General features: G+C 48.5%; 104 protein-coding genes and 1 pseudogene (1 of these 105 running past the window's edge). 51 read left to right on the top strand and 54 right to left on the bottom strand.

Annotated elements, in window-relative coordinates; genetic code table 11:
• A protein-coding gene (locus tag ACYQ2L_RS11180) for an ion transporter (protein WP_460055492.1) crosses the window boundary here: on the bottom strand, positions 1–569 show its 5' portion. The gene continues 250 nt to the left of window position 1, outside the view; the window shows 569 of its 819 coding nt (coding positions 1–569); the start codon lies at positions 567–569; its stop codon lies beyond the left edge, outside the window.
• Between the two features lie 65 nt (positions 570–634).
• On the opposite strand from ACYQ2L_RS11180, the gene ACYQ2L_RS11175 reads away from it, so the two are divergent.
• The 3 genes from ACYQ2L_RS11175 (at position 635) to ACYQ2L_RS11165 (ending at position 4,508) form a co-directional block, all read left to right on the top strand.
• Positions 635–1,360 carry a class I SAM-dependent methyltransferase gene (locus ACYQ2L_RS11175; protein ID WP_460055489.1) on the top strand — a complete coding sequence of 242 codons (726 nt, stop codon included), beginning with the start codon at positions 635–637 and terminating at the stop codon, positions 1,358–1,360.
• 334 nt (positions 1,361–1,694) lie between these two features.
• On the top strand, positions 1,695–3,302 hold the full coding sequence (locus ACYQ2L_RS11170; RefSeq protein WP_460055486.1) for an Lcl C-terminal domain-containing protein: 1,608 nt from the start codon (positions 1,695–1,697) through the stop codon (positions 3,300–3,302).
• A gap of 42 nt (positions 3,303–3,344) precedes the next feature.
• Positions 3,345–4,508, top strand: coding sequence for an HD domain-containing protein (locus ACYQ2L_RS11165; protein WP_460055483.1), 1,164 nt, complete (start codon positions 3,345–3,347; stop codon positions 4,506–4,508).
• Here ACYQ2L_RS11165 and ACYQ2L_RS11160 read toward each other — a convergent pair.
• Entirely contained in the window at positions 4,487–4,918 is a 432-nt protein-coding gene (locus ACYQ2L_RS11160) for a TA system VapC family ribonuclease toxin (RefSeq protein ID WP_460055480.1), read from the bottom strand. The two genes, ACYQ2L_RS11165 and ACYQ2L_RS11160, sit on opposite strands and share 22 nt — an antisense overlap.
• Positions 4,915–5,145 carry a hypothetical protein gene (locus ACYQ2L_RS11155; protein WP_460055478.1) on the bottom strand — a complete coding sequence of 77 codons (231 nt, stop codon included), beginning with the start codon at positions 5,143–5,145 and terminating at the stop codon, positions 4,915–4,917. The genes ACYQ2L_RS11160 and ACYQ2L_RS11155 overlap by 4 nt, the downstream gene beginning before the upstream one ends.
• A 94-nt stretch (positions 5,146–5,239) precedes the next feature.
• Here ACYQ2L_RS11155 and ACYQ2L_RS11150 point away from each other — a divergent pair, with 94 nt between their 5' ends.
• From ACYQ2L_RS11150 to ACYQ2L_RS11140, 3 genes are read left to right on the top strand one after another with little or no spacing between them, the layout of a single operon-like run.
• Entirely contained in the window at positions 5,240–6,277 is a 1,038-nt protein-coding gene (locus ACYQ2L_RS11150) for an ROK family transcriptional regulator (protein ID WP_460055474.1), read from the top strand.
• On the top strand, positions 6,259–7,413 hold the full coding sequence (locus ACYQ2L_RS11145; protein WP_460055470.1) for an MFS transporter: 1,155 nt from the start codon (positions 6,259–6,261) through the stop codon (positions 7,411–7,413). The genes ACYQ2L_RS11150 and ACYQ2L_RS11145 overlap by 19 nt, the downstream gene beginning before the upstream one ends.
• A gap of 57 nt (positions 7,414–7,470) precedes the next feature.
• Positions 7,471–8,700: a hypothetical protein gene (locus ACYQ2L_RS11140; protein WP_460055467.1), complete on the top strand. Its 1,230-nt coding sequence runs from the start codon at positions 7,471–7,473 to the stop codon at positions 8,698–8,700.
• 110 nt (positions 8,701–8,810) lie between these two features.
• Here the strand turns inward: ACYQ2L_RS11140 and ACYQ2L_RS11135 are convergent, their stop codons facing one another.
• Positions 8,811–9,275: an aminoacyl-tRNA deacylase gene (locus ACYQ2L_RS11135; protein WP_460055464.1), complete on the bottom strand. Its 465-nt coding sequence runs from the start codon at positions 9,273–9,275 to the stop codon at positions 8,811–8,813.
• A gap of 262 nt (positions 9,276–9,537) precedes the next feature.
• Here ACYQ2L_RS11135 and ACYQ2L_RS11130 point away from each other — a divergent pair, with 262 nt between their 5' ends.
• The 4 genes from ACYQ2L_RS11130 to ACYQ2L_RS11115 all read left to right on the top strand — a co-directional run bounded on the left by ACYQ2L_RS11130 (position 9,538) and on the right by ACYQ2L_RS11115 (position 14,263).
• Positions 9,538–10,941 (top strand): ABC transporter substrate-binding protein, encoded by a 1,404-nt coding sequence (locus tag ACYQ2L_RS11130; protein ID WP_460055461.1) that lies wholly within the window; start codon positions 9,538–9,540, stop codon positions 10,939–10,941.
• Between the two features lie 69 nt (positions 10,942–11,010).
• On the top strand, positions 11,011–11,901 hold the full coding sequence (locus tag ACYQ2L_RS11125; RefSeq protein ID WP_460055458.1) for a carbohydrate ABC transporter permease: 891 nt from the start codon (positions 11,011–11,013) through the stop codon (positions 11,899–11,901).
• A gap of 27 nt (positions 11,902–11,928) precedes the next feature.
• On the top strand, positions 11,929–12,771 hold the full coding sequence (locus ACYQ2L_RS11120; RefSeq protein ID WP_460055454.1) for a carbohydrate ABC transporter permease: 843 nt from the start codon (positions 11,929–11,931) through the stop codon (positions 12,769–12,771).
• Between the two features lie 10 nt (positions 12,772–12,781).
• The gene (locus tag ACYQ2L_RS11115) at positions 12,782–14,263 is read left to right on the top strand and encodes a xylulokinase (protein WP_460055451.1); all 1,482 of its coding nucleotides are present in this window, start codon (positions 12,782–12,784) and stop codon (positions 14,261–14,263) included.
• On the opposite strand, the gene ACYQ2L_RS11110 is transcribed toward ACYQ2L_RS11115, so the two are convergent.
• Complete coding sequence (locus ACYQ2L_RS11110) at positions 14,253–15,380, bottom strand: LacI family DNA-binding transcriptional regulator (RefSeq protein WP_460055448.1); 1,128 nt, start codon at positions 15,378–15,380, stop codon at positions 14,253–14,255. The two genes, ACYQ2L_RS11115 and ACYQ2L_RS11110, sit on opposite strands and share 11 nt — an antisense overlap.
• A gap of 190 nt (positions 15,381–15,570) precedes the next feature.
• On the opposite strand from ACYQ2L_RS11110, the gene ACYQ2L_RS11105 reads away from it, so the two are divergent.
• Positions 15,571–16,692: a hypothetical protein gene (locus ACYQ2L_RS11105; RefSeq protein ID WP_460055445.1), complete on the top strand. Its 1,122-nt coding sequence runs from the start codon at positions 15,571–15,573 to the stop codon at positions 16,690–16,692.
• 9 nt (positions 16,693–16,701) lie between these two features.
• Here the strand turns inward: ACYQ2L_RS11105 and ACYQ2L_RS11100 are convergent, their stop codons facing one another.
• Positions 16,702–17,694 carry a 1-phosphofructokinase family hexose kinase gene (locus tag ACYQ2L_RS11100; protein ID WP_460055442.1) on the bottom strand — a complete coding sequence of 331 codons (993 nt, stop codon included), beginning with the start codon at positions 17,692–17,694 and terminating at the stop codon, positions 16,702–16,704.
• 35 nt (positions 17,695–17,729) lie between these two features.
• On the opposite strand from ACYQ2L_RS11100, the gene ACYQ2L_RS11095 reads away from it, so the two are divergent.
• From ACYQ2L_RS11095 to ACYQ2L_RS11055, 9 genes are all read left to right on the top strand, one after another.
• Positions 17,730–18,536: a helix-turn-helix domain-containing protein gene (locus ACYQ2L_RS11095; protein ID WP_460055439.1), complete on the top strand. Its 807-nt coding sequence runs from the start codon at positions 17,730–17,732 to the stop codon at positions 18,534–18,536.
• Entirely contained in the window at positions 18,490–19,335 is an 846-nt protein-coding gene (locus ACYQ2L_RS11090) for an alpha/beta fold hydrolase (protein WP_460055436.1), read from the top strand. Before ACYQ2L_RS11095 ends, ACYQ2L_RS11090 begins: the two co-directional genes overlap by 47 nt.
• 72 nt (positions 19,336–19,407) lie before the next feature.
• A complete protein-coding gene (locus ACYQ2L_RS11085) occupies positions 19,408–20,223 on the top strand; it encodes an alpha/beta fold hydrolase (RefSeq protein WP_460055433.1) in 816 nt (271 codons plus the stop codon).
• A complete protein-coding gene (locus ACYQ2L_RS11080; RefSeq protein ID WP_460055431.1) occupies positions 20,220–20,861 on the top strand; it encodes a TetR/AcrR family transcriptional regulator in 642 nt (213 codons plus the stop codon). Before ACYQ2L_RS11085 ends, ACYQ2L_RS11080 begins: the two co-directional genes overlap by 4 nt.
• A gap of 117 nt (positions 20,862–20,978) precedes the next feature.
• Entirely contained in the window at positions 20,979–21,242 is a 264-nt protein-coding gene (locus ACYQ2L_RS11075; protein ID WP_460055428.1) for a type II toxin-antitoxin system prevent-host-death family antitoxin, read from the top strand.
• The gene (locus ACYQ2L_RS11070; protein WP_460055424.1) at positions 21,242–21,565 is read left to right on the top strand and encodes a type II toxin-antitoxin system RelE/ParE family toxin; all 324 of its coding nucleotides are present in this window, start codon (positions 21,242–21,244) and stop codon (positions 21,563–21,565) included. The genes ACYQ2L_RS11075 and ACYQ2L_RS11070 overlap by 1 nt, the downstream gene beginning before the upstream one ends.
• 80 nt (positions 21,566–21,645) lie before the next feature.
• A complete protein-coding gene (locus tag ACYQ2L_RS11065; protein ID WP_460055421.1) occupies positions 21,646–22,773 on the top strand; it encodes an ATP-binding protein in 1,128 nt (375 codons plus the stop codon).
• On the top strand, positions 22,774–23,817 hold the full coding sequence (locus ACYQ2L_RS11060) for a site-2 protease family protein (RefSeq protein WP_460055418.1): 1,044 nt from the start codon (positions 22,774–22,776) through the stop codon (positions 23,815–23,817). It begins immediately after the preceding gene.
• Positions 23,818–23,839: 22 nt separating this feature from the next.
• Positions 23,840–24,349 carry a GNAT family acetyltransferase gene (locus ACYQ2L_RS11055; protein ID WP_460055416.1) on the top strand — a complete coding sequence of 170 codons (510 nt, stop codon included), beginning with the start codon at positions 23,840–23,842 and terminating at the stop codon, positions 24,347–24,349.
• Between the two features lie 43 nt (positions 24,350–24,392).
• Here ACYQ2L_RS11055 and arfA read toward each other — a convergent pair whose 3' ends face one another.
• A complete protein-coding gene (gene arfA, locus ACYQ2L_RS11050) occupies positions 24,393–25,904 on the bottom strand; it encodes an arabinosylfuranosidase ArfA (protein WP_460055414.1) in 1,512 nt (503 codons plus the stop codon).
• A gap of 217 nt (positions 25,905–26,121) precedes the next feature.
• Here arfA and ACYQ2L_RS11045 point away from each other — a divergent pair, with 217 nt between their 5' ends.
• Positions 26,122–27,039, top strand: a complete 918-nt coding sequence (locus ACYQ2L_RS11045) for an ArsR/SmtB family transcription factor (RefSeq protein WP_460055411.1) — start codon at positions 26,122–26,124, stop codon at positions 27,037–27,039.
• Positions 27,040–27,143: 104 nt separating this feature from the next.
• On the opposite strand, the gene ACYQ2L_RS11040 is transcribed toward ACYQ2L_RS11045, so the two are convergent.
• The 4 genes from ACYQ2L_RS11040 to ACYQ2L_RS11025 all read right to left on the bottom strand — a co-directional run bounded on the left by ACYQ2L_RS11040 (position 27,144) and on the right by ACYQ2L_RS11025 (position 32,461).
• A complete protein-coding gene (locus ACYQ2L_RS11040) occupies positions 27,144–28,064 on the bottom strand; it encodes a carbohydrate ABC transporter permease (protein ID WP_460055408.1) in 921 nt (306 codons plus the stop codon).
• 12 nt (positions 28,065–28,076) lie between these two features.
• Entirely contained in the window at positions 28,077–29,036 is a 960-nt protein-coding gene (locus tag ACYQ2L_RS11035) for an ABC transporter permease (protein WP_460055406.1), read from the bottom strand.
• A gap of 115 nt (positions 29,037–29,151) precedes the next feature.
• Positions 29,152–30,843 carry a type 2 periplasmic-binding domain-containing protein gene (locus tag ACYQ2L_RS11030; protein ID WP_460055404.1) on the bottom strand — a complete coding sequence of 564 codons (1,692 nt, stop codon included), beginning with the start codon at positions 30,841–30,843 and terminating at the stop codon, positions 29,152–29,154.
• A gap of 184 nt (positions 30,844–31,027) precedes the next feature.
• Positions 31,028–32,461: a family 43 glycosylhydrolase gene (locus tag ACYQ2L_RS11025; RefSeq protein WP_460055401.1), complete on the bottom strand. Its 1,434-nt coding sequence runs from the start codon at positions 32,459–32,461 to the stop codon at positions 31,028–31,030.
• Positions 32,462–32,681: 220 nt separating this feature from the next.
• Between ACYQ2L_RS11025 and ACYQ2L_RS11020 the strand changes: the two genes are divergently transcribed.
• The 3 genes from ACYQ2L_RS11020 to ACYQ2L_RS11010 are packed head-to-tail and all read left to right on the top strand — an operon-like array spanning position 32,682 to position 38,157.
• The gene (locus tag ACYQ2L_RS11020; RefSeq protein WP_460055399.1) at positions 32,682–35,081 is read left to right on the top strand and encodes a glycoside hydrolase family 3 N-terminal domain-containing protein; all 2,400 of its coding nucleotides are present in this window, start codon (positions 32,682–32,684) and stop codon (positions 35,079–35,081) included.
• Positions 35,062–37,488, top strand: a complete 2,427-nt coding sequence (locus tag ACYQ2L_RS11015; protein ID WP_460055397.1) for a substrate-binding domain-containing protein — start codon at positions 35,062–35,064, stop codon at positions 37,486–37,488. Before ACYQ2L_RS11020 ends, ACYQ2L_RS11015 begins: the two co-directional genes overlap by 20 nt.
• Before the next feature lie 12 nt (positions 37,489–37,500).
• On the top strand, positions 37,501–38,157 hold the full coding sequence (locus tag ACYQ2L_RS11010) for a response regulator transcription factor (protein ID WP_460055394.1): 657 nt from the start codon (positions 37,501–37,503) through the stop codon (positions 38,155–38,157).
• Between the two features lie 36 nt (positions 38,158–38,193).
• Here ACYQ2L_RS11010 and ACYQ2L_RS11005 read toward each other — a convergent pair whose 3' ends face one another.
• From ACYQ2L_RS11005 to vapB, 3 genes are read right to left on the bottom strand one after another with little or no spacing between them, the layout of a single operon-like run.
• Entirely contained in the window at positions 38,194–39,411 is a 1,218-nt protein-coding gene (locus tag ACYQ2L_RS11005) for an MFS transporter (RefSeq protein WP_460055392.1), read from the bottom strand.
• Positions 39,412–39,459: 48 nt separating this feature from the next.
• Entirely contained in the window at positions 39,460–39,867 is a 408-nt protein-coding gene (gene vapC / locus ACYQ2L_RS11000) for a type II toxin-antitoxin system tRNA(fMet)-specific endonuclease VapC (protein WP_460055390.1), read from the bottom strand.
• Positions 39,867–40,103, bottom strand: coding sequence for a type II toxin-antitoxin system VapB family antitoxin (gene vapB / locus ACYQ2L_RS10995; protein ID WP_460055387.1), 237 nt, complete (start codon positions 40,101–40,103; stop codon positions 39,867–39,869). Before vapB ends, vapC begins: the two co-directional genes overlap by 1 nt.
• Before the next feature lie 317 nt (positions 40,104–40,420).
• On the opposite strand from vapB, the gene ACYQ2L_RS10990 reads away from it, so the two are divergent.
• The 3 genes from ACYQ2L_RS10990 (at position 40,421) to arsA (ending at position 43,180) form a co-directional block, all read left to right on the top strand.
• Entirely contained in the window at positions 40,421–40,822 is a 402-nt protein-coding gene (locus ACYQ2L_RS10990; protein ID WP_460055383.1) for an ArsR/SmtB family transcription factor, read from the top strand.
• Positions 40,823–40,928: 106 nt separating this feature from the next.
• Positions 40,929–41,348: an arsenite efflux transporter metallochaperone ArsD gene (gene arsD, locus ACYQ2L_RS10985; RefSeq protein ID WP_460055380.1), complete on the top strand. Its 420-nt coding sequence runs from the start codon at positions 40,929–40,931 to the stop codon at positions 41,346–41,348.
• On the top strand, positions 41,348–43,180 hold the full coding sequence (gene arsA, locus ACYQ2L_RS10980) for an arsenical pump-driving ATPase (RefSeq protein WP_460055378.1): 1,833 nt from the start codon (positions 41,348–41,350) through the stop codon (positions 43,178–43,180). The genes arsD and arsA overlap by 1 nt, the downstream gene beginning before the upstream one ends.
• 22 nt (positions 43,181–43,202) lie before the next feature.
• On the opposite strand, the gene ACYQ2L_RS10975 is transcribed toward arsA, so the two are convergent.
• The 14 genes from ACYQ2L_RS10975 to ACYQ2L_RS10910 form a co-directional block, all read right to left on the bottom strand.
• Positions 43,203–46,148 carry a GH36-type glycosyl hydrolase domain-containing protein gene (locus tag ACYQ2L_RS10975; protein WP_460055375.1) on the bottom strand — a complete coding sequence of 982 codons (2,946 nt, stop codon included), beginning with the start codon at positions 46,146–46,148 and terminating at the stop codon, positions 43,203–43,205.
• On the bottom strand, positions 46,141–46,965 hold the full coding sequence (gene bglS / locus ACYQ2L_RS10970; RefSeq protein WP_460055373.1) for a beta-glucanase: 825 nt from the start codon (positions 46,963–46,965) through the stop codon (positions 46,141–46,143). Before bglS (ACYQ2L_RS10970) ends, ACYQ2L_RS10975 begins: the two co-directional genes overlap by 8 nt.
• A 21-nt stretch (positions 46,966–46,986) precedes the next feature.
• Positions 46,987–48,366 (bottom strand): hypothetical protein, encoded by a 1,380-nt coding sequence (locus ACYQ2L_RS10965; RefSeq protein ID WP_460055370.1) that lies wholly within the window; start codon positions 48,364–48,366, stop codon positions 46,987–46,989.
• A gap of 10 nt (positions 48,367–48,376) precedes the next feature.
• Positions 48,377–49,057: a carbohydrate binding domain-containing protein gene (locus ACYQ2L_RS10960; protein WP_460055367.1), complete on the bottom strand. Its 681-nt coding sequence runs from the start codon at positions 49,055–49,057 to the stop codon at positions 48,377–48,379.
• Positions 49,058–49,150: 93 nt separating this feature from the next.
• A complete protein-coding gene (locus ACYQ2L_RS10955; RefSeq protein ID WP_460055365.1) occupies positions 49,151–51,574 on the bottom strand; it encodes a substrate-binding domain-containing protein in 2,424 nt (807 codons plus the stop codon).
• Positions 51,575–51,695: 121 nt separating this feature from the next.
• On the bottom strand, positions 51,696–52,976 hold the full coding sequence (bglS, locus tag ACYQ2L_RS10950) for a beta-glucanase (protein WP_460055363.1): 1,281 nt from the start codon (positions 52,974–52,976) through the stop codon (positions 51,696–51,698).
• 100 nt (positions 52,977–53,076) lie between these two features.
• Positions 53,077–55,095, bottom strand: coding sequence for a family 16 glycosylhydrolase (locus ACYQ2L_RS10945; RefSeq protein WP_460055361.1), 2,019 nt, complete (start codon positions 55,093–55,095; stop codon positions 53,077–53,079).
• 122 nt (positions 55,096–55,217) lie between these two features.
• Entirely contained in the window at positions 55,218–56,726 is a 1,509-nt protein-coding gene (locus ACYQ2L_RS10940; protein WP_460055358.1) for a hypothetical protein, read from the bottom strand.
• A gap of 1 nt (position 56,727) precedes the next feature.
• Positions 56,728–57,378, bottom strand: a complete 651-nt coding sequence (locus ACYQ2L_RS10935; protein WP_460055356.1) for a CBS and ACT domain-containing protein — start codon at positions 57,376–57,378, stop codon at positions 56,728–56,730.
• 10 nt (positions 57,379–57,388) lie between these two features.
• Positions 57,389–58,102, bottom strand: coding sequence for an ABC transporter ATP-binding protein (locus tag ACYQ2L_RS10930; RefSeq protein WP_460055354.1), 714 nt, complete (start codon positions 58,100–58,102; stop codon positions 57,389–57,391).
• On the bottom strand, positions 58,089–58,883 hold the full coding sequence (locus ACYQ2L_RS10925; protein WP_460055351.1) for an ABC transporter ATP-binding protein: 795 nt from the start codon (positions 58,881–58,883) through the stop codon (positions 58,089–58,091). The genes ACYQ2L_RS10930 and ACYQ2L_RS10925 overlap by 14 nt, the downstream gene beginning before the upstream one ends.
• Positions 58,880–60,145 carry an ABC transporter permease subunit gene (locus tag ACYQ2L_RS10920; RefSeq protein ID WP_460055348.1) on the bottom strand — a complete coding sequence of 422 codons (1,266 nt, stop codon included), beginning with the start codon at positions 60,143–60,145 and terminating at the stop codon, positions 58,880–58,882. The genes ACYQ2L_RS10925 and ACYQ2L_RS10920 overlap by 4 nt, the downstream gene beginning before the upstream one ends.
• A 2-nt stretch (positions 60,146–60,147) precedes the next feature.
• Positions 60,148–61,056, bottom strand: a complete 909-nt coding sequence (locus ACYQ2L_RS10915; RefSeq protein ID WP_460055346.1) for a branched-chain amino acid ABC transporter permease — start codon at positions 61,054–61,056, stop codon at positions 60,148–60,150.
• Positions 61,057–61,136: 80 nt separating this feature from the next.
• A complete protein-coding gene (locus ACYQ2L_RS10910) occupies positions 61,137–62,261 on the bottom strand; it encodes a branched-chain amino acid ABC transporter substrate-binding protein (protein WP_460055344.1) in 1,125 nt (374 codons plus the stop codon).
• Positions 62,262–62,440: 179 nt separating this feature from the next.
• Between ACYQ2L_RS10910 and ACYQ2L_RS10905 the strand changes: the two genes are divergently transcribed.
• The gene (locus tag ACYQ2L_RS10905) at positions 62,441–63,856 is read left to right on the top strand and encodes an aspartate kinase (RefSeq protein WP_460055341.1); all 1,416 of its coding nucleotides are present in this window, start codon (positions 62,441–62,443) and stop codon (positions 63,854–63,856) included.
• Here ACYQ2L_RS10905 and ACYQ2L_RS10900 read toward each other — a convergent pair.
• Genes ACYQ2L_RS10900 through ACYQ2L_RS10890 form a run of 3 tightly spaced genes read right to left on the bottom strand, consistent with a single transcriptional unit; the run spans position 63,838 to position 67,724 of the window.
• Positions 63,838–65,577 carry an alpha-glucosidase gene (locus tag ACYQ2L_RS10900; RefSeq protein WP_460055339.1) on the bottom strand — a complete coding sequence of 580 codons (1,740 nt, stop codon included), beginning with the start codon at positions 65,575–65,577 and terminating at the stop codon, positions 63,838–63,840. The two genes, ACYQ2L_RS10905 and ACYQ2L_RS10900, sit on opposite strands and share 19 nt — an antisense overlap.
• A gap of 23 nt (positions 65,578–65,600) precedes the next feature.
• Positions 65,601–66,863 (bottom strand): hypothetical protein, encoded by a 1,263-nt coding sequence (locus ACYQ2L_RS10895; protein ID WP_460055337.1) that lies wholly within the window; start codon positions 66,861–66,863, stop codon positions 65,601–65,603.
• 60 nt (positions 66,864–66,923) lie between these two features.
• Entirely contained in the window at positions 66,924–67,724 is an 801-nt protein-coding gene (locus ACYQ2L_RS10890; protein WP_460055334.1) for a class I SAM-dependent DNA methyltransferase, read from the bottom strand.
• Between the two features lie 63 nt (positions 67,725–67,787).
• On the opposite strand from ACYQ2L_RS10890, the gene ACYQ2L_RS10885 reads away from it, so the two are divergent.
• Positions 67,788–68,330: a sterol desaturase family protein gene (locus ACYQ2L_RS10885; protein ID WP_460055331.1), complete on the top strand. Its 543-nt coding sequence runs from the start codon at positions 67,788–67,790 to the stop codon at positions 68,328–68,330.
• A gap of 177 nt (positions 68,331–68,507) precedes the next feature.
• Here ACYQ2L_RS10885 and ACYQ2L_RS10880 read toward each other — a convergent pair whose 3' ends face one another.
• Both ACYQ2L_RS10880 and ACYQ2L_RS10875 read right to left on the bottom strand, forming a co-directional pair.
• On the bottom strand, positions 68,508–69,488 hold the full coding sequence (locus ACYQ2L_RS10880; protein WP_460055328.1) for an aldo/keto reductase: 981 nt from the start codon (positions 69,486–69,488) through the stop codon (positions 68,508–68,510).
• A gap of 71 nt (positions 69,489–69,559) precedes the next feature.
• Positions 69,560–70,735 carry a hypothetical protein gene (locus ACYQ2L_RS10875; RefSeq protein ID WP_460055325.1) on the bottom strand — a complete coding sequence of 392 codons (1,176 nt, stop codon included), beginning with the start codon at positions 70,733–70,735 and terminating at the stop codon, positions 69,560–69,562.
• 157 nt (positions 70,736–70,892) lie between these two features.
• Between ACYQ2L_RS10875 and ACYQ2L_RS10870 the strand changes: the two genes are divergently transcribed.
• The 4 genes from ACYQ2L_RS10870 (at position 70,893) to aroA (ending at position 76,399) form a co-directional block, all read left to right on the top strand.
• Positions 70,893–71,753: a hypothetical protein gene (locus ACYQ2L_RS10870; protein ID WP_460055323.1), complete on the top strand. Its 861-nt coding sequence runs from the start codon at positions 70,893–70,895 to the stop codon at positions 71,751–71,753.
• A complete protein-coding gene (locus tag ACYQ2L_RS10865) occupies positions 71,750–73,870 on the top strand; it encodes a CotH kinase family protein (protein WP_460055321.1) in 2,121 nt (706 codons plus the stop codon). Before ACYQ2L_RS10870 ends, ACYQ2L_RS10865 begins: the two co-directional genes overlap by 4 nt.
• 40 nt (positions 73,871–73,910) lie before the next feature.
• Positions 73,911–75,023, top strand: coding sequence for a glycoside hydrolase family 18 protein (locus ACYQ2L_RS10860; RefSeq protein ID WP_460055318.1), 1,113 nt, complete (start codon positions 73,911–73,913; stop codon positions 75,021–75,023).
• A 62-nt stretch (positions 75,024–75,085) separates the two neighbouring features.
• Positions 75,086–76,399 (top strand): 3-phosphoshikimate 1-carboxyvinyltransferase, encoded by a 1,314-nt coding sequence (gene aroA, locus ACYQ2L_RS10855; protein ID WP_460055316.1) that lies wholly within the window; start codon positions 75,086–75,088, stop codon positions 76,397–76,399.
• A gap of 354 nt (positions 76,400–76,753) precedes the next feature.
• Here the strand turns inward: aroA and ACYQ2L_RS10850 are convergent, their stop codons facing one another.
• On the bottom strand, positions 76,754–76,894 hold the full coding sequence (locus ACYQ2L_RS10850; RefSeq protein WP_460055314.1) for a hypothetical protein: 141 nt from the start codon (positions 76,892–76,894) through the stop codon (positions 76,754–76,756).
• Positions 76,895–76,930: 36 nt separating this feature from the next.
• Here ACYQ2L_RS10850 and ACYQ2L_RS10845 point away from each other — a divergent pair, with 36 nt between their 5' ends.
• A complete protein-coding gene (locus ACYQ2L_RS10845) occupies positions 76,931–77,674 on the top strand; it encodes a hypothetical protein (RefSeq protein WP_460055312.1) in 744 nt (247 codons plus the stop codon).
• A complete protein-coding gene (locus tag ACYQ2L_RS10840; RefSeq protein ID WP_460055310.1) occupies positions 77,671–78,345 on the top strand; it encodes a YARHG domain-containing protein in 675 nt (224 codons plus the stop codon). The genes ACYQ2L_RS10845 and ACYQ2L_RS10840 overlap by 4 nt, the downstream gene beginning before the upstream one ends.
• 21 nt (positions 78,346–78,366) lie before the next feature.
• On the opposite strand, the gene ACYQ2L_RS10835 is transcribed toward ACYQ2L_RS10840, so the two are convergent.
• Genes ACYQ2L_RS10835 through ACYQ2L_RS10825 form a run of 3 tightly spaced genes read right to left on the bottom strand, consistent with a single transcriptional unit; the run spans position 78,367 to position 83,084 of the window.
• The gene (locus ACYQ2L_RS10835; RefSeq protein ID WP_460055306.1) at positions 78,367–80,319 is read right to left on the bottom strand and encodes an adenylate/guanylate cyclase domain-containing protein; all 1,953 of its coding nucleotides are present in this window, start codon (positions 80,317–80,319) and stop codon (positions 78,367–78,369) included.
• Complete coding sequence (locus ACYQ2L_RS10830) at positions 80,316–82,253, bottom strand: adenylate/guanylate cyclase domain-containing protein (RefSeq protein WP_460055303.1); 1,938 nt, start codon at positions 82,251–82,253, stop codon at positions 80,316–80,318. Before ACYQ2L_RS10830 ends, ACYQ2L_RS10835 begins: the two co-directional genes overlap by 4 nt.
• A 15-nt stretch (positions 82,254–82,268) precedes the next feature.
• Positions 82,269–83,084: a hypothetical protein gene (locus ACYQ2L_RS10825; protein WP_460055301.1), complete on the bottom strand. Its 816-nt coding sequence runs from the start codon at positions 83,082–83,084 to the stop codon at positions 82,269–82,271.
• A gap of 274 nt (positions 83,085–83,358) precedes the next feature.
• Here ACYQ2L_RS10825 and ACYQ2L_RS10820 point away from each other — a divergent pair, with 274 nt between their 5' ends.
• Positions 83,359–83,997, top strand: coding sequence for a GNAT family N-acetyltransferase (locus ACYQ2L_RS10820; RefSeq protein ID WP_460055298.1), 639 nt, complete (start codon positions 83,359–83,361; stop codon positions 83,995–83,997).
• A gap of 33 nt (positions 83,998–84,030) precedes the next feature.
• Here the strand turns inward: ACYQ2L_RS10820 and ACYQ2L_RS10815 are convergent, their stop codons facing one another.
• The 5 genes from ACYQ2L_RS10815 to ACYQ2L_RS10795 form a co-directional block, all read right to left on the bottom strand.
• Positions 84,031–84,993 (bottom strand): hypothetical protein, encoded by a 963-nt coding sequence (locus ACYQ2L_RS10815; protein WP_460055296.1) that lies wholly within the window; start codon positions 84,991–84,993, stop codon positions 84,031–84,033.
• 12 nt (positions 84,994–85,005) lie between these two features.
• Positions 85,006–85,647, bottom strand: coding sequence for a hypothetical protein (locus ACYQ2L_RS10810; RefSeq protein WP_460055293.1), 642 nt, complete (start codon positions 85,645–85,647; stop codon positions 85,006–85,008).
• Positions 85,648–85,715: 68 nt separating this feature from the next.
• A complete protein-coding gene (locus tag ACYQ2L_RS10805) occupies positions 85,716–86,303 on the bottom strand; it encodes a hypothetical protein (protein ID WP_460055291.1) in 588 nt (195 codons plus the stop codon).
• 9 nt (positions 86,304–86,312) lie between these two features.
• Complete coding sequence (locus ACYQ2L_RS10800) at positions 86,313–86,945, bottom strand: hypothetical protein (protein ID WP_460055287.1); 633 nt, start codon at positions 86,943–86,945, stop codon at positions 86,313–86,315.
• Between the two features lie 46 nt (positions 86,946–86,991).
• On the bottom strand, positions 86,992–87,585 hold the full coding sequence (locus ACYQ2L_RS10795) for an RNA polymerase sigma factor (RefSeq protein WP_460055285.1): 594 nt from the start codon (positions 87,583–87,585) through the stop codon (positions 86,992–86,994).
• A gap of 125 nt (positions 87,586–87,710) precedes the next feature.
• On the opposite strand from ACYQ2L_RS10795, the gene ACYQ2L_RS10790 reads away from it, so the two are divergent.
• Together ACYQ2L_RS10790 and ACYQ2L_RS10785 are read left to right on the top strand one after the other, a co-directional pair.
• The gene (locus ACYQ2L_RS10790) at positions 87,711–87,881 is read left to right on the top strand and encodes a hypothetical protein (RefSeq protein ID WP_460055283.1); all 171 of its coding nucleotides are present in this window, start codon (positions 87,711–87,713) and stop codon (positions 87,879–87,881) included.
• A gap of 93 nt (positions 87,882–87,974) precedes the next feature.
• Positions 87,975–88,814, top strand: a complete 840-nt coding sequence (locus ACYQ2L_RS10785; RefSeq protein WP_460055280.1) for a hypothetical protein — start codon at positions 87,975–87,977, stop codon at positions 88,812–88,814.
• Between the two features lie 79 nt (positions 88,815–88,893).
• Here ACYQ2L_RS10785 and ACYQ2L_RS10780 read toward each other — a convergent pair whose 3' ends face one another.
• Positions 88,894–90,093 carry an ADP-ribosylglycohydrolase family protein gene (locus ACYQ2L_RS10780; RefSeq protein WP_460055277.1) on the bottom strand — a complete coding sequence of 400 codons (1,200 nt, stop codon included), beginning with the start codon at positions 90,091–90,093 and terminating at the stop codon, positions 88,894–88,896.
• Positions 90,094–90,553: 460 nt separating this feature from the next.
• On the opposite strand from ACYQ2L_RS10780, the gene ACYQ2L_RS10775 reads away from it, so the two are divergent.
• From ACYQ2L_RS10775 to ACYQ2L_RS10765, 3 genes are all read left to right on the top strand, one after another.
• Positions 90,554–92,476, top strand: coding sequence for a methyl-accepting chemotaxis protein (locus tag ACYQ2L_RS10775; RefSeq protein WP_460055275.1), 1,923 nt, complete (start codon positions 90,554–90,556; stop codon positions 92,474–92,476).
• Positions 92,477–92,493: 17 nt separating this feature from the next.
• Positions 92,494–93,429, top strand: a complete 936-nt coding sequence (locus tag ACYQ2L_RS10770; RefSeq protein WP_460055273.1) for an aldo/keto reductase — start codon at positions 92,494–92,496, stop codon at positions 93,427–93,429.
• Positions 93,430–93,716: 287 nt separating this feature from the next.
• Complete coding sequence (locus tag ACYQ2L_RS10765) at positions 93,717–94,937, top strand: MFS transporter (protein WP_460055270.1); 1,221 nt, start codon at positions 93,717–93,719, stop codon at positions 94,935–94,937.
• Between the two features lie 110 nt (positions 94,938–95,047).
• On the opposite strand, the gene ACYQ2L_RS10760 is transcribed toward ACYQ2L_RS10765, so the two are convergent.
• A complete protein-coding gene (locus ACYQ2L_RS10760) occupies positions 95,048–95,464 on the bottom strand; it encodes a hypothetical protein (RefSeq protein WP_460055268.1) in 417 nt (138 codons plus the stop codon).
• 316 nt (positions 95,465–95,780) lie between these two features.
• Here ACYQ2L_RS10760 and ACYQ2L_RS10755 point away from each other — a divergent pair, with 316 nt between their 5' ends.
• The 5 genes from ACYQ2L_RS10755 (at position 95,781) to ACYQ2L_RS10735 (ending at position 101,755) form a co-directional block, all read left to right on the top strand.
• Positions 95,781–96,623, top strand: a complete 843-nt coding sequence (locus ACYQ2L_RS10755; RefSeq protein ID WP_460055266.1) for a class I SAM-dependent methyltransferase — start codon at positions 95,781–95,783, stop codon at positions 96,621–96,623.
• Positions 96,624–97,070: 447 nt separating this feature from the next.
• Entirely contained in the window at positions 97,071–97,562 is a 492-nt protein-coding gene (locus ACYQ2L_RS10750) for a hypothetical protein (RefSeq protein WP_460055263.1), read from the top strand.
• A gap of 105 nt (positions 97,563–97,667) precedes the next feature.
• Complete coding sequence (locus tag ACYQ2L_RS10745) at positions 97,668–98,330, top strand: fimbria/pilus periplasmic chaperone (RefSeq protein WP_460055260.1); 663 nt, start codon at positions 97,668–97,670, stop codon at positions 98,328–98,330.
• Positions 98,305–100,830 (top strand): fimbria/pilus outer membrane usher protein, encoded by a 2,526-nt coding sequence (locus ACYQ2L_RS10740; RefSeq protein WP_460055258.1) that lies wholly within the window; start codon positions 98,305–98,307, stop codon positions 100,828–100,830. Before ACYQ2L_RS10745 ends, ACYQ2L_RS10740 begins: the two co-directional genes overlap by 26 nt.
• A gap of 4 nt (positions 100,831–100,834) precedes the next feature.
• Positions 100,835–101,755, top strand: coding sequence for a hypothetical protein (locus tag ACYQ2L_RS10735; protein ID WP_460055256.1), 921 nt, complete (start codon positions 100,835–100,837; stop codon positions 101,753–101,755).
• A gap of 321 nt (positions 101,756–102,076) precedes the next feature.
• Here ACYQ2L_RS10735 and ACYQ2L_RS10730 read toward each other — a convergent pair whose 3' ends face one another.
• The 3 genes from ACYQ2L_RS10730 to ACYQ2L_RS10720 are packed head-to-tail and all read right to left on the bottom strand — an operon-like array spanning position 102,077 to position 103,639.
• Positions 102,077–103,048 carry a HipA domain-containing protein gene (locus tag ACYQ2L_RS10730; RefSeq protein WP_460055254.1) on the bottom strand — a complete coding sequence of 324 codons (972 nt, stop codon included), beginning with the start codon at positions 103,046–103,048 and terminating at the stop codon, positions 102,077–102,079.
• On the bottom strand, positions 103,045–103,380 hold the full coding sequence (locus ACYQ2L_RS10725; RefSeq protein ID WP_460055250.1) for a HipA N-terminal domain-containing protein: 336 nt from the start codon (positions 103,378–103,380) through the stop codon (positions 103,045–103,047). Before ACYQ2L_RS10725 ends, ACYQ2L_RS10730 begins: the two co-directional genes overlap by 4 nt.
• Positions 103,373–103,639: a helix-turn-helix transcriptional regulator gene (locus tag ACYQ2L_RS10720; RefSeq protein ID WP_460055248.1), complete on the bottom strand. Its 267-nt coding sequence runs from the start codon at positions 103,637–103,639 to the stop codon at positions 103,373–103,375. Before ACYQ2L_RS10720 ends, ACYQ2L_RS10725 begins: the two co-directional genes overlap by 8 nt.
• A 153-nt stretch (positions 103,640–103,792) precedes the next feature.
• On the opposite strand from ACYQ2L_RS10720, the gene ACYQ2L_RS10715 reads away from it, so the two are divergent.
• Positions 103,793–105,298: a cryptochrome/photolyase family protein gene (locus tag ACYQ2L_RS10715; RefSeq protein WP_460055246.1), complete on the top strand. Its 1,506-nt coding sequence runs from the start codon at positions 103,793–103,795 to the stop codon at positions 105,296–105,298.
• A gap of 101 nt (positions 105,299–105,399) precedes the next feature.
• Here the strand turns inward: ACYQ2L_RS10715 and ACYQ2L_RS10710 are convergent, their stop codons facing one another.
• From ACYQ2L_RS10710 to ACYQ2L_RS10700, 3 genes are all read right to left on the bottom strand, one after another.
• Positions 105,400–106,245: an ice-binding family protein gene (locus tag ACYQ2L_RS10710; RefSeq protein WP_460055243.1), complete on the bottom strand. Its 846-nt coding sequence runs from the start codon at positions 106,243–106,245 to the stop codon at positions 105,400–105,402.
• A gap of 129 nt (positions 106,246–106,374) precedes the next feature.
• A complete protein-coding gene (locus ACYQ2L_RS10705) occupies positions 106,375–108,522 on the bottom strand; it encodes a penicillin acylase family protein (protein WP_460055240.1) in 2,148 nt (715 codons plus the stop codon).
• A 2-nt stretch (positions 108,523–108,524) separates the two neighbouring features.
• Positions 108,525–109,166: a DUF975 family protein gene (locus tag ACYQ2L_RS10700; protein ID WP_460055237.1), complete on the bottom strand. Its 642-nt coding sequence runs from the start codon at positions 109,164–109,166 to the stop codon at positions 108,525–108,527.
• Between the two features lie 223 nt (positions 109,167–109,389).
• On the opposite strand from ACYQ2L_RS10700, the gene ACYQ2L_RS10695 reads away from it, so the two are divergent.
• Positions 109,390–110,148 (top strand): SGNH/GDSL hydrolase family protein, encoded by a 759-nt coding sequence (locus tag ACYQ2L_RS10695; RefSeq protein ID WP_460055234.1) that lies wholly within the window; start codon positions 109,390–109,392, stop codon positions 110,146–110,148.
• A gap of 93 nt (positions 110,149–110,241) precedes the next feature.
• Entirely contained in the window at positions 110,242–110,796 is a 555-nt protein-coding gene (locus ACYQ2L_RS10690; RefSeq protein WP_460055232.1) for a hypothetical protein, read from the top strand.
• 98 nt (positions 110,797–110,894) lie between these two features.
• On the opposite strand, the gene ACYQ2L_RS10685 is transcribed toward ACYQ2L_RS10690, so the two are convergent.
• The 4 genes and pseudogenes from ACYQ2L_RS10685 to ACYQ2L_RS10670 all read right to left on the bottom strand — a co-directional run bounded on the left by ACYQ2L_RS10685 (position 110,895) and on the right by ACYQ2L_RS10670 (position 114,105).
• Positions 110,895–111,029: a hypothetical protein gene (locus tag ACYQ2L_RS10685; protein ID WP_460055230.1), complete on the bottom strand. Its 135-nt coding sequence runs from the start codon at positions 111,027–111,029 to the stop codon at positions 110,895–110,897.
• 240 nt (positions 111,030–111,269) lie between these two features.
• Positions 111,270–111,767, bottom strand: coding sequence for a helicase-related protein (locus ACYQ2L_RS10680; protein WP_460055668.1), 498 nt, complete (start codon positions 111,765–111,767; stop codon positions 111,270–111,272).
• 198 nt (positions 111,768–111,965) lie between these two features.
• Positions 111,966–113,693 (bottom strand): annotated as a pseudogene (locus ACYQ2L_RS10675) (TOTE conflict system archaeo-eukaryotic primase domain-containing protein); the annotation flags it as partial.
• A gap of 142 nt (positions 113,694–113,835) precedes the next feature.
• Positions 113,836–114,105 carry a hypothetical protein gene (locus ACYQ2L_RS10670; RefSeq protein WP_460055228.1) on the bottom strand — a complete coding sequence of 90 codons (270 nt, stop codon included), beginning with the start codon at positions 114,103–114,105 and terminating at the stop codon, positions 113,836–113,838.
• A gap of 201 nt (positions 114,106–114,306) precedes the next feature.
• Between ACYQ2L_RS10670 and ACYQ2L_RS10665 the strand changes: the two genes are divergently transcribed.
• Together ACYQ2L_RS10665 and ACYQ2L_RS10660 are read left to right on the top strand one after the other, a co-directional pair.
• Positions 114,307–114,567 carry a type II toxin-antitoxin system RelE family toxin gene (locus ACYQ2L_RS10665; RefSeq protein ID WP_460055226.1) on the top strand — a complete coding sequence of 87 codons (261 nt, stop codon included), beginning with the start codon at positions 114,307–114,309 and terminating at the stop codon, positions 114,565–114,567.
• Positions 114,564–114,782, top strand: coding sequence for a DUF6290 family protein (locus ACYQ2L_RS10660; RefSeq protein WP_460055224.1), 219 nt, complete (start codon positions 114,564–114,566; stop codon positions 114,780–114,782). The genes ACYQ2L_RS10665 and ACYQ2L_RS10660 overlap by 4 nt, the downstream gene beginning before the upstream one ends.
• Positions 114,783–115,343 lie beyond the last annotated feature (561 nt).

Below are 115,343 nucleotides of genomic sequence, written 5' to 3'. Positions count from 1 at the left end.
CCTTCGACCAGGTACATTATCGAGCCGAGAATTACAATGAGAGTTCCGACACCGAACAGAAATACGCTGATTTTCGGTAAGGATGCCCTGAGGGCAGCCATGAGATTCTGAGCCTCCCGGGAATACTTCCAGAGCTTGAACATACGGAAGATTCTCAACACACGCAGGCTGCGGAAAAAAAGCAGACTGGGCACTCCGGGAATCAGCAAGGAAAAATATGTCGGAACCACTGCAACAAAATCCATCACTCCAAAAAAACTTAGGGCAAAGCGAAGCGGTTTGTCAGTACAGGCAAGCCGCAGCAGGTACTCCAGGCTGAACAACAGGGTGAATATCCATTCGAGCACAACAAATATGTTACCCCACTGAGACCGGAATTCAGCCACACTCTCGAGCATATTGGAGAACAAGCTGATGCAGATGCAGACGATCAGACCTATGTCGAAAACAATGCCTGCCCGTGAATCGGTCCTGAAAAGAATATCGTAGAGTACACGCCTCCATCCCGCCGGAGGACGGCCCACTGAATACTGTTCAACGAATGATTTTACTTCCGGTCTTCTGCTCATAGGCCAACTATAGCGGCAAAAACCCGTCTTGTCAGGCATGAATACCGGGGCATATACTGACTGGCATGTACGACTTGATTGCACAGGAATACAGTTCGATTTTCCCGCTTGATCCGGACAGGCTGCGGATGGTAGAAGCCCTTGTACCCGAAAGGTCCCCAGTGCTGGATATAGGCTGCGCCAGCGGTGATTTTCCGGCAGCCCTGGCTGCAGCCGGATATAATGCCGAGGGCTGGGAACCTGACCCCTCCCTGTTTCAAACAGCCGTCTCCAGGCATGGAGCAGATCATCTGCCGAAGTCAGCACTTCAGTTCTTCCGCAAAGGCATGCTCGACCTGTCAGCAAGGCAGAAGTACAGCCTCATTACCTGCCTCGGAAACACCCTGCCTCATTTGAGAGATACTGGAGAAATCAGTGGCTTTCTGGAACGAGCAGAGCGCGCCCTCATCCCCGGAGGCTGGCTTGCTCTCCAGCTTCTAAACTATCGGATTATTCTCGATCAAGGCGAAAAAACGTTTCCTGATATTGGAACTGATTCCATCGTATTCCGGCGACGCTACCAAAATATTTCGGAAGAAGGTATCGACTTTGAAATCGAGATAGAAGACAAAGCACGCGGAACGGTACATTCAGACTCATCCAGGCTGTTTCCATTAAGCGACAGACAGCTGTTCACACTACTTGAATCAAGCGGATTCAGAAATCTGCAGTCAAGCAGAAACTACCAGCTTGAAGCAGCCCTCGGAAATGAAGCCTTCTTTATTGTTACAGCGCGATCAAAATTTTGCTGAGATAACAGGATACTATATGTCTAAAATCTCAAACCCGCTTGGGGACTACTATACCAACATGGCAGATCTGCCATGTTGGTATAGTTTCACCCACAAGACATGGAGGTTTTCGACTCTTTTTTAAATTATTGTTTATAGAGCTTTTTGCAAAATTACATTTTGCATGAGCATTCGCAAGATTAAATATTCTCAAGTTGTTTACATAAAACAACTTGAGAATTCGCTACTAATGCGAGGAGGAAATTGCACGTAAGTTTGCAATTTCCTCTATAAAAATTGTAATTCCGCGTACCTCCCGTTATATTCTGAATATCCCATCTGGAAGGAAGTGAAAATGAAAGCATCACAGGAAAGTTCAGGCAGAAAGACCACAATATCAACTGCCATAATGCTGCTTGTCGTTGGCCTCGTGTTAATCGGATGTCCGTCTCCGACCGATCCCGGCTCTGAAGACAGCACCGTGCAAGCCGGAGGTAATGGCGGAAACGGTACGGAAGATAACGTTTCAGTAGACAGCGGCTCAGGGAATGGCGGCACGGCAGACGACGGTATAGTTCCCGAGCCGACTGGAACCTTTGATCTTACACCCCGGCTGGAAATGAGGATAAATAATGATTGGGAACAATTTGAACCGAATGGTCAGGATCCTGCAGAGCCTATTGATTTTCTGGCAGATGTAGATCTCGGCATCACCTTACTGGGACTTACCACGCCGCAGAACCTGAACACCGCCGCCGGAGTGGAATGGCAGGTAATTGAGGGAGAAGACTACATCAGCCTCAGGCTCCTGGAGCCTAAATCCGGTATTCCCGGCTTCGAATTCATTGCAACACCGATTCCGGACACCCGGGCAGCAGGCACTGCAGAGGACCGTACTGTTGTGCTCCTGGCACGGGTTGTAGACCCCCTCTCCCCTGAAACTGAAGCGATAAGCAACTACTTCACTATCCGCATCCCGGCTGACCCAAGCCCCGCTGGTCTTCCGGATTCTGGCTCAATTCGTTATCGCTTTGTTGTCCCTCCCGGCTTGAGCCCCTCCGGTTATTCAATTACCCTGGCACCCGTCGGAGGAGGAACTACCGAGACGGTCAGCGGAAGCTTCAGTTTTCCTGATGAAGATAATGACTTCTACCGCGATTATGTGCCGGAGTTTGATCCTGAAGGAGATATGGATCTCCCATTCGGACGGTACCTAGTCCAGGCAGAAATTGATTTTACCGATGGAACCGAATCAATCAGCATAGGCTCCCTGAATGCAGAAGATGCGGATGCTATTCGTATCTGGGCATTTCCGAATTTTATGTGGTACGATGTGAACGGAGACGATTCCTGGGCTGTTTTCGAAATTCCCGAACCTGAACCCGAAGAACCGGGAGCAGTTGCATATGCCATAGGTGATACAGGCCCTGCCGGTGGAATTATTTTCTTCATGAGGAATCCGCCGGAGCCAGACAGTGAGGACCCCGACCGGTCATGGCGCTACATGGAGGCAGCTCCCCGGAACTGGCATGCCTCGGGCAACAGCGATCCGCGCTTTGTATTCAACGTTTCGAACGGTCCGAATGTATATACTGCCTTCGCCAGCATTGGCGGTGGGAAAATCAATACTGCAACTATCCGAGATCAACTTGAGGCGGTAGGTTCTTCAGCCAGAACAGTCATGCATGCTGCACGTGCCGCTGATCAAGCCCGCGTAACACATGGCGGAACCAGCTTTGAAGACTGGTTCCTTCCCACCCGTGACGAACTGAGCCGCCTGTGGGAAGCATCAGTTGATTTCCCGGATAAAGCAGATCTTCTAGGAGGCTGGTACTGGACATCTTCTGCCAGCAACAACGGAGAACGTGCTGTTGCTGTAAGTATGACCGACGGCAGGCGCTATGTTATATACCAGGACACAGATAACTTCGTACCGCGTGTCAGGCCAGTACGCAGATTTTAGAATATTGAGGAACAGATATCGAGTAACAGATAGAGAGACTTTATGATAATCATTCTCAACGGATCCGTAGGAACTGGAAAGTCATCCACCATGGAGGCTCTGACGGCTGGCTTCGAGCAGGCCGTCGCTCTGGATGGCGATGCTATCGGCGATGTGCAGCCATTCGAAATTTACGATGAGGAGCGTATCAGCTATCTCTACAAGACCATTGAGCATCTGGTTCGTTTTCATATGAACCACGGGTACCGGAATTTCGTAATCAATTATGTTTTTGAAACCCCGGATCAGCTGGCTCGCCTCAGCAGCAGCCTGCAAGCCCTGGGCCAGGAGGTACATGCCTTCTGGCTGTACTGCCGCGATGAATGCCAGACTGCCCGCATCCGGAAACGCGGCACGAATCAGATTGACTGGGAACTCGAACGCTTTCCCGTACTGAACCGTATTCTCGAGCAGGCCCATGAAAGCGGCTTCATTGGAACTCCACTGGACAACAGCAATCTTACTGCTAAGGAAACAGCAGGGGAGATTCGAGCCCGGATCGACAAGCAAAAAATCAGTCCTGAGAAAAACAGTTCTGAGACTGCTCTGATCCCGGAGCTGGCTGAAGTTCCCGGGATCAGTACACGACTTCAGCAGCAGCTTGGCTTTATATATGAGATCGACCGTATTAAACAGATCTTTCGTAAAACCAGGCTGTTTGATGACAGCCGCTTCGAGAATGATGCTGAGCACTCCTGGACTATCTGCTGCATGGCTGTGCTGCTCAAAGAATACTCCAATGAAGACATCGATCTGGGGACGGTACTGAAGATGCTGCTTGTACACGATATTGTGGAAATCGATGCCGGAGACACCTTTCTCTATGACGTTAACCGGGAGCAAGCACATATAAAGGAGCAGGCAGCTGCCGAGCGGATATTCGGCCTGCTCGAAGCTGACCAGCGCGATGAACTGCTCGCACTATGGGAAGAGTTCGAGAACCGCAGCAGTCCGGAAGCCAGGTTTGCAGCGGTACTCGACCGCCTGGAGCCTCTGCTTCAGAATTTCCACACCCACGGTGAAAGCTGGCAGAAATACGGTATACGTCCGGACATGGTCCTGGCCAGGAATGCACATATACAGGAAGGCTCGGAAGAACTCTGGCAGCTGGCGCATGCGCTGATCGAAGAGAGCCAGCGCAGAGGTTATTTTTCCTGCATGAAGTGAACCTTCAATCCCTGGTAGCGCTTAAAACCATAATCAGTGGTCACAAACAAGGCTTCATGTCTGATTGCCAAAGCGGCTAACAGGGCGTCTGGAATACAGTTGCCCGTTTCCTGGCCTATCAGACTGATATGCTTGAAAATTCCAAAGGTCATAGCGTCAATTTCGGTGTACACTGCAGCAGGATGATCCTGTAATGTCTCAATGAACAACCATGCCTCATTCGTTGTAGATGGATTAATAAAAATCCTTGAGTTAGTAACAATGCGCAGGAATGAAGCCGCAATAACCGGACAGAACAAAAACTGCTCACCCCCGGATATGGAATGTTCAATTTCAGTTCGAGCAAGAAGATGCTGCGGACTATCCGAGCGAAAGGCATATACCCAAACATTGACATCATGCAATATCATCGATACCAGTCCTTCTCAGAATCGGCAGAAGAGAGATCATCCCAGCTAATCCCGGAACACAGGCCGCCACCCGAGGAGGATACTGGCAATCGGAACGTGCCCTCTGACTGCGCTACCCGTTGAGACAGACCGCTCACCAGCATATCAGTCAGTGTAACTCCATCCCGAAGGGCAAGGCGTTTGGCCTTTTGAACCAGTTCATCCGGTATATTCAGGGTAGTTCTCATACAGACAAGCATATCTTTCATGCAGATGTATGTCAATCGAAGAATCAAAAGATCAGCCTTGACACTTTTTAAATATCTTTTTATAAGTACATGCATGAAGAAGCAGCATAACAGTGGGGCCAGCACGCTGTTGATCAAGGACATGAATACGATCTCGGTACTGAATGCCCTGTACGATGCACAGGAAGCGAACATCAAGGAGTTGGCGGAAATCTGTTCACTGAGCGTGGTGACTGTCAGCACGATCATTAAACAACTATTGAAAGACGGACGCGTTACAAAAGGCAACCTTGCTCCATCAGAAGGCGGCAGGCCTTCGCAACGCTATGTGTTTAACCGCAGTCATAAACTTGGCCTGGTGCTGTTCACCCGGGAACTCAAGGGGATAGATTCAGTCTGCCTGCGCCTGTTTGATCTGTATGGGACAAGCCTGAAGAGCGAGGATTACACCATGCCGGACATCGATCCTGACAAGATCGAAGCATTGCTCGCTGAATGGATTTCTGGCTTTCCCTCAGTTGGTGCGATCGGCCTTGGCTTGCCCGGTATCGAACACAAGGGGAGCATGATCATTCTCGATTACAAAGCCCTTGTCGGCACCCCGATTATTGAGCGTTTCACCAGTCGTTTCGGGATTCCGGTCATGGTAGAAAACGATGTGAATGCAGCCGTGATCGGGCGAGCTCATGCGACAGGCGAAGGTACTGACTGCGAGATTTATGTCTACTTCCCGCGAAAATATCCGCCCGGCGCAGGTATACATCTGAATGGAAGACTGGTAAAGGGAAAAAGGAATTTTGCTGGTGAAATCGGCTGGCTGCCGCTGGGTATAGAATGGGGACCTGAGACTGCAGATTCTTTCCAGGCCAGTACCGAGGCCGCGGCCAGAGTGCTCTCCAGCCTGAGTGCGGTTCTGGATCCAGAATCAATCACCATTTACGGCGAGCATCTTTCGATTGAACATATAGAAAGAATCCGACAGCTGTGCAGAAAACAGCTGACTGGCTGGGAGCTGCCGGAGATCAATCTTTCAGATGACTTCAGCATGGATTATGAACAGGGCATGAAACATCTCACCCTGAATCTTCTTGAACAGAACAGAAAGGAACAACAATGGCCACACTACTGTTAATTCTGATTTATATTGCATTTATAAGCCTGGGTCTTCCGGATGCCCTGCTGGGTGCGGGATGGCCGGTCATGCAGCCGGAACTGAATGTCCCCTACGGATTTGCCGGAATTGCCCAGATGCTTATAGCCGGCGGAACCATAGTTTCCAGCCTGCTCTCGGGCTCGGTTATAAAGCGCTTCGGCACCGGAAAAGTCACTGCGGTCAGTGTTGGATTAACAGCCGTCGCCTTGCTTGGCTATGCAGCTGCCCCATCGTTTATATGGATGCTTGTTTTTGCTATTCCGCTCGGCCTGGGAGCCGGAGCAGTGGATGCCGGCCTGAACGGCTATGTAGCCAACCACTACGAGAGCCGGCACATGAGCTGGCTGCACAGTTTCTGGGGAGTCGGCGCTATGAGCGGGCCGCTCGTGTTATCTGTCTTCCTGCGTAGCGGGAATTCCTGGCGCAGCGGATATCTGGCAGTCGGTAGTTTCCAGGTTGTTCTGGTACTGATTCTCATCGCTGCAGTTCCCCTCTGGGACAAGGTAAAGGCCCTCAAGACAGATGACACCGAGCACCACAGCATGTCCATGCTGGCTGCCATGAAAATCCGCGGAGTCCCCTCTGCACTACTGGTGTTTATGTTTTACTGCGGAATTGAAGCCAGTATGGGCCTCTGGGGAGGATCGTTTCTGTATCTTGTCAAAGGCCTTGATCCGGCAAGAGCCGCTGTCTGGGTGTCGTTCTTTTACGGCAGCATAACGGCTGGCCGCTTCCTGACTGGCTTTCTTACCTATCGATTCTCTAACAATACCATGATTGGCGGTGGAACACTGATTATTATCGCCGGTGTTATTCTCATGCTCCTGCCGCTCCCGCTGCATCTCAGCCTGGCAGGATTTCTCCTGACCGGATTCGGCTGTGCCCCGATATTCCCCTGCATGATTCATGAGACCCCTGTTCGTTTCGGAAGCAGCAATTCCCAGGCAGTCATCGGATTCCAGATGGCCTCTGCCTACATCGGCACCACCCTGCTGCCGCCTCTGTTCGGATTCGTATCAAGCTTCACCGGCATGGTGCTGCTGCCGGTGTTCATTCTGACCTACGCAGTTTTTATGCTGGCGAACTTCCTGCGTGTGCGTGCAGTTAAAGCATGAGGAAATAAAATTACTGCGCTATAGTGTTGTTGGTTACAGGAATAAGGAACGAAAAAAATGAAAGAATCAATTACAGCCAATCTCGACAAACCAGCACAGCTTGAGATGCTGTATCGAAACAACAAATCTGCCTTCAGAAAATCTTTCAATGAAATGTATGCCGAAATCCAGGGGCACCCCACAGCAGCAATATGGCATGAGCGCCTCAACTATCAGAATGACGAAGTATCATTTGGTGGTGTGAGAGAATTATTTCTTGTAGCTGCACTTGCACTTATCACTGGCTTGCTCGTTCGACTGCCTGAATTCAGCAGGATCAGTGAAGATTTCTATTATCCCCGAAATATTTCGTTTATCGTGTTTCCTGTTCTGTGTTTTTATTTTGCCTGGAAAGGCAGGAATAGTCTTCGAATGAATATAATCACCGGCGTAGTAATCCTGGCCTCTGTGCTCTTTATGAATGTTCTTCCAGACATGGACTACAGCGACACTTTCGTTCTTGCCTGCATACATGTTCCCCTTGTTATGTGGGCCCTGACAGGCATGAACTACACTGGCAGCCGGTTCAGGGATTTCGAACCCCGTCTGCAGTACCTACGCTATAATGGTGATTTACTGGTCATGACCGCAATAATCCTGATAGCCGGGGCCATCATGACCGGAATTACCATAGGACTCTTTTCGATTATAGATATTCGGATCGAGGACTGGTACTTCCGCAATATTGTCATCTGGGGACTCGCTGCTGCACCTCTTGTAGCAACCCATCTTGTACAGACAAATCCGAGCCTCGTACACAAGGTTTCTCCTGCCATTGCGAAAATCTTCACACCGCTTGTGCTGATTACTCTCGTTGCATATTTTATTGCCGTTACAAGCAGCGGGAAGGATCCCTACAACGATCGTGAATTTCTGCTGCTGTTCAATATAGTACTGATCGCCGTCATGAGTATTCTGTTCTTTTCGGTAGCCGAAAATTCAAACAGCAGCACTTTCGGTAAGATACTCCTGCTCTCACTCTCAAGCATTACAGTCCTTCTGACATCAGTTGCTCTTTCTGCCATTATATTCAGAATCATCAGCTATGGTATCAGCCCGAACAGACTTGCAGTTGCAGGCGCCAACACCCTGTTTCTGGCAAATCTTGTTCTGATCTCGATTCGCCTGTCAGCCGCGATTCGCGGTAAAACGACAACTGAGAACGTCGGTAAGTCAATCGCCCTGTTTCTTCCGATCTACAGCGGCTGGGCTATGGCGGTAACCTTCATTTTTCCGCTTGTGTTTTAGAGGACAGTGATTCAAAGTCACGTAAATAATTAATCAGGCCGAATACATCCGCATACCTTGCTTGGCTTGGTCTGGTCCTGTTTATGTGTGTCTTTGTCCCACATACTCTCCTACCGTCTCACTCTGACTATTTCTCCCTGACAGGCCTTCTGCAATTCCTGGGTGGATATTTCTACCAGCGAATTTGCGGAACCACCTCCGGTAAAAACAGTGTCGTTCTCCATAACCCGCGGATCAATCAGGAATCGAGCCTGAAATCCAAAGGACGGGGTTCCCCCGCATGGATACCCGGTCTTTTCCAGAATCTCATCTGGATCGGCTACCCGGGGTCTGCCGATTTGCAATGCCTTCTCCACCCGCGAGGTACTTGCCCTGTCCTCACCTTTCACAATAGCGAGAATCACATTCCCCTCTGAATCAATCATACAGATATTTTTGACAAATGAATCGATCTCAGCCTGGGCGGCTGCTGCGGCATCCTCAACACTGTGACAGGATTGTTCGAAAGAAAGATGTCTGCAATCAATGGCATGATCCTCAATGTAACGTCGTAGTTTTTCTTCATACTGCTTCATGATTTCTACTGTATAACACGATTTTCTTTCTGAGTCCCTGGAAAACACCATAACTTGATTACTCACCTGTATTTGCTGTCATAAGTTACAGCAGCACAAGGTCTTTACCTCAAGGTATTGTGAAATATGCCAGCAACTCATGATATATCCCGACTCTTAAATGTAAATACATATTATGGATATTGGCCAAAGATTTATCAATAAAAATTGACTAATTGTGTTTACATGATATGATTAATAATAAGAACAAAGGAGGTTGTATATGACAACTAATTCTTCGGACAAGCGTCGTTTCCAGGTCTCATTGCTCGTGCCTGGATTAATCTTTCTGGCAATGTTTATGGTTACCGGCTGTAATGGAGAAAAGGCTGAGACAGAACAGCAGATAACCTTAAGGATTGCAGAACACCCCGGACCACATGTCGAACCCCTACAAAACTATTTTATACCCAAGTACATGGAAGAAACTGGCATAAACATCGTCATGGAAGTACTCCCACCGGATCAACTCTGGCAGAAAATGGCTCTTGAAGCACAAGCCGGGACCAACTACTATGACATTGGCTACCATAGCCCTGGATGGCTTGGCTACTACCACGAAAGCGTTGCTGATCTTACCCCGTTCATAGAAAAACACAACTTTAACCTCGACGCCTACTCGGAAGCAGTACAAAACTCACACATGAGAAATGAGGCCCTAAAACCCGGCCAGATAATCGCAATTGCACGGAATCCTCAAACACCCATATATGCATACCGAAAAGACTGGTTTACACATCCGGAAGAGCAATCTGCATTCCAGCAGAAATACGGTCGTCCCCTTGCAGCTCCGCAGACATGGGATGAACTATACGACATAGCAGAGTTTTTCACCCGCCCTGCAGGTGCAACAGTCGCAGGAACAACACTCAACCAACCACTCTTTGGATACTCCGCCTCGATCAGCTCTCCCGGCGGAATGGCTCGGGCCTTCCTTGCAATAATCTATTCAATGGGACTGGACGGTTTTGATGCTGATTACCAGACCGATCTGGATAACCCGATTCTTCTTCGAGGAGTCGAATACTGGAAAAACCTGGTGGAAAACACCTTCCCACCCCAATCAGCTACCTGGAATTTTCTGGAACACCTTGAGTTTTTCAGCCAGGGCCGCCTTGCTTCCGCTGAACTATGGCCGGAAGGAGTATTGACTGCCGAGAATCCAGCTGGCCAGGCTGCGGGTAATGTCGGGTATGCAGTACTGCCTCAATGGCCAGGAAATCTGGCGAATCTACCAATTGGGCGCTCATTTATTGGGGGCGGCGGAATACTCGTGTTTGACACACCCAGAAAAGAAGAGGCCTTCAAATTCCTGCAGTGGGTATATGAAACAAATGAAGTTGAATTCAATCTGCGAACAGCCATGTTTGCTCGTGACACACAGTTCAGCAATCAGGAAATACTTGAATCCTATAGTTTCTACGATACATTCCTGCCCGTTTTCTCTGAACAGATGACCTACGGATTTCCAAGACAGCCAATTGCTGAATGGGGAGCAGTAATGTATGCCCCGGTGGGAGAGTTCGCATCTGACATCATCTACAACGTAATGACACCCCAACAGGCCCAGAACCGCCTGGTTCAAAACATGCAGAATGTATTCAAAGATGCCGGATTCATAGAATAAGATTTCCACAAGGTGGAGGATTTACACCTCCACCTTTTAACTCACTGCCGATCAGTAAAGAGGAAAAGTATGGCAAAAAAAAACAAATTTAAACCAGCATGGTTTATAGCGCCCGGTATTATTTTAGGTATTATTACGCTTGTTCTGCCCATAGTACAAGGCTTCTATTACAGCCTTAACCGCATTCGTTTGTTCAGCCTTGCGAATCAAACATTCGTGGGCTTCCAGAATTACACCAGGATTTTTTCAGATTCAATATTCCTTTTGTCAGTCCGCTCCACAATTGTCTTTACACTTGGAACAACTATAGGAAGTGCTATCATCGGGCTGCTGATAGCCGCATTTCTAAGTGGTAAAAATATTCGAGGCACTATCCGTGCCAGGGTATTTATGGCCTTTTTTCTGATTCCTTTTGTAACAACACCAGTAGTCGTCGGGGTTATCGGGCGATTGTATGTCTGGGAATCTGAATCTGGATTATTCAACTATCTTCTTGGTCTGATTGGTATACAGGGTACGGGCTGGTTAACCAATCCCAGCACAGCCATGGCCACAACAATTGCAACCAACATCTGGAGATTAGCCCCCCTTGCAATACTGATTTTTTACGCAGCATTATCAACGATTCCTGAAGAAATTGTAGAATCAGCAGAAGTAGATGGCGCCGGGACCTTTACCGTCTTTTTCAGAATTACCCTCCCTACAATCCGGTTTCATATAGGATTTGTTTCACTGATTATTCTGACCTCAGCATTCAGGGAATTCGACACCGTGTTCAGCCTCACCGGCGGTGGACCAGGTAGAATTACAAATGTTTTGAGCATGATGGTTTACACCATGGGTGTCTCAACCGGAGATATGGGTCTTGCAAACGCCATTTCCTTTACCATGTTCATTATTATTTCGGTTCTTGCTGTGCTGTACATCAAAGTAGCAAAACTTGACCGTTTAGGTGAGTAAACCCTGTATATTAAAAAGGAGAATTACATGAAGAATGCTCGAAACGTCCGGAATTCATTCATTCAGCACTCAGTGCTTGTTATTTGGCTATTCATATGTATCATGCCAGTTCTGACTCTCGTAATGGCATCGCTGAAGCAAACTGTACTCTTTCAGTCTATCCCTGAAATCTTCTCGCTCCGTGGATTTACTCTGGAAAACTATGCGATTGCTTTCCGTCAGGGAAATTTCCTGTTCTTCCTGAAAAACAGTTTGATCATTTCTTTTTCCAGTCTGCTGGTTGTGCTGGCAGTCTGCACTCCAATGGCATACGGAATATCCCGCATGGCATCCAAAAGGCTCAAGAACACTCTCATCTTCTCGGTTCTCAGCACCCGCTTTGTGCCGTATGTTGTTCTTGCCCTTCCAATGTATTTGTTTTTTCGTACCGTTGGACTTTCCGGCACTTTACCCGGTGTTGTCCTGGCCCATCTAGCCATGCAGCTGCCCTTCATGGTTTGGCTGATGCTGGGATTCTTTGCCGGAATTCCTATCTCCGTTGAAGAAGCTGCCATAATAGATGGCTGTAAACCATTCCAGGTTTTCTGGAAAGTTGTGCTGCCAATGGTATTACCAGGATTAAATGCCGCAGCAATTCTGGCCTTTATTATTTCCTACAATGAGTTTCTGTTTGCATTCTTCCTTGCCGGGTATGATGCTCAACCTTTAACAGTAGGCATTACACGCTTTGTCGGAGGAGGAGAGACAGGGGCGCAGTACGGTGTTGTAGCAGCATTTGGAAGCTTGATAATCATTCCGATTGTTATTTTTGCTTTGGTCGTAAACCGTTACATTGTAAGCGGAATGACCCAGGGTGCGGTAAAACAGTAAGGAAATAATCATGAATAAAATTCTTCTTGGAATTGACCTTGGAACATCCAGCGTAAAGGTTCGCGCTGTCAGCGAGGACGGAAATATTATAGGACAGGAATCAAGAGGATACCCGACACTCCATCCTCATGACGGTTGGGCTGAGCAGAATCCCGAGGATTGGTGGACGGCAACCATTGATGCCTGTACAGCAGTCCTCGAACCTGTCGACACATCCAGAAATCAGATTGCCGGAATTGGTTTAAGTGGACAGATGCATAGTTTCGTCATACTTAATAAGAACGGCATTCCCGAGAGACCTGGCATAACCTGGATGGATGTCCGGGCCAGAAACATGATTCCTCGTGTCTGCCAGAAGATTGAAGAATATAATCTGTCATCGGAGATGCAGAATCAACCTGCTGCGGGGCTGACCCTGCTCCCCCTGCTATGGCTGCAAAGTCATGAGCCGGGAATCCTGCAAGCAGATAAGGGACAAACACTGCTGTTTGTCAAGGATTACATTAAGTTCAAACTCACCGGCGCTCTGTCGACAGAGAGCACCGATGCTTCTGCATCCCTGCTATTTGATCTTGAAAACAGATGTTGGTCAGAGAAAATCCTTCAGGCTTTTCATATTCCCATCGAGATTCTACCGAAGGTTCGGGAATCCGGTGACTGTGCAGGATTTCTTACGCAGGATGCTGCACAATCCCTTGGAATTCCCCCTGGTATCCCCGTTGCACAGGGTGCAGGTGATCAACAGTCTGCTGCGTTAGCAACAGGAGTTATCGCTCCAGGTGAGGTTCAGCTCATGTTAGGCACTGGAGCACAGGTCCTGACTCCAATTTCCCACTATGACACAAACTTCCCGGCATATCTGAATATTTTTTCTCATGTTACCGGAAGGCTGGCGCAGGGAAGTGTACAAAACGCCGGATCAGCAATGAACTGGGTTAATCAGCAACTGGGAGCAGAATGGAATGATATATCTCTGGCCGCGGACGAGCGCTTCGCACAGGCTCCTTATTTTCTTCCCTACCTTACCGGAGAACGTGCTCCGATAATGAATTCCTCAGCTATGGGAGCCTGGCTGGATCTACGTTTAAGTACAAGCAAAGAACAGCTTTTATACAGCGCTATCGAAGGCGTCAGTTTTTCGATCGTACAATCCGTGCAGGGCGTTCTGGAAACTGCCCGCAGGCAGTCGGATCATATAGAAATTCGCTGCAGCGGGGGAGGATCTTCACAAACACCATTTGTTCAACTCATTAGTGACACACTGGGAGAACCCCTCACTATTCTGGATAATCACGGCGCATCTGTAACAGGTGCAGTAATACTTGGTGCAATAGCAGCCGGGTTAACAACAGATTTCAAGTCCGGATTCTCAAGCTTCGGTTTACATCAGGTAGGATACATCGAACCCAAGCCCGATGCTGCAGCTCCAATGAGAGAACGATTAGGCCGCTTTATACAGCTTCAGGAAGCATATCTGGAAACTATCTCATAAGGATCGCTTGATCCGGAATAATTGAGGATTCCCTGACAAGAAAATCAGCCTCAGCAAGGGCTGTCATGGTTGCGTGTCGAGGATCCTCTATTCTTTTCTGCAATATCTGAACTGCAAGATCACCCAGATATGCACATGGCTGATGAAAGGTCGTCAAAGGAACCCGTGCATACTTAACAAATCGGACATCATCGAAACCAATGGCGCGTATATCTTCTGGAATTCGATAGCCTAATTCATAACAGCCCATCATAAAATCAAGAGCAGTGGAATCATTAGCAAAAATAATGTTTGAAGCTCCAGAAGCAACAACGCTCTTTATAAATGCACTGCTATTAGGATTTCCACAATGTCTCCATTGCGGCTGCGGAGTAATCCCATGATTAATGAGAGCCAACTCTATTCCTTTCTGCCTGTGGTCGACGGTATAGGCCGAGTATTTCCGGAACACATAATCGATTCGCTCAGCGCCTTGTTCCAGGTAATGCTCGGCAGCTACATACCCTGCACGAACATTATCGATACCAACAAGGTCATACGTACTTCGCTGACCGAATGGAACGATGTCAGAATCAATGAGAACCAGAGGTATACCTGCTGATTTGATCTTTTTAATAATGTTTTTATTGAGACGTTCTCTGTCGGGAATTAATTCAAGCGGTACATAGAAAATACCATCTACCTGTTTTTTTATATACCTATCGCATGTCGCTTCAAGGTCATCTGCCACCGAAGTATTACCATGTGCAGAAGAATCTCCCCATAAGAGGTGAAAATCGAATTCTCCTGATAACTGGGCAATGCGAGCGCAAATAGGTTCAAAAATCTCGGTCACACCTAAACGCGGAATAATCAAACCAAAATAGATATTTTTCCCGGATGCAGTAGTTTCCTGCACACTATTGCTTACAAATGATCCCGAACCAGCCTTTCGCACAATTAGTCTTGCATTCTGCAAACGACTCAATGCTTTTGTGACGGTTGGACGAGAAACACCATACTCCTCTGCTATCATAACCTCAGTGGGGAGCTGACTTCCAGGCAGGAGCTTACCCTCAATAATTCTGTTGTAATAATCTTCGTATATTCTTTGATGCGCAGAAATTGATTTACTCATATTAACATTATACAATTCTTTGTCATTATATGTAAACTTAAATGAAAACACTTTTAATAACTGATTTTGAGGATAAAGACAATACATTTTACTAAAGCCTGCTTGCAAGCATATATATCCGGATGAATTTAAGGTATATTTAATTTACGACCTATATCCTTACAGGAAATTAATGTAAGGAGTTATTTTAATGACAAGCCATTCATGGGAACGACCAAAGATACCGCATAGATTATGTGTACTGATAACTGTAATGTTCTGTGTAATATCTGTACCATTATTTGCTGAGGACACTGATTTCAAGGTACTTGAAGGCAACTACATAGATTTCGGCTTAGGTTTTCCAACCTATCTGCAAATCGGAGAATATATGGACCTCTCCAGTAGTTTACCGTATGGAATAATGTCCGGTATAGACTTTTCCATTGGCATAGGCTCTGATCTTGGGGGGGCAGTACGTCTTGCCAAAAACAACCCCACTATACCAGAGGCATGGGATGCAGGTTCTACCTGGCTGGGTTTATTGCAAATCTACATGACTGCATTTATTCTGGAACCAGGTGATTTCTTGATTCCATTAAAAACCGGTATGCGTCTTGCCTATGGCAGAACCTTTGGTAACACAAATTATGGCTATCAAGCCGGGCATTTTGAGTTCTTGTACAAGGCTGAGTTGGCAATGCCGAATGTTCCGCTTTTGGTACCTTATCTTGAACTGGGGTATGGCGGAGGATTCCTAATGACATACCAAACGGCAGGCACTCCTGAAGTCGCTGCTGAATGGGACTATCATAGTATCGCTGCGAACCTTGGTGTCAGGTTCTTTTACTCCGCCCTCGGGGGGAAATCTGAACCGATTGTCGAGTCGAAGCCAGAACCAGTGTCGGTACCAGAACCAGAACCAGAGCCTCTGATTATAGAGAGCGACTTGCAGCTGCCCAAGTGGTGGATGGATATGCCGGCACTCCAGTACAATGTCAGCCTGAATCCTCTGGACGGTGCCATTGTTTTACATGCACGTGGACCATTACTGTTCCAACGCAGTTACCAGTTCCAGCACATGAGCACAATCAGCAACAATCGTTTTAACCGGCGATATGGTGAAGCTGATGTTGTAGAAGTCATAGAGGTAAATGAAGACCTCTGGCATGTGCGACTCCAGAGTTCAGATAGTGGTGTAATAGAATACAAGATACATCGCCTTGCACCAGGAGAAGAGCGGCAAATTGATGGTCAGAGAGTAAAATCTGAGCGTGGCGGTGTATATTTTGACGGTATGATTTTTGAACCGCAAGGCAGCGAAAGTCTTTAATTGTTCACTTTATTGATTTGATATGGTTAGAGCCTGAACCCCCTGCCTGATTCCCTGCAGCCTGGCAGAATCATGCAATCCAGGCTCTACCTGACCAACTGCATAACTGCCGGAGGCGCAGGCTTGAACGGCAATTTCACTGAGCCCGGAACCCGCAAGAAGACCGGCAGCAATGCCCGCCGTCATAGCGTCCCCCGCACCGACAGTACTCAGGCAGGTAACAATTGGAGGAAGGGTATGGATGTGCTGCCCATTCCAGGAAAACAGCGCACCATCAGCTCCCATGGAAACCGCCAGCAGGCATGACGTATCTACAAAGCTCGAGCTGAAGCGGAGAATATCCTCAATTGTATTGATTTCTTCGCTGACAAGGCCGGAAAACTCCTCGAGATTCGGCTTGACCGCATTTGGTCCAGCACGTAATCCTTCACGCAATGCCTCTCCACTGCTGTCCAGCAGTAACATGCAGTCCCGGGATTTCAGCAAAGTGATGATCCGGGCATAAAAATCATCTGGAACATCCGGAGGAAGACTTCCCGTCAGGACAAAGACGCAATACCCGGCAGCCAACTCCTCGAGCAGATCCAGAAGCTGATCGAGTTCAGCCTCACCGGGAGTAAGTCCGGGATAATTAAGTTCAGTCATTGAGAGAGACGCCTTACAGCTGTCCGCCTTGTTATCGATGCAGCTTTCCTGCGGCGAATCAACAATCTTGATGCATCGCCGGGTACTTCCGGGAATACGAATGCAATGGTCAGCGATTCCGGCATTATTCATAGCATCCAGAAAAATTCTGTCATTGTCCTGACCAAGAAACCCGGTAAGTGCAACCTTCACCTGTGAATCGAGACCTGTCAGAAACCGGGCTACATTCACTGCTTTCCCACCGGCATGTATCTCAACTGCCGAAACACGATTCACTGCAGCTGTCCGGAAGTCCGATACAAACAATGTCTCATCAATCGCCGGATTCAGTCCGACAGCAACAATTCCCCGTTTCACACTATGCCTCCTTCTGCAGTATACTCGTCATAGACATGAAGCACTCAGTGTATATCTTTTTTGACAGAATTGCAGTAACAGGAATCACACATCCACACCCCGAGCATTCGCATGCGTTCATCCAGATCTTTGCTTGTGAAACCTCGGACCCGAAAATCATGGATATTCTGATTATTGACTCCAATACGATTCATGGGCTTGCATCAGCAGGAATGCGCTATTTCAGCCTGTTGATAGACCCATCCTCAGATGATGGAAGACAGGTACGAAAGCAGTATCTGCTCAATTCAGACACTCCCATAGTTCAGCTACAGCTTGCTGCAACGGAAATTGGTCTAAAGGGACTGAAGGAAAGCATGAGCATTCAGAGCATTCGAGAATTAAGTCATAACCTACTCGAGCTGCTTCATTGCTTCCCCACAACTGCAGAACACAAACCTGACGGTAGGATACAGAATGTTCTTGTCTACATACAAGAAAGCCGCAGCCCTGTTTTATCCGCTTCTGATGCTGCACAGATTGCATCACTGTCTGTAAGTCGTTTTCTAGCTGTATTCAGGCAGCAGACTGGACTGCCATTCAGAAATTTTCTGCTTATGCAGAAACTGATTCGAGGAATTCATCTCCTGGAGGAAACCCGGAGCTTCACTGAAGCAGCTCACACCGCAGGATTTGCCGACGCCGCTCATTTTACCCGTACCTTCAAAAACAGTACCGGCATGAATCTGAAAGAACTCTTTAAAAACAGTCAGTTTGTTCAAGTATTTTTTGATCCCGGCCTGTATCATCGGGACCATGAACATAACAATAGAAACAAGCAAAGCCAAACTTCACGTACATAGCAGCATATCCACACAAGATGCTCCCAACATTATCTTTATTATGACGCCAATCGCCTCGGTTTCCCACGAACTCAGCAATGGATTTCTGACCGGACTTCCAGGAAATGAATGCAACATATTTGCTCTGGACTTTCCCGGCGTCGGACACAGTAGCGGAGAAAATAAAGATCTGAACTATGAAACTATGGTTGAGTCTGTTATCAATCTGATTGATTATATACGGGAAAACTATAGCTCCAATATTCATTTCTATGGAGGAACCGGAACCGGAGGTATATTCGGCCAGGCCCTGGTTTCAGACAATCGGATCGCCGGTTCAATTCGCAGCTTCGCTCAGTTCGGAGCAGCAGTATATCGTGACTGCTCACCTATCGCAGATACCAGAAAAATGAAAATCGCATATCCATTAATAAGAACCGCCAGCAGGATTGCACCAAATCTGCGTCTACCTTTTTCTGTACCACGCTATGAAGGCCTGAATGCGATACAGGAAAATCAATGGTACCAGGAAATAATGGACAGGTATCCTGGAATCTTCGACCTTGCCATCCCGCTTGTGTCCACTCTTCTTTTTATAATGCTTGATTCACACAGCCCCCTTCGAACTACACAGAAATGCCCGACACTGGTAATTGCAGCTGAAGAAGACCGTTATTTCAGTAAGGACTACATTGAACGTTACTTTGACAGAATTTCCGGGGAGAAAGATATTCACTGGGTCAAAAGCAGCCACCTGGCTTTTCTATGGAATGCGGAAGAGATCAACCGCAAAGTAATTGATTGGGTACAGAAACATTAATGTTGACCAACCGGTCAACTCCGTGTATTCTGAGATCTGAACTGACCACCCGGTCAACAAGGAGACATATACATGGAACAAATGTTTACTCTAAATACCCACGCTTTGGCATACCGGATACAGGAAACACCTGGTAAGGATCGAATTCTCTTCCTGCACGGACTCGGGGCAAACCTCAGCCAGTTCGATCAGGAATTCAGCCTTCTGGCAGAGGATTACTCCGTTGCAACGCTTTCATTGCGTGGTCAGGGCACATCGACCCGCCCTGCAGGCGACAAAGCAGAGGATATGACGATCCCAGCCCTGGCCTCGGATGTTATTCAATGGATGCAGGCACATCGCTGGGAAAACGCACACATTGTCGCATGTTCAATGGGAGGGGTTGTTGCACTGGAAATTCTCAGTCAGCAGAGCTGGTTGTGCAGGAGTCTCATAACATTCGGAACAACACCGAAACTGAACTTCCCCCGATCTGTAATACGCGCTGCCGCCTGGGTCAGCGATATGCTCCTGCCAGGCATGTTCCCGGAATGGATGGCCAGGACCCTGCCGAAAACGGTCAGCGACAATCCTGAAACCCGCCGCCGGTTTACCGAAGACTTGAGAACGGCATTTGCTCAGCGCAAAACCATATATCAGCTTCGCTGTGAACTGGCAAACTACGATTACACACATGTGCTACAGACCAGCAGCATTCCCGTGCTTCTTCTCCAGGGAGAAAACGATAAGGATATAAATAAAGAGATCGAGAAGCTGTGGCCCTTGATCGGACAGAACAGCCTTGTACAGCAGGAGTTCATGAGCGATGCAGGCCACATTGCGAATTACGATCAGCCTCAGGCTTTTTATGCCAGTGTCAAACGATTCATAGACGGGCACTCATCATGAAGGAAGATCCAGGAAAAGCAGATCAGAGCAGGAACAGGATTCTCCAGGCTTCAATCCGGGAATTTGCCGTACATGGCTACGCCAAGGCATCTACCAACAGCATAATGGGCGAAGCCGGCATGGCAAAGGGCCTGCTCTTTCATCACTTTTCCAGCAAACAGAAACTCTACCTCGCCTGTCTGCAAAACGTGTTGGCAGAGACGCAGGAGCAGGTTGATCTGTTCCTGCAGGACATGCCGGATGATCTATTCGAGCGGCTGGCGGCCTTTCTGAAATGGAAGCAGCAGCTGGCCGCAAGAGAGCCTCTGATATTCCGATTCTTATACAGCATAGCCGGTCTTCCTCCCTCACTGCGTGCAGAAACAGACAGCATGCTGAACGGCTGGCGAAAAAGCAACAGCCTGCTCCTGACAGACTACGATCAAGGCCCGTGGGATCCAGCAGTTCAGCAGAAGGATGCCCTGGAACTCATTGTTCTTCTCTTTGATGCTATCGACCGAAAATGGCTGCAGCGCATGGAAGCAGAGCCGCCAGCCGACCAGAATAATCAGCATATTTCCCGGGACAGCACGGAACTACTGAACTATGCGCTGCGAATGCTGGAAGTACTGAAGGCTGGCTTCTATCTGAATAGGTGAATTGCAAAAGCCTTGAGTTAGCCCGACGCTTCGCGCCGGATTAAGAAAGAGAAAACATCTTAGCTTATATTGCTTTCATATCAATGTATTGATATTATTTTAGTACAGGAGGTTCTTATGCCCACAATACGACCAAGTGCTGATTTAAGGAACAGATACAATGAAATTTCAGCTTTTTGTCACGATCACCCTGAACCGGTTTTTATCACTAAGAATGGCCAGGGTGATTTAGCCGTGATGAGCATCGAAACCTACGAAGCACTAATAGGAAAAGCTGATCTATATCAGAAAATTGAAGATGGAATACATGATCGAGAAATTAATGAACCCATTATTATGAATGAAGTATTTTCTGAATTAAGAGAAAAGTATGTATTGTAATGTACAAGGTAATATTTAGTGTCAAAGCGAAACAAGATCTCGACGCGTCTTTAAGTTATATTAGCAAAAAATTAAAAAATCCTGTTGCTGCTCAAGATTTGATTATAGATACAGAAAATAAATTAAATTACATCAAGAATTTGCCTAAATCTCAGCCACTAGTAAAAGATAATTATTTAAAGAAACTCGGAATAAGATACTTGTTTATCAAGAATTATATTTTATTCTATCAAATTCATGAAAATATAAAAGAAATTTACATTGTCCGATTTTTATATTCCAGAAGGAATTGGATAGATTTATTACAAGAAAAAGAGGGATAGAGTGCCCATTAATCTGACTATTCCGCAATCATTTGCGGTTTAGTCTTGACTATTCCGCAATCCAATCTATAATTAGCAGTATGGAACGAAGCCAGACTCAGCAGATTTTGAAGGATCTGCAGAAAAAAATGGTTTTTTTATCCGGCCCCCGTCAGACAGGAAAGACATGGTTGGCCAGAAAACTTATGCATTCATTCCCGGAATCACTGTACCTAAACTGGGACAACAAACAGGATAGAGAACTCATGGAAGAACAGGCGTGGTCCTCACGTACCCGTCTTATTGTATTTGATGAAATTCACAAGATGCCGCAGTGGAAAAATTATCTCAAAGGAATTTGGGATACCAGACCATCCGACCTTTCAGTTCTGGTCACCGGTAGTGCACGTCTGGAAACCTTCCGGCAATCAGGCGACAGCCTTGCAGGGCGATACTATCATCACCGGCTCTTTCCATTCACTCCAGCAGAGGTTGCAGAGATGGCGGAACATGGGTCAAATTATGACCTAGATCATTATCTCGAGCGGGGAGGATTTCCTGAACCTTTCCTGGCAGAGAGCGACACCGAATCTCATCGATGGCGCCGGCAGTACCTGGACGGTCTGATCCGTGAAGATATATTGAACTATGAAAATATTCAGCAGCTGAAAGCCATGAACCTGCTTGTAGATCTACTGCGCCAAAGGGTGGCATCACCCCTCAGTTATCAGAGCCTATCCGAAGATATTGCCCTCTCTCCCAATACAGTCAAGCATTATATCAACATCCTGGAAGCGCTTTATATTGTCTTTCGCGTCTACCCTTATCACAAGTCGATCGCCCGTTCATTAAAACAGCAAGCAAAGCTGTATTTCTTCGATACAGCCCTGGTAGAAGGAAAAGCGCAGCGTCTGGAAAATATGGTAGCCTTATCTCTATTCAGACAGCTTTGTCTGCTACAGGACAATGACGGTCAGCGTCGCAGCCTCTGCTACCTCAAAACCAAGGAAGGAAGGGAAGTTGATTTACTTCTGGTCAAAGAATCTATTCCTGAACTGATGCTGGAAGTAAAAACATCAGACCGATCTCTCGACGATAATCTGGTATATTTTCATTCCCGTTATGGATTCAATGGTATCCAGCTGGTAGCAGACCTGCGCCTGGAGAAATCATCCGGCCCACTACAGGTCCGCCGATTACTGGATTACCTGCAAAAGGAAGACAATTAAATGAAAACCTACCTCTACTGGATTATTGAATTTGACGGCGACAGATATGCTCTGCAATCAGACCTGATTGGCCGTGAGCTGCTACTCAAAAACAATGAAGTATATGATAAAAAACTCAACCTCAGAACGAAAGGCGGCTACAAAATCGAAAGCCGAACTCATGGAAACTGCAAGCTTGATTTTTTTCTCAATGTTGCTGTTGCAACCCACACGATCCGGATAAGTAACGATACAGGAATACTTGCCGAATATACAGAATCACTGGATCACCTTGCGCCTAAATGGCTTCAGGAGACCTCAAAAACAGAAAATCCGGAGTCAACAGAGAACAAGGGCGAACCAGGCAAGCTAAAAAAAGTATTTTCAGCAATCTCCTGGCTTATGATCAGCCTCGTGGTGTGGGGGCTTTTATTTTCATGGCAAACAGCACCGGTCCTGATCCTGGTTCTACTGTTCCATGAAGCGGGGCATTACATAGTTATGCGAATTGCCGGTTACCGGAACATGAAGTTAATGATGCTCCCGCCCTTCGGTGCGGTGGTATATGGAGAAAAACCGGAGAGTCCGGACTGGGAACGATTCTGCATGTATATGGCAGGCCCCCTACCGGGAATAATTATTGCTTTTCTTTTTGTTAGAATCTTTGGATACCCCCCAAGCGAAAGCTTCACACGGGAAATTATCCTTATGTTGTTTGGATTGAACTATTTCAACCTGCTACCTGTACAGCCGCTGGACGGAGGACGGATAATAGAAATCATGTTCCTCCATAAAAGCCCTATCCTCCAGATTATTATAACCGGAACCGGCGCTCTGGGCCTGGGTATTATGAGCTTCATATACCAGGATATTCTGCTTGGACTTCTGGTGCTTCTTATGCTTGGTCTTTTGCTGCCCAGAATCCGGCAGCAATTCAAGCGCGAGGAAGTATCGAATCAGATAGAATCAGTAACGACTGCTAAAGCCAGCTGGTATCAACGAACAGCAGCAGCCTTCATCTACTTCGGCACCTGGGCTGTGGCAATAGCAGCATTGATCAGGTAAAAATCAGGAGGAGCAGACCCACATGCAGATACGCGAATTCCGGATTGAGGATAAAGACCAGGTGATTCAGCTCTGGGAGGACTGTGGGCTGACCCGCCCGTGGAATGATCCTGCGGCAGATATAGATCGAAAGATGCAGGTGCAGCCTGAACTGTTTCTTGTTGGCACGCTAGCGCTTGATTCCAGGCCAATGCCGGGGGCGAAGCCGGAGTCGAGGCTGGAGCTACCACAAGCTGTAGTGGCCTCGGTCATGGCCGGTTACGACGGACACCGGGGCTGGCTGCACTTTGTAGCGGTAGCCCCGGATGAGCAGGGAAAGGGCTATGCACGACAGATAATCAGGGAAGCAGAAAACCGCATGCGGGCCATGGGCTGTCTGAAAGTGAATCTCCAGGTCCGCAGTGAAAATCAGCGCGTTATCGAATTTTACCGTTCAATCGGCTACAGTCAGGACGATGTATGCGGCATGGGCCGGCGGCTTGAACCGGCTGAACAGGTTTATCCGCCGAACCGGACAAAGGGGTCTGATTAATGCCTTCATACTGCTAATATCAGAATCGACGGTACCCGCAACATCAAGCCTTTTCAAGAACCACACAATTCCAGCTTAAGGGTTGAACCTTTCCCTGCAGTCTGCCCTGTTTTATGCTTAGTCCTGAGCCATCCGAAGGCGCTACATTATCCGGATTCTCCTTCGTATTTACTGCCTTATGATCTTCGTGGGTCATAATCTTATGAAAGGAGAGAGAAAACTCTTCAAAACCGTCCAGAATAACACTGATGTCGATGGCTTCAACACTGCTCCGATTGATAAGAAACAAGGCAAGCTCTCCATTATTCTCATTGTATACTGCGGATACATCCAGATATGGGACTTCGCCATACTTCTCATTCTGGTAAGAAGGAGAACTCAGGTCGAGCTTCAATGCAGTACCGCGACCGTATCTGGATGCATACTGATAGGGATAGAAAATAGTCTGCCGCCATGCAGGTCCTCCATTTTCAGTCATAATCGGGGCAATAACATTTACCAATTGTGCCATACAGGCGAGCTTGACCCGGTCAGAATGGCGTATAAGGGAATTGAGCATCATTCCTACTACAAGAGCATCTTCGAATGTGTAGATATCTTCAAGGAGAGCCGGACCTACCTGCCAGGGGGTATTTTTGTAGATATTTTCGTCCTGCTGATTGGAGTGGAACCACACATTCCATTCATCAAACGACAGATATATGGTCTTTTTGGATCGCTTCTTTGCTTTCACATAATCACATGCGTTAATTACTGTTTGAATATAATCATCCATGCTTATTGGTGAAGCAAGGAATGTATCAAGATCATCCTCTGCATTCTGCAGGTAGCTGTGCAGGGAGATATAATCAACGTTATCGTAACACTCCTCAAGAACCTGACGCTCCCATTCAGGGAAGGTCGGCATTCCACTTCCGGAACTACCGCAGACCACGAGTTCCAGGCTTGAATCATAGAGCTTCAGAGCTTTGGCCGTGGTATTTGCAAGTCTGCCATATTCATATGCGGTCTTCTGACCAACCTGCCATGGCCCGTCCATTTCATTTCCCAGACACCACAGAGATATTCCCAGAGGTTTCTCTCGTCCATGTTCCTTTCGAAGCTCGCTCCAATAGGATCCTCCAGGATGGTTGGCATATTCAACAATGTCATTGGCTTCCTGAACACCCCGTGTACCAAGATTCACAGCCATCATGAGTTCTGATCCTACTTTCTCTGTCCATAGTGTAAATTCCTGCAGACCAATCTCATTTGGCTCTGTAGATTTCCAGGCGAGATCCAATCTTTTTGGCCTTGATTCTACCGGACCTACCGTGTCTTCCCATTTATAGGAGGATACAAAATTACCCCCTGGATATCGAATAACAGGAACATCCAGTTCCCGAACCAATGCCAGCACATCCTTCCGAAAACCGTCTTCATCAGCTTCAGGATGCCCCGGTTCGTAGATTCCCCCGTACACCGCCCGGCCTAGATGCTCAATAAACGCCCCATATATTCTCTTGTCAATCAGTCCTACTGACATCCGTTTGTTTAAATAGACCTCTGCTTTCATACTCTGCTCCCTGAATCCCTTGAATTTTGCATATCGCCATGCGGGATGTGTATCACCAATTTGAATATGCAAATTATATATGCGCAAACAACATGCTGTCAATCGAAACTTTCGTTGGATTCATGAAGAAATTTGTCCGATTCACTGGAAATATTGCTTTTCTTATCATAAGTTATGATACAATACGTTTGAATAGTATTTTTGTAAGGACAGCAGCTTGAAAAGTAGAATCCTGATGATCGATCTCCTGGAAGATCTGGAAATAATAAAAGGGCTCAGTTCAGAAATCAGAGTGAGAATTCTCAACGAACTCCGCCAAGGTCCTAAAAATGTAAACGAAATCGCAGCTCTGCTTGAGTTACCACAGTCAACAGTGGCAACCAATATTCTGATTCTGGAGAAAGTAAAACTTGTAAGCACGAAAATCCGGCCTGCAGCAAAGGGTAACCAGAAAATCTGCTATTCCGAGTATGATGAGTATGTAATCCATTTTCCTCAGGACCAATCTACAGATGAACAGGGCATTAAGGTAGAAATGCCTGTAGGATTATTTATAGAATGTGATATATCTGCTCCCTGCGGCATGTGTACCCAGGATAAAATTGTCGGGTTTCTGGATACACCAGAATCATTTCTTGAACCAGAAAGGGTGAAGGCAGGATTGCTCTGGTTCGAGCAGGGCTATATAAAGTATCAATTTCCGAACAACTCAATATCCAAAAAAAAGCCTGTGAAGCGCCTTGAGCTCATTGCCGAGATGTCTTCGGAAATACCTGGAACAAACCCTCACTGGTTATCTGATATTACGGTCTGGATAAATGAACACGACATTGGCACATGGACGAGTCCTGGCGATTTCGGGGATAAACGAGGAAAATTCACGCCTGCCTGGTGGAAGCTTGAAGGATCTCAATACGGACTTTTGAAAACCTGGCGAGTCGATGAAACTGGTTGTTTTATCGATGGACATAAAGTCTCTGATCTTACGATAGCTGATCTAAAGCTGAGTACCCACCATTCGATCAAGGTCACCATCGGGATCAAGAAAGATGCAGAGAATGTTGGAGGGATCAATATCTTCGGCAAGGGCTTTGGTAACTATGATCATGATTTGATTCTCCAGCTTTCTTTCTGATTCTATGGACTTAGTCCTCTGGAATCAAAAAAAAGAGGAAACTGCAGAATTGCTTCACAGTTTCCTCTTGATACGCACAGCTACCCGGCCAGAGTAATAGTATTCTAGCCTTTAATACCACCAAGCTGAATCCCCTGAACGAAATAACGCTGAAGGAAGGGATACACTATCAATATAGGAAGCGCAGCAACTATGGTAATAGTAGCACGGATAGATTGAGGTGTTACCATTGACAGCCCCAGACCAGCCTGTGCAGCCTGAGACGCTGCCTGACCTGCCTGCTGCCCCTGCATCATGGCAGAAGCAAGCACACGCTGCAGTTCAAACTGCAGCACTGAAAGACGCTGAACGCCTGAATTGTAGATAAAGGCATCGAACCAGGTATTCCAGGCACCAACGGCTACAAACAAGGCAACCGTAGCCAGTACAGGCTTGGACAGCGGCATTATAATCTGCCAGTACACCCGGAAATCACTTGCACCATCCATTCGTGCAGACTCTACAAGGGACTCAGAAATGGTACCCATGTAGGTACGCATAATAATCAGATTAAATGCCGAAATAATTGTGGGCACCCAATACACTGAAAATGTGCCAACCATACCCAGGCTCTGAATAAGGATAAAATGAGGAATAAGCCCCGCATGAAAATACATGGTCAATACGAATACCATGGAGAATGATCGCCTGAACCTGAATTCCTTTCGACTCAAGGCAAATGCCAGCATGGAGGTAAACAATACATTTGTAATAACCTGTACGACTGTGCGGTACACAGACATCATGAATGCATCCAGAATAGTGTGCATTCGTAAAACCGTCCGATAGTTTTCCAGTGTAAAAGTTCGAGGCCATATCCTGATACCGCCCCGTACTGCATCCAGACCATCATTAAAAGAAACGGCCAATGTATTCAACATGGGATAAACCATTACAATACATAATAAACCCAGGATGGTGTAGTTAACTGTATGGAAAATAACTGCTTCGGAGCTTACTTTGATTCGTTTGCTTCTAAATATCATCTTTATACTCCATTAGAAAAGCGTTTCCTGCTTCATCATTCGGGCAATCATGTTAGCTCCGGTTAAAAGCAATACGCTTATCACTGTACGCAATATGCCTGCAGCTGTAGCCAGGCTGAAATTGCCCATTTGAATACCAAAACGCAGCACAAAGACGTCAATGTTTTCAGAACGCACAATATTGATTCCCTGCCCAAGCAGCCATTGTATTTCAAACCCGCTGGTAAGCAGCATTCCTATGTTGATAATAAGCAACAAGATTATTGTCGGGCGAATAGACGCCAGTGTGATATGCCACATTTTTTGATACCGATTGGCACCATCAATAGACGCTGCTTCATATAGATTGGGGTCAATTGATGTCATGGCTGCCATGTAGATAATCGTATTCCAGCCAAGATTTTTCCAGAGATGCGACCCGGCAACAATACCCCAGAAGTATCCTGGATCAGCCAGGAAATGTATCGGGCGCTCGATAAAGTTAAATGCCAATAGCACTTCATTTATAAACCCGCCGGAATTTGGTAGAGCAAGTGCTGTTGATGTCAGCATTGCTACAATCACCCAGCTTAAAAAGTGAGGAAGATATAAAACATTCTGAACAAAGCGTTTGATACCGGTTTGCCTGACCTCGTTCAGCAATAAGGACAGAATAATAGTAGAGAAGAAACCGATCACCAGGATCAGCAAACTCTGCCCTAGAGTATTTGCAACAGCCTGCAGGAATCGTTGTCCCAGAACTGTATTACTATCAAGAATGGTTCTGAAGTTCTCAAGTCCCACCCATGCGCTGTTTACTACCTGCTGCACAGGTGACAATCCGAAGCGAGGCCGGAACCTTTGAAAGGCCATTACCCAGCCTAAAAGCGGCACATAGGCGAAGAGCATCATATACAGAAGCATGGGAACACTCATCAAGTACAGTTGCCACTGATTTCTGATTTCCTCAAGAAATGATTTCATTTTATTCATACTGATTCCCAATTTTGACCATTACCATAAAACCACCTTTGTAGAAAAACAAATAACCGGGTCGGAGTGCGTTTCACACTCCGACCCAAGGATTTTGTTCTATCTATCCTTTAAATTACATTCCACCTGCAGCTTTGATCCGCTCCTGAACGCCTGCGGTAATCGCTGCTTCAAAAGCTGCAACATCAACGCGATCTAAAGCAGCAATATACTCTGCCCATACTGTATCAAAGTTGCCTGGACTGGTCAGAATTGCTCGCGGCAGATATCTCTGCGCAGCATCTTCCATCTGCTGTCCTGCAAGCTGTGCAGCACTGCCGTCAGCCAGTGAAATCTGCCATGCTGGATAATGAGCAGGGTTCTGCGGTGGGTCATTAAGGAACTGTCTCCAGGTCTGCTTGCCATAAGCTTCAAGGAAGTTTCGGTCATAATCATTCAGCCCGTCAAAGAACTCGCTAGGCTGATCACCAGGAGAAAATGCGTTACCACCAGGAAGTTCCCCAAGCCGTTTAGGCAGAATGTCTATAAGAGCTTCAAGACGATTAGCCTGTCTCCATGTCAGACTCTCTGCATTAGCGCGTTGAGCCTCAGTTCTGTAGAACAGTCCATTTTCATCCACCAGGTAATCTTCACCTTCGATACCCCAGGAAAGAATTGTCTGCCACTCAGGTGAAAGCATTGTTTCAAGAAATGATAGCAGTAATTCAGGGTTCCTTGCATTTGCTGCAATACCAAAACCCTGATGGATATTCAGTACATCACGGTCGGCATACCATGGGTCACGACCTTCGTATGTCGGCATTGTTGCAGCAAAGGTACGCTCATGCTGGCCGGATGCTACAAGTGCATCGTGAGCAGTACCAAATCCCCAGCGCTGATCGTGTACACCAAGCACACGGCCAGATGCAACTTTTGCAAGATACTGGTCAAGTGTCTGGGTGAATGATTCAGGATCAAGAAGCCCACGGTCATTTGCCATATTCAGGAATTTGAAATACTTATAAGCATACTCACTGTCAGCATAGATTCTTGCCTGACCGTCATCAACCATGACTCCACCATCGTTAGGATATCCTGCAAGGAACAGCGGTGGGTTGGTGAGACCCCAGACACGGCCCTGCATAGGAAAGCTGAATCCGATTGTAGGCATACCGTCAATTGTGGGGTGCGCATCCATATATGACTCTATGAGGTCAAAATATCGCTCAAGTGTCATATTCTCAAGATCCGGATATCCGTGATATGCAAGTACATCCTTCTGAATCCAGAAAGCTGTGCCCCAATGAGTCGGTGACATAATAGGCGGATTGCCATAAAAACGGTTGTAGTTAGGGAACTGATACAGACCGTCTTCTACTTCAGGACCCCTGTAGGAAAGTCTTTCTCTGTATGGCTCAATGTGCTCAAGGAGCATAGGCCATTTACCACTGTCCAGATAAGGATCAAGACGCAGCAGAGCTCCACCTTGTGTCAGTCGTGCGTTCTGATCGGTAGCACCAACAAGTTCCGGAATAGAACCAGAAGAAAGCATAATTCCGATTCGGTCTAACTGCTGATCAGGGGCCGTGATGTCATAGTTGATTGTGACACCAAGACGCTCACGCAACAGTCTTGAGATCTTGTTTCCCGGATCGGGAGCCATCTGACCGGTAACAATCCATGCATTGATCGTAACAGGTCTGTCAGGAGAAAATTCATACGGCTCGCCGCTTCCCCCAGCAGCTTGAGTCTCTCTCTGTCCACCAGCAAATAGCACTGTAGCCGAAAGGACCAGTACAAGAGCAGTAAGCAACATCTTGCGCTTCATTAGAGCACCTCCATAGTGAAAAATATTCCCTCAGGATCTTTCAAGAAATGCATCTGAAATATCCTCATGGGTTAATCAGATTTTAGGGCCGTATCCGGTTTCCCATAAGTGGCAGAAGAACTGATAATCTAGTCGGTACTTCTACCTATACCAGGCTCCTGATTGCCAAGCCCTACTATCTTTTTTACATAAGTGTAAATGACAGAAGACTGGCAATTCCCTGACCGCTATACCTGAAATACAGTCCATGAATTCCATCCGGCACATGAATTTCTCCGGTATACTCTGTCCAGACATTCGTAAAATCAGTGATTTCAATCGTTCCGCACAAGGGCCCATCCCACGATGTTCTGACCTCAAAACAGCCCTTGCAGTAACCCCGTACCCGTATGCTGATCTTCTGCAGATTGATGAAATTAAAATATTTAAAACCCGCAGAAGCACCATCCATCATGTTGGCGATATAAGCCTTCCCTGAGTTTCCATCACACTCATCCTGGGTAATTTTCGGGAATCTATTATCCATATATGCATTCGATCCTGTGTATACAGACTCGATTCCACAGAAAAGATTACAGGCCATGTGTGCCGGATACTCCCCTTTCCCCGGAAATGCAGAGATATTCAAACCACAGGAGGTCATTTCTGCCTGAAGAAATTCACCGTTTTCCAATAACTGGATCGGTTCAGCACAGGCCTGGCGGCTGAAGTTGGTTCCATTTGTGTGACGATGGTAAAAAATGTAGTAGCTGTTATCCAGTTCAAGAAGTCCCCCGTGATTATTACCCCCATAATACATTGGCATAGCGGAGGGCTTATAACTGTCAATGTGAAGGTCGCAGTTACTGACCAGAACTCCTTTATACTGGAAACCCTCGGTCGGGCTGCTGCTTACTGCATAGCAAAGCTCGTGAAATACCACCGATGAATACACGAAATAATACAATCCCTTATATTTCCGGATGGAAGGAGCCTCAAAAAATTCATGACCCTCATAGCCGGAGCCTTTGCTGAATGGTTTACTCGGGGCGATGAACCTCGGTGATTCAATAATTTCAAGCATATCCGGTCCCAGAACGGTAACCATGGGCCCGGATCTGGATGGATCATCCGATGGACAGAATCCGGTATACAGGTAGGTCAAGGAACCCTCGGTGAGTACAGCAGGATCAAACTGAGGCTCGTCGCCAGGGGCTTCTCCCAGAAGAGTACCGTCCTTGTAATGAACATAGCCGTAAAATGTGTACTTGCCGGCTGGTTTATCGCATACAGCAACAGAGACCACAGGCACCTTATCCAGCACATAGAAAAGATAGTATCTACCGTCAGGTCCCCGGGTAACATCCGGTGCATAAAGACACATCCGGCCATCCGGATTATAGGGATCATCGGTTTTTTTATAGATCACCCCCTCATAGCGCCAATCTGTCAGATCATTCTGCGGTGCCGACCAGCATACATAATCATTCAAACAATACGCATGGCCATTGAACCGGTCATGGGAACCATATACATACACCCTGCCGTCAAAACAATGAGGCTCTGCATCCGGAACGTACTCCCATGAAGGTAAATAGGGATTAATGGTAAATTTACTTTGATCACTCCTGTGGTCCATGCTACATACTCCTTTAAAAATAACCTGAACAAGCATCACCTGGGACAACTATCAGGAACAGCCGCGCATTGGCCTGTTTCTTTATCAGTTAAAGCACCTATGGACTAAAGGGAAGTTCGTCCGCTTCCAATCTTATGTATCAGGCATACAATAAGCACAATATCAATTGTCCCGGACTGTATTTTTTACAAATTAACACCAGGAGAAAGGAATAAGACTTATGCCTTCAATAGAATCACAGGCAGGACAACTGCTTGATCAGCTTACAATCGATGAAAAGCTCGCACAATTATACTCAATGTGGTGCTTGTTCTCTGAAGATGGAACAATTAAGGTCCGAAGTCTTAACGGATTTATAAGCGAATATCGGAACGCCAATCTTGAATCAGATCTGCGCCATGGACTGGGACATATAGTACGCCCCCTGGGCAGCCAACCCATATCTCCCCGCGCTGGCGTGGAAGCCTTAAACCGGATTCAGGAACACCTGGTAAAACATACCAGAATGGGTATACCTGCCCTTGCTCATGAAGAATGCCTGGCAGGCTTGATGGCCCGGGGAGCGACACTCTTTCCCTCAGGCATAAACAACGGATCATTATGGGACGAAGACCTGGTCAAGAAAATCGCAGGGGCTATTGCTGGAGAATTACACAGTGTTGGCAGTCGCCTGGGGCTTTCCCCTGTACTCGATGTTGCAAGGGACGCCAGATGGGGAAGACTGGAAGAAAGCATGGGAGAAGATCCGTACCTGACTGGTTCACTGGCGGTTGCATGGGTGCAGGGATTTCAGGGACCAGCCGGTGATCTGATGGCAACCCTGAAACATTACGCTGGTCACTCAATGCCTGAGGGTGGAAGAAATCATGCCCCGGTAAGAATCGGAGAATGTGAACTGAATGATGTAATGCTGCTTCCCTTCGAGATGGCCGTGAAACTTGCAAATGCTGCAGCAGTAATGCCGGCCTACCATGATCTCGATGGAGTACCCCTCCATGCGTCAAAAAAATACCTCAATGATCTGCTGCGGGAAGACTGGGGATTTGAAGGATTGATTGTTTCAGACTACTCCGGCATAGAGCAGCTGCACAGGGAACATCGTCTCGCAGAAAACCGGGGTGAAGCAGCACATCTGGCATTACTTGCAGGGGTTGATGCGGAGTTCCCTGGCAGCGAGTGTTATGGAGAAGCAGCAAAAAATGCGATTGCAAAGGGAAGCCTGCATATTTCTCTGGTAGACCAGAGTGTAAAACGCATCCTGAAAACAAAACTTCAGCTCGGCCTGTTCAAAAAACCCTACACCAGCCTCGATTCAATTGAACTTCGCTCTGCAGCCACTACAGAACTGGCATATGACGCCGCTGTTCAGTCAGCAGTACTTCTGAAAAATGACGGCACACTGCCCCTGAAGGATTCCAGAGATATAGCCCTGATCGGCCCCCTGGCAGATGATAAACTCTGTATGTTCAGCGGGTACTCCTTTCCCGTTCATCTGATTCTCAGCGGTCTTGCGGATGACGACAATGATCTGACAAGCATAAAGGCTGTACTGTCAGAGGAATATTCAGGCCAGGTGCACTATGCACGAGGGTGCGACATTCTTACTGAACGACCGAAAGAATCAGCAGTGTTTCCGGGAGATGTCAGCCTGGATGGAAAGAGCCAGAAGAATTATATCAGCTATGATAAATCAGGATTCGGTGGAGCACTCTCTGCCGCTGATGAAGCTGATACTATCATTGTTGTTCTCGGTGATCTGGCTGGGCTTTTCCTTACCGGAACAGTGGGTGAAGGATCCGACACAACTTCTCTCACTCTCCCCGGGGTGCAGCAGGATCTATTGAACGCCTTACTCGACACCGGCAAGAAAGTAATAGTCGTTCTGGTCAGCGGACGTCCGTACAGTCTGGGAGAATCAGGCAAACGTTGTGCGGCCATACTTCAAGCCTGGCTGCCCGGTATGTCCGGACCGAAGGCAATTACAGATATCCTGCTCGGACGCAGAAATCCTTCTGGTAGACTGCCCGTATCTGTTGTCGCAAAAGCAGGAGTAATGCCCTATTTCTACAACCACAAGCTGAAATCTGCAGGCACACCTATTCAGCCCGATTTCGGATCTGAGTACCCATTTGGTTTTGGATTGAGCTATACAGATTTCTCCTACTCGGACTGGGTTATAGAACAGGATGAAGTGGATATCAATACCAGCATACATGGATCAGTCAGCGTCAGAAATATCGGCAATATGGACGGAGATGTTGTTCTCCAGCTCTATGTCCGGGACCGTTTTGCAAGCCGGGTACGCCCTGTACTCGAGCTAAAGGGATTTAAAAAGCTGTTTCTCAAAGCCGGTGAAGAGGCTGACGTTGCGTTTGAATTGCCTGTAGATATGCTGAATTTTACCGACAGACCATTTGAGCGGATAGTGGAGCCAGGAGAATTCGAGATTATTCTCGGAAGTGATGCAGAAAACCACGTGTTCCAGTCAGTCGTTACCGTGACAGGATCAAGCAGACGACTCCCGAAAAACTGGAAAATGCAATCTTCGTTTACTATACGCAATCTTCGTAGTACCATGGGATCTTCACAGGAAGAATCTCATGAAAAAGTACCAAAGTAATGCATTTATGAAGAAAATAGGTGTCATTACTGCTGAATTAAGTGATTCCTACCAGGCAGAAATCTGGCGAGGAATCGTTGCCAAAAGCATCGAGCTCAATGCGGGACTAGTCTGCTTCCTAGGGTCCCGCATAAATTCTCCCCTCCCAAGCGAACACAGTGCAAACATTGTGTATTCACTGGCGGGGAAGGATCAGATCGATGGCTTGATTGTTATCAGCTCAGCGATTTCAACCTATGTCGGAATAGATCAGTTAGCCCAGCTGCTGGCGCCCTGGGAGGGACTGCCCAGGGTTTCAATCGGCCTGGAAGTTCCCGGCATGAGCAGTGTCATTGTGGAAGGCGATGACGGCATCGATACAGTAATACGCCATGTGATTCAATCTCATAACCGCAGGGCCTTTGCCCTGATTACAGGCCCTGAAAATCATCCTGAATCCAGTAAACGTTCCAGGCGATTTTTCCGGACACTGGAACAGGAAGGTTTATCAACCGATTCTATACCGCAGCGCCATGGCGATTTTCAGCTGGAGTCCGGAAGACAAGGGGTGATTTCCCTCCTGGAATCCGGGGTCCAGTTCGATGCCCTGTTTTGCCTGAATGATAACATGGCCATGGGTGCGATGGAGGAACTTGAGCGCCGGGGATTCCAGATACCGGAGGATATATCACTTATCGGTTTCGATGGAATCGAAGAATCCCTGTATTTTAATCCCCCTCTAACCACCATTCAGCAGCCACTTCATGAGCTCGGTGAAGCATCCGTAGCACTATTATTTGATCAGTTCGCAGGCAAGAAACCGGGAAACAGAATACTCCAGTGCCGGCCGCGGATCGGTGAATCCTGCGGCTGCAAGACACTGAAGGGATCCCTTAAAATCAGTGACCCCAGCCTTTTAACAAAAGCGCATGATTACTCACAATCCGATATAGATGAGATAACCCGGCTGATTAAAAGCCGGCAGGAACAGGAGCTGCAGGATAAAATACTCGAGACTCTTGGTACCTCACTGCATTCACCATCTGCCCTCCAGTCCTTGTTGTCAATCCTTTACACAATTCAGGATACATTGATCCATGAAGAAACCGAACAGAACAACAAAAACCTGGAAGGAATCATTTCAATCGTAACCAGAAGTGTCTCATTTCTCAACAAACAGCTGATCTTTTCACTGTCTGCCAGACGATTAAGAGAGTTTGAGCAGAATCTCCACACCAGATCATTCGGTGCAAATATTTCCGAAGCATTTGATAAGGACAGCATACTTGAAACCTTAAGAGAAGGCTTGCATTTCCTTGGTTTTACAGAAGGCTATTTTGGTTTTCGTACATATTGGAATGAGGGAAAATCCGATGATTCAGGACCATGGGAACTGTACCATATTTCAGACCAGGTAAAATATCTGAAACAATTTGCCGGGAATTTCCAGGAATTACCCGACATTATGAAAGATGCCTGGGGAAGATTGAGATGGGTAATCAAGCCTCTGGTATCTGAATCAGAGAAATTCGGAATTCTCATACTGCCAGTGAAGGTTAACGATCCAGGTTTCTACGATATAATATCCAAACAGATTGCCAGCACCCTGAAGGGCTACCACCTCATGAAGCAGGTACAACTTCATGAACGGAGCCTGGAAGAGACTGTCCGTAAAAGAACCCAGGATCTGCTGCGCATGAATACAAAGCTTCAGGCTGAAGTCGAACTACGAACCCGACTGGAACAGGAAGTCATTAATATTTCAAATCATACCATGAACCGCATCGGACAGGACCTTCACGATGATCTATGTCAGCATCTTGCAGGTATTGCCATGATTACCAAGGTGCTGGCAAATACACTTCCTCCCGATTCAGAAGAATTAGGTACGGTTGATAAAATAGTTACCATGCTTGGGGATTCCATAGAACGGGCGCGAAACATATCCAGAGGCCTTGTGACCATCGGATTCACAAAAAACGACTTCATAGCCACTGTGGACAGTCTGATAGAATCATTGAAAAAGAGCAGCGGGATTTCCATTTCACTTCAGGTTGAACCTGGCTTTGAAATAGAAACCGGTGATCGCCGGATACAGATATACCGGATTATACAGGAAGCCTTGACCAATGCCATCAAGCATTCAGGGTGCAGCAGCATATCAGTGAGCCTGGGAAAACTCGGCAATAGTGCATCAGACAGGGAAAAATCACTTGAAGGGATTCATCCATCTGCTGCTCACCCTAAACCCGGTTTTTTTGTCAAAATCGAGGACGATGGCAAAGGGATTCAGATAAAAAGCAAAAACAGGGGAATGGGTCTTCAGATAATGGAATACCGGGCAGAGAAAGCCCGGGTAAGCCTGGAGTTTCTCCGTTCAAAATCAGGTGGAACGGCGGTAGTCTGCCGCGCTATAACGTCTCCATAAAAGGATGTATCTATGCCGAATAAGGGAAAAATTGAATTTTTAGTAATCGATGATCATCCAATATTCCTGCAAGGACTTGTTGCGCTGCTTGAAAGTGAGCCCCGCTACACGGTTGTAGCCCAGGCAGGAAGTGCTGAAACTGCATTAGCAAAACTCAGGGAAACTACTGTTGATATCATACTGCTCGACATGTCTTTAGGAGACAGCAACGGAATTAATCTCATCCGGAAATTCAAGTATATGAAGCCGACCATACCTGTCCTTGTTATATCCATGCACGACGAACTCATCTATGCCGAACGTGTTCTCAAGGCGGGAGCAAGCGGATACATAATGAAGCAGGAAGCATGGGCAGTTACCCTTGAGGCAATCCGGAATGTTCTCAATGGGCGAATCCATGTTTCTCCCGCCATAAATCAACGATTACTGACAAAAATGTACAATCAAAAGGAAGAAGCACTCCCCGAAGAACTTCTGAGCGATAGAGAATTTGAAGTCCTGGAATATATGGGACAGGGCTACGGCACCAGTGAGATTTCAGAAATACTGAATCTCTCGGTAAAAACTGTCAGTACCTACAGGGACCATATCAAGGAAAAACTGAATCTCTCTACTGCGGCAATGGTAAGACGGTACGCAATAAAGTGGTGGCAAAGCCGAGGATTTTAGTTTTTCTTTGGTTTTTCTTTGGTCTTTCTATCGGGTTCACAACTCTGATTCTGCGAGGTTGGATTCTGAATCACGCATGGCTATATGGCGGGTTTCCGGAGCAGCAAAGGCCATAACCGAGAATCCTGCAGCTCCGATTCCGGCGGTCATAAGCACCGCTGCCTGCAGACTGAAAACACCGGCAATCAAGCCGATCAGAGCCGGTCCAAGGGTTTTCCCGAAATCGCCGTAGAGCCTCCAGAGTCCGAGGAACTCGCTGACCGAGCCGTTTGGTGCGAGATCGGTTCCTGTTGTCACATTGATTCCTGTCCCCATTCCGTTACCAATTCCGATTACACAGCTGGCAAGCAGAAACAGCCTGATGTTAGAAGCAGGTATAAGCATAAGAAGTCCAAGACTGAACAAGGCCAGGCAGATACTGCCGGCAGCCTTTCTGCCGTAACGGTCAAGTACAAAACCGGCCGGCACAAAAAGCAGGAGATCAAAGAGGGCGCCAGCACTCATAACCAGACCGATTGTACTTGCGTCCAGAGAGAGCTGAGCCCCCCAGAGCGGAAGTATAATCTGCCGCCCGGCCCGCAGAAGCGAAAGGGAAAGAATCGCGAGTCCTACCAGTACCAGAGCAGGAATGCGGTCGGATAGTCCATCCAGAACCCTTTTGAACTGTCTGCCGACATGCTGCCGCTTTGCCAGCAGATCGACATGCTGGGGCCGGCTGATAATGAAGGAAAAAAGACCAAGCGAAAGAAGGAGTGCCTGAAAGAGAAAAACCGAAGGAGCACCAAAGGCATCAGCCAGGAATCCTCCACTGACAGGCCCGGCTAGCATTCCGATCCGCAGGGATCCACCGAGCAGCGCAGAAGCGCGTCCCCGGACTTGAGAATCCACCGTTATGCGGATTACCGACATTACCCCGGTGATCTGCAAGGGAACAACCAGACCGGTTAAAAGACTGAACAGGCCGATCAGATACACTGATCGGCTCAACGCAATTGCTATGCTGAAAAGTATATTCAGAACAAACGCCGTAATGATCATTCTGTTGAGGCCGAACTGTGATAGAATCAAGCCGCTCGGTACATCGCTGATTGTTTCGCCAAGTCCACGAGCAGCGAGAACGAGTCCAATAAGGCCAACACCGGCACCAAGGCTGGTGAGATATAAGGGAAGGACCGGCGCAATAGCCGAAACGCCGACAGCCAGAAGCATAATAGGAATGTAAACCGGCCCGATGAGTTCCCGAATTTCACGCATGCGCCACTATATCATTTTATTTCCGGAGCGTCCAAACAGCAGAACTTGCTATAACGCACACGTCCAGTCAGCAATCCGCAGACCATCGACCCTTTCGAATTCTCTGGTATTATTCGTAACAAGAACCAGACCCTGGCTGCGAGCATGTCCGGCAATATGAAGGTCGTTAACACCCATGACTCTTCCCTTTCGCTTCAGATCTGCTCGAATTTCACCATAATGCGCTGCTGCAGTTTTATCATAGCCAACGATCTCGAGGTGTGAAACAAAATCCTCGACATTCCTGCGGTTGCGTTCGGGCAGCGAACTTTTTTCCACTCCATGAATCAGTTCCGCGTACGTAATAGAACTGATGCACATCTGTCCGGCATACATGTTAAAAATTTCTCTCAAGCCAGGCGGGCGCTGCTTTATAACATAAATGACGATATTGGTATCAAGCATGTATTTGAACATCAGAATGATTCCCGTTCAGGCTGGAACTGGTCAGCACGGTCAGCCATAAAATCTTCCGTTACTCCATCTTCAGTCTGCAGGAAAAAGTTATCCCAGGAATTGTTCAGAGGTTCCAGAATCCTGGCAGATCCGACTACTCGAACGGAAATTTTTTTTACATCGGCTGGAAAACGGGTTTCTGCCGGCAGGCGTACAGCTTGAGTACGGTTATTTTCAAATACAGAACCAATTTTCATATACCCTCCTGCAAGGATGCTATATACCCTCAGTATATACCCACTGATTCCCAACTGCAAGTCATCTTTAGTTGCAGCTCCCGAGACAGAGTTGAGTAGTTAGAAGATGGCACCAAGCCTTACTGCTATGTTGTTTCTCTATCATAGTTTACAGTCCGAAATATAAGCACAAATTACGATAATGATGTATGTTTTTGTAAATAATGACAGAGAAACATTATATTTCAGACTCATGGTGCCATCTTCTAACTACTCAAGAGACAAAGCGATCTCGACAAGCCTTGTGACTTCCTGTACTTTTATTTCAGGAGACAACATTGCAGGAATCGAATGAAATGGAACCAGGAACTGTACAGGCACAATTATTTAAAAGCCTGGCTGATCCCTTGCGTATCCGGATGCTGAATTTGATGGCAGCAAGCTCCGAAGCCTTATGCATCTGTGAACTTGTAGACTCTCTTCAGGTACCTCAGTATCAGATTTCCCGTCATATGGCTATACTCAAGAAAACCGGCCTGGTTGCTTCACGGAAGGATGGGGTATGGGTATATCACCACCTTGCTACCCGCCCAATATTCTCAGATGATTTCTGGAAGGGATTCGCAGACAGTCTGCAACAGGACCCCCTTCTTGGACAGGATTATGATCGCCTGCTGCTTCGGCTGCAAATGCGGAAGCAGGGGCGATGCGTAATCGGCCTGCAGGCTGAAAACAACTGAACTACATCAGTCTTCTATTGAAGTCAAGCTTGACCAGTGATGGTACAACAGCTATATTGTCCATAAAGACATGCACTTTAACGCATGTCCGAGACTGGAGTCTTCAATGAAAAACATAATCCTTCAAATCTACGATCCAGCGCTTTGCTGCTCCTCCGGAGTATGCGGGCCGGAAGTTGATCCTGCCCTGGCTGCATTTGCCGGCACACTGAAAGCAATTCCTGCGGATGCTGGCATCAGCGTAGAACGCTATAATCTCGGACAGCAGCCTCAGGCTTTTGTCGATAACCCGAAAGTCAAGGCATTACTGACAGACCCCGAGGGCTCGCCCCTGCCCTACATTCTCATTGACGGAGAGCTGGTATGCAGCGGTCGCTATCCTGAGCGTAAGGAAATATTCAACCTGCTGGGATTGGACACAGCAGCTGCAGCTGCGTTGCAGAACGGACAGGACAAAATGGTTCTCACGGATGTAATCAGCCCAAAAGACAGTTCCTGCTGCTCAGGCAGTGAGGGTTGCTGCTGATGCAGAATTTGCTGACGAAGATTCCCCGTTACACCTTTTTTACCGGAAAGGGAGGAGTAGGCAAGACATCCATGGCCTGCGCAACCGCTCTGGCTCTCGCAGACCAGGGCATAGAGCAGGGGAAAAAAGTTCTTTTGATCAGCACTGATCCGGCCAGCAATCTGGACGAAGTGCTGGGGACTGAGCTAGGTTCACGTCCGACAGCCGTCCAGGATGCTCCTAATCTGTTTGCTCTGAACATTGATCCGATTCAGGCTGCTGCGGAATATCGGGAACGGATGGTCGGACCATACCGAGGCGTTCTCCCGGATACCGCCGTACAGCAAATGGAGGAACAGCTCTCAGGTGCCTGTACTGTGGAGATTGCCGGTTTCAACGAGTTTTCCAAACTGCTGGGAGATGATGAGACTACCCGCGAATACGATACGATCATTCTTGACACCGCACCAACCGGCCATACCCTGCGTCTCCTGAATTTGCCTGCTGCATGGACTGATTTTATCGCAGACAATACCAGCGGCAGTTCATGTCTGGGGCCTGTTGCCGGACTGCAGGAACAGCAGCAGTTGTTTACCCAGGTTGTCGACGCCCTGAAGAATCCCGACTTCACCCTGCTGGTTTTGGTTACACGGCCGGAGCCGATGGCATTGTTCGAAGCCGAGCGGGCCGGAATCGAGCTTGGTGACGCAGGAATGAAAAACAAGCATCTGATCATAAACGGGGTTTTCGAATGCAGGAGTGGTGACCGCGTCGCTGAAGCCTTCGCGGAGAAGTCCAGGGCAGCACTGGCGGATATGCCGGCAGGCCTGATCGATCTCCCGCATACAAAAATCCCTTTCCTGCCTGCGGGGCTGACAACTCTGTCCTCACTTCGCCAGCTTGCGCAAGAAAACACTTACGAAGCTGCAGTGACCGATCATCTGCAGCTTCTGACTGATCTCGATCCAGTACTCGACCGCACAGAGGACTGGACTGATCTCATAGACGGCATAGAGGCAGATGGAAGCGGTGTGATCATGACCATGGGAAAAGGCGGAGTAGGTAAAACTACCATGGCAGCAGCAATTGCAGCGGAACTCGCCAGGCGCGGACATGAGGTAGTCCTTTCCACAACTGATCCTGCCGCACATGTCTCCCGGGTAATCGGCACAGAAAACGTGATGTCTGCAAATCTTGCAGTTGAACGCATAGACCCCAAAGTGGAAACCGAACGTTATGTAGCGGAAGTCATAGAGCGAAATCGCGGAGTACTGGCAGATGATGACATGGCATTGCTTGAAGAAGAGATGCGTTCTCCCTGTATTGAGGAGATTGCGGTATTCCAGGCCTTTGCCCAGACCGTAGCCCGGGGAGACACACGCTTTGTAGTCCTGGATACGGCTCCTACCGGCCACACCCTGCTTCTGCTGGATGCAACCCAGTCGTACCACCGGGAAGTAGCCAAATCGGTAAACGAACTACCCGAAGCAGTGCAACAGCTGCTCCCCCGCGTCCGTGATCCACGCTACACAAAGGTCCTTGTCGTTGCCTTGCCCGAGGCCACACCGAGTCATGAGGCAGCTGCCCTGCAGCAGGACCTTCAACGGGCCGGCATCCAGCCCTTTGCCTGGATTATCAACCGCAGTTTTGCCGTCTCCGGTACCGAAGATCCTGTCCTGACAGCGAAAGGCTATGATGAACTGAGGTACATCAGCGAGATTGTAGATACCCTCGCAGACCGGACCGTGATTTCCCCATGGCTGTCGCAGGAACTGGATAATCCTGCAGCAATCCGGCAGCTGTTTGAACTTCCGGACTGCTGCATCAGAACTCGAACTGGCTCAGCAGGATAAATCTGGCTGCGAGCCTGGGACCTCAACTCTGGAATACTCCCTGAATTTCAGGAGGACTCCCGGTATTCCCAAGGGGTATTGTATTACCACTGTGAAGCTCACCGTTTACCGTGAGTTCCAGTGAATGCTCCCCAAGCCTGAAAAAGCCTTCAGGTTTGTACAAACGTACCTGGATTATTTTCCCCCTGTGTTTAAGACTAAAGGAAATGTCCCTGTCTTCCTCTCTCAGCAGCGGATTCAGGCTCAGACTGTCCCTCTGCAGGTCGATTCCCAGCCCTTCCTGCAGAGCCAGAAAAAACCATGGTGCAGTCCCGCTCAGAAGAGGCCCGATATTCTCTCCGGTCTCGCTATTATTATACTGAGTGCAGAACCGGGGATTCCCACCTAAAACGAAGGGATTATTCAGAGTGCGAGGGGGAAGAACCAGATCAATCATCTCCCATGCCTCTTTTGCCAGCTCTCTTGCCAATTGAAAATTTTCTACCCGCCTGGCTGCATGGAAAAAGGCCGTTGCGGCCATCATAACGGCGTGTTTGAAAACTCCACCGTTTTCCCTGTCTCCAGGGAAATACTCCCCGGATGCTGTGCCAGGAACCACCCGACCCAGATCAATTGGAGAAACCAGCTTCAGACCATGTGGTGTTTTAAGCTTTTCCCGAATAACAGTGAGCATCTGCCCGATCTCATCCTCGTTTGCGACCCCGGAAAGCACGGACCAGGAAAAACTATTGAGGAAAAAGGTTCCCCCACTACCGTCCGTATCCAGTCCATCTCCCTCGGCACCGGCATAGCTGAACCCGGGGTAACTATTAAACAGTAGTCTGGCATACACCCCATTGATGCAGCCATGTTTCCTGAGATTTTCGGTCATTACTGTATTCTGTTTTCGGGCCCATTGCCGACCCTGCTCATCATGGAGTATTCCAGCCATGTCCTCCAGTTCTTTCGCCGCAACAACAGCGAGAAAGCCATTCATGATGCTTTCAGTCCCCATGGAGGAATACTCGCCAGTCTCTTCCCGGATCTTTTCCTTCTCGGGACCGGAATGATAATTCTGATCGAGTTTCAGACAGTCATTCCAGTCAGCTCGATCCAGGAGAGGGATGCCATGGACACCAATAGAGATCTCTGTGGAATAACGCAAGGCATTTACAAGCAACTGAAACAGACTTATCTTTTCCCTGACCTTCATTGACAGTATCGATTCGTCACCAGTCAGCCGGATGTATCTTCCGACAGCCTGATGCAGCCAGAGTGCATCATCAGACCATTCACCGCTCTCTTTGCCCTCCCAATAGAAATTGTGGTCTGCATATCCAAAGGGATGCAGATGAGATGCCCAATTAAGTATCAACTGCTGTACCACTGTGTCCTGGCCTGAAGCACAGAAAAACGGGAGTGACGCAAACAAGTCCTGAATCTCCCTGAAACCGATCTCCCGGTAGCCCTTTTGGGTCTGCCCGAAAGATCGGGAAACCATTGACTGGTAAAGCAGCTGAAAGGGCAGATTACGGGATACATAGGTACAGAAGGGCTCCGTTCCACCGGAAATGGAAAAAAAGGATGCCCAGTTTTCCTGAGTTTGTTCAATCTCCTGCAAAGCCTCATGAATAGCCCCTGGTGTTCCCCTTGTCTCGATTAATCGGGAGATCTCTTCAAGGAGTCGCGAATCAGAGACTCCATCCCGGGGAGAAAGCTCATAGGGCTTGATCCCTTCATCACCCATAAGCGAGACAAGACCCGTAAACTGGGTCAAATGCCGGACTTCACCGGGAGCAAGCGTGACAGTACTGCCAAGGGCAAAGAAGCCTGGCCCCCGCCGGGTCAGTCTGTTATCCAGTGAAAGTAGCCCTGAAGGCTCTTCCAAAGAACCATCCCCTAAAAATGCCCCGTAGTCGGTGGTGAATTCGGAAGGAAACACAGTTCCTGAATCACTATGAATTAACAAGGTGTGGAATCGTCGATCACGGCGGTCATGATCAGGATGATACCAGGGGCTGAGCGCCATAACGGAACCATCAGCGTTTCTGATCATTCCGGATTCCATAATAATGGTGCTGTACAAAACATCTTCCTGCAGGGCCGGAGGTTTTGAGGGACCAAACATCCCTATACCCACGAAGCGGAGGTTCCGGGTGATTTTGCTATTATTCCTCAAAGTGATCCCCTGCACCTCTACCGCAAGTGGCAGATCCTGCTGGTGAGGAAGGATAAAAATTCTTCGCTTGATATCGATACCACATTCAGTCAGGCAGCAGATTTCAGTATGGTTCTGGCCGTGCCGGCAAAATCCCTCATTTACATTCGTCCGGGCATCGGCTGAATAGAAAATCTGTCTGTTCCCTTCGGTCAGGTAGAACTGCCTATTAGCAGGAAATCCGTTCTCCTCCTGCCTCAGATCCCAACGCGTTGCAAGTACCTGGGTAGCCGCATGAGATCGAAAGCTTCCCCTGCCAAGACGGCCCACTACACTTTTGGGAGTTGTCTGCTGAACGTTGGGAAAACCAGTTCTGTTTCCTATAAGAAGATTTACCCCGAAGTGAGGTCCCGGCAATGGACTCTTCAGTCCGATTCTGTGACTTCCGTCACTCTCAATAGTTCCAGCCCAGGATTCGAGTTCTGCCAGCACAGCAGACACAGCTTCCAGGGCTTGAACAGAGGATTCAATACCCCTGATTTCTCCATCTCTCTCTATCTTGAATACCGGCTTTTTTCCACCGCTGACATCCACAAGCAGATTATTTCCCTGCTGCAGCTGAGTAATTACAAAGGCCAGGAAATTACTTTGTCTGGAGAGCTGCTCGGTCACCGGAGCGACGAAAGGAAGCCCTGCTATTCCCCAGACCCGAAAACCGTGGCTATCCATGCATCGTGCATCCACATACCCTCGCACCGATGTTCCGAAAATCTCTCTGATACGCGACTCTGCTGAATAACTCCCCCGCCTTGATGTTACATACTCACTCATATCTCTCCCCGTTAGTTCTATCCTGAAGGGGACGGATACCATCACTCGAATATGCGGTGTACTTTATATAAGCATACTCAGCAGTAACAGGCAGAACCGAATCATCAAAAGATCCGGTCCAGGCATCGACCCCTGTTCCCGGCCACAAATTAACCATTATCTTTGCCGGTGTATCAGGAATTTTACCTTTCGATCCATCCTCTGTATGTACAAGCTCACCGTTTACAAACCAGTTGATTTCATCCGGTAACCATTCAAATGCGTATTCATTAAAATCTTCAGATGCATCGAATCCTAAATCAATATAGACTTCCTTTCCCCCTACTCCATTCGTGAAGTAATTGGTCTGCATTACCCTAGTATCTTTGCCGAGGATTTCAATGTCGATTTCATCCCAGGGATTATTATCAGATGGACCGGTATAGATAAAAAATGACGAGACTAATCCATCCCCCTTCGCTGCCTTCATTTTAACTTCATAAAGGCCATAGCTATAGAAATTTCTTGATCTATATTCACCGGACTTGTATTGGGGGCTGGAACCTGGCACATCATGATCAAGAGTCAATGTCAGAACAGCATTTTCTGTATCGAAGGAAACCTGTTCCTTCCTCCATGTAGCATCAAAAAACCCACCATTGGACCATCCGTCGGCTATCTCAAACAGGGCATCATTATGCGAATGAAAGGTAAACGTATATTCCGACTCAATGGAGGTTACACCGCTTATAGCAGCTGTACGATCCAGATCGCAAGAAAAGAACACTGATACAATTCCGATCAGCATAATTCCAGCCACACTATTCTTGTGTTTCACAATTCTCCCCTTGGTATATTCTTAGAAAAAGGTCTTTGCAGAAAGCAGAATTCTACCCGGTTTCTCCTGAAAAGAAGACAAATCATCATTTTCATATACAAGGCCGAATTCGGCAAACGGAAGCCCCACATAGTCTATACCAACAGACAAAGAAACAGGAAAGTCTCTTTCCGGCCCCAGGGTCTTCATGACAGTGTGTAATTTCGGTCGAAAAGATCCGGCAAATGTGTAATCTACATATAAGCCAAAGGCAATATTGTGACCTTCATTCGGTATTTGCAGAACATCTTCCAGTTCAAGCAGAGCGGCTAATTCCAGGGCATGTACCAGCCCCCCATCTCTGGGATCCAATGCACTGAATCTAAGATTGAAGCTGTCATTCTCTGCACTGTCACCATCAATATAATTGATCCCGGAGATAGTAACTCCTGAATATCTCAGATTGATCTGCTTCCAGCGCCTTGAATCTTCCTGCAAGGCAAGAAAACCATAGCTATCAGCTCCCGGCCATTCAAGAGTGAGTCCATATGCGATTTCAGCTCCGGAAAGAGACAGGTCATTCAGATTTTTCACATGTATGTCGACCCCTGCATTTGGTTTCAGAACAAGCTCATTAGAAATCGGATAACTATATTCAGCCCCTATCCCGGCCCCAAGGTCCAGAAGGTCCTCCGCATATCTTACAAAGGCTCCCTGATTAAGACGCAGATTACTTATGCCTGTGTAACTGACATTGTAGCCAATGTCATATCTATTGCTCGCATCTACAGTCCAGTCATTCAAGGTTCCAAACATAAACAGCCAGGACAGGGTATCGTGATCTCCCCCAATGCCGACTGAAGACTCAGAACCCTGGTTGCCATCTATACCCCCGACCATATCTGCCTTCTCACTGATATTATAATCAGGGGTGAACAGATAACTCCATGCTACCCTGGAAGTCAGATATGCCCAGTTGGCCCGTATTCTGTCCGATGAGCTGATTAGATTATAACCATCCAGTCTTTCATAATTTGTTTCACTTGCGCCGACCAGAAAGTAGAGCCTGTCAAAATAGATCCTGCTGTACACATCACTGAAATTAATAGTCCAGTTAGCTGCCGGATTCTGCTCCCAGCCGCTGGATTGATTCTCGATTGAATACTCCAGGAATCCAGTAAAGCTGGTTTCCATTCTGAACTTTTCGTTCTCACCTGAAGAAGCGATATGAGTATATGGCAGCAAGGGCCACGATATATCAAACTGGAATTTTTCGGATAAACCAAGCCTTACTTCTTCATAATCAAAATTAATTCCGAAGGTGGCAGATAGTACACCGTCAACCTGTGGACCTTCCAGTGAAAATCCATTCAGAGCCATTGCCAGCAGAACAAGCAGCAAAATACATGATTTTCTATTCACTGTATGACCTCTACTCTGCTTCAGTTAAAGTAATTGAACTAATAGTTACAATTACATCTTCTATGTTGCCAAGGTTAAGCTTGATTACTTCTGATCTGTTCGCTCCCGCGTCAGGATCATCTGTTGCTGTAAACTCAAGCGTGTATGTCTCAAAGTCAGTTGTGAGTGAATACCCGGATTCTGCAATAGTAACTTCATCGATTCTATTTGCAGGATCATCATCCCAGATCTGTGCGAATTCCATGCTGGCGCTAATATCATATGCCACACTGGCTTTTGCCGCGAATGTCATTACATAATCAGTTCCTGTAGTCAATTTTTCCAGTTCTTCAACGAGCTGTACTTTCCAGGCTTCGTCCCCTCCATCGATAATATTGATTTCGATATTTCCGTTAACAATGGCGACCGAGAAATCTGTACCCGTGTAATTATCTGTCACTGTAATACTTCTATCCCCGTCAGTTTCCGAGACATTCCAGATAGTGGCACCGTCTGTCTCTGTGTCCACAGCTGTCATGCCGGAAAAATCTCCGGATTCAGTTTCAGTACTTGTCTCTGTTGATTCCAGCGAATCCCCAGCACTGGCTGGTTCATCAGTTGTTACGACCGGGTTTCTGCAAGCCGAAAGAGTCGCAATACCGAGCACTGCAATTAAAACAAACGCCCATCTGATCAGAACAATTTTCTTCATAATAATTCTCCTTAGGCTTATTCTATAAGCAGGAGAAAAATCAGATCGCTCTGATATGTAGTGTTTTTAACAGTACAAAAAGTTGTATTACATTCAGCTGACTGGCTTGATCTTCGATGGGTCGGTATTACGTGACAGGAGAGAATTAATGACCGACAGCAGATAGCTGTCATAGCCAAGCTCCTGCTGCTTGTAATTCCGGATTACTGATAGCATTTCAGTCTTTCCACTGACTTGTAGTTTGGAATAGATTTGACTGACATGACCCTTTACTGTGCTTTCAGCAATAAACATTATCCCGGCAATGTCCCTGATCCGGCGGCCGCTCAGCAGGGCAGAAAGTATTTCCTGTTCGCGTTTGGTCAGCTGAAAGGTACGGTAGAATTCATCGTCTGGAAGGGCCTGCTTGGTAAGCGGGAGAGTGGTATCAAGAATACTCCACACGAGCAAGGTCGGCAAACCAGCCGTATCCCTCTCAGCTACTGAAATACGCAGTACAGGACTCATAGACATAGAACCCTTGCGGGTTATCCGCATATTCGGAATATCCAGACTACCCGTATGGCTCAATTCTCCACGCTCCTGATCGCTCAAACCACGACGATCACCATCGAACAATTCCGTGAGTGATGACCCACAAATCCTGCTATCCCGACCGAGTATATTCTCCGCTGTACTGTTGAGTCTGCGAATAGTCAGATGAGGTGTAGTTTCAATAATTCCGAGTGGAAGTTGGTCAATAACCGAGCGGGTCCGCTGTTCGGTACTTACCAGGGATTTCATGGATTGTTCAAGTGACCTGGTAGACTGCTCGCGTTCACTGAACACATCCGATACAAATAGAGCCTGTGAGATTTCGTTGGCAATTGTATCATACACCAGGAGATCAAGTTCTGTTGCTTCCAGAATGACCATTCCAAAGTGTTTATCATGTTTTAACAATGGCAGAATAATCAGTGTATGGCCTATATCCATGGGCTTGATATCAGACGGAAAGACCTGAACTGCTGGATAAGGATCAGAAACCAGGTTCTCACGTGTGTTGTTGAGGTATAAAACCGGGCAGATCATACCAAATTCAGGTTCATTGCGTACCCCGTCGACATGACGGGATACCAACGCATGCCGAATGCCCAGCGCAGGCAGGCGATCAGCCAGTATATCCCATATCTGGTTCCGCGTGAGCACCGAATTCAACTGCTCATTAAGATCTCTCAGCCCGGTCAGAACTGCCTCAAATCGGGTATAGCGCTGTGCTTCGCGCTGACTGACACGTGCCGTTACAACTGCATAACTACATCCGAAAAGATTACCAAGATATGCCTGCTCAGAATAATCATACTTCAATTCAGAGAGCACGACCTGCTGAATCGCAGACAGTATTTTATGCCACATCTCACCAAAGGTGGTCCATGAGAATGTCAGCTCCAGTGATTCATGCAGAATCTGAAGAAACAGGGGATGCTCACGTCGAATCCGGACATCCAGGTCGAGGGTCTGCAGGAGAGTGAACACAATTCCTGTAATTTCACCAGCCAGAGCGACAGGGGGATGAATGATCTGAAGCACCTGATCCTGAATTGAGCGGGCTAGTGCCGCAGGCTTTGTTTGCTCGGTATTCATCTTGAATAATGGAGCACTATCACAGCCGCAGGATTCCCTGATAATCAAGCTGCTTTTTATCGTTGTCAAATCTGGAGGGGTATCCCCTTTCAGTATCCGTTGCAGATATTCACCAGCCTGTGCAGCCTGCTGATGCAGAAACTGACAGACGGTTGTCAAAGGAGGAGAGAGGAAACGTGCTTCGTCCAGATTATCAAAACCTATAATGGCATAATCACGGGGTGCAGAGAATCCGAGTCGCTGAAGATTCTGGAAGATACCGATTGCCATCTCGTCATTAGCGCACAGCAGAACATCAAACTGTAGTTTACCGGTAGACACCATATCTGCTGCCAGAGAGGCTGTACAGCGGTAACTCAAATCACCCTGATATATAAGTTCTGGATCAATCTCACGTCCAGCTGCATGCATGGATTCTGTAAAGGCAGTAAACCTATCGACAGCTTCTTCATTGGAATCGGGGCCACATACAAAAGCGATTCGTTCATACCCATGTGTTTCGATTGCATGATGCACTGCTTCCTGTATCCCGTTACTGTTATCGGTTTTAATACAGGGATGACCGGGAAGTTCCATCCCCAGAGTCACCAGAGGCTTATCTGTAAGTTCACGGAAAAAGGCGGCTGTCTCTTCTTCTCCCTGGAAAGACCCAAGCGAGCCGGCGGCAACTATCAGTCCGGACAATGGTGCTTCGCGGATAATCTGATAAATGGAATTGTAAGCCTGTTCTTCAGGATACGGTGAGTTAAACGACCTCCCGGAAATAATCATGAGCCCTATATCCTGAGACTTTGTCCATTGGGTAAGGCCGGAAATGATCTGATGCTGATAACGGCCCTCTATCTGGTTAATAACCAGTCCGAAGTATTGTCTCTCCTCATTCCTTGATTTCACGCGTATTCTCCACTTATCGTATGAGCAGTATAAAACAGGATGATGTATTACGCGAGTAATTCATAAAACGGCAGTCAGAGATTAGTCCAACTGCCGCTGATTTCCAGAGTTCCTGTTCTAACTACTGGCGCACTACTGAAATGTTATTGAAGTGTACATCACCGGTGCTCTGGCCCAGATTGATTTCCAGGCGTGCATTGGGCTCATACGGGGAGTTCATTTCAAACTGCATGCTGTAGTGATTCCATTCCGGGGACAGCGAAAAACTGACCGGCCCGGAAAAACTTCCCCAGGGGCTCACGGACTGATTCACACCAACCTGAATCGTTCGGTTGAATGCTGATGCTGCATCGAATGATACCCTGTATGTTGCACCCTGTTCCAATGTGAGCCCTTCCTGAATCAGCTGTACCGACCATACCTGACTGCCGCCATTCCAGATCTGTACCAGTCCAGCGTCATTCGTGTTCAGATAAGCATTTCCGCCCTGATAGGTTCCCAGATGCCAGCCGCTGTTTCCATTTCCGAAATTACCGTTTGAAATCATATTACCTGACGACGGATTACCTGACGAAGGAGGATTCAAGGGTGATTCAGTATAGGGGGTGTACCGGATATATTCATATTCAGCAGTAATCGGCAGATTTGAATTGTTAAAGGGATTCAGCCATTCGTCTACTCCGGTGCCTGGCCAGAGGTTTACCATAATCTTGCTTTCATGGCTGGGAATTGCTCCCTTACTACCGTCCTCGGTATGAACAAGCACTCCGTTGACGTACCAGTTAATCCTGTCAGGCAGCCATTCAAAGGCGTAGTCGTTGAAGCTGTCAGCAGCATCAAATCCCAGATCAATATAGACCTCTTTACCTCCGACACCATTGGTAAAGTAGTTGGTCTGCATTCGTGTTGTATCCTTACCCAGAAACTCGATGTCGATCTCGTCCCAGGGTTGATTATCTGATGGCCCGGTATAGGTGAAGAATGAAGACACCACCCCGTCGCCCCGGGCGGCACGCATGCGAACCTCGTACAGGCCATAGTGATAAAACTCACGGCTTCGGTACTCACCTGACTGATACGGTGGGTTGGATCCATGGCTGTCCCAGTCGAGCCTCAGCGTCATTCTCCCGCCATGATTTTGAGTGAATGTCACTTGAGAATCGCGCCAGGTTGCGTTGAAAAAGCCACCATTACTCCAGCCATTGGCGATCTCGAAAAGACCTGCATTATGCCATGCCAGGTTAGCATCCAAGGCGGCAGGAAGCGATGTCAATCGAGCCTGAGATGAAATTTCATGATCAGGACTGGAATGTGGTCCGATATCAGCCAGATTAACACAGCCGGCGGTGGTTACTGCAATTACGAATATAACTACAATTCCGAGTACTTTGTATTTCTTCATACTATCTCCTTGACTTCAGGCTACCAGCTATGGAAGAAAGGGAACGGGCTTATGGACTGGTTTTTTCCGGCACTAAAAGTGCCGGAAAAACTCTATTGTACTAATCAAGCTCAAGCCAATTGAGATTGAAACCTCCCTCGGCAGCATACACACGGATTACCTGGCTGCCAGCCGGGAGGGAAAAGGGACTGCTAACGATGGTTTCCCAGTCCTGCCATCCGCCAGTCTGAGGCAGCGATAGAGAAGTCAGTACAGTGTCGTTCTCATCCCGCAGCTCGATACGACCGATGCCCTCAGGGCTGGCAATCCTGAACGCTGCAGTGAAGTCTTGATTTCCTGAGGTATTCACCATGTACTCAAGCCAATCACCGCTATCGATCCAGCCGACATTCATTCCTCCGCCTGTATCTTCAGTCTCCTGTGTTTGTATACCCTGCATATCGAGATATGCAGCTGCCTGAATTCTTCCGGGTATAGATACTGGATCAAGCTGGCTCGTGGAAAAACTGGTCTCGGAGTACTCAGAGATGTTTCCGGCATAATCGACTGCACTGATCCGAACTGTATACGCTTGCTCCGGCTGCAGTCCCCGAATCAGAGTTTCATGCTGATCAGTTGTAGTCGACAGCTCTCCATTGACATACACAGAATATTCCTTGACACCGACATTATCAATTGAGGGCTCCCACTCCAGAAATGCGGTAATAGAAGACGGCGCAACACTCAGTTCGCCGGGAGCAGTGGGCGGCTCGGTATCAAGCGCAGCATCACCAAGGTCATAGACACGTACATACTCCACTTCCATCGTCTGCGGCCAGATAGAATCGTCGATTCCCTGCATGCCGCCCCAGTCTCCACCAATTGCGATATTGAGAATCAGATAAAACTCACGGTCAAACGGCCATTCACGATGACCCGTACCTTCATTTCTGAAGGTGAAGTAGTGCTTGTTGTCCAGGAACCATCTGATCTCATTGGGATCCCACTCAATTGCATAGAGATGGAACTCATCAGATACATCTGTTGTGGGAATAATGGTTCCGGACTTCTGTGTACCAATTCGGTGATTGTAGCTTGCAGTATGAACCGCACCATGAATCCTGTTATGATTGAAACCAACATGCTCCATAATATCGATTTCGCCACTATCGGGCCAGTTTCCATAGGAGGATCTTGTCGGCATCATCCAGATAGCAGGCCAGGTACCTAACCCTCGTGGAAGACGTGCCTTCACTTCAACACGACCATATAGCCAGTCACCCTTTCCCCGAGTGACCAGGCGGGCAGAGGTATATGCGGATCTCTGATAATCCTCTTTCCGGGCAGTAATGATGAGCCTGCCATCTTCGACTCTGGCATTTTCCAGGCGATCTCTGGTGTAGTGCTGCAGTTCATTATTGCCCCAGCCGTGACCGCCAGCCTCATACCCCCACCTGGATGGATCCGGCAAACCCTCATAATCGAATTCATCGCTCCAGACAAGCTGCATACTGTCATAGTCAACTTCATACTCTGCTATCTCATGGAAGGCAGCTGCCTGAAAGGATGCGGGGTCGATATCTTCCTGACCGATTTTGACCATGCTGACATTGGACAGAACAACATCTCCGGGGTACTGTCCCAGTTGGAACTCAAATCTGGCCTCCTTGTCTGTTCGTTCCTGCATCATGAAAGTGAACTCATACTCAACGGGTTCACTGGTGAGTCTCTTCCGAACTCCTCCGGTATAATCGGCCCATGATCGGGTTTCATTCCCACCGACCTTCACATCAATAGAACGGGGCCTGCTGGCATGTGCAGTAAACCGGACCCGATATTCACCTCCGGCTTCAACCAGAACCGGTGTATAGATAAGCTGAACTGCATATTCCGGTGCACCAGGCTGGATTATCTCGATCCTGACATTATCATTTTCAAGATGTGCCTCCGCTGCTCCATCAAAGGGTCCCACAAACAGACTCCAGCTTTCACTTGCAACCACAGCAGGATTGGTGTTCAAGCCTGTTTCAAAACCCGGCACACTTTGAACTGCTTCAATTTCCTGAGTGGCAGACGCGCAGCTGCCGAAAATAAAAAGCAGTGCTCCCATACAGAACAGAAATACCGCAGTATTTTTCATACTAGTCTCCTTATGTACTATTTTCTTGTTCTCAGGATATACCGGTACTGAACCAACAGACGCAATAATAAGGACGGTTTTATCCCATACTAAAAGTATGGGATGTCAGGAGAAAAAATCGATCAGAACGCGAACTGGCTCAGCAGGATAAACCCAAAGAATATCAGGAACAGTCCGGCTATAAGTTTGAGCCAGCGCCCCTGTAGTTCATTGATTCTGGTCGAGCGGAAGGTGAGCAGAAAGCCGGTCAGGATAACTGCCAGCGGCAGGATATATACGAGCGCATACAAGCCGGTCCAGAGGGCATAACATGCAAAGCCGGAGCAGATATTCAGTAACGCCGCCATATATACGGTCGGCAAAACTGCGGTACAGCCAAGCTCAACGAGGTTTACAAACAGGGCCAGCATTATGGTACCGCCGACAGCAGCCATGAGCTTCAGTGGATTCCGGCCAGCTGATTCAGTCCGGCTTTCCTTGAGCTGATCCATAATTTTTCTGGCTTTTTTATGAATGGTTTTCTGTCGTTCGGGTGATATAGACAGGCTGGGGCCGCTTTTGAAGAAGAAAAAATCCTTGATATGAACCAGTCCCGCTGCAATGACTATAAGTCCCAGCACGAGGAATAACAGGCTTCCAATGCGACCTACAGCAAAAGATCCAAGGCTGACCATAATCATAATAAAACCGAAGTACACGATTCCGGAAAACAGAATAAATATTCCGCCGATCAGAATCATATCCCGGCGGCTTTTGGTGTGGGTTAATAATGAAAGCAGAATAGCCAGAACTGCAAATGCACAGGGATTAAACCCGTCAGCCAGAGCGATCAGCATTACAAAGACCGGAAAGGGAAACAGGTCAGCAAAATTCCGGATGACGGTCTCGGGGGTCAAGAGTATGGTCAAGAGGACAAAACAGAACAGGAGCAGTACAAAGCCGCCGAGCCAGAGCCCGGGAACGGCAGTCGCAGGTTTCTTCAAGCGAACAATGAAGAAAACCAGAACATAGAATGCGAAAACTGCTCCGGCAGCTGCCCAGTACCACCAGCCGGCGGTAAGAGGAGGTGGACGGGTTGCCATGCCCTGCTCATCTTCTGCGGAAAACTCTGCAGATGCGGCAGCCGCATCATGAAGTCCCATCGCCAGTTCTGCTGCAGCACGCAGCTGATTTTCATAGCCGAAATAAGCCTGGAATGGCTCCAGATATTCAAGGGGCCCGTCATCAGCAAGGAAACCGATAAATGAGTTTCCGGCTGCAAGTGTGCGGGGGATAGAACCGCTGTTGATACCGTTTTCTCTGCGGAACTGAGCCCAGACCCCGGACTGATGATCGATATCCACCGTAACAATCCGCAGGTCCGGGTACTGCTCCATGAGCGCATCCAGGAACTTCTGCTGTCGCACACAGTTGAAGCAGGAATTGCTCTTGAAATACAGCATATGCGCATCGGAATCGCTGAACAATCCACCGGGCACAATCTGACCTGCGACGGGAATATCATCCTCCCCGGCTGCTGCAGTCGGAGGTAAAATCAGTCCTGTAATAAAAAGAGCACTGGCGAGCAGGAATACCGCTATCGCTCCCCCACATTTATGTCTCGTTTGTTTCCTTCCCGGAGTTAAAATCAAATCAGGTCTCCCGGATATCTATGACTTCAAGAATATGATTCTTGATCGAAGACAGCAGTGCCTCCTTGTCCATACCCGAAACCTTGAGGATACAGACGGCATTGGTGGGCTTATCACCGGGCCAGGTACCGATAGAGATAATATTTCCACCATGATCTGCGACATCGCTGCCGAGTTTGGCAAGCTCTCCCTGCTCTTCAGGAATCCGCAGGGTTGCGCGGAGGCCTTTCTGTCTGGTTCCGAAGAGATCAATAAATAGCTTGAAGATATCGGATTCGGTCACAATACCGATTGGATAGCCATCATCGTCGATAACCGGCAGGCAACTGATGTCGTTGTCTACCATTTTTCGGGCAGCATCCTCTACCAGATCCGATGCCCTGGCAGTATGCACGGTCTTGGTCATGACCTTGCCGACCGTCAATTTAGACAACAGACGGGCAATTTCATATACATCTAGGGTGGAAGCCTGGGAAGGGCTGGCCGACAGGAGGTCCTTTACGCTTACAATGCCTACGAGTTTCTTGTTGTGCTGATCCAGAACCGGCAGGTGATGAATATGCTCGCGGTTCATAAGCTCCTGAGCGTCAGTAACCGGGGTTCCGGTCTGAACCATAAACAGGTTCTTTGTCATGATTGTTCCCAATAACATCTGCGTCCTCCTATATTCCTAAATACGCTTTTTTCACAGCCTCATTCGACAAGAGACTCTCGGCAGAATCGACCATGGTAATGCGCCCAGTCTCCATGACATAACCCCTGTGGGCAACCTTGAGCGCCTGATTGGCGTTCTGTTCCACGAGGAAAATGGTTGTGCCGTTCTCCTTGTTGATCTGCTGGATTATCTCGAAGATCTGTTGAACGATCAGCGGCGCCAGCCCAAGGCTCGGCTCATCCAGCAAGAGCAGTTTGGGCCGTGCCATAATTGCCCTGGATATGGCCAACATCTGCTGTTCACCGCCTGAGAGTGTACCGCCAGCCTGATGCCTGCGCTCCTGGAGACGCGGGAACAAGTCAAAAACGTACTCGATATCCGAACGGATTCCCTTGCGGTCACGGCGGAGCAGCGCTCCCATATCAAGATTTTCCTGTACGCTCAGGTGGGAAAAAATCCGCCGTCCCTCGGGAACCTGCGAGATACCCAGAGATACAATCAGCTCCGGCAGCATGCCGTGAATCGGCTTTCCCTCAAAAAGGATTTCACCATGACGCGGAGGCACGACACCGGATACAGACATGAGGGTTGTTGATTTCCCTGCTCCGTTGGCTCCGATCAGGGTGACGATTTCTCCCTGCTCAATGTGCAGGTCTATACCCTTGAGTGCCTGTATATTGCCGTAATAGGTATGTAGATCTTTCAGTTCAAGCACTTTCATCCTCCCCGAGATAGGCCTTGATAACAGCCGGGTTCGATTTGACTTCCAGGGGATTTCCCGAGGCAATGAGCTTGCCGTAATCCATTACATATATCCGCTCGGACAGGGACATTACCAGACTCATATCATGTTCGATGAGAAAAATGGAAATATCTTCTGTGTCCCGGATCTCCAGAATGAGATCTTTCAGCTCATTTGTTTCCTGGGGATTCATACCAGCAGCTGGTTCATCCAGTAGCAGGAGGAAGGGCTCGGAGGCCAGCGCGCGAGCAATCTCGAGTCGCCGCTGAGCGCCATAAGGCAGATTCCTGGCCAGTTCATTTACATAGCGTTCCAGATTGAGTTTCTTCAGCACCTCATAGCTGTCGTGAATTACCTGCTCTTCTTCTTCCCGCACCGCTTTCGTGCGGAAAATCGCACCGAATACACCTGCACTGAGACGGCAGTGACGGCCAATCATGACATTTTCCAGAACTGTCATATTCTGAAAAAGCCTGATGTTCTGGAATGTCCGGGCCAATCCCTTTCTGGCTATCGCACTGGGTTTTAATCCCTTGATTGATTGTTCCCTGCCGCTACCATCAGGAGCATGTATAACTACATCTCCCTCAGTCGGGGTATATACCCCGGTCACACAATTGAAAAAGGTGGTTTTACCGGCACCATTGGGACCGATCAAAGCAACTATCTCACGCTCATTGACTGAAATATTGATTTTATTGACCGCTCTGAGACCGCCGAAGTCCATACTCATTGATGCTACATTCAGAATTCTGCTCATGAGGCGTCTCCTTCATGTACCGGAAAAACGTATGCTTTACGTTTTTTGTGAATCAGACCACCGGGTCTGAAGACCATCATGATTACCAGAATTGCACCGAAAACCAGCATGCGGTAATCAGAAAAAGCCCGGAGGTATTCAGGAACCAGAATAAGCCCCATGGCCCCGATTATCACGCCTTTAATGGACCCCATTCCTCCAAGGACCACACAGGACAACACGATGATTGACTGCCAGACCGTAAAGCTTGCGGGATTTATAAAGGTGGTTCGGGATGCGAAAATTACACCGGCAATCCCCGCCCAGAAAGAACCCAGAGCAAAGGCTATGAGCTTGACCCGTGCTATATCGATTCCCATAGACTCGGCAGCGATATCATCCTCACCCATTGCAACAAGTGCGCGACCGATGCGTGAGTTCTCGAAGCGCCACATAACAAAAATTGTCAGTACGACGACCGCCAGAATTATGTAATAGATATAGTTGGTAGCCGTCATGAGATTCATCTGCACGCCGAAAAATGTCGGTCTGGGAATACCGCGGATACCTGCCGGCCCACCGGAAAAACCGGGGCTGTTATTCAGGACAATACGCACGATCTCAGCAAAGCCCAGGGTAACGATTGCCAGATAATCTCCGCGCAGCCGCAGCACCGGAAGTGCCAGCAGAACTCCGGAGAGGGTGCTCAGGACAGCAGCAATCGGTAGGGCAACCCAGAAACCAACCCCGAAGAAGCGGAAAAGTATTCCATAGGTATAGGCTCCGACAGCGAAGAACGCGATATACCCCAGATGCAGCATTCCCCCCAGGCCGATAATAATGTTCAGTCCAAGGGCCAGCACTACGTAGATCAGTGCGGTGATCATGATACTAGTCTGATACAGGGAACTGGCAAGAGGAAAAACCAGTGCCAGAACAATCCCCAGTGCGAGCATGCTTTTGCGAACCACCGGTTTTTTTATATGCGCCTGAACCTCTGCGATCACCCGCTTTATACCGTGCTCCCGGGCCGCCTTCTCGGCTGCAATCTCGGCAGCATCCTTGATCTGGACAATCGGTTTTATGGTGGTCTTTCTTCGTGTCAGAGCAAAACGCCACAGCAGCCCGCCGAGGAATGTGCCCACAAACACATACAGCATGTTTTCCCAGCGCCACTGTACGGTCTGGTTAATGGTGTTCACCTTGATTACAAGAATCGGAAAGGTAAGAAACACAAACCACAGGGCGATAAGTACCGTTCTTTTTATATCCTGCAATGTCATAATTATACCTTTTGAGTATCCGGCCGTCCCAGAAGACCGGAAGGTTTCAGAATGAGAATGGCTACCAGAATTATGAAGGCAAAAACATCTTCATACACACTGGATATGTAACCAGCAGCAAAAGCTTCTGTCATTCCCAGAATCAGTGAGCCGAGTACTGCCCCGGGAATACTTCCTATTCCACCAAGCACGGCAGCGACGAAGGCCTTGATACCTGCAATAAATCCAACGTAAAAATTGATCTGACCGGTAAAGGAACTGATCAGGATTCCTCCGAGTGCAGCAGTAAAACTGCCGATGACAAAGGTCCAGCTGATAATCTTGTTAACATTGATTCCAACAAGGGTTGCCATGGTCCGGTCCTGGCTGGTGGCCCGCATGGCCTTGCCGATGCGAGTGAACTTGATAAGCACAGTCAGAATCACCATAACTACCGTTGTGGTGGAGAAGATAATTACCTGCGATGAATTGATAATCCCCCTCAGAAATACCGGAACAGGTACCGTAGGAAGAAGCGAGGGATAGGGCAGGAAATTCGAAGTCTGTGCAAGCAGAACATAATTCTGCAGAAACAGGGACATGCCGATTGCACTGATCAGCACGGAGAGACGCGGCGCTTGCCGCAATGGCTTGTACGCCAGTTTTTCAATTGTATATCCATAGGCCGATGAGTAGATCATCGCAATTATGCTTGAAAGCACAAGAATGGCCACGAGTGGCATACCTGCAAAGGAGAACACGGTCGCCATAATCAGAGCAGTAAATGCACCGATCATGTATATTTCTCCGTGAGCAAAATTGATGAGCTTGATGATTCCATAGACCATGGTATAACCGAGCGCAAGGAGGGCATAGATGCTGCCCCTGGTTAATCCGCTGAAAAATAGCCGGAGAAAATAGTCAAAATCCATATATGCCGCCTGATTGTTTTAAATCAAATCCACTGCACAGCGAGAAGCCGTGCAGTGGAAATCAAATGCCTCACATGAGATCAGCGTACTTCCTGGTAAACACCATTCTGCACCTGATACATCGCGAAACCTACACCTATTGCATCACCTCTCTCATCGAAAGTGATTCTTCCAACCGGAGTCTCAACCGGCGCGGTCCGCAGTGCATTCATGATTGCATCAGGCTCGGTTGAACCAGCAACCTTGATCGCATTCATGAGCGCCTGTGTAGCAGCATAGGCATTCATAAAGAATGGACCTGGCTCTTCACCGTATTTCTGCTGATGGGCAGCACGGGCCGCCTGAGCAACGGGATTGCCGCTGGTGTCGGTTGGTCCGGTAGCATATACACCTTCAGCAGCAGAACCAGCAACACCGATAAATGTCTCATCCTGAACTCCGTCACCGGAAATAAATGCAAGATCAAGACCCTGTCCCTTCATCTGGGTTACCAGCCGGGATGCTTCTGGATGATATCCACCGTATATCACACCCTGAACATTTGCAGAACCAATCCGGTTGATGATAGCCGAATAATCTACCGCGCCTACCGTTATACCTTCAAACAGAGCAACCTCTACCTGAGGATAGTTTGCCCGAAGTGCAGTACGCGCAAACTCAGCCAGACCACGTCCATAGTCACCGCCGTCATGAAGAATAGCAACAGAAGTCAGACCAAGTTTCTCGGCAACGAACTGTGCCTGCAGCTGTCCCTGTGCATCATCCGGTGCAATAGTCCGGAAAAAAGTCGGAAAGTTTCCATCCTGTGTCAGCCCGGGGCTGGTTGCAGATGGAGAGATCGTAATAATCCGTTCTGGAGTATAGATTTCCATAGCTGTATTGGTAGCACCGGAACAGATATGTCCCATTACCGCTACAACACGGTCACCTACCAGTTTGGCAGCAGTGTTGGCAGCAACATCCGGAGCACATTCATCGTCCTCAATTACCAGCTTGACTGTTCGACCAAGCAATCCCCCATCGGCATTAATCTGTTCAACAACAAGCTGAGCAGCATTTACCGAAGGAAGGCCGTAGGAAGCCAGGTCACCACTGTGGGCACCGGCAACACCAATTATAATTTCCCCAGAATCCTCACGGGAACACCCCATTGTGAGCAGAGCCGCAATCAGAATAACGGCAAAAAACATCACTCGTTTTGACATACAAAATCCTCCTTAATTCAACGATTAATAAGATCATAGAAACAAGGATTTGGGGAGTCAATAACAGGCCACATGAGAAAAATAATTCGACAAATTGGTAAGAAAAACTGGTTTAATCTCGGAAACATTCAAGTTGCTCCTGAAATGTCAAATCGGAAAAGCCATGTTATTATATGTCCATGAAAAAAATAGTTGCCAAATTCGGGGGATCAAACCTCAAGACAGTTGAAGACATACAGAAAATTACTGCGACAGTCAGGACATACGACCGCCCGATGGTAGCTGTGGTTTCCGCCTTTTATGGGATAACCAACCGCCTGACCAGCAGTATTCTTGAATGTCGGGATGACGAGTCGCGGATTGCGGCTCTGCAGGATTTTCTGCGTGAGATGAAGGAAGATCTGATCGGGCGCTGCATCCAGTCGCCCCAGGAGCGTGAGCGAACAACGGCCGAACTCGGTCGGAGGCTGGATGAGCTGAGGCGTGTACTGCTCGGGGTGCATTACCTGGGTGAAATCCCCCTGACGGTTAACGATCGAGTCCTGAGTTATGGTGAGCGCCTGAGTTCCTTTCTGCTGGCGGCAATCTTCCGCGATGCAGGCATAGATGCGGTTGAGGCCTTACCCGAGGATATCGGTCTGTTCACCAATGGGGAGTTCCGCAATGCCAGTGTGGATTTCGAGCGCTCCTTGAATCCGGTGGCCGAGGCGCTGTCGGCTGACCGGGTCTTTGTTATTCCGGGCTTCTACGGTATATCCCCGGAGGGAAAAACAACCTTGCTCGGCCGGGGCGGCAGTGACTATTCAGCAGCAGCCATTGCCTGCTGCATTCAGGCAGAAAGCCTTGATATCTGGAAGGATGTGGACGGATTCATGAGCGGCGATCCCGGCATGGTTGATACTCCTCATCGCCTGCATACCTTGAGTTATCTCGAAGCGGCCGAATTGAGTTATTTCGGGGCCAGAATCCTGCATCCGCGGACGGTCGAACCCCTGAGGGAACCGGGCATACCCGTCAGAATATTCAATATACACCGTTATAACGAAGGCATTGTTCCGCTCTCGGTTATCGGTCCGGTCCCGGCGCCGTTGCAGAATGCCATGGGCGATGAAATGCCGCACCGGGTCAAGAGTGTAACCTGCAGCAATGACTTTGCGATTCTCAGGCTGCGGGGTTCGGGGGTTGGTCAGACTCCGGGGGTACTCGGGAAGGCAGCAGCGGCGGTGGCCGAGGCGGGAATCAACATAAAATCGGTAATGACCACGCAGACGTCTATCAATCTGTTTCTGTCAGAGGCAGATATTCATGAAGCTCAGCGTGCCGTTGAACTGACTGGCCTGAGCGCTGTTTCCCGGGTGGAGAGCCAGACGGATCTGTCGATTATTGCTCTGGTAGGAGAAGGTTTGTCGGAATGCGAGGAGATTGCTGACCGCCTGGTGGTGGCCCTCAGCCGAGCCGGCGTGCACATAAAAATGCTGGCCCTCGGCGCCAGCGAATCCGCGACTTATTTCGTAGTCAGCCGCGAGATGGTGCAGACGGCCCTGAAGGCCGCCCACTCCGCTTTCTTCCCCGGAAATCATGAGCCGCTTCGATAATACAGAACCCGGGCTTCATAGGGTCGCAGTTCACCGGAAGCTGCCCCGAAAGCTGCTCCGGTGCCAGCCTCGACCGAGCTGCTGCCTTCCATATAGTTGCATAACAGAAGCTCGCAGTTCTCAGGGGCTGTCGGCAGTGCACTGCTGAAGATCTCTGGCTCGAGGCATTCGTCCGAGAGATTCACCACAACGATGGCCGTTTCTCCGGCGCTCCGGCGCTGGTAGGCAGTCCATGTAGATCCGCCACCCAGCAGAGTAAAATCCCCGGATCTGAAGACTTCGTCCTTGAGCAGGATCAGGAGCTGCTGATAAAACTGCAGCAGGCTGCGCCCGTTTTCTGACTGGGCCTGGCTTTCTGCATTCCATTCGCTGGAATCAGGATTAAGCGGATACCAGGGAGCATCGGCCTCTGTGAAACCCGCATGCTTCTCCCCGGTCCACTGCATGGGGGTTCTGCCATTGTCCCGGGCAACCCGTCTGATCCGTCTGAGGATTTCTTCGCGAGGTAGCCCCTCATCTTCCATGCTTTCCCAGGCATTCCGGCTCTCGAGATCCGAGAGATCATTATAGCCCTGAATCGGGAAATTACGCATGCCGATTTCATCGCCCTGGTAGACAATGGGGGTTCCCCGCTGCAGGTACCAGAGCACGGCCAAAGCCGATGCACTTTCATAGCGGTATGTTCCGTCGTTGCCGTAACGCGAAACCACTCGCGGCTGATCATGATTCGACATATACAGTGCGTGCCAGCGGGGTTCGGCAGTCAGCGTCTGCCAGTCAGCCAGTACTTTCATGAGATCCGCCGGCTGCCAGCTGCGTGGTTCCCATTTGCTGCCGGGAATCTGATCAACTTCCAGATGCTCGAAGGTCAGCACCATATCCAGGGCCTTGTTTTCCGGATCGGTGTAGGCCCTGGCTGCCTCGGCTGTGACCCCGGGGGTTTCACCTACCAGAACTACATCCTGATCGATAAGCCCTGCCCGGAATTCCTGCAGAAACTCCAGCATCCGTGGACCGTCTATGAAGACCCCATGCACACCGCGCTCTTCGAGTTCCGGGAAATCCTGTGCTTTTGATATAAAATTGATTACGTCCATACGGAAGCCGTCGGCCCCACGTTCGATCCAGAAATTCGCGATTTCTGTCAGTTCGGACCTGAGCGCCGGGTGCTCCCAGTTCAGATCCGGCTGCTGGGGTGAAAAGAGATGCAGATAATACTGCTGCCTGGCCTCAACCCAGGTCCAGGCGGGTCCTCCAAACACTGCCTTCCAGCTGTTTGGCGGTCCCCCGTCCTGCGCAGGATCGCGCCAGATATAGTAATCCGCATACTCACCTTCGCGGGATGCAGCGGAGGCCTGGAACCAGGCATGCTGATCGCTGGAGTGATTCAGTACCAGATCCAGCAGGACCTTGATTCCATGCGCATGTGCCGCATCGATCAGATCTGCCATGTCCCGGTCGCTTCCGAACATGGGGTCGATACTGCGGTAATTCCGCACATCGTAGCCGTTGTCCACATGAGGAGAATCGAACACCGGCCCCATCCAGACTGCATCGACCCCGAGTTCTGCAAGGTACGGCAACTTCTGGATTATTCCCTGGAGATCGCCGATACCGTCACCGTTTGCATCCATGAAGCTGCGGGGATATATATGATAGATAACCGCATTCTTCCACCAGTAGCGATCCTGTTCTTCGCTGAAAAATTCCTGTAAATCCATGTTCGCTCCCCTGGTTCAATGCATTAATATATTCGCTGAAAAATGAAGCCCATCCAGTCAGCAGGGTCAGCCATTGTGGCATCTATGAGTCCGAGATCAACCGGCGCGGTCAGCTCGGCTACCAGCCAGTTGCGACCGCCGAAGGGAAAGCGGGCTCCGGATCCTTCAACATCCACTCCTGCAAGGGCATGCCCATGCACGGTACTGACCATGATTATACTGTCAAATCCGAGCTGATCAAGGATCATGGCATACAGCAGAACCAGGGAATCACAATCGCCTTCGCTCAGATAGACGGTATCCAGGGGATTGAGAAAGTCCGAAATTCCGCCGGGGCGGTCATAGTCAAAGCCCTGCAGCCAGCTCAGTATTACAGCCGGCAGGCGCTCACGTTCAATTTCCTGACTTCGTGCGACACTGCGCCAGAGATCGGCCAACGGGCTGACCCGGGCATAGCTGTCCCGGTAGATCATGCGGAAAAATCGCTCCCAGGCGATTTCCTGTAATTCCCGTGGAGCACTGTCCCCGGCATAGGCTGTCAGAAGACGCGCTTCACGGTCGATGAGGACCTGCGAGGCATCTGTCTGGTCGGGGTCATACCAGAACCCAGCGCTTTGACCTGCCAGATTCAGTTCAATGAGTTCGGCGTCATCACCCAGACCTCTGCGTCCCGGCTGAAAGGGAACGAGATACTGACTGACTGGTCCTGGAAGTCCGTCACCGCCGCCGTCCAGGGAGACTGAGTCCATGAACGAGAGCAGAAAGTCATGATATACCTCATACGTTTCCTGACGGGCGTAACCCAGAATTGCCATGGGATACACTGGATCATCTATAAGTATGGCGTAACCCCGGACTTCTTCCGAACCGGCTGCAAATTCCATGTCGGCGAGTACACTCTCCCGGCCGGCATACATAAATCGCTCGGAGGCCAGGACTTCTGCCCGCAGCTGTGCGGACAGCTCGACAAGCATCTGATCGGCGTTCACAAAATTCAGATCGGTATATACCAGAATCTGAACCACAGCGCTTCCATCTGGACTGCTGAAGGTGAGCAGGCGCATGTCGCTGGCATCGCTGAGATACCAGCCGCTGGGCGGATCCATGCGATAGCCGTATTCGTCGACCAGTATCGGCTCGTAGACCTGGATACCGGGAGCGGCCTGATTTTGGGCGACTGCCGACAGTGGCAGCAGCAGAACGAGAAGCAGCATGGCCGCCAGACAGTGTATGCGCTCCACAGGTTCCCGCAGGCGTGCAGAGCGCAGCGCGCTAACTTGCTGCATAACATGGATAATAAACACAAATCCTTTTGTAATCATACTTTGGTATCGGCGCATTGCGGATCAGGCCTTTACCGTGACATAGACGATTTTTCCGCTGCCGGGTCCGTGGGCTGCATGGGGATCGTGATCTTCGTCCTCGACTTCGAAGCTGTCTGTGAGGTAGAGGCCGGCTTGCTGGAGCAGGTGTTCGACTTCATCCGGCTCGTAGGCGCGCTGAATGTGCTCCTCGCTGCCTTCGGGAAAGTGAAATCGGGTGATTCCGTGTTGTTTCTCGGGGCGGTAATCCATGCTCTGTCGGACGGGTTTGCCCTTGAGCAGGTAGTCCATGTGTTTTCCCTGCTGCTGGATGTAGAGTTCGGGGCTGTTTATGTCGCAGATAAATACGGCGTCGGGGGCGAGCACACGGCGGACGCGGGTAAAGAATCCTTTGAGTTCTTCCGGCTCGAGCAGATAGTTGAGTGAATCGTGCATGCAGGTGACGAGATCAAGCGGGCCCTGGAAGGGGAAGGGATTGCGGAGGTCAGCCAGCTTCAGCGGGCAGCCGGGCAGGCGTTCACGGGCCTTTTCGATCATGGCGGAGGAGAGATCGAAGCCGCAGAGATGTCTGGAGATCTGGCCGGGACCGTGGCTCGCACCTGGGCCGTCGCTCGCGCCGGTACCATCGCCCACGCTGCGGCCGAGCAGCTCGAGAAGCAGGCCGGTCCCGCAGGCCGCATCACAGATTCTGCGGAATGGGCGCAGGGCAGATTCCTCGGCAGCCAGGATCAGATCGCAGCAATATTCTGCATATACGTCCCAGGCCAGGTCGTAATAGGCAGAGAAAATTTCGTACGGATCTGTCTGATCAGTGGTTTTTGACATGCATGCCTCTTTTTCAGGTAATTTGACTGTCCACAGCGGCGCTGGCATATATATATTAGGAACATGAACATTCCAACAATAATTACAAGCATATTCACCTTTGCCGCTTCTTTCGTCGCTATGGAGTTCGTGGCCATGTTTACCCACAAACACATTATGCACAAATACGGCTGGTGTCTCCACTATGACCACCACAATAAAAGCGGCCACCGCTTCCAGAAAAACGACCTCTATGCCATATTCTTTGCCAGCCTTTCGGCCTTTCTGATCTACTTCGGACTCAGCCGCGGCTGGGCGCCTATGGCATCATCCGGGTTTGGTGTGGCACTTTACGGCCTGGGCTACTTTACCTTTCACGATATTATGTACCACGGCCGCATCCGGCGTCTCAAGTTCAAGCCGAAAAGCCGCTATCTGCGCCGCATCCTGAATGCCCACCGCGTGCATCATGCCGCTGTCAGCAAACAGGGTGCCCTCAGCTTCCACTTCCTCTGGGCTCCGAAAAAATACTCACCGGAAAACCAGCAGGAAGTAGACGCACAGCTCAAGGAAATCCGCGAAATGCAGATGATGCTCAAAAAACAACAGGCGCATACCGGCAGCTAAAAAGCCGCCGGCACCGGGTCCTTCGCTGCTGCTCCTCGGAACTGCCTGATTCCAGGTACTCCCCGGCAATCACAGACTCTGCCGCTGCATACGGGCTTCGTCACCTCCGCCCTGCAGCGACAGCAGTTCCTGCGGGGCATACGCTGCGCCCCCTTGCGCGGAAGACAATAGCAGAGATCAGGCTGGCCAGATCTTGCGGCCACCCTTCGGTGGGACAATCGCATTGATTGCCTGCAGTTCCTCTTCGGACATCGGCGGCATATCAAGCACTGTCAGATTCTGTTCGAGCTGTTCGGTGTTGCGCCCCCCGGGTATTACCATAGAGACATCCGGGTTAGCCAGCAGAAACCGGAGTGCCAGCTGAGCCAGTGTCTGCCCCTTGGGTCCGATTTCGAGTACTTTTTTCAGCTTCTCGACTGTTTCGATATCCTGTTTAAAGATCTTGTTCTGGTCCGGGTCTGTAATCCAGGCCTGGCGGAAATCGTTGTCAGGAAATGTGGTTTCCTTGCTGAACTTGCCGGTCAGTATGCCCATGGCCAGTCCACCGCGGATTATGGTTCCGATTTTCTGCTCGCTGGCGTAGGGCAGGCAGTCAGCCTCCGGAGTCCGGTTCAGTATACTGTAATCGATCTGCAGACTGGAGCAGTCACCGTTTTGATTGAAAGCCTGCAGGTAACTGTAATTACTTGTACTTACACCGAAAGCCCGCAATTTACCCTGCTCGACCAGACGCGCGCAGCCCTCAAGAAACACTTCCATGTTCGGCTCGCGGAAATCCACGTGGTACTGCATTATGTCAATATAATCGGTATCGAGTCTTTTCAGATTGGACTCCACGCCGGCGATCAGCTTGTCGACTGTGTCATAGGCACTCTGGCCCTTTTCGCCGTCAAATCCGATCCAGCCGATTTTTGTAGCGACAATGAACTTGTCGCGACGGCCCTTCATGGATTTTCCCAGCAGGCGCTCGCTGTGTCCCTCACCGTATACATCTGCAGTGTCGTAGAAATGCAGTCCTCGGTCGACTGCAGCGTCCAGCATTCTCAAGGCAGCGTTGTCATTGGTTTCACCCCATTGTCCGCCGCCTACAGCCCAAAGACCCACTCCAATCGGAAGCATCTCGAGCCCTGTCTTGCCAAACGTTCGTTTCATATCCATGTTACACTCCTTGTATAGTTAGTTTAAGTATACAACCAACTTTTAGTAATCACAAGATGGCACCATGAACCTCAGTTAAGTATATACCTCGCAGGCAATTGCTGATGCAATTGTCCCGGTGTATATAATTGTCGCTTCCAGACCCGCATGTCCTCCTCCGGGACCCCCTCCAGATGACTCAGAAAAGAGCGCTGCGTAAACAGCTTTTTGAGCTTACTTCTCACCAGTTTCTCCGGTAATCCTGCCCGCTGCCAGCGTTTCTGCTTCAGTGAATCACGACTACGATAGGGCTTCATGAAGTTGTGATACATGCGATACACCTGTACCGATTCCATCGCATTCATCACATTTCGCCTGAAGGTAACCGTCTCTCTGACATAGGCTGCAATGTCCTTTCGCAACTCCCGGTCGAAGTTGTCCATAGCAAACATCGGCCCGCCAGGACCCCGATTATGATCCGAACTGATGTGCAGCCAGTCCAGTCGACCGCTTGCAAGCTGCTCATGCGTTCGCTCACAGCAGCCGATTGCAACCGGGTATTCCCTCTTGTTGTCAGTAGTCAGACAGACCGATTTCGGCAGCTTCAGATATGGCAGGGCAGCTGCATCCCAGTGATCAATCTGCCTGCTCATGGTCTTCATGACACGGATAAAGGAGTTCACGATTCCACGCGGTTCTGGACGAAAAACTGCCTCAAGTCGAGCCTGTTTTTTCTTCTGAACAGCTGTCATGGTCCCGGTTCGGCGATTGGTAACATGATCCAGGGTATAGAGATACTCGCTTTCCTTGCCAATGAGAATATGTAGATTACTGGGGTAATACTGACTGACTTCGAAGGACACAAATCCGTCAGCAATCAGGTCTTCTGGCTTGTCCAGATACCTGGCAAGCTCGGCATGCATGGCAATGCAGTTGCGGGCCAGACGGCTGATCCTGTTGCGCCGGATTGCTGGTGATATCCCGCGGTTTCGCTGTGTAGCTGCAAGACTGCATCGGCTGCGGACATCTTTCAGCAAATCGCTATAGGGCACGATTTTCTGCACATAGTAATCAATTGAGAAGGTACGTTCACAGAAATAACGCCGACAGTCTTTACACTGAAAGCGCTGGAATTCACCAGCACAGGCTGAGCTGCGGCGCCCTTTTCGATAGAACCATTTACCGACTCGTTCTTTCTCGGATCTGCTTCGCTCATGATGATGGTGGTGTTTGCAGTCCTTGTTGGGACAGAAAGGAGGGGTATGCATACGAAACTCCTTTTTTCGTTTTGTACATACCCTCTATTACAACAGCAATGTTCATATATCTTTGCTTACAGCTTGGTGAGAGAGGAAATTATGGTGCCATCTTGCTACTACTCAAGAGAGGCTTTACAATTTCCGGCATTCCTCGTACTACATGTATATGCGGTGGAATCGGGCAGAAAAACCTTGCATAATCAGGATTCAGGTCTTACTGATATTCCTGTGGATAATTCCTGTGTTCAGCGGCTGTGTCGGCCCATTTCAGGCAGAACCCAGCCCCTACCCTACACTGCACAGCGATGGAACATTCGAGACGGCTTTTGCTAACTACCGAGGTAGCGGTCGCAGCCTGCCTCCGGGTATGTTCGTCAGCGGTCGGAATGAATACGGCACGGCAGTCGAAGATGGTTTCAGGGCTTTCAGCGGTATCAGCAGCTTCTCAAAAGACGGCGACGTGAATTCAACGACTCAGAGTTTCGATGGATTTGGGGCTTTCACCAACGGTCGGGATGGCTATTCATTCGGTATTCGGGAACACGGCCCGATAGGGCTGCAGGATTCCCGCCTGTTTCTCGAGTACAGAAACCCCACTGAGCGAACTATTATCGGCTTTCGTATCCGTTACCATGTTGAGCTCTGGTACCTGGGAGAACGCGACAACCGCATCCGCCTCAAGTACAATACAGATACCGGAGGCTTCAGTGAGCTTGCAGACATTGTTTCTACAGCTAATCCCCGGCTGGGACAGATCGCGCAGGGACTGCAGCTTGACGGCAGCCTGGAGGAAAACCGGGCTGCAGTTGACCACAGCTTTATTCTGTCTGAACTGCAGACAGAAGAGGGAGAAACTGCCATGATTCCGGATCTCCTTCCAGGTGGCACTGCTTATTTCCGCTGGCAATACTCAAATGGAGAAATACCCAACGGAGAATTGAGAAGCGCACTGGCACTCAACAATATCACTATAGAGCCACTTTTCGCCCCGGAAAGCAGTAATCCGGAAATCGAGGATGAGCAATGATACAGAGAAGAGCCGAGCAGCTGTTATCTGTCCTGCGCCGCGCGACTACTGCACTGAGTATTATACTGATCGTGCTGTCCCTGACGGCCTGTCCGAGTCTGATTGGCCCGGACCCCAGTCTGCCGGACAAGCCCAGATACCCGAACGACGATGCCCCGCATATTGCCCCCGCCGATCTGCTATTCAGTCACAGCGCCGGCTTCTACACCGAAGACTTCGACCTTGTTCTGGAAAGCGAGATTCCCGGTGCTGTCATTTACTATACACTGGATGGATCATCACCGAATCCGGCACATGTAATGACTGACAGTCAGTGGGAAGCTCTTGTTTCACAGGATGATCTCAACACCAGTCATTCCCGCAGTTTTATCTATACGGATCCCCTTCCGATTGGAACTCTTGTTGATCGTCCTGATGATATTTCACGGATTCCAACCAATCTGATTCCCGTGGACGGGGGATTCTCACGCTATGCCTGGAGGTTGCCTCCAGAGCAGCCGAAGGCACTGGTCGTGCGCGCCAGGGCTATTGCAGATTATGTCACATCCAGAGAGTTTACCCATAGCTACTTCATCGAGAACCAGGGTAGAGACCGCTATAGTCTGCCGGTTGTCAGCATATCAACAGACCGGGAACATTTGTTCGACTACGACAGCGGTATCTACGTCCCGGGAGCACGTGGCGACTACAGTGAGAACGATCCTGATATAGGGGCCGGGAACTGGCGTGGCCGTGGAGATAACTGGGAGCGCCCGGCTCATTTCGAACTCTTCGAAAATGATGGGAGCCGTCCCCTGGCACAGAATATAGGTATCCGTATACACGGCGGTCACAGCCGTCGTCTGCCTCAGAAATCGCTCCGGCTTTATGCCAGAACTGAATACGGACCGGGATCATTCAGCCATCAGGTGTTTGACAGCAGACCGATTGATGAATTCAACCGCCTTATTCTCCGCAATGCCGGACAGGATTATGGAAGGGCCTTGCTCCGTGACGCTGTGGCACAAACCCTGGTACAGCATCTGTCTGTTGATACCCAGCATTACAAGCCGACAGTCGTATTTATAAACGGAGAATACTGGGGCATTCAGGCGCTGCGCGAGCGTCAGGATCAGCATTATATAGAATCTATCCATGGTGTACATGCAGATGACATCACCATGCTTTATCTCAATGGCAGAATTGCTCACGGTACTACGGGGATTCGGGATGAGTATCTGAAGATGGTAGAACAGATTACCCGTAAACGCCTGAGTCCGCAGGAGATCCGAAGACGTATCGACATTGAAAACTATCTCGATTACCACATCTTCCAGTGGTACAGTGCAAATACCGACTGGCCATTCAACAATATTCAGTACTGGCGCTACAATGGCCCGCAGAACGGTGGAGCACTCAGGCCCGACGACGGGCGCTGGCGCTGGCTGATCTTCGACATGGACTGGACCTTCGACTATCATCGATGGACAGACATTTTCGGCCCGATCAGTAATCAGCATGAAATCAATATGATTGAGTACATCCTGGACACGGACGAGGGAGTCTGGGGCGGAGAACGCGGCTGGTCACGTGAACTGATCCGCGGAATCCTGGAGATAGACGAGTTCCGGCACGAATTCATCCAGCGGCTTGCAGTGCATCTGAGTACGACTTTTCATCCTTATCGGGTCAGGACTCACATCGATTCCCTGGCAGACCTGCTGCGGCCGGAGATACACGAGCACTCGCAACGCTGGAGCAGACCAATCTCGATCCAATCCTGGAACAGCGAACTCAGCAGAATGAAAACCTTCGCAGAGCACAGGCCTGACAGCTTCCGCCAGCATATAGTGGACTACTTTCCTGAAGCCAAGGGATCAAGCGAGATAAACATTACCGGCATACCTTCCGGGGCGATCCTGGAACTGCAGGGCATTTCTATTAGTGAGGCGGACTGGAGCGGTTCCAGCTGGAGCGGTAGATTATTCGCCGGCATTCCAGTCGTAATCGAATCCAGAAACATCGACCTTACCCGGATTCGTTTCCATAACCAGACAGCTGTCAGCAACCTGAAGAGCAGCCGAACACAACTAAGCTTCATCCCCAAATCGACAGAAATCAACATGTATTTTGATTGACCCCTTTACATGACTCATGCTTTGACGTATCTAGTGGTATATGGAGATTATTGCATATTATTTCGGCGGTCCCGATATCGAGCACAAAGAAATCATTCCGAAGATCAAGGCTGGGTTGCTCAGCAGAATTCAGTACGCCTTTGCCAATGTTCAGAAGGACGGCAGCGTACATATAGGCTTTCCGAAAAATGACCTGGAAGCCTTTTCTGAACTCAGAAAACTGAAACAACGACACCCGAATCTCCGCACACTCATATCCATCGGTGGCTGGGAATGGAGCCGGAATTTCTCCGACGCCGCAGCATCAGCCGAAACACGGCAGCGCTTCTGCCGCAGCGCGCTTACCTTCCTCAGCGAGCATGGATTTGACGGACTTGACCTGGACTGGGAATATCCTACCGGCGGAGGTCATGAACATAACATACGACGGGAAAACGACCCTGATAATTTCCTGCTTCTCTCGCGTGAACTCAGGCAGGCAATGGACGAACTTGCTGCCAGCCAACAACGAAGCGAAGCATTTCTTCTGACTGCAGCCCTTGGAGCATCACCAGCTGCCAATTCCAGGCTCAATCTTCCTGAACTATCCAGGGTCTACGATACCTTCAACATAATGACCTACGATTTCTTCGGTGAATGGGATTCTGTCTGTGGGCACCACAGCAACCTGTATCAGCCGGATTTGTATCCCGAAGATAATGCGGGCCAGGAACCAGCCTCCGCAGCGGCTTCAATTCAGGCCATGATTGATGGTGGATTTCCAGCCGACAAGCTGACCCTCGGGGTACCATTCTACGGCCGCAGCTGGGTTCTGCCACAGGAATCAAGAGAGAATAAGGAGCAAGTCAATCGAAGTCCATTCTATCAGCCAGCAGCAGGCCAGACAGAGTCAGCAGGCATGAGCTGGAAGAAAATCAAGAAACTGATCACTGAGCATCCGGAACACTACAGTTTTGACAATGCAGCTGCAGCGCCTTACTACTACAACCCAGATTCCGGTCTGATCATCAGTTTTGACAACGAACAGAGCTTCAGTCAGAAGGCATCATATATCCAGGAAAAAAGACTGGCAGGGGTCATGTTCTGGGCCCTGCAGGGTGATCCGGAAGGCGATCTGCTCGAAGCCCTCTATGCGGCCTGTCAGAAATCATAAACTGAACATAGCAGTAGATACACTTTGACCATCCAGGGAAATACCGCTACACTCTGCCTGTTATGGAAAAGACAATACGCCCCGGTAAACTGGCCGGAACAGTCCGGATCCCCGGATCCAAATCGCATACCATTCGAGCCCTGCTGATTGCCAGTCTGGCAGAAGGTACAAGTTATATAAGGGATCCACTGTACTCAGCAGATACGCGATCCTGTATTGATGCCTGCCGAGCATTCGGAGCTGCAATCGATGAACAAACCGATGTAATTACCGTACAGGGTCTGGGAGGATTGCCTCAGCCGCCTGCCGAAGCAATTGACGTGGGAAATTCCGGAACAACTCTGTACCTGGCCGCCGGCCTTGCTGCCCTTGTTCATGGAAGCACCGTTTTCACCGGTGACGAACAGATTCAGGCTAGACCCATCAAACCGCTACTGGACAGCCTGCAGGATCTCGGTGCGCGTATTGAATACCTGAATAAGGATGGATTCCCGCCGTTCAGAATCAGCGGGCCTATCAGTGGTGGCCGAACAAGCATCGAGTGCAAGACCAGTCAGTATCTCTCCAGCCTGCTGCTCGCCCTCCCTCTTGCTCCGGCTGACGGGGAGCCAAGCATCATCGATGTTCCGCTGCTCAATGAGAAACCGTATGTAGATATTACACTCAGCTGGCTGGCTGAACAGGGTATTGCTCCCGAAAGAATGGGCTGGGAAAAATGGACCGTACAACCGGGAGCATCATTTAAAGCCTTCAACAAACCAATTGCCGGAGATTTTTCTTCAGCTACATTTATGCTCTGTGCAGCAGCAATGACCGGCAGCAAACTACGTCTTGAAGGCCTGGACATGACCGACAGCCAGGGCGACAAGGCTGTAGTAGGGATCATGCAGGAAATGGGCTGTACAGTCAGCATAGAAGACTTTGCAGTAGTCATTGCCGGTCCCGGTCACCCTGACTGCCCGGCAGATAAACTCAAGGGCGGTGAATTCGATCTGAACGCAATACCGGATGCACTACCTGCCCTCTCAGCATGCGCAGCCTGTGCATCAGAGGAAGTCCGGCTGGTGAACGTTCCGCAGGCCCGGCTCAAGGAAACAGACCGGATTGCAGTCATGGCAGCAGAACTATCAAAACTCGGCGTTAACATTCAGGAACGACCCGATGGCCTGGTAATAAAGCCGGCTGCCGCTGGTGCCCCAAAATTCCGCGGCACCAAAGTTCACGGTCACGGGGACCATCGCATTGTCATGTCCATGGCGATAGCCGGCCTGGTCTGTGAAGGGAGCATAAGCGTGGACACAGCCGAAACCGCCGGAATTACCTTTCCTGATTTTTTTCCGCTTCTGGAACAACTTCAGCTAAAGTCTGGGGCCTGAACCCCGATATAATAATGGTGGAGCGACCTGCACTGCAGGCCTCTCCCCTCCCACTTTATTGGCCGGAAGCATCCCCTCCCAGTGACCGCTTCCGGCCTCTTTTTTTGCTGAAATAATAAATTTGAAAATGTCCAGATTACAGTTATAATGAATTATATGAATATGGATAATATAACAATATCAAAAGCCCAAAATATAGTTAGTTACTACAATGATTTTCTTATGGAATTCACCCGCACGCTGGAACTGGAAATCAAGCTGCTGCATTCAACCGAGATTGCTGAATCCACCATTCAAAATGAACTCTCACTTTTTACATCTTTTGTCGACAACCTGGATAATCACAGAAAACTGCTACATATCCAGAAATTCAATGAATATAACCAGCGAGAATTTTTTCATGTAGAAGAAGAATATCTGAAGCAGTTTAATACCCAGATCAGACTCTTCAGCAATAGGCTTTGTGAATATTTTCTTATTCAGAGAAAACTGCATACGCCGCAATTATCATTGAAAGAGCTTATAGGAAAAATGAAAAATCCATCACAAGCGATTTCCCGTGCTATCTCTCTGAAAAATATCCAGACAATCGAAGCACTCAGTTCACCTCGTGTTTTCTATGGTAATGCGATCTATTCCTGTTTAAAAGAATATTTTCCAGAGGAAAAAAGAGAAGCTGAGGAGCCAAAGGAAAATCCCACGAAACAGCTGGATCAGGAAGTTATTAGCCTCAAGGTTGATCTCCTGCGTTCACGCTTACAGAATTATCCGGCACTCCATGCAGACGCTTTTTTTAAAGTAATCATTAAGGTTAGACAATGGCTGCTGGACAAAAAGAACCAGAACTCAATAAAATCAAGACCTGTCAGTGATTCATTCGCAAAAGAAGATCCCCAGCCTGACTCTCTCGTCGTATATTGTACCAAACCTAATAACCTGCTATTCAGATTTACAGGTGTCAATAATGTTTCAGTACTGTGCAACTGGTACACAGAAAGCAGCATACTACATACTTTGCTAAAAGACGAAAAACTACCGGAATTAGCTTTACCTGGCTGTATTATGATTGTTGAAAACACTATGAAAAAAATAAAGGACATTACCTACATAACAGCGAAATCTGTAACAGTCAGCCGGCATGACTCCCTGTCAGTATTAATTAAAGAGATGGATTTTGTAAAAGAATACTTATTGCTGGCCAATACTGCAGCAGTACCTGACAGAACAGAATCGCAGGAACATTCAAAAATTGCAGAAATGGTGGAGGACTTATGAGACAGGTTATACAGAACAAGCAAAATTCAGGGAACCTTCTCATTGTGCTGATTCCCGCTGTAGTCACGACAATGATTGTGCTTACATCAGTAATTCTTGAACTTCCAGTGCTCAGTCTGACGGCGGCTTTCGTAGGTTTCATATTCATTTTTATCTTCAGATTCCAGATCCGGACTACTGTTCTACCTTTTATACATTACTGGCAGCATCTTGCTCCGACTGCTCAGGAACGCTTAGGCTCATCATTTTCCGATGCGCGCAGGAAAAAGCGACAGCTTAATATCGGCACCATTATTCAAGTCGTGTTAATTGTGGTCTCATTAGCCAATGCCGGGGTGATGGAAATTCGACAGGGAGCAGATTCCGAAAATCCTGGTCGGGCGTTTATGTATTATAATCAGGTGTTCTCCCCACACCTCGCAGAACTGATAGAACTATATATTATTCGAGACATTCCTCTGAATCTGGCAATAACTGAAGATCTCCGCATACTCAGAAATTTCTACTTTGCGGTTGAGGGCTACAGATTTGAGTCTGCTGATCTTCAGGATATGTTCGATCCCTTGCTTTGGTACAAACCCTATAATAGATTTCCAAATGATCCGGACGCTCTACCCGAAACCAGCAGAGCAAAGGTAATGGAAATCAGAAGAATTGAGAGACAGAGATAATATATCTATCCCGCATATTCCTTACAATTTCAGCACAAACAGCCCATCGCCGGCTGTTATGTGATCCTTGAGCTGCCGTATATAAAAAGAAGTAAGAATGTGACTGTCTCTGATTTTGTGTGCCTTCTGAAAACAATCAAGGGCTCTGCTGTAGTCACGCGCCTGTACGAAGCGAATGCCGTCGTTGAAGAGTGCTTCGAATTCAGGATCCAGCTGGAAGCTCGGCGGTATAATCTGACACAATTCAATGCCTTCTGTCTGGTTTTTGAGGATTATTCTACCTAAAAACAATTGCGTGTAGTCGAGCTTCAGTCGGGAACAGACTTCATCGGTCAGGGCTATTTCCACACCCATTTTGGATTCAAAGTGATCTATCGCACTCAGTATTCTGGAGACATCCGATACCGCTGTTGCCTGGATTCGATCGTCGGATCCGATGGTCCCGAATATGACTTTGCCATAATGGAGGGCCATACCAATCTTGATACCTGAGGTTTCTGATACCTTCTGGCTGATTGCCAGGGCGCAGGCGGCTGCATCGTCTGCGGATTCAGGAAAGATCGCCTTTACTCCATCACCGCCGTAGGATTCTATAAATCCCTTGTGCCTGTCCACCTCGTACCCGACGATTTCATAAAAGTTGTTTATCATGAGAAAGTTATCCTCAGCACTGAGTCCTTCAGACATTTTCGTAAAATCCCGGATATCCAGCAGCATCATGGTACAGTCCTGCATGTAGTACTCACCTGGTGGTCTATCCATAAGGGCAGAGTTCCCGAGGCTGTCCAGAATATTGAGCGGTACGAACTGGGTAAAGACCTCCCTGATTCTGGTGTTCAGCTCCTGCTTTTCCTCAATAGCAGTACTGGTTTCGGCTCTTTTGATGGCAACAAGCACAAACATTCCACTGATCAACAGCAGCAGAAACATGGAGCTGGGAACTCCAAGGAAGAACTCAACCAGCATAGCCGCCCAATATGCGAAAAAGAAGATCAGCAGCAGCAGGGATAAGGGGCGCTTGTTTTTCCTGGTCAGAACCAGTGAGTACACAATAATTATGCCGGACACTGCTATGTGCGCTTTAAATACAAACAGCAGCCTCAGTGTATTGAACAGCGGAAGCGGAAGAAGCAGCGTAGCAGAGATTACTGCAGCTGCGTGCAATACAAATCGCGTTTTCCGGTTATTGAATTCTATAGGGTAGAGATAGCTGAAGAACAACAGAATACAGGCAAAAATCCAGATGCTGCTCAGATTATTCAGCCGGTACATGTAGGATACATCCAGCCCGAATAACACGCGGCCGAAATATATGTTGCTGTTTGTAAACACATACACAGCTGCACAGAGGGTAAACAGGGACATGTACAGGTTATACTTGTTCTGCAGATTAACCAGGTACAACAGAAGGAACAATACAAAGCATACAACCAGGGATCCAAGGACCAGATAGTCAACGCTCAGGGTCCGGATGTATCCTGCTTGTATTCTCTGGCTGTCTCCGACATATATCCAGCCGAGGGCACTCCTGTTGGGGTAATGAAAATTTGTATACTCAATGATTATCTCTGTACGGCTGCTTCCCGGGGTAAAGGCTATGACATCTTCTCTGTAGTCCGGGCTCGAGGTCTCGACGGATGTGCCCAGGCTCCCATGCTGCCGAAGCAGTACTCCGTTTATCCAGATGCGGCTTGCAGAATATATTTCCGGAACCCGCAGACTGTAGGAGCGCCCTGCTTCCAGTTCTATGCTCTTTTTGAGGGAACCGTATCTGCTCAGCTGATTCCGGAAAATGCTGTCCAGTATATTCAGAGAGACCTGTTCTCCTGTTGCTGATTCTGTAGACTGAACTTCAGATTGAATGAATTGGTTCCTGTATAATACCCAGTCCCCGGAGATATCCATTACAGTAGAGTCAGCCGCGCAGGAGGATAAGATCCACAGCGAGCAGAATAAGAATGCTATTCTCCTCATTTTTCCAGCTCCTCAAGCATCCGGTTTCTTGCAATAAGATCAAGATAATACGCAGTCGGTGAGTGGTCATGAAAGCGATGCAGCAGCTGTGTGAGTGAGCCTTCGATTTCTTCCAGAGAAGAATCCAGGATTCGTCTCATTACCTCGCTGAAATGCAGGTCAGCCTCATGCGGATCCTTCCGGCATAGGGCATGGATCCTGATAAAATCCATATTACCCTTCAATTTGATTTTCCCCATGCACAGAAATCTGTACTTCTCCGGATGCTGCAGATGTCCACACACCGATTCACTGACGAGAATTTCCTGGCCTATTTTGCTGGTGAAGGACTGAATTCTGCTACAGGTATTAACCACCTTGGAAATAACAGTTGCATCCACCCTTTTTTCATCCCCTACTATACCAATGAACTGAAGGCCAAAATGAATGCCGGAGCAAACCTGTATCTTGTCTTTACCTGGATGCTTCCGGTTGAATTCATCCACTGCATTATGTATGGCTACCACGGCGTCCAGGGCATCATCGCATCTTCCCGGAAACAGGGCCATGGTGGTCTCATCCATAAATTTATCAATAAATCCGCCGTAGGCTTTTATGACCGGACAGATAATCGAATAGTAAGTATTCAGAAGGGCAATTGTGTCCTCTGCTTTCTGATTATTGAACTTCTCATGGAAGTTATGGATTCTGGTAAAGACTACCGTCATACTCTTTTCGACACCATCACCTTTCTTGATCGTGAGGAGATCCCCAAGTCCAACCGTTTTAACGAACTCACTGGGAACGAATTTAGATAGATACATGTTGACCTGAATGTTTTCCATGGTGATGCGGGAAATGCTTTCCAGTTTTTTGGTTTCGTTACTGAAAATATTGTACAGCATGTAGAGAATGAAAATAATCAAGGAGATTGACAGAATATGAGTTTCAGAATTGCGGAATATGACTACTGAAATGTCATACAAGGCAGCGAGGAAGACACAGGCCAGAGAAATGAGGAATTTCAACGAGTCTTCAACTTTTCTGACTACACACAGAATCAAAAGACCTATTGCAATTGCTATCGCAACTACCGCAAACCCGAAATAATAAAAGAGGATAGATTTAAAGATAATGGGAGGTAGAATCAGCACTGTCACAGGAAACACAAAACACAGGAGAATCACGACTGTCAGCAGCTTGTTGTGCTTGAGATCATCGAAGTAATTCTTGATAAACAGGGCAAACAAAAGAGGGAGGAGATACACCGCCAGATATTCAATCCTCTGTACCAGGAACCCGGCCGAATCCGGCAGAAAATAGAACATGAGTTTGTCATTCGTAACCAGCCCTCTCAGAGCCAGGAATAGACTAAGAAGAGAAAAATACAGACTCGACCGCTCCTGTTTGTAGCGGATATATAATACCATAAAGAAAACAGCCATGATCAGTGAACAGCCTGCAAAAAAAGCATCCCGTAGAATGTTGTTCCTGTGACGTTCCAGCATCTGTGAGGCTGTACCGAGATAGGGAACGCTTCTGATTCCGCCTACCGGATCGGCCGTGCCGTTGATATGAAAATCCAGGGTATTCATTCCTTCCTGAAGAGACAGCGGAATGTACAGAAATCGATAGGCATCCTCCGAGACAAGAAACTCGCCGTTCAGATAGAGTTCGTAGCGGGAATTCACCTGGGAGGGAGCCAGCACAAGGTTGTCCCTTCCGTTGCTCAGAATATTCAGAGTGTACACGACATCCGGATCATCGGTATGCCATCTCCCTGGAACAGGTGAGAGCAGGCTGTTGCCATCCGGCAGGGTCAGTACCCAGTCTCCGGATATGTTGACTGGTGCGGAAAAATCAAACCCACGCAGATCAAGAACCCCATCCACAATCTGCGAAGAAACGGAAAAGGCAAGGAGAAAGAGTATGATTGACAGTACGCACGCTCTCATAGTCTGCATTATAAATCAGAATTCCTTCTCTATGTTCATAATTGATTTTCTACTGAGAAAAGAGTCAAAATTGTAGCTACTCAGCGATAGCATAATAAGCGCAGGTGCATAGAAAATCCAGGTCAGACTGGACACTATGACTCTAGTCTGCGGATCCGGTGAGGACATATTGAATCCAACCGTGAAATCACAGAGAAAGAAACAGCTCATGCCAAGAGCAATCAGTATTGAGTTAACATCATGAAAATAGTCGATTTTAATGCAGACCCATGCAAACCACACCGACAGACAGAGAAAGACCGAGTACACTGCGAACAGAACGAACATCGGTGAAAATCCAAGGGTCCGGTAGAACACGAAATACAGAGCCGAGATATTTATAAGCAGAATGACTGATCCGATTACTGAATTGAACAACCAGTCCCTGATGTAGAATTTATTCTTGATATAATACTTCAAACCATCGGCATTCCGGATCGTCAGCAGAATCTGACCCAGTGCGAAGGAAATGACTCCTGCCAGGGGAAACCCGAAGGTAAAGGATGCATCGCCAATAAAGATTACTACAAAGCATGCCTTGATCTTCCATGAATCGCTTTCGCTGAACTTGTTGGAGAAGGTAGTCCATACCAGAAAGGCGCACAAGAACGAGCTCAAGAGCTTGAAGGCTCTAACTATAGTATATGGTTCAATATACGTGTCGATCGGAAAGAACATTACCCGTGACCAGTCCAGTGAAACGTAGCTGCCGAACAGGGTCAGCAGCATGAATAGCACACTAATGACTTTTATCTTGTTTCGTATGTTTCTCTTCATTGCCTTGCTTGTCATGCTCTAAAGTATTCTCTCCGGATGCTCATTTGTCAAAGCAAAAACAGTATACAATGAGGAAATTGCAAAATTACGTGCAATTTCCTCCTCGCATTAGTAGCAAATTCTCAAGTTGTTTTATGTAAACAACTTGAGAATTTATAGTCTTGCGAATGCTCATGCAAAATGTAATTTTGCATAAAGCTACAATGTCATATAATAAAAGATTCAAAGCTTGACCTACAGCATACCCGGAACTAATCTGTATGAAACAGGTGTAGTGAGGAGATAATCCATGGATCTCGTACTGAGAAATGAGAATGAAGCTGATTACAGAGAGGTTGAAGAACTGACCCGGGATGCTTTCTGGAACCTGCATGCCCCCGGCTGTGACGAGCACTTTCTGGCACATGTCATGCGGAATCACCAGGATTTTATTCCGGAACTCGATTTTGTAGCCGTGCTCGGCGGTAGAATAGTCGGAAACATTATGTACTGTAAATCCCGGCTTGTGAGTGAAGACGGCAGAAGCATGGACACAATTACCTTTGGTCCGATCAGCGTCCGGCCGGAACTACAGAAACGGGGAATAGGCTCAAGACTTATCCGGCACAGCATGGAGGCTGCCCGCAAAGCAGGTCAGCAAGCAATCGTTATTGAGGGACACCCCCATAACTACTGCAAACATGGATTTGTCGGCTCGAAAAGCCTTCATGTAAGCGACAGCCATGGAATGTTTCCCTACAGTCTCATGGTATTCGAGCTTGAACCCGGCTGCCTCGCAGGGCAGTCATGGAGATTCCAGCCCAGCAATGTATACGAAATAGATGAAGAGATGGCCCGGAAGTTTGACAGTCACTTTCTGCCGAAAAAAATGGAGTTCCGGCCCTCCCAGGAGGAATTCAATATTGCAAGCCGGGCCTTTGTGCTATAGGGACCTGTTCCATACCTTGGCGATCGCTATGGGTCAGAAAACATACTCAATGCCGAAGCTGGTATTCAGGTTCCAGACAGTTGAGTCATAGAAATCAGCTATGCCAACATACCCGCCCAAACCCGAGCTGAAGTATATACGGTCATCAGGAGTATAATCGGCCCTGACTGTAGTTTTAATAGTGAATGCGTTCAAGGCAGCGCTATAATAATGGCTGTACTCGAGAACGGCATCCGAAAATACACTGATCTGACGGATTGGACTGAATTTCCACTCTGTAAGCAGAGAGGCGGATACATTAGACAGGGAGGGTTCATTTCTGACCGTCCATGTGCTGCCTGCTGCTATATCCCAGGCAGTAAAATAGCCGATGAGTCCTGCAGTTCGTGCTTCGAAGCCCAGCCTCCGTACAGACCACTCCCGATCCTGAATATTTGAGTTCCCCTCCTTGCCTGTGATACTGATTGAATACATGCGACGTATATCCGGTTCCAGCGTGAAGGTCAGCAATGCTTCCTGTTCAAGGATTTTTCCTGTTGTATCACTTTTAAACAAAACATCTCCAGAATACTGCAACTCCCATCGGGGTGATGCATAACCTGAAGGCAACAGCAGTTTCAGTCCCCAACGGGGATGTATGCTCGATCCATTCCCGTACAAGTCCTGAATTGCAAAGGCTGAACCTGCACTAGTCTCGATTTCCACACCATGAAAAGGTAAAAGAAAGACTGTATCAAGTTGTGTAAGATCACCAAATAAGGCTTCATTACCTGCGACATGCATCAGATCGGTCTGACCAAACAGATGAAAAAAGCCAAGTCCTGAAGAAGTAGATCTGTAGACTATCTGTCCTCCGCCCTGAATCAGAACTGTAGTATCATCCTGAGACAAAACGAAATTTGCATCTCCGTGCAGGCTGAGTAAAGGAGATGCAGAACCAGCATGTGCAGCTAAAGTTCCTACAAAAATAATAGCCAGCAGTATATGTTTCCTCATTTTTTACTTCTCCTATCTTCTCAACACCCGCCGCCGCAATTCCTGAACCTCGGTCGACTTCGGGGCGTTGTCAATAATGGAATTCAGGACATAATCAATGTCGTATCGCAATCGTCTGGCATCTGTAAGAATATCAACAATTCCGGGATAATCCACTGGATTAATCTCCGAGACAGTCATGATTTGAAGCAGGTTAAGAGCAGGAGTGCTCTCGACACCCCAATTAATCAAGGACATATATAAAGCACTGGCCGGTCTGTACAAATCAGGCTGATGCTGTACCGAATCAATAATAGACAGAACATCGTACTCTTCCACCCCTCCGGCCAGAAGATTTGCAGTCCGCTGCCATCCCCCCGGAATCTTCAGAATTACAGCTCCATAATCATGAGTTTCCAGGAGTTCTCTGGCTTCTGTAAGTAATATAAGCTCCCGATGCAGTACTGGAATCAGACGAGTTGCAGGAACTCGCTTTGCAAGTCCCTCTTCCAGTCTGGGAATCAAGAGATCGGGATTAACACCTGCTTCTTCTGCTTTAATAAAGACCAACTCGATATCGGCGATGTCATCTGAACTATATATCGAGAGCCTGCTGGAATCTATTGCTTCCACCAGACTCCAGCCAGGCAGTGGTAGGACTACTGTAACAAGCATTGAAAGAATCATAATTTGTCTGACAAAATACTTTCCCGTCATTGTATCCTCATTCCGCGTCTCCCCAATCATGGGCCAGCAGGTACATTCAGATCATTCGGCATACCCGTTCCTGGACCAGGCAGTGTTCCGGGGATTGGTACATCCGAAAGAATCTGACGGACACGGGACTGAACCTCGCGTCCTGAAATGACACGGCTTTGTGCAGCAATAAAGCTGCCTAATTCTCCCCGTACGAGATCGGGAAATGCATGATCCGGTTCCCTGGATAAAGAGTCCAGTACGTGACTGATTTTTCTGGCTCCCATAACGGTAGCCAGGGCGGAATCACGGGAGGAGGCCCCTGCCCGCCTCATAGTACTGGATATTCGAGATAATTCCAGGGCCATTTCTGCTGCATTCTGCAAGGATACTTCGCTGCTGTTCTCGACAATATACATAAGACCAAGAGCACTTGCCTCTGCAGAAGCAAAGGTGGTGGCTTCCCAGTCAAGGGTATCAAGAGCATGCCTTAATTCTGCTTCCGTGCTGTTCTGCCAACCCGATCGAAGCAGTTCGTCAGCGAGTTCTGCTGGGTAATTTCTCTCAGCTGTAGCAAACTGAACGACTACCAGCATACACAGGAGGATTCCTATACCACGGATTACATATTTCATCTTAACCTCCTATAAATTCATAACTGAATTTATGCCGCCGAACCCATCCGCCACCTGAAGTGGAGCATCAGGATCCGGAATCCAGTCTTTTTCGTCTACAAGGAATTGATACCGGTATTCACCATCAGGTTTCATTTCTATCCTGATTTCCCAGATACCGTTCTGTGTATTCGCCATCTGATGGACATCCGGCTGCCAGCCATTCCAGTCACCAACTACTGACACTGACTGAGCCTGGGGTGCATCCAGAACCAGATGAACAAGAATGGTCTGCTGTTCATTGGAAGGACGTGCAACACTCAGGGTAATGGTCACAGTGAGCGCTACCAGAAGGACTGCTGCTGCAGCAATTTTAACCGTCTGCTGAACCGTAGCGTTCCAGAATTCTGTGATACGCTTCACTCGCCCATGTCCCGATGCATCTTTCCCATTTTCGAGACTGGAGAAGATTGAAGTGATTACGCGATCCGAGAGATCTTCCGGCGGATCCTTCCTTAATACCGATGCCTGGTCGACTATATTCAAGGCTGACCAGACCTGCATGCAGGATTCACAGTTCCGAATATGCTCATGTACTCTCTGGTCCAGGGATCCCGAAAGAAAAGATGCCTTCATTAACCTGCAACACTGTCTGCACGTCATGACACACACTCCTTGATAATATATACGCATTGCGGGAGAAATGGTTTCATGACCAGCCCCTTTTCACAAGAATATCTGCCAGTTTTTTTCGGGCTCTGCGTAAATTTGTTTTTACTGTGTTCTCTGGAACATCCAGGATCTCTGCCGTGTCCTTTGATGACAATTCCTCTACATGACGAAGCACAAATACCTCCCGATACCGAATGGGTATCATTTGTAAAGCCTGCATCACCGCTTCATGAGCGGCATGCCTGACTGCGGTATTCTCCGGAGACCCAAAATCCGACTCCGCTGGGATTCCGCCTGTCAGAACCGGAAACTGGACGGTTACTTTTTGATCTCTTTTTTTCCGAGATTTATTCTGTGACCGCAGATAATTCACCGCGATAGAATAAAGCCAGGAAAAAAATCGATTTTCAGTTCGGTATTGCGGCAGAGCGCGGAACACCCTGGAGAAAATTTCCTGCACCGCCTCCTCTGCTTCTTCCGGTTGGGAGCATAGCTGAAATGCGAGAGAATACATCGGACCACTATATCTATGAACAATTTCCCCGAAGGCATTACGGTCACCCGACAAGGTATTTTCTATTGCTGCTCTGTCGGCCTCATCAACAGCCAACTGATCTTGTGAAGTATTCATTCAGGTTCCCGTTCAAAAACTCTTTTCGCTATGATTATATACGCTTTTTTAATGAAATGGTTTCAGATCTGAAACCATTTTGTGTAATTCATGTATATGTAAGCAGAATTATAAAGGAGGATAGCATGAACAACAACGACACACATAATATTAATGAGGCACTCCATAGATTGAAAGACAGAATGGAAGAAATCAAGGAAAAAGGCATTGAGAATCTGGTCGAAGAACGTAGAGAAAGAAAGTACCGGGAAGAACACAACAACATGTTTACTGGCCATGACTATGAAAGAAAATGAAACCATTCTCATCTGCCTTGGTATATGAGAACAGACGGTAAGAAAAGGTGCTTGAGGCACCGAAAAAGGGTTCGCCCACTACAGGAGGTCGTTATGAAAACGATGAAACGTATATTTTTACTGACGGGATTAATCATAGCAAGCACAGCCTTAATCGGCTGTAATTTTTTCGGAGGCACTACAGTTTCCGGATCAGCTGTCAAAGGACCAATCGGTTCTGCAGAAATAACTGTATATGCACTGGAAAATGACGGAAGCCTGGGGGCTGTTCTGGGCACTACTGTTAGTGCTGACAATGGTGGCTATACCGTATCAATCGGAGATTACAATGGACCCTTCGCAGTTTCTGTCGAAGGTGGATCATATCGAGATGAAGCCAGTGATAAAATAGTTGATCTTGCTCCAGGACAGAGTCTTGTGAGTTATATAAGTTCAACAGAAGATACAGCTTCTATTGCAGTAACCGCTTTGACTACCATTGCTGCAGCCAGAGCATCGACTCAGGCCTCCGGCGGATTAAGCATCGCAATTGAAAATGCAAACAAGGAAACCGCTGAGGCATTCGGTATTGATGATATTGATATAAGCAGGGTCATTCCAGCCGACCTTTCGAATGAAAGCAGCAGAAATGCAAACGGGGCAGAACAACGCTACGGTGCAATCCAGGCTGCATTAAGCAAGCTACTTGAACAGGAAAGCGATGAAGCACCTGAAGCACTGCTTGACCTGATCGACGACATGGCTGCCGACTTCGCCAGCGGTACATTCAATAGCCAGGATGCTGACGGAAATACAATCGAGTTTGCTATCAGCATTACTCCGGAAGCTGCACTGACAGGTCTGGCAACAGCAATGGATGCATTTCTCAAAAGCGAGCAGAACAGGAGCGGTCTTGATAATTTACCGATCTCCATACCCGTTCTCGGCAACTAATCCTGACGGATAAGTCACTGACCTTCAGGTCCGGGCTCTGTCAAACAAAGGTTTGACAGAGCTTTTTTTTACACAGGGCCTATTCCAACAGCTTCCAGGCAGGGCTTCTGCGTATTTCCTGTACCAATACGGTGCGTGTCAGCCAGTCCTCGGGAATGCCTGAATCACCACCGGCTCCGTACATTGCACCGGCAAGCGGTCCCAGTACGAGAGCGCGTCCGCAGTTGTCTCCGCTGGCGCGATTATTGGCCTGCACTGCTTCAGAAAAACTACTGGTGTGCAGCAGAATATGCAACGCCAGGGGTACGGCCATATCCACATGGCAGGCTGCTCCGAAATGTTTCGCCATGCCTCTGTAATCAAGTTCGGTAGAATCGATTGCTTCCTGCATGCGGGCCTTCGAGGCATCTGGCAACAGGTATATATGCTGATTGAGCGATTGAATCAGTTCAGATTTAATGTCCATGGCAGGCTGACCGCGATCCCTGACCGCTTCGTACATATCTGCCATAATACGGCTGAAGAAGATTCCGTATGCAACCGCGGTATCATTATTATTGGTAATGCGGATTGCCTGTTCGCTTATTTCATCCAGACGGGAACCGGAATAGAACACAGGGAGTACCGCTCCACGCGACAGAGCCGGCATCTGATCATCATCCGGGCCGAGAGCCTGATGATCAGCGGAGAGCTCATCGATTATCCGGTCGACCTCCAGCAGTTCATCCCGGCTGAATTCCTGAAGCCGTAAGGGTATACGCACAGTCTGCTTCAGACCCACCGTATCATACTCAAAAAAATACCGGGAGATGTAGTGAGCCGCTCCACTCATCTTGTCCGCCGGGAGTGTGCTCTTCATGGAATTAATTGAACGATGCAGCTCCTTCATTCTACTGGTCATATTGTAGACAGTTTCCCGCATGGGACTGTCGGCGAACCCCACATAGCTTCCGCCTACGCCGAAATGCTCACCGAATGCCCGGATATACGCTCCCGGGGAAAAACCGTCTGTATTAATTGCCTTGAACAGTACCCTGATATACTCGCTGTAGTTTGAACCTTCCCCGGCTGTACGCAGAGGATGTGCAAAGAATGCCGGAACTCCTTCATAATTGGATGCTTCCGGCTCCAGGAATTCCAGATTACCTGCATGATCCTTGGCAATAGCTGAGAGTTTTCCCTGGGAATATATCCAGTGAACCCCCATGCCAGCGGCATCGGCTACGAGACATCCCAGTACAGCTGCCTGGGAGGCTGAAAGATTTTTTATACTGTTCATATATTGAAACTACTCAATTCACTGGAAGATCGGATAGGGTTACAGGCAAAAAACATGGATGCCGGTCGTAGGTTCTTGCGAGCCCGGTAATGGTCATAGTCATCTTAATAGAAGCGCAAGAGTGGATCTATTGCTGCAAGAACCCCGGATGGGGCTCCCGCATCGAGTCAATCAGCACAGCGCTCATTATTTGGAACCAAGCGGCTCCCGGCTGTTTGCTTTCTCATTCTTTTCCTTGCGCTTTTCTTTCTGGGTCTTCAGCGGCTTCTTCTTCTCGTCTTTCCTGGAATTTCTTTCCTTACTCATTATAACCTCTTATCGGGCTGCCTGCTTACAGTATACACTGTTGCGCCGCTATTAGTAGCCCCCCAATGCATGTTAACCGGTTACTCACTCAATCAGAGCAGAGCATTTGAAATGCAGTGCGGCTTCCATAATACTTTATCAAGAGGAGAGGATCATGATAAAAAATTCATTAAGTGGGCGTATGATGTTGCTTTTCGGCGGTATTGTCGGCTTTCTCTTGATAATGCAATCTTCAATATTGCTGGTGCAGCTTCGTTCAGTTGCTACAGATCTGGTATCTGATTCTGCACAGAACGAAACCAGAGCCAGAGCGGAAGGACTGGGTCGCTGGATGCAGGGCCACATTAACGAAGCCGCTGTATTGGCACATCTACCGCTCATGCGATCAGGTGATACTGATGCTATCTGGGAATTCATGATCGACCGTCAGGATATTCTTAATTCCGACCACAGTCATAATGTTTTTGTAGCTAAAGACGGGCAGAATTATGGATCCCGCGGCACATCAAACAATGTGTTTGACCGGGGTTATTTTCAGGCAGTTACAGTTCAGGGACAAACTACACATATCGATGAGCCTATTGTGTCCAGGACCTTTAATCAAACCCAGTTCATGGTAAGCCATATTGTTCGTGACACGGATGGATCTGCTGCCGGTCAGGTAGTTATAGCAGTTACCCTGCATACATTCGACCAGATCGTATCCGCCCGCGGGGTTACTGACAATGCAGTCAATTTTGTTATGAATTCCCGGGGATTGCTTGTATCTCATCCCAATGAAGAATATCGAATGGAACTGAACGCCTTTGAATCAAGTGAGCTGGGATTCAATGGACTCGATACTCTTGCTGCTGAAATGCTGGAGAATAATGAAGGTTTTGGCAATTACATTGATGAATCCGGTGTTCCCATGACAACCTTCTATACAAGCATCCCCCACTCCCCCGGATGGCTGCTTGTAGTTGCTATTCCCAATTATGAGTTCTATTCATCTGTTCGCCAGATTACCTTTACAATAGTTGGCCTGAATGGACTTGTACTGCTCGTAGCAATTTTTTCAATATTCCTGCTGTCCCAAAAGCTGACAAAACCGATTAAGGCAGCGGTGTATCTTGCAGGTCGCTACTCAGAGGGAGATTTTTCGATCGACTTGTCCTCTGAGGATTATGTACTGTACCGAAACCGCAGTGACGAGATCGGTGAGCTCTCACGCTCATTTCAGAATCTTCAGGAAAAGTTAAATGATGTTTTCTCCAGCATAAAAGAGAGCACCTCCCGGGTGTTCGATACAAGCATAGATCTTAAAAAATTCGGAGTAGATGCTGCAGAAGGTGCAAGCGAGACGCTCAGAGTATCTCAGCAGTTATCATCCGGTGCCAGTGAGCAAGCAGCTTCTGTCGAACAGGTATCTGCGTCTATTGAAGAAATAGCGGCTACGATTCAACAAAGTAAGGATAACGCAGAATCAACAGAAGCAATTGCAGAGCAGTCAGCAATTCATGCAGAGAAAAGCGGAACAGCTGTGCAGGAAACGGTTGGTGCAATGAAACAGATAGCAGAAAAAATTACTATCATTGAAGATATTGCCCGTGAAACTAATATGCTCTCTCTCAATGCAGCAATTGAAGCTGCACGAGCTGGTGAATCAGGCAAGGGTTTTGCGGTGGTTGCAGCTCAGGTAAGGAAGCTTGCTGAGAATTCAGCTACCGCCGCCAAGGAAATTGGTTCTTTGAGTAATCATTCTGTTGTTGTAGCGGAAGAAGCTGGTGAATTACTGACACAAATGCTACCGGCAATACGAAAAACCACAGAACTGATTAAAGAAATAGCAGCCTCCAGTCGTGAAATGAATTCCGGGGCGCAGCAGGTAAATTCTGCTGTTGCACAACTGGATGATGTGATACAACAGACTGCAGCATCTTCGGAAGAGCTGTCTGCTGCCGCAGATCAGCAAACCGACAGAACAGAAGACATGTCATCTGCGGCACAGCTATTGAATGAGCAGGCAGAAAATCTGGAAAGAATTTTATCTTTTTTCAGTCTACAGAATGATACTACCAGAGCGCTAATCGAATAAGGCAGGAAAGAAACAACATGGAAACAAAAACCTACGCGGACACCGGAAAACGGGTATCACGGCTCGGATTCGGGGCATGGCAGCTGGGAAACCGCAACAGCCAGGAATGGGGCGATCCTGATCAGGATCCAGTCAGACTGGTGCATGCTGCCATTGATGCCGGCATTAATTTTTTTGACACCGCTCCCAATTACGGACAGGGCGCTTCCACCGATGTCCTCGGCAAGGCCCTGAAAGGGCGCAGACATGAGGTGATCATCAACAGTAAATTCGGTCATTCACCCAGCGGCACCAGCTTCGCACCGGAAGATCTCCACCCCTCGATAGAAGACAGCCTCCGCCGACTCAAGACTGATTATATCGATTCTCTGCTCCTGCACAATCCAGATTATGCGCTCTGCGAGGGCAGTCACCCGATTCATGAGGAACTGGAAAAAATGAAGCAGGAAGGAAAAATTCTGAGCTACGGAGCCTCAATCGATGAAAGCCAGCCTATTCTGCAGCTGGTCAGAAGCTCAAAAGCCTCAGCCGTCATGCCGCTGTATAACATATTTTTTCAGGAATGCAGCAAGGCATTTGCCGAAGCAGCTGAAGCCGGCTATGCAGTAATCATAAAAGTCCCGTTGGATTCAGGCTGGCTGACCGGCAAATACAGTGATGAGAGCCGCTTCAAGGATATACGCTCGCGCTGGACAGAAGATGTAATCTCACGCCGGGCCGCACTCGCGGCTGAACTGAAAGACATAATCGGCGATGAATTCAGCCTTCACCAGGCCGCCCTGGCTTTCATTCTGGCTGCTGATGAGGTCAGTACTGTCATACCCGGGATTAAAAACGAGGCACAGCTAGAATCGAATATTTCTGCAGCCGGCACAAAACTACCTGAAGATCTGGTCAGAAAAATCAAGGATTTCTATACGCGCATGATAGAGCCGGATCCACTGCCCTGGTAATCGCCGGCATCCGGCAGCAGCAATTAAAGATGTGCGCCTGTACATGAGAGCTTATTTTGTAAAAGATCAAAAATCTCTATGTCTTGTGTGAGTATCTAGGTCAACATGGCAGATCTGCCATGTTGGTGTAGCAACTTCCAAGTCACTTAGAGATTTTTGACATGTGGACACATGGTATTGTGCTATATTCTAGCGCACATCTTGAATTGCTGCTGCCGGCTGCCGGATGCTTGACAACGGCCCCCTTCCACCTTGCGACCGCAATCTGGTATAATGCCTGTAATCCTATGAAAAACTACATATTATTCTTGCGTTCTCATCTGCGGAAAGTCGGTTTCGGCTTTTCATTTACATTCTTTTCCAGTTTAGGCCAGACATTTCTTATCTCGCTGTACGTGCCCTACATTCTGGAGGAACTGTCCTTATCCAACAGCCTGTTCGGAACTATGTACGCCGCGGCAACGGTTACATCCTCGGTACTGCTGATCAACTTTGGTTCCAGAATCGATTACCGCCCGCTGAAGTCATATGTCTACCGCACCCTCATTATTCTCGCTGCCGCCTCACTGGCGCTCGGATTGATTCATTCTCCAATTCTGCTGCCGCTCGCACTCCTGGGCCTGCGCTTTGCCGGCCAGGGACTCATGAGCCATATAAGCCAGACCGTGATCGGTCGCTCCTTTGACAGTAATCGGGGGAAAGCGCTCAGTCTTTCATCATTGGGCTATGCCACCGGAGAGATGATTTTTCCTGTTGTCATTACCATGCTCATTCCACTGGTCGGCTGGCGGACAAGCCTGGCAATGAACGGTGCTATACTGATTGCGGTTATGCTTCCTTTACTGCGCTTCCTGCCCATGGACGAACTGGACACAGCCGGGAAAAATAAGGGGAACGCAAACGGAGGCAGCAAAGCTTCACGTTCACACTGGGGCGTCGTACGCCAGCAAGAATTCTGGTCCCTGATGCCGGTACTGATAGTACTGAGCGCTACAACAACCGGTGTTTTCTTCTACCAGATCGTCATGGCTGAGTCCCGTGGCTGGAACCTTGAACTGTACAGTGTGCTCTTTTCCGGCTATGCCTTTACCAGGTTTCTCTTCGGATTATTCGGCGGCAGCCTTGTGGATAGATTCTCTGCACGGCGGCTGTTCTCGCTGCATCTACTGCCGCTTATAACAGGACTTATATTTCTGGCACTCAGCCAGGGCACCTGGGGTGCCGCAGTTTTCCTGTTTCTGGCAGGAATATCTATTGGCTGCAGCAGCCCGATCAAGTCAGCTGTAATTGCCGAAATTCACGGTGTTGCCAATCTGGGAGGAATCAGAAGCGTCTATACCGCATTTGCAGTGTTCGGCACAGCTATGGGACCTATGCTCTTCGGGTTCATGCTCGATAGCGGATTCAGTTTCGCGGCTATTTTTCTCAGCGCCGCTGTTCTATTGAGCATTGCTCTACTGCCGACCTTTCGAAGCATTGCGGTTCCGGAATACAGCCGAATTGCATAGATCAGTACCGCGACACAGTCAGATAGGATTCTGTAATTTTCCTGAAAAAAGCTGCCTGAACATCAGATCAGGCAGCTTACTACTGTTCAAACCGAACAGTTCAACCAGTATTACTCAGCGTCCACTACCATTTTCAGTACGGCGTTACTGCTACTTTCAGGCCAGTTCTGGAGAACCACCTCAAGGTTAGGTGGCGATTGTCTGGTTGTAAACTGAATAGCAGACTCACCACTGCGCCGGATAGTTCCAGCTTCTTCATTGAAATCATACTCATAGGTGAATTCCCAGGTTTCATACATGTGAGGCATCCATCCGCCCAATATATATGCAGAAGTACCCAGTTTCAATGTACCGGTAGTACCGGTTTCAAAATCGAGGTGTATATCGAAGTCAAGCAATCCTGCTGCAGTTTTATAGTTTGCTTCAAATTCAAAGCCTTCCAGAGCACCAAACCACAAATTGCCACAACTAATAATCCCTATAAGAAGGAACACGGAAACCAGAGCATAAGCACATTTCTTTAACATAAGCATCTCCTGTAAAATAATCTCTACAGGTAGTATTAGCTTCATATCCTTAATTCAATCTTAAATCCAGGAAATTTATGAATACTGAGCTTTTTGCAAAATTACATTTTGCATGAGCATTCGCAAGATTATAAATTCTCAAGTTGTTTACATAAACCAACTTGAGAATTCGCTACTGATGCGAGGAGGAAATTGCAGGTAATTTTGTAATTTCCTCTACTCAATAAATCTGTGCGGTAGGTGTTGTCCTGGGCTGATATAGGTTGGGCTATGCCGTCCGCAGCGCATGGTATATCTTGTCTAAAAAGGACACAGCATGGACAGAAAGTTTATTACCGATTCCAACAGACAGGCATGGGACGAAGTTATGCCCCTGCACCGTAAAGCAGCAGGTAAACGGCTGGACACAGTATTTTCCCAGCCGGGATACAGCATATTAACGGAGCGAGAAACAGAACTCCATGCGCGCTTTGGGCTGCAGGGAGCCGCAATCGCCCACGTAGCCTGCAACAACGGCCAGGAACTCATGTCCCTGAAAAATCTTGGCGCGGATAGATGCGTCGGTTTCGACATATCCACCCATGCAATCCAGGAAGCCATCGACCGGGCAGCAAACTGCGGAATTCCAGTCGAGTTTGTCTGTACCGATGTATACGACATTGATGCAAGCTGGAATGGGTGTTTTGATAAGGTCTATATAAGTGTAGGCTGCCTTGGCTGGATGCCAGACCTTCCGGAATTCTTCACGGTCTGTAAAAACCTGCTGAAGCAGGGCGGACATATATTCATTCATGAGATTCACCCCATAGCTGAAGCCCTGCCCTGCGACGGCTCTGCCGAATCTGAGTTCGGTACAGGGGTACAGAATGCGCCTGGACCCGTTATCGTCCTGGCTGACCGCTACTTCCGGAACGATCCCTGTGTGGATCAGGGGGGTCTGGATTATGTGGGAGGCACGGATTATGAATCGACTACAAAGCAGTATTGGTTCGTCCACACCATGAGCGCGATTCTCAACAGTCTGAAACAGGCAGGCTTCCAGTTTGAATTCATGGAGGAATATCCCGAAGATATCTCAGCAGGCCGGATGGATCTGCAGAAGGCGGATGTCGGACTGCCACTGAGCTGGATTCTGGTGGGTAAACTCAATACTCGTTAGACAATGGTGCCATTTTCGTACTACACAAGAATTCCTGAGTAGTTAGAAAAACCCACAAAACTATTGAGCTTTTTGCAAAATTACATTTTGCATGAGCATTCGCAAGACTATAAATTCTCAAGTTGTTTACATAAAACAACTTGAGAATTCGCTACTAATGCGAGGAGGAAATTGCACGTAATTTTGCAATTTCCTCTATTCTATAAGTGTTTTTCCTGCTGAACCGGGGTCGGCCTACCCAGCTGCTCACGAAACTATGCCCCCATCAATCCCAGATATGGCCTGACGCCTCCAAGTTTATTAGAGATTTTTGACATGTGATCACTTCGCATTGTCCTTTATTATGGCACACATCTTGCGTTGCTGTCGGCAGCTGACCAAATTTGATTAAGACTAGTAATTATGTTATGTTTGTCACAATTAAAATGCGAACACAGGAGGTTCACAATGCATGTAATAAAGAAAATCACTCTATCTGCGATACTAGCGCTGCTTATAGCTGCGCCAACATTCGGACAGTGGAATGAAAGCGGTACATTGACAATTAACGGTAATATGCCGCTGATCACCGAACTGCGTATAGTAGACGAAAATGTACAGCTCACACTGGCGGAATCGGTCAGCGATGTGCTGCTGGCAACAATATTCGAACGCAGCAACAGTCAGACAGGATATACAGTCAGCCTTTCTTCAGCCAACAACGGTATTCTTGAACACGAAGCCGGTCAGGGAAGCCTGATTTACGAACTCACTTATGGCGGGAGCCAGGTTGATCTCAGCGGTGGAGCTGTAAATGTTACCACAAATGGCGACAGGACCCCTGCACAGGGTCTGGAACGTGAGCTGCTGTTGAGCCATTCCGGAGGTGGGGTTGAGGGTGATTTCCTGCCAGAAGGCAGCTATATCGACACTCTGACATTCGAAATTTCGGCTCAGTAGACCATGCAAAGCTTTAGGCTACAGCGGGGTGAGTGCCACGGCACTCGTCCCGTTTTCGTGCTGGCCTTACTACTCATTGTAGCAGGCTCGGCTCACAGTTTTACAATGCAACCGATATCCCAGACATTCGAGCCTCAAGGCAGCGGCTCATCGCGTAGCTTCCAGCTTCACAATCCCGGCAACACCGAGATTGCTGTCGAGCTATCTATGCTGACGCGGGAGCTGCAGCCGGACGGAACAGAAATCCGGGAACCAGCTGACGATCTGTTCAGCGTTTTCCCGAGTAGACTGATCCTCGAAGCAAATGAGCGGCGGACTGTGCGTGTACGCTGGACGGGCCCGGAAAGCATTACCCGGGAGCAATCCTACCGCCTGCTGGCAGAACAGCTGCCAATCAGTTTTGAAGAACAGGAGACTACTCAGGGCGGAGTAATAAACATATCATTTCGCTATCTGGCGGCAATTTACATTACACCGCGGGGGGCAAAACCCGATGTGCAGATATCGATCGAATCTGGTCCTGATCAGCTCGGTGAACCAGAAATCATTATCCGTCTGGAAAACCTCGGTACGGCTCATCAACTACTGAATGGTCTTGAAATTACGGTGCAACTTCAGGATGGCTCACGCCTTGTTTTTTCTTCGAATGAGCTTGAAGGACTGGCGCAGCATAATCTGCTGGCTGGCACCTACCGTCGCTACCGACTTGAATTGCCCGACGGCAGTACTGCGGGAGCACAAAATGTTGAGTTCAGTCTTTCGAACTAGAACAAGCACAATCCAGCTGCTCATCCTTATCCTCATTCTGAATACCGCTAATGAGGCATCGAGCCCTGTCTACGCCCAGTCCCCAAAAGATCTTCACGATCTTCAGGAAGTCTATGTACCGCTGGTGCTGAACCAGCAGCTACATGATGATGTGCTTGTACTCATTGATCCTGAATCCATGGACCTCCGCAAAATTCATACTGATGCATTTGAAATCATACGCAGTGCACTACGACCAGAGCTTATTGACGCAATCCTGTCATCCGCGGTGCAGCATAAGGGCAATATGTTTGTCAGCATAGAGACGGCTGCAAAAGAAGGAATCATCATCGTCCTTGATCAGCAGGATTCCCTGGTAATCATTCGTCCTCAACCAGGCACAAACGTCTTGCAGGATTTGTCAGTACAAAAGCGCAATCAGCGGATTCCGGAAACACTGCAGCCAGGTAGCAAGCTCAGTATTTTCGCCAACATTGATGCTACACTTGAGTATCGCAGCTCAGATGCTTCTGCTTCCAACAGCCATAGACTGCCGGCAACAATCAGCGCTGACAGCGGCATTACTTTAGCTCCGGAACAAAATAATCACAATCATAATTTCTATGGCAGAGTTACCTACGCACATCATCTCGATCCTGCACTGAATCTTGATGATGCGAGATACAGACTCGATCTGCCTCATAATCTGATTAGCATGCAAATCGGGACAACAGCACTTCCACAATTCAGCCTGATCAGGGAACAAAGCATTCTGGGTGTTGTACTGGCACACAATGATGCACTGCAGCCCCTGCGGATTACCCGCAGTCTGGGTAGAAGCAGCATATATCTTGATTCACCGTCACGAGTGCGTATTTTTGTAAATAACCGCATGATTGATCAGTTACATCTACCTGCCGGCGAATTCGATATTCAGGACATTCCATTGCCGGCAGGGCAAAATACCATCCGACTTGAAATAAGCGACGATATGCAGCGCAGCGAGGTATTGCATATTGAGGCCCCGCATAACCCCAAGCTTCAGGTACCCGGCAGTAACCGCTACGCATTAGGTGGCGGAATTGCAGAAAATAATCCCGAACACTGGCAGATCGCAGCTTATATGCAGCGCGGCATGCATGAAAAATGGACCGCTGGATTCGGAGCGACCATAGCATCAGGTGAAATCCTTGCTGCGTTTTCTTCAATACACAGCACAGCACTGGGGAATTTCAACCTCGATCTGGCCGGGTATATGGAAGCTGTAGATGAGGCAATTACATATGGAAGTATGGCACAACTGGAGTATCAGCTGCTGTTCCCCGAGCGGAATACCTCCCCCCGTATTCTGGCCGGCGCCCGAATTCAGGGGCCACGTATAAGGACCCCCAGCGAACGTCCCAATCAGGGCAATCGCGACGCTGTATCTTTGTACACCACTATTGCCCAATCCTTGACCCGAAATACGGGAATTACCGGCACTCTACGTGGGAATCTTCGTCGTGATCCAGCTGAAAGCTCTGCCCAGGCTATACTGACTTTAGGGCATTATCTTGAACGAGGAGCCAATCTGCTTATGAGAGGATCCGTGGAACTGTTTGAAAGCTCAGACCCCAGAGGACAGCTGAGCATCAGCTACTCATATACCCCGGATCAATCCTCGCGTAGACCCGCTGCCTCAATCAGCCATGACATGATCGAACCCCGGACCAGCATCTCCTTGAGCAGCAATGTATACCAACAGGCCGGCACCCTGCTTTCTGCCACTGGTGCAGTTCAGAATATAAACATGCAGGATCCCTCAGTTGATGGTTATTCGCCAGCAAGCGGTAGCGCAGCTCTCCGCCTCAGCACACCGGTGTTCGAATCCAGCCTGCGGGGCAGTCACGATTTCAATCGGGGGGACGCAACAGGGCGCAGTAATCTCGCTGCACGAGCCGCAGTCGGACTGCTGTATGCCGATGGAGCAGCCACATTATCCCGACCTAACAGGGACGCCTTTGTCATTGTAGTACCACACCCACTTTTCAGGGATTTCGATGTAGGACTCCGGAGCGAACGAGGAAGTGCGGTTGCACGATTGTATCCCTGGGGTTCCGGCGGCATTGCCAACTTAAAGTCATATGCCTATCACACGCTTGCAGCCGAGGTATCCGAACTTCCGGAGGGATATTCCCTTGGTGTTGATCGGTTTCATATCAATCCAGGGTTTCAGCAGGGCACAAGGATTGTTGTCGGCAGTGATGCTAACCTCACCGTCGCTCTCCAGCTGCAGACAGCTGAGGGCCATGCGCTGCCTCTGGCTGCTGGATGGCTGTATGCTGAACAGGATAAACTGGAAGAAAAGGATGAACAGGAAGAGCGCGTCCGGTTCTTTTCCAATCGGGATGGAACGGTCGAGTTATATGGCCTGCGTCACGGCAGCTACCGCCTGGTGCTGCTGGATGGCCGCAGTGGAAACTTCGAAATTCCCCCTGATACGGCAGGACGCATTCAGCTGGATGCAGTCAAAATGGAGTAGAACTATGTATATACACAACAAATATCTTCGAAACGCTACGGTAATACTACTGATGCTGCTGTCCACCGGAGCCGTATGGCCATTCACCCTGCAATTTCAGGGCAACCCGGGCCAACCGATTAACGAAACATACAGTCTGACGGGAATAGTCGAAGTAAGCCGCACCGCCAGAATCAGACACCGAGGCGCAGCAGTCGAATATTTTTTCACCCTCAATGCCGGGCAGAACGCAGGAGGGAGTCACCATAACCGCAATGCGGTTCACGAAGACAGCGGCAGCCCACTGTACTACGAGGCCCTTGATGCCAACGGAGAACTGATCACTGACAGCAATGGTATAGCCGGGTTCTTTGATCAAAGCAACCGCTGGCAGACCATCGACGTGATCTATACAATACGCTTTAATCCCGGACAGTTTCCCGAAGCAGGACGCTTTGAAGATACCATCCAGCTCCAGCTGTACAGCGGGGATTCGGCAAATGCCCCCCTCATAGACAGCCATGACCTGCGGATACGCATTACTATGGATGAAGTTATCGACATGGAAATCCTCGAAAGCGGCGCCCCCTACAGCAGCGGCAGCAGCAATTATGAACTGAACTACGATGAATTACTGCCCGGCTTCCAACGCAGCGCAGATCTGGGTGTTCTGGCCAACACCAGCTTCAATGTAACTCTTCAGAGTCAGTATGGTGGAGTGCTGATTGACCAAGTCAGCGGTGATTCGGTTCCGTACCAGTTCAGCTTCGACGGAACAGTACTTCAGCTTACAGCCGGAGGAAATATAAGCGCCGCCGCCGGAGAACCACCAACCGGAGCGAACGGGCGCAGGTTCCCCATGGACATTGAGATTCTGCCATACAATGAGTTGCCCGCAGCCGGGACCTACCAGGATCTGATCAGTATTACAATCGAAGGGAACTAAAAATATCAGGCCGCATGACAGGGCGTGCCCCCGCCTCTGGCGGGGTCGGGCTATGCGGAGCTGCGCGCCCGAAGGGCGCTCCGGCCTGCGAGCTGCCGGCAATGGCCAAACGAGACAGCACGACACTGCAGCCCGCAGGCTGCTTCGCACTCCTCCTATCCCTCACGCAAGAGAAAGGAAAAGCGCAGATCATATCCAAAATCTCTAACCGATCTGGAAACAACTAGACCAACATGGCAGATCTGCCATGTTGGTCTAGTAACTCCCACAAGACTTTGACATTTTTAACTTTTCAATGTCGTTTTAGTCAAATCACATAGATCAGAAGCGCAGTGCAGCAAGACGGGACGCTGCAAGTTTCATGAGCGCCTGCTGCTGCTGTTCGGACAGGAGCGAGCGGGATACTGTTCCGGCAATAATATCCCCGGATGCTGCCATACGCTGCAGCAGCTTATGGGCGGCACGGGGAGCAACCCCTGCCCGCTCCGCAAATATCAGCCAGTCGGAGACTCGCAGATTGCGCTTGCGTCCGTTCAAGGTCAGCGCGCATTCCTCCGGATCTTCCGGAATAACCAGTGCGGTTGACAGCAGGTCATAGGCTGGCGTCAGCTGAAGCCGGCCATCCCGCGGGGCATACAGGGCAAAGTTTTTAAGATGCATATCGGCATTTCCGACGACATAGCAGAACAACAGCAGCTCATACAGGCGCACCACATCAATTCCTGGCTGGCAGGAATACTGAGCCAGAAGCTTTGCCAGCCGATCATAGCTGCCCTTGTATTTGTCCTCAGTCAGACGGCCACTGATCTGGGCAAAGTCCTCCATAGCAAGCTTATGATGCTCACGGTCGCGGTCAAAACGTTTGACGATATAGCAGAGTTCACCACTATCCAGGGGGATCAAACCGCTGGCTGCAGTCGGAATTTTCAGCTCACGGGCCAGCTGCATAATGAGCGCTTCATTTTCCGGCAGCTGTGGATACTCATCGCTGGGAGGCTTGAGTATATAACGCCCCCAGAGACCCACAATCGTCAATCGATCATTGGGGCGCGGATGATCCGGATGCTGCCAGTCCAGTGAGAGCTTGCGCTGTACCCCCGGCACAGTAATCGAACTGCGGACCACCTGCACGCCGATATGTTCGATATCATCCAGTGCAAAACCCAACTGAGGAGCATGAGCAGTACCGAACAACTCAACTGCGCAGCGACGATGATAACCGTAATCCGGAAAATCAGCACAGCGCGGATCACTGCCGCGTAAATCCCTGAAACAGCATAGACAGCGACTCATGATGAAGCCTCGGAATCAGTATCCGGCAGCACCCGCACAGCCCCGATGCAGTCACTGCAGGTCGTCAGAAGCAGACCCATCCGGTCGCGCACATTCAGCTTCCAGTTACGTTCCACGAGCGTCAGCAGCCATCCCTCAGGAATCAGACCATCGAAGAAAGGGAAAAAGGTCTGAGTGCTAAAGGGTTCTTCCTGCAGCGGAAAATGCACACTGACAGGCTGTGCCTCCGGGTGCTGTACATACCCGGCATCATAAACAAAACAGTAGCCATGCTCGGTCTCCTCCAGCGTACCCGCACGCAATTCCCGGAAAAACACCACCCCCCTACGCATCTGGCTCCTCCTGATCAATCTGGACTGACTGAGCTGTCGACGAAGTCGACTCAATCCGCACAGGACCGGCCTCATAGCCGAACATATACAGCAGCTGATTCAGGGTATCCAGCCTGAGACTGGGTTTGCCCTGCTCCAGATCCCGCACGAAGCGCAAACCTACCCCCGCCCGCAGAGCCAGATCAGCCTGCGTCAAGCCCAGACGCTTACGCTCTGTTTTGACGAGTATTGAAAATCGGTTGGATTCGCTCGTTTTCATAACACTATTATATACCCGTACGGGTATAGATGCAAACGAGAAAATGACAATATACCTTTTCGGGTATAAAATAGCGCGCTATACACGCGCTATACCAGATCGGGTATAAAGCAATAGCTGGCCAGCACGTCTCCAAAGCAGTATTTTACAGACATGAGTAGTGCATCGCTTATCTATCCGCATCAATTAATTGACCCGTTGCGTAATCCGGTACTTGAGCGTAGCCGGCCGGTTTATATGATCGAGGAGCCACTGCTGCTTACCTACAACCCGGCACATCGCCAGCGACTGTTGCTGAACAGGCTGTCCATGCAGACCTACGCACGTGAACTGCGCGAACTCGGATTTGAGGTACACTACATCGACCTGCGGAGCATTGAATCAGCGGCAGAGGTCTGGCAGCATTTAGCCGATGATGGTATACGCAGCATGCACGTGGCCGATACCAGTGATAATTATCTCGAGAAAGCCTTCACGGCAGCTGCCCGGACGCATGGCATTGAGCGCATATGGTACGAAAGTCCGCTGTTTCTCCTGCCCCGCGCTGAATCAATACAGCGATACCTCGACTCAAAACGGCACATGGCCCGATTCTATCAACAACTTCGCAGGGACTGGCGCATTCTTGTATCCGAGGACGGGCTCCCGCTGGGAGATGCCTGGAGCTTTGATCAGGCGAACCGAAAGAAACTCCCGAAAGACATACACCTGCCGCCCGACATTCAGGCTCACAGCAGCCAGGGAGAATCTTCAGCCGAAAGCCAGGCAATTGAGGATGCCCTCAGCTGGCTTTCACAGATCGGCGGAGAGCAATACGGAGAAGCCGAAGTCTGGATCGGCTGGACACGCACAACAGCCCGACAAGCGCTCGACAGTTTTTTGACTGAACGCTTTGCAGATTTCGGGGCCTACGAGGACGCATTGACCAGCAGACATACACGCGTATTTCATTCAAGCCTGTCACCACTGATCAACATTGGACTGCTGCAGCCCCGGGAAGTACTCGATGCCGCTATTGCGCATGCCGACCGCGTCGGCATACCTATAAACTCGCTTGAAGGTTTTGTACGGCAAATACTGGGATGGAGGGAGTTTATGCGCGCCGCCTACGAACAGGATGGATGCACAATGCGGAGCAGCAATACATTCGGACACAGCCGCCAGCTCCCACCTGCATTCTGGACAGGTCGCACCGGCATTCCTCCAATCGACCTGGCTGTAAAGAACGCCCTGCAGTACGGCTACAACCATCATATCGAACGGCTGATGGTACATGGAAATTTTATGCTACTGACAGAAACCGATCCCAACGAAGTCTACCGCTGGTTTATGGGCATGTACCTTGACGCTTATGATTGGGTAATGGTGCCCAATGTTTATGGCATGAGCCAGTTCGCTGACGGCGGTCTTTTTGCAACAAAACCATATATCAGCGGCAGCAACTACCTGCGCAAAATGTCTGACTACCCCAGCGGCCCCTGGGAGGAAACCTGGACAGCCCTGTACTGGCACTTCATTCACCGCCACCGCAGGCTGTTCGAATCAAACCACCGTATGGCAATGATGCCCCGCATGCTCGACAAAATGAAGGCGACCACCCGCGCTGCACACCTGCAGCGGGCAGTAGAATTCCTGTCTGCAGCTCCGGATGTATCCTGAAAATCCCCAGCTACTGTACTACTACCCTTCGCTGGATAAAGAAAAGACCGCGAAGATTAATATCTTCGCGGCCATATACAGCAAGGGAAAAACTGATCGATCTAGGGCTGAGTAACTGCGTTGGCATCAAGCGTAACAGCAGTCTGTGCGAACAAACGCCCGTTCACTGACGCCCCGGTATTCAGTGAGATATCGGATCCGGTCATAAGTGTACCTGCGAAAGCTGCGGTAGTACCGATCGCCGCATTGGTACCAACCTGCCACACAATGTTCTCAGCCAGCGCACCGCCGGCAAGGGTAACCTGAACACCGTTTGCAACGGTCAAATCTTCAGCAATCTGGAAAATCCAGGTAGCAGTACTCGAACCATGAAGCGTCACATCTGTAGAAATTGCAACTCCGGTACCCCATTTATAGAGCCCCGGCTCAATAGTCAAGCCGCCGATCTCACCAGAACCAAGATTGTTTACATCCGGATCGGACAAACCTGCCACAGTGGTGTATGCAGACTGCATATCGCCAATAGCTGCTGTCAGCTCGGTTGGAGTAGGCTCGGTCATACCAGCTGCATAAATTTTTCCGGTCACATACGATGAAGTCGCAAATGTGCCATCTATATCCAGTGTAGGTGAAAACCCTTCGGTATCCGAAAGAGATTCAGGACTGATGCCAAGGTCCCCAGTGATTGCTGTGGTTCCAGTGGTTGTGATCGCACTCTTTGCCAGGATCACATAATTGCCAGCTGAATTCAGGTTTACAGCAGCAGGGCCCCCATCGCTACCAGGACCGAGATCGGTCTCTCCGTTTTCTTCACTCACCCCATTTCCAGAGTCACCATTCCCGGTATCATCACCGTTTTCCGAAACGACACCCTGACAACCGGCCATTGTAATAATTCCAGCTATCATGGTCATAAAAATCAGCCAACGTGTTTTTCTTATATTCATTCTTGTCTCCTCTGTTCCAAAGGTAGACTTTTGCATTCCCGCAGTCTGTACGCTACCGCACATACACCTATTGACGCTGATGGCAAGATAATCCTGATAATGGGATTCTTCTTTGGCGACTGGATTAAACTATGTAGTCTTCAGCTTTCCCTGAAGGTAAAGATCCAGACCCTTGAGGTACAAGGAAGAGAAACGTCGGTCGCTGATTCCTCCGGCAAGATTCGTATGCACCGTATCCGACTGCATATCTGTTATGAGCCGAAGAGATGGGCAGAACGAAGTATCCATGCCGCCGCTGCGGTAGAACTGCCCCTGATTAACCGTAGCCCGTGAGCCCGGAAAATGAACCGGCCCATGATCAAAACCCAGCCACGATGGCAGCACCGAGCCGAACAGCACATGCCGCATGACCGACCTCCGGAACTTCTGCATCTGTATTGGCGGCTGCGACAGGGATTCACGCAGGGCTTGCCGTATCCAGTCCCGACGCTCCTCCTCAGAACACCAGGACGAGCTTTCAGCCAGAATCACCGCATCAAAATGCCCGTGAAGGGTTACAAACAAGCCGGACTCATCCCAGAGATGAGAAAAGACATCCCCGCCCATCTGCCGGGTAAAAAACATATATTCAATAATCCTGCAATAAAATCGTTCGAAGTACACCGCCCCGACAGATTCCGGTGAGTAGCAGCAGTTCCAGTCCCGGAGATGGACCGCGTTAGGATGATCCGGCAACAGAGGCAGAATATGCTTCATAAAAGCCTCAGCCTGCAGCGAGTAGAGATCAAGCTGGATAGTCCGCATGGTCTCCACGGAATAATCTTCCGCCTGCTGCAGCAGCTGCTCGATACGATCAGCGCGGTATGAAGGCATCGGAGCGCTTTGAAGAGTCGTCTTGTATCCAGCCGTCAGATTATTGTTGGCCGTTACAATCCGGCCCGCGCTGCTGCTGCAGCTGAGCGGCATATCCTCAGCTGGAAGGAAGCTCATAGGCTCCGTATTCCAGGCCGGATGCGGAATCAAACCCGAGTTCCCCGGATCCCGCTGTATAGCCCTTCCCGTCATACGGTAACCGATTGTCCCCTGAGTATCCGCAAAGGCCCAGCAGAAGGAAGGGGACTCCAGTTTCCGGTAGATATCCAGACCTTCTTCTGTAGTGCGTGCATGGAAAATATCCACAACAGCCTCAGTCTCTCCGCCGCCAACATGCTTCGCTGCAGAATAGCCCAGACTGAGATAATATCCGTCGGACAGATTGTTTTCATTGAATCCTTCCAGAAGACCATGATCGCTCTCCCAGTATGTTCTGACAACAGGATCCTGTTTGCGGACAGCAATAGTCTCACTGCGCTGATGCAACGGCAACCAGTCGTCACCGCGACGCACACAGCAGTCACGAACCTCCTCTATGCGGTACTCAAGCATATCCAGGAATGAATAGGTTGGCCCCCAGGCAAGATCCGGACTACGGCCCACAATCGCCCCGATCAGACCCGGAATCGAAAACCCCTTGAAACAACGGCCATCGGATTCCAGAACGATCTCCTGCCAGATCGCCGGCAGCCGGGTCACATGCAGATGCGGATCGTTGGCAAGTAATGCCGATCCCTTTCCATCCGACACAACCCAGTTGTTGCTCGCCGAGAACGAAGGCACATACCAGGCGATCTCAGGCGGGACCGGAGATGGTCCCAGCCGGATCGACTGAATCAGCTCAAGATCAATCTCCTCGCTAATCCGTGGAAACAGCTCCTTCACCTGCTGCGGCGAGACCCCGTTCTGCAGCATCTGGATAATAAATCGCTTCGTCTGTATATGCGTATCCGTCAAGCCGATAAACCCGAAGCCGTTGAGAATACTCAGAACATCAGCAGAGGAAAAATCCTCGATCTGAACACCAGCCAGACGCCACTCCCAGCGAGGTTTATTACTGGAAAACCAGGCATTACAGCCCTCGGTAAAAGCCTCCAGGGCAGCACGGGCATCTGGCCGCATAGCCGAAAGCTGTTCATCGGGATCAGGAAGAAAAGGAAAACTGCGGATATACTCATCCACCGGAATCAGATCCTTCCCGAGAAACTCAGCCGCACGACCGGTAAAGATAATCTTCAGCATATGAGCCTGCAGCTGACGGTCGCACATCTGCACCCAACCCTGGCCATAATACATAGCCAGATCGTTCGGCGCAGAAACCACTGGAACACCATGCTGGTTTCTGTACAGAGTAATCGTGCCGTAGGGAGACGCCAACTGCTTCGGCCGTTTGCTTATTCTCATTTTCAGGCAGCAGGCTCGCCTGAGTCAGTACGATTCAGGGACAGCAACTCGCGGTATATGTGTATACTCGCCAGAACAGAAACAGGCATTGTAACCAGCAAACCAATCCCAAGCGCCAGAAATCCGGCAATATTCAGCAATACCAGGATAATCGTAAACAAGAACAGATTGCCCTTATGGCCCCTGGTCATAGCGGCACTGGTTTTCAAGGCCGTAATGGGCTCAATCTTCTGATCAATCACCAGGTAGTCACACATAAACAGCATCAACATCAGAATAATTCCCGGGATAATCAGCAAAACAAACCCAAGACCGACAATTACCCCGTACAGCAGGGAAACCAGAAAAACCGGCAGGAATAAATCATAATGCTGATACAGATCAGCAAACTCAGGTGTCTCACCATCCAGGAACTTGAGGGCAATCTTGGTAATCCCGATTGAAACAACTAAGGTTATCACAATACCCAACAATGATAACAACAGCGACAGAACCCCTGATCCCTGAAATAACCAACCGCTGATCACATCTGGGGCCCATACTGCAATGCCTCCAACAATAAAAACCCCAATCAGAAATCCAGCATTCGCCTTGAATGTCTCCCAGCCGAACTGCAGAGCCTTACCCTTCGAAAAAGTTTCCATACCCTTCCTCCTTTTTTATACCAATTGTAACTCTCGTTCATCTGGTATGGACAAAGCAAGCAGGTTTTCAGTTTATTTATTAAATTTCCGGCATTACAGGCGGACGCTCCTGAACTCGCGATATTGCTTCGCAAACCGTGGGTGAATATATTGATACTGTCCTGCCTGTTTTTTGACTTTTCATGAGCTTTTTGTGAAATTACATTTTATCCAGGAGAATTCCATGCGTACATGCAGTTCTGCAGCCTGCCACAGTATGAAACCCGTCGGTAGACAACTCACCATACTGATCGTAATGGTAGCGCTGGCAGGCCTACTGGCAGTCCTCACTGCCTGCGCCTCTCCGACAGCCGATGAGGAAGCTACCCCATCGGTCACGCAGCCCTTTCTGCTTGCTCTTGGTGACAGTTATACCATTGGCTCCGGGACAGCTTTCGAGGACGCCTTCCCCCGACAGACAGCCGAACTTCTACCCGGGGTTGATCGAGCTGAGATTATTGCCACAATAGGCTGGACTACCGACAAGCTGCTGACAGCCACACAGTCGGCCGCGTACAGGTACCAGGAGCCCGAGTTCGTCACGCTTTTAATAGGGGTGAACAATCAGTTTCAGCAGCGAGATTTCTCCCTCTATCAGGAACAATTTCTCGCACTGCTGGACATGGCCCTGGGATTTGTGGACAAGGACCCGACCAGAGTAGTGGTCCTCTCAATACCGGATTACCGCTATACACCCTACGGGCAAAGGAGAAATCTCGGGGAATCAGTCAGCCAGGAAATCGATGCCTACAATAACTTTGCCCGCTATAGCAGCGAAGAAGCCGGCATGCGCTTTCTTGACATTACCGAACTCAGCCGCCAGGGGCTCGAACGTCCGGAGCTGGTTGCCAGTGACGGTCTGCACCTCTCCGCCATCGCGTATGCCGAGATTGCCCGGCGTATTAGTGACTGGCATCTTGGTAATAAGAAAACGGCACCATAAAATACCAGGCATGCTGACTCATTATGAGGCGCTAATGTTAAATTTGGGTAAACTCAGGCAGACGAAGTGCGCACATAGTCATATCATATGACTATGAAGTTTGATTTTGATGCGGATAAAAATGAAATTCTTTTTCAAACAAGAGGAATTACTTTTTATCAGATCATCGAGACCATAGCTGAGAGCGGGGTACTGCTGAATATTCCCCATCCAAATCGTGATCAATATCCGAATCAATGGATGTTTGTGATCAAGCATAATCAATACACATACTGTGTACCGTACGTGATAGATAGTGATACATATTTTTTGAAAACTATTTTCCGAGTCGAAAATATATGTATCTCCTTTCTGACCAGGAGCAAGATAATGAATCCTAAATACTTAGATAATGAAGAAAAAGAATTGATCGAAGCATTTGAAAATGTGAACTCTTCGGAAGTGTTTAAACCTTCTGAAGAGGATCAAAAGAAATTTAGAAATGCCGCAAAGGAATTTATCACCTCAGAGAAGAAAATGAATATACGGATTGATCCGTATGAATTAGAAAAAATCAAGGAAAGAGCAGCGCGCGAGGGCTTACGATATCAAACATTCGTAAAAAGTGTTTTGCATAAATACATTACCGGGCAGTTAGTTGAGAAATAAAATCTCAATTCCGGAAGTTTATAACCGTTACTGACAACAAGAACGAGCACCGACCAGCAACTCTTTGAGCAGGCGCAAGGATCGGCAGCGGTTTCTACTCAAACCGCGAGAGATCCGCAGTGGCGATCGAAGGTTTCCGCCGGCAGTGCGAGCTGTAGCAGCTCGGTCATGCTGCCGGCATCTGAAAAATATGCGCGAAAAATCGAATCGTGGGGTCTGTGTTGTATATCCATACAGGCGGCTCCTGTATAGATATGCAACACAGATGTTCAAGATATATTTACTTCGCTGTTTTTTTTGGAACAGGACCCTCGGTCCATCTCTCCAGCCTCGGTAATTCCCACTGCATGACGGTCTGGATAGAGAGTCCCTCGCAGTCACCACAATCCAACCATCCTCGAGTTGCTTGGTGCTCCTTCCTTGACTCACCCGAGAAAAAAGTAAAACCATCTACTACCAGGACAATTTTGCATCTACTTGATCCATTTTGCAATCTTGTCGGTTTGGGTATATACAGGTTGATAACCTAATTTGCGATAGGTAGTCAAACGTTTTTTAAACATTGATATTGTCATACCCGAACAGGTATCGACATAATCGTACACTCTGATTTCTTTAGTGTCATGATTGTTCTGGCGGTGAAGTCGGCCGACATACTGAGTTAATCTTCCACGGAAAGAAATCGGCATTGATATAAGCAAAGTATCCAGATCAGGCATATCGAATCCCTCACCTATCAGTGAGCCTGTAGCGAACAAGCAGAACGGTGTCCCGTCTGCACCATAATCAGTCACCCGAGCTAATACATCTTTTCGTGCTCTCTTACCAAGGCCTCCTGTTAATATGAGGATTGGGCATTCAAAAAACTTGCCCAATAATTCAGATAGTATTGTTATATGCTCAACCCTATCCGAAATAATTACCGGAGATCTGTTTTCTTTCAGAAGGCTCTGGATATCCGAAACAATCATTGCGTTCCTATCTGAAGCATTTATCAAAAAATCCCAGATTTCATGAATATGATCCATTTTCCCGGGGTCTTCCGTCGGGGTTTCGCGAAAATACACAAGCCTCTGCTGTGAAGCCCTATGTATATCATCAAGCGTATACCCGACTGGTCCGCACTGCATATATACAATTGATTCATACCGATCTTTACGCTGTGGTGTCGCAGTCAGTCCAAGTACTGCTCGACATGCAATTTCCTTCAAAACGGGCTCAAATTTAACTGTCGGAACCCGGTGGCATTCGTCGACTATCAAAAAGTCATAGCCTGAGGTCAATTCACGAATATCTTCCATTCCAGATATTGATTGAAGCATTGCTATGTCTATTGTACCCTTCAGTTTCTTTCGACCGGCACCAAGCACTCCAATATCCTTTCGCGTTATCTCGGGTATAAATTTACAGATTGCCTGGATCCATTGATCTATCAGGGTGCTTCTGTGAACAAGCACAAGGGTCCGCATTTGTCGGGTCGCCAGGATGCTTAAGGCCATAACGGTTTTTCCGGTTCCTGTAGGGGCAACCAATACCGCGTAATCAAGTTTGAGCAAAGTCTGTACGGCATTCTTCTGGTCTTCTCCTAACTGTCCAGAAAAAGTAAGATCTGTATTTGAATTTTGGTTACGCTGATCATGGACCCGAGTGGTATAGCCAAGTTCCAGGAGTGCCTGCTCTATTTCTTTTATCAACCCTCTGGGCAAGTATAGATTCTCTATATCGTTCTCCCCACAGAATATATACTTGGGAATATTCCAGGTAGAAAATCTTAATCGCTGAGCCTCAAAAAACTTCGGATTTGCAATTGTAGCCAGCCGTTTTAATTTCTGTACAGCATGTGTAGACAATTCACCGAAGGAAACACTCACCTGTCCACTCAACGTAATCTGAACTTCACCGGTACACTGCTCTATTCCGGTATGTGTATACATACGCACAGTGTTATCTGATACTAGAAGCACATCATCCGGAATCGTCTTTGAACTGCCGTATAGATTTCTCGAGGAATATTCCACTAAAAGCTTATCAAGATCTGAAAGAGACAATCGGTGAATCTGTGACAGGTATTCCCATTGATCATACAGGGGTTCAAGCTCAGAATCGACAAATACACTCCGTCCCGCTTTTCGGTATCTTTTTTGCAGTGGCAGCGCAATAAGATTACCAAAACCTCCCTTAGGCAGATAATCCTGGTTCGGAAAAAAACGATCATAACTACCCAGGTCCAGACAATACCGGGCATCCATTGCCCTGCCGAGTATTACATCACCTATCTGCCGGGTTTTGTACGCTGGAACAGGCTGCCAGAAGAATATCCAGGCGTGGGCACCATTGCCGGATTTTGAAATCTCAATCGCCACCTCTATTCCCATAGAAGCAGCGGCATCGCGGTAGGCAGCTACATCCTCTCTTTAGCTATCCTTATCAAAGTCAGCTGCGAGGAAAACACATGCATCGTGCTCGTTTATCGCATACACACCGATAGCCTCCTGGCCCAACAAATGCTTCTCAACAGCGACTCTGTCAAACGGCAGGAAAGCAGCATTCCGACATGCACGACATTTTATCCGGGGCTTCTCACATATACCTGGACGCCACTCATTCGCACATACAGGACTGTACCCTGATTTACCGCTGGAAGTATTGCTCCAGAAACGTGGATATACATCTTCTCTGCAGCCAAAAAGTGTCAAAAAAAGCTGTATTTTTTCTTCTGGTGTTTCAGGAGTTGCGGTCAAGGCAGGCTGGCCGAAATAGCCGTTTGATATCTGTGGTTTCTGTATATCCTTCTGCAGCTGCGTTCGCTCAGCAATCAATTGCTTTCTGACTTCATCAATTCGAGACAATTCAGAAGCGATCTCTTCAAGTCGTCTATGTGGATCTGAATCCTTCATTCTTCGTATTATATGATATACTTGCAATGGCACACAAACTGTTATGCGAATGCTCTTGCAAAAACTCCGCAATGTTATAGATTTTCTGGACTTCCTTTAGCTATTCAATTGAACATTTCATCAATCAGATATCTACAAGCTATCACGTTGATGTGTTTTCAAACGCATATTCCCAGGAAGACATCAAATCATGGAGTGCCAAATTAATTTTCTTCTGAAATTCTGGACTATATTCCTCGAGATGATTTTTGAGAGCCGACAGTTCCGTTAACAGATCATCATATTCAGAATAATCCATTATCATCACTCTCTTGCCTTCCTGAATCTGTGTCGACAGCTCATCAGACATAATAGGAATAAGGTTTTCGAAAAATTCAGGTTCTATATTCTGCAATTGTATCTTAATCTTCATCTGTTCTCCTGTTAGTTCCTGAATGGTACAATTATTTGTTATTAACTACCATTCGTCAATCCTGGTCTTGTTCACTGGTTCGCAGGCTACTGCATACGCCAGCCCAATGGCTGCGCGTGCGCACTCCTCCTATCCTTCACGCGATAGGCAATATTTTCGAGATTTCTTGATAAAATTTACACCATGTATTACAATGTTTACATGATCAAATATGAAAATGCTGTTTTAAAGGCACATAAAAGAGGATTGCTTCCAAAGCACATATTTGAGCATATGCACCATGCTTTTCAATCACTAGAACTCACAAAAGATTTGACCCTATTTGATATTAAAAGATTGCAAGGATCTGAATTACGTGAGTATTTTAGATTAAGGAAAGGGAAATATCGAGCAATATTTTATTTCCAGGAAGATGATATTATCGTAGTAAAAATCTCCAAGAGGGAGGATGTGTATAAATGAGTGTTGTATCAATAAGACTGACTGAAGAAGAGGAAAAGATGCTTTTCTTTCTGACCGACTATTTAGAAAAAGATAAATCAACTGTAATAAAATCATCGTTGAATGATATGTATGAAGATATTATTGACAGGGAAGAGATAAAAAAATATGAAACCCTTGAAATGAAAGGAAAAGTAAAATTTCATTCATTTGAGGATATTATTAAAGAAACGTAACCAGATTGAAAATATTTCCGATAACAGCAAAATAGCTGGGTCCGCTTCGCTCCTGTATAGATATACAACACAGATGTTCAGATATATTGAACTCGAGAGGTGAACTGCGGCAATTTCCGGAAATCTCAGCTAAACTTCGCCACAGATCATATCAAAAATCTCTAACTGATCTGGAAACAATTACGCCAACATGGCAGATCTGCCATGTTGGTGAAGTAACTCCCACAAGACTTTGACATATTTACCTTTTCTACTTTCCTTCACGCAAAAGAAAGCTGTACAACAGATATAAAGCTCGATCAGTCTGAATCGTGGGGTGTGAATCAAGAGCAAGCCTCCGGTCTTCGCCAGTTCGTTGATCTTACGCAGCAGTAGATTGAAGTTGCAGCGTGCATACTTCATGGCAGTCATGAATATTGAATATCTCGTGCAAGTTCGGCAAGTTGCTAAAAGTCCGGCCCGAGAACAAAAAACGAGAAGGCTATGCAATTTGATTTGCAACCTGTTCATACTCCAGCTTCGTTAATGCACCAGACACCTTTGCATGCTCAATCGTCATAC

Source organism: Spirochaeta dissipatitropha (assembly GCF_054657935.1).
This window is presented reverse-complemented; position numbering and strand designations above follow the sequence as displayed.

What these genes read in the sequence shown, in the direction of transcription:
- ACYQ2L_RS11175 (WP_460055489.1), top strand. Translation starts at nt 635, where the DNA reads ATGTACGACTTGATTGCACAGGAATACAGTTCGATTTTCCCGCTTGAT.
- ACYQ2L_RS11170 (WP_460055486.1), top strand. Translation starts at nt 1,695, where the DNA reads ATGAAAGCATCACAGGAAAGTTCAGGCAGAAAGACCACAATATCAACT.
- ACYQ2L_RS11165 (WP_460055483.1), top strand. Translation starts at nt 3,345, where the DNA reads ATGATAATCATTCTCAACGGATCCGTAGGAACTGGAAAGTCATCCACC.
- ACYQ2L_RS11160 (WP_460055480.1), bottom strand. Translation starts at nt 4,918, where the DNA reads ATGATATTGCATGATGTCAATGTTTGGGTATATGCCTTTCGCTCGGAT.
- ACYQ2L_RS11155 (WP_460055478.1), bottom strand. Translation starts at nt 5,145, where the DNA reads ATGAGAACTACCCTGAATATACCGGATGAACTGGTTCAAAAGGCCAAA.
- ACYQ2L_RS11150 (WP_460055474.1), top strand. Translation starts at nt 5,240, where the DNA reads ATGAAGAAGCAGCATAACAGTGGGGCCAGCACGCTGTTGATCAAGGAC.
- ACYQ2L_RS11145 (WP_460055470.1), top strand. Translation starts at nt 6,259, where the DNA reads ATGGCCACACTACTGTTAATTCTGATTTATATTGCATTTATAAGCCTG.
- ACYQ2L_RS11140 (WP_460055467.1), top strand. Translation starts at nt 7,471, where the DNA reads ATGAAAGAATCAATTACAGCCAATCTCGACAAACCAGCACAGCTTGAG.
- ACYQ2L_RS11135 (WP_460055464.1), bottom strand. Translation starts at nt 9,275, where the DNA reads ATGAAGCAGTATGAAGAAAAACTACGACGTTACATTGAGGATCATGCC.
- ACYQ2L_RS11130 (WP_460055461.1), top strand. Translation starts at nt 9,538, where the DNA reads ATGACAACTAATTCTTCGGACAAGCGTCGTTTCCAGGTCTCATTGCTC.
- ACYQ2L_RS11125 (WP_460055458.1), top strand. Translation starts at nt 11,011, where the DNA reads ATGGCAAAAAAAAACAAATTTAAACCAGCATGGTTTATAGCGCCCGGT.
- ACYQ2L_RS11120 (WP_460055454.1), top strand. Translation starts at nt 11,929, where the DNA reads ATGAAGAATGCTCGAAACGTCCGGAATTCATTCATTCAGCACTCAGTG.
- ACYQ2L_RS11115 (WP_460055451.1), top strand. Translation starts at nt 12,782, where the DNA reads ATGAATAAAATTCTTCTTGGAATTGACCTTGGAACATCCAGCGTAAAG.
- ACYQ2L_RS11110 (WP_460055448.1), bottom strand. Translation starts at nt 15,380, where the DNA reads ATGAGTAAATCAATTTCTGCGCATCAAAGAATATACGAAGATTATTAC.
- ACYQ2L_RS11105 (WP_460055445.1), top strand. Translation starts at nt 15,571, where the DNA reads ATGACAAGCCATTCATGGGAACGACCAAAGATACCGCATAGATTATGT.
- ACYQ2L_RS11095 (WP_460055439.1), top strand. Translation starts at nt 17,730, where the DNA reads ATGAAGCACTCAGTGTATATCTTTTTTGACAGAATTGCAGTAACAGGA.
- ACYQ2L_RS11090 (WP_460055436.1), top strand. Translation starts at nt 18,490, where the DNA reads ATGAACATAACAATAGAAACAAGCAAAGCCAAACTTCACGTACATAGC.
- ACYQ2L_RS11085 (WP_460055433.1), top strand. Translation starts at nt 19,408, where the DNA reads ATGGAACAAATGTTTACTCTAAATACCCACGCTTTGGCATACCGGATA.
- ACYQ2L_RS11080 (WP_460055431.1), top strand. Translation starts at nt 20,220, where the DNA reads ATGAAGGAAGATCCAGGAAAAGCAGATCAGAGCAGGAACAGGATTCTC.
- ACYQ2L_RS11075 (WP_460055428.1), top strand. Translation starts at nt 20,979, where the DNA reads ATGCCCACAATACGACCAAGTGCTGATTTAAGGAACAGATACAATGAA.
- ACYQ2L_RS11070 (WP_460055424.1), top strand. Translation starts at nt 21,242, where the DNA reads ATGTACAAGGTAATATTTAGTGTCAAAGCGAAACAAGATCTCGACGCG.
- ACYQ2L_RS11065 (WP_460055421.1), top strand. Translation starts at nt 21,646, where the DNA reads ATGGAACGAAGCCAGACTCAGCAGATTTTGAAGGATCTGCAGAAAAAA.
- ACYQ2L_RS11060 (WP_460055418.1), top strand. Translation starts at nt 22,774, where the DNA reads ATGAAAACCTACCTCTACTGGATTATTGAATTTGACGGCGACAGATAT.
- ACYQ2L_RS11055 (WP_460055416.1), top strand. Translation starts at nt 23,840, where the DNA reads ATGCAGATACGCGAATTCCGGATTGAGGATAAAGACCAGGTGATTCAG.
- arfA (WP_460055414.1), bottom strand. Translation starts at nt 25,904, where the DNA reads ATGAAAGCAGAGGTCTATTTAAACAAACGGATGTCAGTAGGACTGATT.
- ACYQ2L_RS11040 (WP_460055408.1), bottom strand. Translation starts at nt 28,064, where the DNA reads ATGATATTTAGAAGCAAACGAATCAAAGTAAGCTCCGAAGCAGTTATT.
- ACYQ2L_RS11035 (WP_460055406.1), bottom strand. Translation starts at nt 29,036, where the DNA reads ATGAATAAAATGAAATCATTTCTTGAGGAAATCAGAAATCAGTGGCAA.
- ACYQ2L_RS11030 (WP_460055404.1), bottom strand. Translation starts at nt 30,843, where the DNA reads ATGAAGCGCAAGATGTTGCTTACTGCTCTTGTACTGGTCCTTTCGGCT.
- ACYQ2L_RS11025 (WP_460055401.1), bottom strand. Translation starts at nt 32,461, where the DNA reads ATGGACCACAGGAGTGATCAAAGTAAATTTACCATTAATCCCTATTTA.
- ACYQ2L_RS11020 (WP_460055399.1), top strand. Translation starts at nt 32,682, where the DNA reads ATGCCTTCAATAGAATCACAGGCAGGACAACTGCTTGATCAGCTTACA.
- ACYQ2L_RS11015 (WP_460055397.1), top strand. Translation starts at nt 35,062, where the DNA reads ATGAAAAAGTACCAAAGTAATGCATTTATGAAGAAAATAGGTGTCATT.
- ACYQ2L_RS11010 (WP_460055394.1), top strand. Translation starts at nt 37,501, where the DNA reads ATGCCGAATAAGGGAAAAATTGAATTTTTAGTAATCGATGATCATCCA.
- ACYQ2L_RS11005 (WP_460055392.1), bottom strand. Translation starts at nt 39,411, where the DNA reads ATGCGTGAAATTCGGGAACTCATCGGGCCGGTTTACATTCCTATTATG.
- vapC (WP_460055390.1), bottom strand. Translation starts at nt 39,867, where the DNA reads ATGTTCAAATACATGCTTGATACCAATATCGTCATTTATGTTATAAAG.
- vapB (WP_460055387.1), bottom strand. Translation starts at nt 40,103, where the DNA reads ATGAAAATTGGTTCTGTATTTGAAAATAACCGTACTCAAGCTGTACGC.
- arsD (WP_460055380.1), top strand. Translation starts at nt 40,929, where the DNA reads ATGAAAAACATAATCCTTCAAATCTACGATCCAGCGCTTTGCTGCTCC.
- arsA (WP_460055378.1), top strand. Translation starts at nt 41,348, where the DNA reads ATGCAGAATTTGCTGACGAAGATTCCCCGTTACACCTTTTTTACCGGA.
- ACYQ2L_RS10975 (WP_460055375.1), bottom strand. Translation starts at nt 46,148, where the DNA reads ATGAGTGAGTATGTAACATCAAGGCGGGGGAGTTATTCAGCAGAGTCG.
- ACYQ2L_RS10960 (WP_460055367.1), bottom strand. Translation starts at nt 49,057, where the DNA reads ATGAAGAAAATTGTTCTGATCAGATGGGCGTTTGTTTTAATTGCAGTG.
- bglS (WP_460055363.1), bottom strand. Translation starts at nt 52,976, where the DNA reads ATGAAGAAATACAAAGTACTCGGAATTGTAGTTATATTCGTAATTGCA.
- ACYQ2L_RS10945 (WP_460055361.1), bottom strand. Translation starts at nt 55,095, where the DNA reads ATGAAAAATACTGCGGTATTTCTGTTCTGTATGGGAGCACTGCTTTTT.
- ACYQ2L_RS10935 (WP_460055356.1), bottom strand. Translation starts at nt 57,378, where the DNA reads ATGTTATTGGGAACAATCATGACAAAGAACCTGTTTATGGTTCAGACC.
- ACYQ2L_RS10930 (WP_460055354.1), bottom strand. Translation starts at nt 58,102, where the DNA reads ATGAAAGTGCTTGAACTGAAAGATCTACATACCTATTACGGCAATATA.
- ACYQ2L_RS10925 (WP_460055351.1), bottom strand. Translation starts at nt 58,883, where the DNA reads ATGAGCAGAATTCTGAATGTAGCATCAATGAGTATGGACTTCGGCGGT.
- ACYQ2L_RS10920 (WP_460055348.1), bottom strand. Translation starts at nt 60,145, where the DNA reads ATGACATTGCAGGATATAAAAAGAACGGTACTTATCGCCCTGTGGTTT.
- ACYQ2L_RS10915 (WP_460055346.1), bottom strand. Translation starts at nt 61,056, where the DNA reads ATGGATTTTGACTATTTTCTCCGGCTATTTTTCAGCGGATTAACCAGG.
- ACYQ2L_RS10910 (WP_460055344.1), bottom strand. Translation starts at nt 62,261, where the DNA reads ATGTCAAAACGAGTGATGTTTTTTGCCGTTATTCTGATTGCGGCTCTG.
- ACYQ2L_RS10905 (WP_460055341.1), top strand. Translation starts at nt 62,441, where the DNA reads ATGAAAAAAATAGTTGCCAAATTCGGGGGATCAAACCTCAAGACAGTT.
- ACYQ2L_RS10900 (WP_460055339.1), bottom strand. Translation starts at nt 65,577, where the DNA reads ATGGATTTACAGGAATTTTTCAGCGAAGAACAGGATCGCTACTGGTGG.
- ACYQ2L_RS10895 (WP_460055337.1), bottom strand. Translation starts at nt 66,863, where the DNA reads ATGCAGCAAGTTAGCGCGCTGCGCTCTGCACGCCTGCGGGAACCTGTG.
- ACYQ2L_RS10890 (WP_460055334.1), bottom strand. Translation starts at nt 67,724, where the DNA reads ATGTCAAAAACCACTGATCAGACAGATCCGTACGAAATTTTCTCTGCC.
- ACYQ2L_RS10885 (WP_460055331.1), top strand. Translation starts at nt 67,788, where the DNA reads ATGAACATTCCAACAATAATTACAAGCATATTCACCTTTGCCGCTTCT.
- ACYQ2L_RS10880 (WP_460055328.1), bottom strand. Translation starts at nt 69,488, where the DNA reads ATGGATATGAAACGAACGTTTGGCAAGACAGGGCTCGAGATGCTTCCG.
- ACYQ2L_RS10875 (WP_460055325.1), bottom strand. Translation starts at nt 70,735, where the DNA reads ATGCATACCCCTCCTTTCTGTCCCAACAAGGACTGCAAACACCACCAT.
- ACYQ2L_RS10870 (WP_460055323.1), top strand. Translation starts at nt 70,893, where the DNA reads ATGCGGTGGAATCGGGCAGAAAAACCTTGCATAATCAGGATTCAGGTC.
- ACYQ2L_RS10865 (WP_460055321.1), top strand. Translation starts at nt 71,750, where the DNA reads ATGATACAGAGAAGAGCCGAGCAGCTGTTATCTGTCCTGCGCCGCGCG.
- ACYQ2L_RS10860 (WP_460055318.1), top strand. Translation starts at nt 73,911, where the DNA reads ATGGAGATTATTGCATATTATTTCGGCGGTCCCGATATCGAGCACAAA.
- aroA (WP_460055316.1), top strand. Translation starts at nt 75,086, where the DNA reads ATGGAAAAGACAATACGCCCCGGTAAACTGGCCGGAACAGTCCGGATC.
- ACYQ2L_RS10850 (WP_460055314.1), bottom strand. Translation starts at nt 76,894, where the DNA reads ATGCAGTTTTCTCTGAATAAGAAAATATTCACAAAGCCTATTGCTGAA.
- ACYQ2L_RS10845 (WP_460055312.1), top strand. Translation starts at nt 76,931, where the DNA reads ATGAAAAATCCATCACAAGCGATTTCCCGTGCTATCTCTCTGAAAAAT.
- ACYQ2L_RS10840 (WP_460055310.1), top strand. Translation starts at nt 77,671, where the DNA reads ATGAGACAGGTTATACAGAACAAGCAAAATTCAGGGAACCTTCTCATT.
- ACYQ2L_RS10835 (WP_460055306.1), bottom strand. Translation starts at nt 80,319, where the DNA reads ATGAGGAGAATAGCATTCTTATTCTGCTCGCTGTGGATCTTATCCTCC.
- ACYQ2L_RS10830 (WP_460055303.1), bottom strand. Translation starts at nt 82,253, where the DNA reads ATGAGAGCGTGCGTACTGTCAATCATACTCTTTCTCCTTGCCTTTTCC.
- ACYQ2L_RS10825 (WP_460055301.1), bottom strand. Translation starts at nt 83,084, where the DNA reads ATGACAAGCAAGGCAATGAAGAGAAACATACGAAACAAGATAAAAGTC.
- ACYQ2L_RS10820 (WP_460055298.1), top strand. Translation starts at nt 83,359, where the DNA reads ATGGATCTCGTACTGAGAAATGAGAATGAAGCTGATTACAGAGAGGTT.
- ACYQ2L_RS10815 (WP_460055296.1), bottom strand. Translation starts at nt 84,993, where the DNA reads ATGAGGAAACATATACTGCTGGCTATTATTTTTGTAGGAACTTTAGCT.
- ACYQ2L_RS10810 (WP_460055293.1), bottom strand. Translation starts at nt 85,647, where the DNA reads ATGCTTGTTACAGTAGTCCTACCACTGCCTGGCTGGAGTCTGGTGGAA.
- ACYQ2L_RS10805 (WP_460055291.1), bottom strand. Translation starts at nt 86,303, where the DNA reads ATGAAATATGTAATCCGTGGTATAGGAATCCTCCTGTGTATGCTGGTA.
- ACYQ2L_RS10800 (WP_460055287.1), bottom strand. Translation starts at nt 86,945, where the DNA reads ATGACGTGCAGACAGTGTTGCAGGTTAATGAAGGCATCTTTTCTTTCG.
- ACYQ2L_RS10795 (WP_460055285.1), bottom strand. Translation starts at nt 87,585, where the DNA reads ATGAATACTTCACAAGATCAGTTGGCTGTTGATGAGGCCGACAGAGCA.
- ACYQ2L_RS10790 (WP_460055283.1), top strand. Translation starts at nt 87,711, where the DNA reads ATGAACAACAACGACACACATAATATTAATGAGGCACTCCATAGATTG.
- ACYQ2L_RS10785 (WP_460055280.1), top strand. Translation starts at nt 87,975, where the DNA reads ATGAAAACGATGAAACGTATATTTTTACTGACGGGATTAATCATAGCA.
- ACYQ2L_RS10780 (WP_460055277.1), bottom strand. Translation starts at nt 90,093, where the DNA reads ATGAACAGTATAAAAAATCTTTCAGCCTCCCAGGCAGCTGTACTGGGA.
- ACYQ2L_RS10775 (WP_460055275.1), top strand. Translation starts at nt 90,554, where the DNA reads ATGATAAAAAATTCATTAAGTGGGCGTATGATGTTGCTTTTCGGCGGT.
- ACYQ2L_RS10770 (WP_460055273.1), top strand. Translation starts at nt 92,494, where the DNA reads ATGGAAACAAAAACCTACGCGGACACCGGAAAACGGGTATCACGGCTC.
- ACYQ2L_RS10765 (WP_460055270.1), top strand. Translation starts at nt 93,717, where the DNA reads ATGAAAAACTACATATTATTCTTGCGTTCTCATCTGCGGAAAGTCGGT.
- ACYQ2L_RS10760 (WP_460055268.1), bottom strand. Translation starts at nt 95,464, where the DNA reads ATGTTAAAGAAATGTGCTTATGCTCTGGTTTCCGTGTTCCTTCTTATA.
- ACYQ2L_RS10755 (WP_460055266.1), top strand. Translation starts at nt 95,781, where the DNA reads ATGGACAGAAAGTTTATTACCGATTCCAACAGACAGGCATGGGACGAA.
- ACYQ2L_RS10750 (WP_460055263.1), top strand. Translation starts at nt 97,071, where the DNA reads ATGCATGTAATAAAGAAAATCACTCTATCTGCGATACTAGCGCTGCTT.
- ACYQ2L_RS10745 (WP_460055260.1), top strand. Translation starts at nt 97,668, where the DNA reads ATGCAACCGATATCCCAGACATTCGAGCCTCAAGGCAGCGGCTCATCG.
- ACYQ2L_RS10740 (WP_460055258.1), top strand. Translation starts at nt 98,305, where the DNA reads ATGTTGAGTTCAGTCTTTCGAACTAGAACAAGCACAATCCAGCTGCTC.
- ACYQ2L_RS10735 (WP_460055256.1), top strand. Translation starts at nt 100,835, where the DNA reads ATGTATATACACAACAAATATCTTCGAAACGCTACGGTAATACTACTG.
- ACYQ2L_RS10730 (WP_460055254.1), bottom strand. Translation starts at nt 103,048, where the DNA reads ATGAGTCGCTGTCTATGCTGTTTCAGGGATTTACGCGGCAGTGATCCG.
- ACYQ2L_RS10725 (WP_460055250.1), bottom strand. Translation starts at nt 103,380, where the DNA reads ATGCGTAGGGGGGTGGTGTTTTTCCGGGAATTGCGTGCGGGTACGCTG.
- ACYQ2L_RS10720 (WP_460055248.1), bottom strand. Translation starts at nt 103,639, where the DNA reads ATGAAAACGAGCGAATCCAACCGATTTTCAATACTCGTCAAAACAGAG.
- ACYQ2L_RS10715 (WP_460055246.1), top strand. Translation starts at nt 103,793, where the DNA reads ATGAGTAGTGCATCGCTTATCTATCCGCATCAATTAATTGACCCGTTG.
- ACYQ2L_RS10710 (WP_460055243.1), bottom strand. Translation starts at nt 106,245, where the DNA reads ATGAATATAAGAAAAACACGTTGGCTGATTTTTATGACCATGATAGCT.
- ACYQ2L_RS10705 (WP_460055240.1), bottom strand. Translation starts at nt 108,522, where the DNA reads ATGAGAATAAGCAAACGGCCGAAGCAGTTGGCGTCTCCCTACGGCACG.
- ACYQ2L_RS10700 (WP_460055237.1), bottom strand. Translation starts at nt 109,166, where the DNA reads ATGGAAACTTTTTCGAAGGGTAAGGCTCTGCAGTTCGGCTGGGAGACA.
- ACYQ2L_RS10695 (WP_460055234.1), top strand. Translation starts at nt 109,390, where the DNA reads ATGCGTACATGCAGTTCTGCAGCCTGCCACAGTATGAAACCCGTCGGT.
- ACYQ2L_RS10690 (WP_460055232.1), top strand. Translation starts at nt 110,242, where the DNA reads ATGAAGTTTGATTTTGATGCGGATAAAAATGAAATTCTTTTTCAAACA.
- ACYQ2L_RS10685 (WP_460055230.1), bottom strand. Translation starts at nt 111,029, where the DNA reads ATGGATATACAACACAGACCCCACGATTCGATTTTTCGCGCATATTTT.
- ACYQ2L_RS10680 (WP_460055668.1), bottom strand. Translation starts at nt 111,767, where the DNA reads ATGATTGTTTCGGATATCCAGAGCCTTCTGAAAGAAAACAGATCTCCG.
- ACYQ2L_RS10670 (WP_460055228.1), bottom strand. Translation starts at nt 114,105, where the DNA reads ATGAAGATTAAGATACAATTGCAGAATATAGAACCTGAATTTTTCGAA.
- ACYQ2L_RS10665 (WP_460055226.1), top strand. Translation starts at nt 114,307, where the DNA reads ATGATCAAATATGAAAATGCTGTTTTAAAGGCACATAAAAGAGGATTG.
- ACYQ2L_RS10660 (WP_460055224.1), top strand. Translation starts at nt 114,564, where the DNA reads ATGAGTGTTGTATCAATAAGACTGACTGAAGAAGAGGAAAAGATGCTT.